Raw genomic sequence first — 112,368 nt, 5'->3', positions numbered from 1 at the left:
GGCGATTACCAGCATCTTCACGCCGGACTCGACCAACCCGTCAAGGATCCCGAGCGCGAGGCGCCGCACCTCTTCAAGCGGGCGCGGCCCGTAGGGTGTGTGCGCCGTGTCTGCCGCGTAGAGAATCGACTCGTTCGGGAGCTGATCCCGAATCGCGCGCGCAACGGTAAGCCCCCCAACGCCCGAGTCGAATACCCCGATGGGAGCATCTGCAATATTCGAGCGCGTACTCACGAATTCAAGCTTACCGGCTGGGCCGATACGCGGCCATTCGGGCGCGCTCGAGGCTACTTCACCCAGGTCTTGCGGTGCAGGTCAGTGAGCCCGTGCTCAGCAATGCCCGCGTAGTGTGCGGCGGCGCCGTACCCCTTGTTGGACGCCCACGCATAGTGCGGGTGCGCCTCATGGGCCTCGCGCATCAGTGCGTCGCGTGCCACCTTGGCACCGACAGAGGCGGCAGCGACGCTCGCGCGCTGGCGATCCGCACCCACGCGCGTCACGATATTCAACGGCGCCCGCAGCACCGGACTCAACCAGTCATGTGAGCCGTCGAGAATGATGAGCGCGCGATCCACGGCCACCCCCGCGGCGTGCAGCTCGAGCAGCGCACGCCTCGCGGACTCCCCCAGCATGGCCGTAATGCCCCGCTCATCGATCTCGGCAGCCGTCGCGAAACCGACGGCACCGGTGCCCCACTGAGCAACGAGCGGGGCAATGGCCTCGCGCTTCTTCTCGCTCAGCAGCTTCGAATCTCTGAGGCCAACTGGAAACTCGCCGATCCCCGCGGCCACCGCATGCGCACCAACCGCGACTGGCCCAGCGATCGCGCCGCGGCCGACCTCGTCGAGCCCAATAACCACCTGTGTGCCGCGCGAAAACCAGTCAAGCTCAACGTCGAGCGTCGGGTCCTTGCTCACCGCACTACTGGGCACGGGCCTCTTCAACTCCGGTGAAGGTGGCATCGGGCCGGCCGAGCCAGCCGAAGTGGTCGAGCGGCCAATTCAGCAGGAACGCACGCCCGACGATCTCCGACTCGGACACGAAGCCCTTTCCAGGCTGATCCTGGTTGTAGCGCGAGTCCTTGCTTGCGTAGCGGTTGTCGCCGAGCACCCACACCGAGCCCTCGGGGACCGTGACGTCGAAATCGATCTCGGACGCCTTCGTCTTGCCCTCGGGGATGACAATATACGGCTCATTCAGCGGCACACCGTTTACTTCAATGCGACCATTCGCGTCACAGCAGGTCACGCGGTCGCCGCCGACGCCGATGACGCGCTTCACGACATAGTCGTGGGTTGTGTCAGCCGCGAGGCCTACAGCCTGCAACACCTTTTCGAAGGAGGTTGGCGTCGTCGCCATCGCCTTCGGGTACAACCAGCCGCCCGGATCCTGGAACACGACGATGTCTCCGCGTTCCACGCCTACGACGTCCGGCACGAGCTGATTCACGAGGATCCGGTCGTTGACCTGCAGCGTCTGCTCCATTGATCCAGAGGGGATGTAGAAACTCCGCACAAGGAACGTCTTCAGAAGAAACGAAATGAGGAACGCGACCACCAGGATGATCAGGAGATCCCGCAGGAAGCCAAGTAGGCCTCCCCGACGCCGCTCCGCAGTCTCGCTCATACCTGGCTCACATTCTTCAGTCGCGGACCGCGTGCGAAGCGCGCACGGTATCCCCTACAGTATCGACAATTCAGGCCCCCAGCCTGAGAAGCAGCGGGGGGCCTGAACGGAAAACGAAACGCTATTAAGCGAAGCGCTTCTCCTTGATCTTCGCCTTCTTGCCGGTGAGGCCACGGAGGTAGTACAGCTTCGCGCGGCGAACGTCACCGCGGGAAACAACCTCGATCTGCTCGATCGTCGGCGAGTGAACGGGGAACTTACGCTCCACACCCACCTGGAAGCTGATCTTGCGGACGGTGAACGTCTCACGAACGCCCTCGCCGTGGCGCGAGATAACAACACCCTGGAACACCTGAATACGCGAGCGGTTACCCTCGACGATGTTCACGTGCACCTTGACGGTGTCTCCTGCGCGGAACTCGGGAATGTCGCTCTTGAGCGACGGGGCATCGACGTGGTCGAGCTTCTGCATGATGATCTCTCTCTGTGCCCGCCGCAAGTCGGTACACGGAATATGTTTTCAAAGTATTTGCGTGCATTCACGGTGAGTGCGAAACCCTTGCGGCAGATTCGCACCGTGGCACAAGGATCTATTATGCCACAGAATTCTCTGCCGGCGGCGTTCCCACCCGATATCTGCTGGCCTGTCGGGTCAGGATTCGGTGAACTCAGCCCGCCTCCTCGGCTCTGCGCCCCTTCGGCAGCTAAACTGCGACTATGAAGGACGAGCACACCGCGGCAGCAACCAACGAGCAAGCCCTTCGGACACGGGGGCCGATCGAAGCCGCCGGCGGGGCTGGTAGCCCGGCAGACGTCCGCGACGTGCGAGAACTTGGCCTCGAAGAGGTCGAGGTGGATCCGCTCGAGCCGCTCAGCCCCAAGACGAAGCTGACGGCCTGGGGACTCGGGATCGGCGGCGCCGTCGCCTTCGCTTCGCTCGCGCTCGGAGCAATCGTAGTGATTGACTGGCTCATTCCGTACGTGCGCTACCTCTACTTGCTCTGGCTTGGCTCGGGCAGCGCTGACTTCTAACCGCGACAATCGCAACGCATGGCGCCCAACGCACGAGCGGGCGGCCGTGGCCGGGTTCGTGCCGCGGCCGCGTTCGTGCCGTGGCCGCGTTCGTGCCGTGGCCGCGTTCGGGCCGGGTTCGCGTTCGCGTTCGGGCGATTCGTCTGAGGCCTCTGCGATGATCGGAGGCATGGACAGTCACCCGCAGCCCACGCACCCCGGCTCCACACAAGCGCAGCCAACGCACGAGCAATCCCTCGCGGTTCTACGGCAGCTCACCGGCGCGCCGACGGCGCAGTTCCACCCCGGACAGTTCGAGGCAATCAGCGCGCTCGTTGATGACGGAAGGCGGGCCCTCGTCGTGCAGCGCACGGGCTGGGGCAAGTCGGCCGTGTACTTCGTGGCGACCGCGCTGCTGCGCGCGCGTGGCGCCGGCCCGACGCTGCTGGTATCGCCGCTGCTCGCGCTCATGCGCGACCAGGTCGCAGCTGCCGAGCGGGCCGGGGTGCGCGCAGCAGCCATCAACTCCGCCACCGCCGAGGAGTGGAGCGAGATCGAGGATCGACTTGGCCGAGACGAGATAGACGTCCTCCTCGTCTCCCCCGAACGGCTGAACAACCCCCGTTTCCGCGAGCAGCAGCTCCCTGGGATCCTCGGCAGGATGGGCCTGCTCGTGATTGACGAGGCCCACTGCATCTCCGACTGGGGTCACGACTTCCGGCCCGACTACCGCCGCATCGCCGCACTCCTCGCCGGGCTCACACGCGATGTGCCCGTGCTTGCGACGACGGCGACCGCGAACGCCCGCGTGGTTGCAGACGTCGAGGAACAACTCGGCGATGACGTGCTCACGCTCCGCGGTTCACTCGCCCGAGACTCGCTTCGGCTCGGGAGTCTGAGCCTGCCGTCGGCGAAGGCCAGGCTCGCGTGGCTCATCGCGCACCTCGGAGACCTCCCGGGCAGCGGCATCGTCTACGCGCTCACCGTCTCAGCGGCCGAAGACACGGCGCTGCTGCTCCGCGAGGCCGGGATCAACGCGGTCGCGTACACGGGCCGCACCGATACCGAGGAGCGTGAGCGACTCGAGACCGCGCTGAAGCACAACGAGGTGAAGGCGCTCGTCGCGACGAGCGCGCTCGGCATGGGTTTCGACAAACCGGATCTCGGTTTCGTCGTGCACCTCGGCGCGCCCTCCTCCCCCGTTGCCTACTACCAGCAGGTGGGTCGTGCCGGGCGCGGCAGCGCGAACGCTGACGTGCTCCTGCTCCCCGGATCTGAGGACGCCGCGATCTGGCGCTACTTCGCTACCGCATCGATGCCAGACCCTGAGCGGGCCGCAGCGGTGATCGAGGCCCTCGGCGCTCCTGACGGCACGCCGCTTTCGACTCCCGCGCTCGAGGCCCGCGTTGATCTGCGACGCACACAGCTCGAACTCCTCCTCAAGGTGCTCGACGTCGACGGTGCGGTGCGCCGGGTCTCCGGCGGCTGGGTCGCCACTGGCGCACCGTGGCAGTACGACGCGGAGCGGTACGAGCGGATCGCTGCCGCCCGCGAGGCTGAACAGGAGGCGATGATCACCTACGAACGCGGCGCGACCTGCCGTATGGAACTCCTGCAGCGGGAGCTCGATGACCCGTCCGCCGCCCCGTGCGGCCGCTGCGACGTGTGTGCTGGCCCCTGGTACCCGACCGAGGTCTCTGGAGAGGCGGCCGCGCAGGCGTCGAGCCGGTTGGAGTCGTCTGGCGTCCCTGTCGAGGCGCGTGGGCAGTGGCCGACTGGTGCCGACCGGCGCGGAGTACCTGTCAAGGGGCGGATCCCGGTCACCGAGCGAGCCGAGACCGGGCGCGCGATCGCCCGACTGACGGATCTCGGCTGGGGCGGCACGCTCCGCGAGTTGTTCGCAGCGGGAGCGCCTGATCAGGTTCTCCCTGCCGCACTCGTGCCCGCAGTGCTTGCGACGCTCCGCGATTGGCCGTGGGAGGAGCGCCCCGTTGGCGTGGTCGCAATGCCCTCGTTGAGCAGGCCACAACTCATTGCGAGCACGGCGGCACTCATCGCCGAACGCGGTAAGCTCCCCCTGCTCGGCACGCTCGAGCTCGACAGCACAAGGGCGGCCACTGGCCCAGGCGGCAATAGCGCGTTTCGGCTCGCCTCGGTGTGGGATCGCTGGGGTGTCTCGCCAGATCTCGCCGCCACCGTCGCTCAGGCCCCCGGGCCGCTCCTCCTCGTCGACGACCTTGTCGATAGCCGCTGGTCGCTCACGGTCGCGTCGCGCGCACTCCGCCTCGCAGGAGCCCCCGCGGTACTCCCGTTCGCGCTTGCCTCGGTTGGCTAGCGGGGCCGCCGTACCTCAGGTCTGGCAGCCGGGGCACCAGTAGAGCTTGCGGTTGCCCATCTCCTCAAGCTTGATGTTCACGCCGCAACGCTTGCACGGCGTTCCTTCAAGCTTGTAGACCCAGTGACGCTCGTCGCGGTCTACAAGCGCCTTCTGGTAGGCGTCGCCGACGAGGCCGTCGATCGTGATCATCTGCCCGACCGTGATACCGATCTCGAGCAGGTGGGCCCAGTCGTCCCACAGTTCCTCGAGCACGGTCCGGTCGAGCGTGTTCGCGGGCGTGTGGGGATCGAGCTCCGCACGGAACAGCATCTCGGCCCGGTACACGTTGCCGATGCCCGCGACCACTGACTGGTCCATGAGCACAAGCCCGATGGCGGTCTTTTTCTTGCCGGCGCGCTCGACGAAACGTTCACGCTCAACCGCGTTGTCCGCGTTGGCGGGGTCTGGACCGAGGCGCTGGATCACGCGATTCACCTCGGCGGGCGTAAGCACCTCGCACGCGGTCGGGCCTCGCAGATCCGCACACACGGTCTCGTTGAGCAGCCGCACCCGCACCGCGCCAACGGGCTCGGGCGGGAAGGACTCAAGGAAGTCGCCTTCCTTGTCTGATTCCGCCATCCGAACCCGGGTGCGCCTTGGTGCCCCGATCGACTTCACCGAGTCCTCGCCGAGGCTATCTACGACGCCGTCACGAAGCGCATCGCTTCCCTTTGTGCCGCTGCCGACGTGTTCGCCGGTCTGGCCAAGTTTGGAGTGGCCCGGCGTCTGCCCATGGATCTGGATCGACGGGTCGACACGCACTTCGCCAGAGAAGTCCCATGCCCCGTAAATGCCGAGGTGGATCCTGAGCCACCTGTCTCCCTCGAACTCGAGGAACATTTGCTTGCCCACCGCGCGCGCATCGAGCATCTTGCGGCCGTCGATTTCTGCGGCGCCCTCGACGAAACGCCCTTGTGGGCTCGACACGATTGGTGCCGAGCCCACAAAGTTCGCTGCGAACTGCCGCGCGATGCGGTGAACGGAGTGACCCTCAGGCATGGTTAGCGCGCGTCGACCTGCTTGCCGGCGATGTCGCCGGTCTGCTCGAACTCGGCGAGCTGCGCGATGCGACGCACGTGGCGCTCGTCACCGGGGAACGGCGTATCGATGAAGAGGTCGATGAACTTCACCACGTCTGCGACGTCGTGCTGGCGTGCACCGATCGAGATGACGTTTGCATTGTTGTGCTCGCGCGCGAGCGTCGCGGTCGACTCGCTCCATACGAGCGCTGCGCGCACGCCAGCGACCTTGTTCGCAGCCATCTGCTCACCGTTGCCCGAACCGCCGAATACGACGCCGAGCGCCTCGACACCGTCACGCTCGTCGCGAGCAACCCCGAGGGCGGCGTTGATGCAGAACGAGGGGTAGTCATCGAGCGCGTCATACTCCGCTGGACCGTGGTCAATCACCTCGAATCCGCGATCGCGCAGGTGCTGCTGCAGCTGCTGACTGAACTCGAGGCCGGCATGGTCGGTGGCGACGTGAATACGCATGAGGTTAAGCCTAGCCAAACTGCGGGCCGACGGTGCGCCCACGCTTGAGCTCGTAGAAGCCAGGCACGCTCGCAGCCATTGCGATGCCGTCCCACAGTCGCAGCGCCATCTCGCCGGTCGGGGCGGGCGTGACGACGGGGCCGAAGAACGCGACACCGTCGATCGAAATGATCGGGACCCCTACGTCGGGCCCGGCGATCTCGAGCGCGTGCGTCGTGTTCGCGCGAAGCTGCGCGTCGCTCGCGTCCGTGTCGGCCGCTTCCGCGAGCGCGGGATCGAGCCCTGCTGCTGCGAGCGCTTCTGAGATGATCGCGTCAGCGTCATCGCGACCACCCGGGTGCACGCGTGTGCCGATCTCCTCGTAGAGCCGACCAACGACCCCTTCACCCGCTGCGACCCGCGCGGCCTCGACGACGCGCCCAAAGCGGTGCCCCATCAGGTGTCCGTCAGCGTGCGAATCGTCCGCGTTGCCCTCGTTGATGATCTTCAGGCTGATTGGATGCCAGATGATCTCAAACCCTCGAGCCTCAGATACTTCCTGCGCCCAGCGACTGGTCATCCAGCACCAGGGGCAGATTGGATCGAAATAGAATTCAACTCTCGGCGTGTTTCCCATGTCCTGATTCTAGGCTGTTTACACAGAGAGCACACCGGACGAGGGGAACGGCTTGAGTGTTTGGGAATGGGTAACGAACGCGATTGAGACGTTTGCGCTCACAACGGTTGAATCACCGTGGGTACTGCTCGTGGTGTTGGCGCTGTGCATCATCGACGCAATCTTTCCGCCGGTGCCGTCTGAGTCGGTCATTATCGCGATCGCGACAGTGGTCGTCGCGGATCACCCGAACACGCTCTGGCTGCTCGGTGCGATTGCCGCGGTCGGGGCGTTCACCGGGGATCAAATGGTCTATTGGATTGGCCGCCGGCTCGGGGCGAGGAACCCGAAGTGGTTGAGCGGTAGGCGTGCTCAACGCACCCTGAACTGGGCGAAGCGTGCCATTATGCGTAGCGGGCCGATCCTCATCATGACGGGGCGCTTCATCCCTGTGGGTCGCACCGCGGTGAATCTCGCGGCAGGGACGACGAGGTATCCCGCGTGGAAGTTCACGATCGCTGCAGCGTTCGCCGCGGTCTTCTGGGCCGCGTATTCAATCGCAATCGGCGCGATCTTCGGCAATATTTTCGGGAGCCACCCATTGCTGGCACTGATGCTGGGCCTCGTGACGGCGTTCGCGATCGGCCTCCTCGTCGAGTTCATCTCGAAGCGGATCGGTCGGCGGGTGCACGCGCGCAGGATGGTCGCCCTGCGCGCCGCCGCCACGAGTTCCATTCAGGCGAAGGCTGTCTCCGACGAGGCCGCCTAGCGCAAGCTATGCCGTTGCTGGCGCCGGGAACAGCGCGTCGATCTGGTCACGCTGTTCCTGGCTCGGGCGGAAGGCCTCCCCTGCCGACGCGTTCTGCCGCACCTGCTCTGGCTTCGTCGCACCAGCGATCACGCTCGAGATCGGCTCGTGCGTGAGCATCCACCCGAAGGTCGCCTCGAGCATGGTGACGCCCCACTCCTCGCAGAGCGCACGGTAGGCGTCCAGCGCATCCCAGTTCGCGTCATGGGCAACGTGCGCGCGCTGCCGCATGATGCGGGAGTCCGCCGGGAAGTGATCGCGGGTGAACTTTCCCGTGAGTAGTCCGTTGGCGAGCGGGAAGAACGGCAGCAGCCCGAGGCCGAGGTCGCGTGCGGCGGGCGTCACCGAAGCATCGCTCTCGCGGTTGATGAGGCTCAGCTCGTTCTGCGCGCTCACGAACGGCGTGACGCCAAGTTCCGCAGCCACGCGGGCGGCCTCATGCATCTGTTCGGCCGAGAAGTTCGAGTGACCGATAGCCCTGACCTTGCCCTCGCGAACGAGCTCGTCGAGCGCGCCCAGGGTCTCCGCGATCGGCGTCGCTTCGTCGGGCATGTGGATCTGGTAGAGGTCAATACGGTCGGTCTGCAGCCTGCTGAGCGAGCCTTCGATGGATGCGCGAATGAACTCCCGGGAACCACGTGCCCCCTCGTAGGGCGCGCCCGACTCCGGGTAGCCGAATTTCGTGGCGAGCACGATTTCGTCGCGGCGTCCCTTGAGGGCGCGCCCCATCATTTCCTCGCTTCGTCCGAAGGAGTAGCCGTAGAGGTCGGCGGTATCAAAGAGCGTGATCCCGGCGTCGATCGCCGCGTGGATCACCGCGTCTGTGCCGTCCTGGTGTTCGGTTGCCGAGCCTGGGCGGCCGAAGTTGTTGCAGCCGAGACCGGTTGCCGAGACAGTGAGGTCAGAATTTCCGAGGGGGCGCGTCATACTTCCCACCTTATTGCTCAGCCCTTTGATGGTCCACGGGCATAGGCTTATGCCATTACAGATTGTTGTCACCTCTCACAAGGAGTACCGTGCCAGGAACGAACCTCACCCGCGTTGAAGCCCAGGAGCGGGCAAGCATCGTCACGAGCCACAGCTACGAGATCGCACTCGATCTCACCACTGGCCCTGAGACGTTCGCAGCGGACACCACCGTCCGCTTCGATGCCACCGCTGGCGCCGCAACTTTCATCGATGTCATTGCTGACTCGGTCGAATCAATCGAGCTCAACGGCGCGGAGCTGAACCCAGCCGAGCTGTTCGCGGATTCGCGCATCCAGATCCCTGGTCTCGCCGCCGAGAACACGCTGCGGATCCGCTCGACCATGCGCTACATGAATACCGGAGAGGGCCTGCACCGCTTCGAGGATCCCGCCGACGGCGAGGTCTACCTCTACTCGCAGTTCGAGGTTCCTGACTCGCGCCGCATGTTCCCCGTGTTCGAGCAGCCTGATCTTAAGGCAACGTTCCAGTTCACGATCACCGCGCCGGCGCGCTGGAAGGTCGTCTCGAACCAGCCGACACCCGAGCCGACTCCCGCAGGCACCAAGGCAGCCGCGCAGGGCGCCGACTGGGCCGAGCAGGAGATCGCGACCTGGACCTTCGGCAAGACCCCCGTCATGTCGAGCTACATCACCGCGCTCATCGCGGGCCCGTACCGTGAGGTGCGCGGCGAGCTCACGAGCTCCGACGGTCGCGTGATCCCCCTCGGCGTCTTCTGCCGCGAGTCGCTCGCGCCGTACCTCGACGCCGACTACATCTTCGACAAGACTCGCGAGGGCTTCGCCTTCTTCGAGTCCGAGTTCGACTACCCGTACCCGTTCGACAAGTACGATCAGCTCTTCGTGCCTGAGTACAACATGGGCGCGATGGAGAACATCGGCGCGGTCACGTTCACCGAGGCATACGTCTTCCGCAGCCAGGTCACCGATGCGATGCGTGAGCGGCGCGTCGTCACCATCCTCCACGAGCTCGCCCACATGTGGTTCGGCGACCTCGTCACGATGCGCTGGTGGAACGACCTGTGGCTCAACGAGTCATTCGCAGAGTACATGTCGGTGCTCGCAACCGCCGAGGCAACCGAATGGTCCGGCAGCTGGACGACCTTCGTCGCCAGCGAGAAGTCGTGGGCGTACCGGCAGGACCAGCTCCCCTCGACGCACCCGATCGTCGCTGAGATTCGCGACCTCGAAGACGTACTCGTGAACTTCGACGGCATCACCTACGCTAAGGGTGCTTCGGTGCTCAAGCAGCTCGTCGCCTGGGTCGGCCGCGAGCCATTCATGGGTGGCGTGCACGACTACTTCGTGAAGCACAACCACTCGAACACCGAGCTGCCCGACCTCATGGTGGAGCTCGAGGCCCGCAGTGGCCGCGACTTGAGCGACTGGACAAAGAAGTGGCTCGAGACTGCCGGCGTGAACACGCTTCGCCCCGAGTTCACCGTTTACGCTGACGGCGCGTTCTCATCGTTCACGATCGCGCAGTCCGCTGCAGCGGACTACCCGACGATCCGCCCGCACCGCATCGCGGTGGGCCTCTACGAGGAGCAGGACGGCAAGCTCGTGCGCACGCAGCGCCTCGAGCTCGACGTTGACGGGGTCACGACTGAGGTCCCCGAGCTCGTCGGAGTGCGGCAGCCAGCACTCGTACTGCTCAACGACGAGGACCTGTCGTACGCAAAGATCCGATTCGATGAGCGCTCCCTTGCGACGGCGAGCAAGCAGCTCGGCTCGATCGAAGATTCGCTTGCCCGCTCGCTCGTCTGGAGCTCGCTCTGGGATGCAACCCGCGATGGCGAGTTCCCTGCGAGCCAGTTCGTAGACATTGTGCTCGCACACGTCGAGCACGAGACGAACTCGACGATGCTCCGCACCGTGATCCAGCAGCTCGTGCTCGCCTCGTCGAGCTATGTCGCACCCGAGAAGCGCGAGGCTACCCTGGAGCGAGTCGCAGACGCGCTGTGGCAGCTCGCACTGCGGGCCGAGGCAGGCTCGGACAACCAGTTCCAGTTTGTGAAGTCGTTTGCGGGCCTCGCCGGCACCGAAGCGCAACTCGACCAGGTGCTCGCATTGCTCGAAGAGCGAACTCCGCTCACCGGGCTCGACATTGACACGGATCTTGGCTGGGAGCTCCTCATCTCGCTCGCAGCGGGAGGCCGCGCAACCGCGGATGAAATCGAGGCAGCACTCGAGAGCGACCGTACGGCGAACGGTAACCAGTCGGCTGCGCACGCGCGCGCTGCACTTCCGACGGCAGCCGACAAGGCGACCGCCTGGGCGTCGGTGTGGGAAGCCGCTGGCAAGCCAAACGCGATCGTCCGCGCGACAGGCCTCGGCTTCCTCCGCGCGCAGGATCGCTCGCTCCTCACTCCGTACGTTGATCGGTTCTTCGCAGAACTCCTCGCAGTCTGGGAGTCACGCAGCTACGCGATTGCCGAGGAGCTCATCGACGGCTTCTACCCGTCGCCGCTTGCGAACGAGGAACTCCGAGAGGCAACCGCCACGTGGCTTGCTGCGAACGCGGAGGCGCCGGCAGCGCTGCGCCGCATGGTTGTCGAACACCTCGCTGGCGTCGAGCGGGCACTGGTTGCCCAGGCGGCTGACGCGAGGGTCTAATGTTTCACCTGACTGCCGACGACGGGGACGTTGCTGGAGATGTCGCGGAGGCCGTGAACTCGGCCTTCGTTGACTTCTTACACGCGTGGGAGAAACCGCTCTGGATCGTGGGAATCCTCGTCGCGGCTGTCGTCGCGAATTGGCTTCTCCTCAAGCTCCTCAACCGAACGGTCGCGCAGATCGTCCGGGGGGGTGAAGCGTTCGCAGAACGTCGACACTACGTCGGAGATGCGTGCCGCTCCCTACATCCACGCACGCGCTGTGCAGCGTACTCGCACGCTCGGCTCCGTCGGGCGCGCGGTCGTGACGTGGACGGTCTCCGTCATCGCGGTATTCCTGATCCTGAGCGTTCTCGAGGTCAACCTCGGTGCAGTGCTGACCTCGGCCGGTATCGTTGCTGCCGGCCTCGCCTTCGGCGCCCAGAACATTGTGAAGGACGTGCTCAACGGCATCTTCATGGTGTTCGAGGATCAGCTCGGCGTCGGTGACCTCATCACGGTCGACCAGATCACGGGCACGGTCGAAAATGTCGGCATCCGTGTAACGCAGGTGCGCGCACTCGACGGCACACTCTGGTTCATCCGAAACGGTGAGATCCTCACGCTCGGCAACTCCTCGCAGGGTTGGGGGCGGGCGCTTGTCGATTTCACCGTGAACGCGAACCAGGATCTCACCCATGTTTCGGAGATCGCCATCGACGCGGCTCAGAGCCTCTTGACGACCGAAAGGTTCGCACGAAAGGTGACCGGTGAGCCCGAGCTTCTCGGACTCGAGAGCGTGTTTGGTGACCGCGCAACGCTGCGGCTCGCCATTCGCACCCGACCCGAGGCACAATGGGAGGTGCAGCGGGGCATCAGAGCCGAACTGCGCAAGCGGTTTGCTGAGGAAGGCATCCGCCTCTCCGATGAGCTCCCCCGCCTGTCAAAGGGAGAAGCATGACCGACGACCAGCGATCCGCGAAGCGCGAATCCACCGAACCGACCGGCTCCCAGGGCGGCGTCTCGACGTCACAGGGTGAGCAAACGCCTCCGCCGCGCCTCACCCTTCGTTCGGGCGAGAGCGGTCACGCGGTCACCGACACAGTTTGGTCTCAGGTCGGTGGCTCCGAGACGTTCGAGAAGATCGCCCGCGCGTTCTACCGCGGAGTTCGCGAGGACGAGGTGCTCGCGCCGATGTACCCGGAGGATGACTGGGAGGGCGCAACCTGGCGCATCCAGGCGTTCCTCGAGCAATACTGGGGCGGGCCGTCGGCCTACCAGGAGCAGCGCGGTCACCCCCGGCTGCGGATGCGACACAACGCCTTCCCTGTCACGCCCGATGCGAAGGAGCGCTGGCTCAAGCACATGCATGCCGCCCTCGACGAGGTCGAGCTGCCGCCAATGCACGACGCCGCCTTCCGCGACTACATTGAGCGCGCGGCGCTCGCGCTCGTCAACAGGTTCGAGTAGCGGCTCGCGCCTGGCCCCGTGCGGGCCGTGCGGGCCGTGCGGGCCGTGTGGCGTGACCTTGGTCACTACGCACACTCAGAATTCGGGCGTGAAGTCCTCGGTTGAGCTGCCCGGCGAGGCGCTCGCGCCCACCGGCTCGAACCGAACTCGGCTGCGCCGCGAGGAGTGTGACGTTCGTCGTTCGGGCAACCGGTCGGGTGGCCTGTCTATGTAGGTTCGCCCGGTTGGAGAGGTCCAGTCGAGCACTCCCCCGGCTCTCTGTTCGACAGTCCAGTCAGAGCTGCCCTTCAGCGTGTGATGCCTGCGGCAGAGGTGTGCCAGGTTGTCCGTTGCTGTGGGCCCGCCCAGCGCCGCATCGAAGGTGTGGTCTATCTCCGAGCGGTGCGTGGGGGCCACACACCCTGGGAACCTGCAGTGGCCATCCCTCGCGACAAGGAAGCGCTCCTGCGGCTTCGCCGGCCGGTAGCTGTCCGTTCTGATGACTTCGCCGGTGTGGGAGCACACGGTCAGCAGGTCCCATTGCGACCGCGAGGCGATGATCGGCCGCGCAGCGTCTATGGAAACGGGGCCGTACCCCTGCAGTTCGCATTTCACCGTGGCGTTCTCCGCGGGATCGCTGCTGCTCGGCCGCGATTCCGTGTCACGGATCACCGTGCCGCCGTGCCTGGCGAGCAGCGCGTCGAGTCCGTCAGCCGTAACCACGAGCTGCACGCGCCCCCGGAGCTCTGCCCCGACGCGCCGCGTCCCGATCTCAGCGGCAACAAACGGGTCGCGGGAAAGCAACTCGTGGAGCGCGTCAACGCGGATCTCATCTGCGCCGCGAGTGTCCTCGCTGCTGTCTAGCGCGGCTCCGTCGGCGGTTGCTCCTGCGGTGGCTACGCCGCCGGCGGTGCCGTCTGGGCCCGCTCCCGGGAGATGCGGCACTGGCGGGGCCGGGATGGTCTTCCGTTTCACCGCATTCGCGATTCGAGTGAGGTGGTCGTGCAGCCCGAACGCTTGCACAGCGGGCATGTAGACGCGGAGCTCCGCCATCCCATCCGCCAGCTCAACGACAGTCACGCGACGACGCGCTGTAGCGGCGGCCTGCCTGGCTTCGATTGACTCAACCGACCATTGCTCTGCCAGGCGCTTGGCAATCGGCTTGAGTCGATTCGGTGACTCTTCGAGGGCATACGCAAGCACGGCGTGCTCGTATTCCTTTCGCCTGGCAGACGCGAGCACAGTTTTCTCTGCGACTTCGGCTCCCGCCGCCGCGTCGACGCCAGTGGCAACGATGTTGGTAATCACGTGCCCCGCTGCGGTAATGACCTCTGCGTGGGCCACCGTGATCCGCCCCTCGCGAAGAAGCGATTCGGTGTCACAGTAGTCCTCCGCAAGCTCGGCAGCGAGGCTGAGCAGGGCGTCGACCCGGTACTCGGTGAGACCGAGCGCGAGCGCGGCCTCGGCGCGGTAGGCCCGCAAGTGCGTTTCCCCGGGAGGAAGCGCCCGATAGCCGCGTGCGAGCAGTTCGAAACGCCTCGCCTCGGCTCTGCGGAGCTCACGCGCAACGGATTCGAGGCCGTGAATTGCCTCTGCGCGGATCTCGAGTGAAGAAGTCATGTCTGAATTCCACCACGGACCACCGACATTTATGGCTTCAGCAGTAGTGATATGGCGTAACTTTTGTCACTTAACCCGCTTGCCAGTCGAGCTCAGCTCCCACGGGCCTGCAGCTCACGAAGCCTGCTCGCCGCGTGCCAGCGAGCTAGCGAGCCGCAGCCTCGACCGCACGGATCGCTCCGTTGCCGTCCGCAAGATCATCCCTGCGGGCAGGGTGCGCGCAGTAGAACTCGATCACCCTCGCGACAATCGCGGGGTCGGATCCAAGGTGGTTCCCGTCAATGACGAACGCACCACCGGAGCGCGTCATCACCATGAGCCGCGGGCCGTGAACCCCCGCTGGTGCGGCGCTCACGATGTCGGCCCAGCTGAGGTTGATGAGCTTGCCTCCGCGGACCCCATGCAGCCCGTCTGCGGCGAGTTGGAGGCCAGCCGGGATCCGCATCGACCAAGCCACGACGGCGAGCGAACCGAGCGACACAGCCACGAACACAATGGGCAACGCAGCCATGAGCCGCGAGGAACTGGCCTGAGTGGGAAGGTCGAGTGCGCGGATCAGGAGGAGGACGACCACCGGGAGCAGTAGCGAGAGCGGCACGGCGACCAAGGTCGCGCGATGAGTTTTCGGCGGGATGAAGCGGAGTCCGCCCGCAGCGGCAATGCGCACCGCCCCCGGTTGCAGCGCTTTGACGCGGAAGAACAGGGCAAGAATGAGCACGAGCATCGTCACGGCGAGGCTCGCCATCAGCAGCTTGAAGCCCACCCGCGAGTCGACTAGGGCAATGATGATTGCGATTGCCGGCACGACACTGAGTCCGAGCATCGCCGGGCCGAGCTGCCTCGCTTTGGGCAGGATCGGCCTGCCCCCCGTGGGGATGTTGGGCCGGAGCAGCACGCTCTGCGCGCTTGAGTCAGTCATCTTTGTCCCTACTTCGCGAGCTGCGGGCCCTGCCAGAGCGAAGTCCCGTCGTATAGCCATCCGTCGATCGCCTCCCGGGTGTTGATCGGCACCGCGGATTCCCAGCCCCATCGGGCACCAGCCCCGATCGCGACGCCTCCGACAACCACGCCACCAATTACCCACCCGACGGGCCCACCAAACGCCGCAATCGTGCCGCCGACCGCGGCCCCGCCCCCTGCGCCGGCGAAAGCTTCAACGAGCACCGACGATCCCGACTCGCCGTCGGCGATCGCGCCGGCAGCAGTCACGATCTCGATGACTTTTCCGGCAACGGGAATGAGCTTCCCAGCCTTGCTGACGCTGTGAATGTCGTCGACGATACCGTTGACTGCCTGCCGCATGGCACGCGGATTCGCTTCCTCAGCCGCGGCTTTCACCGCAGGGTTGTTCGACCGCAGGCCCTTCTGAAACTTGTCCGCGTCGTCCTGCAGCGTCTGCGCGTGCTCTCGCCACTTCGTGAGCTGATCCTGCGTCAGCAGATCCGTTCCCGTGAACGTATGGGCGACGATATCGTCGTTGTCTTGCGCAAGCCCGTTGAACGCCGCGTTGAGCGGCGCAAACTTGTCAATGTCGGCGAGCAGCGGCGTCATATGCTCCGCGATCCACGCTTCGAGCTCACCCCACCACTTGCCGACCCGCTCAGACAGGTCAGTGTACGTGCGCGAGCGCGACATGAAGAGATCCCATTCGGCGTCGACACCCGGCTGGGCACACACCTGAGCGCTCGACGTCGGGCGCATAACGACTTTGCCATACACGGGCAGCCCCTGCTCGCGGCACTGAGCCAGGTAGGAGTCGAAGTCCCTAACTCCCCGCTCGAGTCGGTGGGCATAGGCGTGGAAGACCTCGGCAGCGGAGCCAAGATACGGGCTGACGGGGTTGATTCTGTCGCGCACGGTTCCCGCGGCCTCGTGAAACGCGTTCCCCGCCTCGCCGCCGAGGTACAGGTGCGAGTCGCCGGCGATGTACGCGAGCTCGAGGTCGACCTCAACGAGCGCATCCTTCGTTTGCGAGAGCCAGTCGGCAAGGGCGTGGATCGCCGATGGATCGCCCGGGATGTTCAGGTCGATGCTCATGAAGCGTCGAGGCCTTTCTCCATCTCGCGAAGTTCCTCGGCGATGCGGGTGTCAGTCGCGGTGAGGTCGTCAACGACGTCACTCGCGACAGCACTGAGCAGCCGCGCGGTGTTCGCCCCCAGGCCGGCTGCCTCGGCACCGGCTCCGGCGATAAACGAGATCATGGAACTTGCGATCCCACCGTCGGGCATCGCGGGCATCTTGCGGAGCGCAGCGTCGACCGCGTCGACGCGCTCCACCAGGGTGTTGAGCCGCAACTCCATGCCTGCTCGATCGACGTAGATTTCGTTCATCGGAGCCGGTCCGCGCTGCGCTGCGTCTCTGGCACGTCAAGGTCGAACGCGACCACGTCGAAGGGTTGTACTTCTTTCACTCGCTCGAGCTGTTCAATGGGCAGCAGCACCCAAGGCTGCTCGGCCCCGCAGCTCTTCGCGAGCCTGTCGAGCGCGGTATACGCGAGAATTCCGTAGCGGCCGTTCGAGAGCCGTCGCACAACGAATTCTTCGCCCGCCTGGTTCGTCGCGGGAACGATCGGGAGATAAAGCACCGGGGGCACTATGACGCTCTCACTCACCTGTCCCCCTCGGGTTTCCGTACCTGCCCGATGTGGGCAAGCCATCAGAATCCTATCCCCCACCCGTACTGTCCTGGATATTTTTCTGGGCCCGGCAGGTAGATTGCACTCAGGTTTCGGGGGATGGGGTCGCCACCCTGGTCCCGGCCGCTTGTACAAGACAGCGCTTCTCGTGTGCACCAATCTAGGCCACACGCGGGCGAGGCACGCAAGGGACCCGCGAGCGTAGTACTCTCGATATGTTCGCCTCCGTAGCTCAGTGGATAGAGCAACAGCCTTCTAATCTGTCGGTCGCTGGTTCGAGTCCAGCCGGGGGCACTGACACTGTTTCGACACCACCAGACCCACAGCGAATACCGACCATTCCCCGCGGCCACTCGAGTGCACCCGAGTACTCATGCTGCCCTGCAGCCTCGGGCAGCCTCGGGCGGCTTCGGCAGCCTCATGCGATCCTGGCTTCCAGCCCCTCTGGCCGCTCCGCCGCTCCTACGCCCGCCCCGCGCCCGCACGATGATCCCGACAACGCTCACGGCGCCCGCAGAAATCTTTCACCCAGATCCGCCTGTACGTTTAGTTGGATTAACGTATTATCGGAGTTGTGCAAGATACCGACGCGGCGCTCAGGCAAGAACTCACGGCGCTCGAAGCGCGCGTCGCCCGATTAGAGGGCTCGTCCCCGGATGCCCCCGAGGTGCGAAACGAGCGCAAAACCGCACGAAACCATGCCCGCGTCGACGGTGGATCCACTACCTCGGCCAAGCCCACAGACGTCACCCAAGACGACTTCTGGGCGCTGACGGGGCTGCAAGCGCAGCGTGCAGAGCACCCGACGACCGAAGACGGCATCGTGATGATCGTCGGCTCGGTCACGCTTCCCGACGGCTCACCTGTCGCCTGGCAGGAGGCGACGGCCACAGCCGACATGTTTGGTGAGGACTGGACCGGGTACGCGGCTTCTTTCGCGGCGCTCGGTCACCCCGTTCGGCTCGAGCTCATGCGGCACATCATGTCAGGCGTACACGCGACCGCAGGACTTGCCGAGATCGCGTCTCTTGGCACCACCGGGCAGCTCCATCACCACCTCAGGCAGCTCGTCGCGGCCGGTTGGGTACGACAGAGCGGCCGCGGAAGCTACGAGGTGCCGGTTGCCCGCATGGTGCCCCTACTCACGAGCATCTTGGGGGCTCAACGATGAGTGCAACTATGCGGGCAGTAGTGCTCGCGTTGTACCGCATCCGCGGGCTGCTGTTCGCCGCCGCGGCGGCGGTTCTCCTCGTTAACGTCATCGTCTTACAGTTCACACTCCCCCGATCGGCGAGCCGCTCGTGGGCCATCATCGTAGGCGCTGCGATCCTGGCGATGATCTTGTCCATGGTGCTCTCTTCCCTCGTACCGAAGCGGATCCCCGAGGCACTGCGCTCGCCCAGCACAGTTGTGCGCTCGCCTGTTGCCGGGAGGTGGTTTGCGTTGAACAGCCCGGCCACGCAGGTTCCAAGCCACGGAACGCGCGCCTTCGGCCAGGCATACGCAATCGATTTGATCCACGAACCTGCCGGATCCACACCGCCCCCATTCGGCGAGACCGCGATGCGCGCCCCTGATGAATACTCCACTTTCGGGCAACCCGTGTACGCGATGATCAATGGCACTGTCGTGCGAGCATCGGACTGGCGGCGAGACCACAGGGCCCGCTCGAATACCCTCGCGTTCTGGTATCTCACTATCGAGGGAATGCTCCGCCAGCTCGGAGGAACTGGGCTCGTTGTCGGCAACCACGTGACCATCCGCGGCGCTGACGGCGCCTACGCGGCTGTCGCGCACCTCAAGCAGGGATCGGTGGAGGTATCCGTGGGCGACCGCGTCACCGCGGGCATGACCATTGGCGCGTGCGGCAACTCGGGCAACAGCAGCGAGCCGCACGTCCACGCGCAGCTCATGGATCGGGCATCGTTCTGGACGGCGCAGGGCGTACCTATGGAGTTCGCCGGGGTTACTCTCGAGGGCCAAGCCTCAGGGGAAAACGGAGCTGGCGCGGCCGATCGCCTTGCCACCGAGCTCCCCGACAGCGCGCTCCCCGGCACCGGGCAGTACATGGTGGCGGCCCCAGGCTGACCCCCGGACTTCGAGGGCCCAGCAACGTCTTCAGCCGGGAAAATGCTTAGCGAACGGCGACGTAGACCTTGTCAGAGAGCACCTCAGCACGGACCGCGATTACACCGTCGCCGGCCGTCGCCGAAGGTACCGCGAAGGCTATGTTGCCCGTGACCGAGCCGCCTGCGTAGAGTGTCGTCATCGCGTCGAGCGAGTCAGGAGCCACGACCAGATTATCGAACGTGTTGATCGTGTTCCCCTCGGTGGACACATACTCGAACATCGCCGTGGCGAAGCTACCGTCAGGGTCATCGCCGTCGTAGGTGATGGTCGCGTTCACCAGGATGTACTCCTGCCCATCCTCAGGCGGGTCATTGAACGGATTCTCAGCCAAGATCTGTTCGGTAGCGGCGAGCGCGACGCTGTTGACCGTGACGGTCCAGTCACCCTCGATGATCGGAGTTCCCAACGGGAACGGATCCGCTCGCGTGCCTTCGGGAGAGCCTGCGTCCCCATCTGAGGCTTCAGCTTCAGTGGTTTCGGCCGCCGCCGTGTCGGCATCGGCCTCATCCTGGGAAGAATCGGAGCAGCCTGCGAGCGCGAGCAGTGATAGTGACATGGCGGCAACGGCAAGGATTCGCTTGATCATGCGAGAATTCTGACACATAAGCATTCATGCGAGACATAATTGTTATACATGTGTGCTGCTGTCATGCTTCTCGTTGAGTTCGCTCGTCAGCTGCCTCGACGCACCTTGGCACCACCGCAGCACGCCAGAGCAAACACCAAACACCAAACACGACATCCCCGCCCGCACCAATCAGTGTGGTTCACTCGGGGACGCGACCGTGGTGCTGCGCTATCGCCTCGTGTGGCTTGTCGGCCTCGCCCAAACACCAATCAGCAGGGGCGATTCAGACCCTACTCCCCCGATGGGACTGAATAACAGGCACCGGGCACAGGCACCGAGCACCGAGCACCGGGTACCAGGCACCCGAACACTACACCGGCGCCCGCGTGCTACGTGTCCACCCGCAACCGCCACAGCGAGGTGACCTCGCGCGATCGGGCGGCGTGGAGCAGGTCTTCGGTATCGCCCGCCCTGCGATGCGTTGGCACGGTGTCGAGGCGATCCACTACGGCGAGCCCGGCCTGCGCGATCGCGTCGAGCAGCATGTCGCGCGTGCGCAACCCGAGTAACTCGGCGAGGTCTGAGAGTACGAGCCAGCCCTCACCATCGTCGGTGAGGTGATCGGGCAGGCCTTGGAGGAACTGCAGCAGCATCTTGCTGCCCGGGTCATAGACCGCGGCGTCGAGCGTGCTCGCAGCGCTCCCAGGCAACCACGGCGGGTTGCAGACGATGAGCGGGGCGCGCCCAGCGGGAAACATGCTGCCGAGCTGCGCGGTCGCGACGTCGGCGATGCCGAGCCGCGCGTAGTTGTCACTCGCGCAGTCGACGGCGCGCTGATGAATATCAGTGCCGATAACGCGCTGCACGCCGCGGTTCGCGAGCACCGCCGACAGCACGCCCGTGCCGACGCCAATGTCGAACGCGAGGTCAAGACTCGGCAGCGGCGCCTGCGCGACAAGGTCGACGTACTCGTGGCGGGTCGGCAAGAAGGTTCCGTAGTGCGGGTGGATCTTTGCCCCGAGGCTCGGGACATCAACGCCGTTGAGGAACCACTGGTGCGCGCTGAGCACACCCGTGAGCTCCTGCAGGCTCACTGCGGCGAGCGCGCCAGCGCCTTCCGCAAGCTGGCCGAACGCGAACTCGACGGCGTCCCCGACGCGCGGCGCACGCGGCAGCGGCAGCACGGCGGATCCCGGGCCGGAACTGAGCTCGAGGGGCACGAGCACGAGCGAGAGCATGCGCGAGCGCTGGGCGCGAGCCTGGCGGATCCGGTAGAACTCCTCGGCGGGTGTTTCTCCGACGCGAGTAGCGGGCTTTTTCTTGCTTCCCTTCGCGAGGCGGCGGTCGATCGCGCTGAGCAGTTGCTTCGCGTTGTGGAAGTCGCCCCGCCAGAGCATCGCTGTGCCCTGCGCCGCGTAGCGCACGGCCTGGTCGGCGGTGAGCCGATCGTCGACGACGGTTACTGCTTTGGGCGCGGGGCGGTCATTCGCCGAGAGCCAGGCCGCGGTTACGGCGCGACCATCCTCGGTCCAGGTGACTGCGGCCTCTTGGCTCGGTGCGTGGGCGATAGCGGATCCATCTCGTTTGGCGGCGTTGAGCCCGGCATCGGCCGCCAGCGCTCGCGGCGGCGGCCTCCATGACTGCCGCAATTCTACCAATCGGCTAGCGCTCGGCGCTCCGGGCCACCGGGTCACCGGGCCACCGGCTCACCGGGTCACCGGGTGCACGGGGCTGCATTCGCGATGGTGTGTGCATGCAACCCGCGGGTAGAGTCGGGCTATGGAAATCGAGCAGACAGCGGTCATCCCGCCAGAGCTGAAGCGCCGCCTGCTGGGCGAGGTCTGGGATTCGATAGCTTCGCCAAAGGCCTAGCCGGCGACTCGCACGGCGAGGGTGACGAGCATCGCGCCGCCGAAGAGCACGAGCACGCCGCCCGCGAGCTTCGTGAGCCACGGCAGGATCCGCCGCATCCGATCGAGGGCCCGCCTGGTGCCGAGTGCGAGGGCAACGAACAGGTCCCACACAAGCACCACGGTGAACATCCAAAGGCCGTAGCCGAGAAGCGCCGCGGGGGCGGCGGTCGACACCGCGGCGGCGAGGCTCACGTAGAACAGCGCGTTCTTCGGGTTGAGCAGCCCCGAGGCGAGGCCGAGCCCAAAGTTCTTCGCCCACGTTGCGCCCGCGGGCCGCGGGCCGCCGTCGAGGGAGACCGCTGCAGGCGACCGGAAGAACGCGACGCCCATGACGATGAGGAACACCCCGCCTGCGAGCTGGATCACCGCGAGCAGCGCCGGCTGCGAGATCGCGGACATCCCGGAGAACGCTGCGGCGATGAAGATCCCGTTCGCCGCGGCGATGCCGGCGCACGCCCCCGTCGCGTTCTTCCAGCCGCCCGTGGTCGTGGCGCGGACGATGAGGAAGAAATCGACGCCGGGGATGAGCAGGGCGACGAAATGTGCGGCAGCGACTGCAACGAACTGTTCCATGTGCGGCCGCGCTTCTCTCCCGATAGTCCGCGGCCGCCTGCCAGCCGCTGCCTCAAGTATCGAGATCCGCGCGGGCCTGGTCTTGTACGTTCTTGCGTTCAGCCCCTGTACGCACCCGGCGATGCCGCGACGTGAGCGCGGAACACCCGGTGGAAGTGGCTCTGGTCGGTGAAGCCGAGCTCGTGCGCTGTCTCAGCGATGGGAGTGCCAGCGCGGAGCAGGTGGCGGGCGCGAACGATGCGTGCGTTCTGGCGCCACGCGAGCGGGGTGAGCCCGGTGGCCGTCCCCATCGCGCGCACGAGCTGGTATTTCGTCATTCCGATCTGCCACGCGAGGTCGTCAAGAAGCGGGTTCGCGGTGTCACGCTGCAGTCGGTCGATTGCGGGGGCGAGGCGATCAAGCAGCTCGGGGTCTCGCTCGCGCGTGAAGCGCTGGTGGATCGGCGCCCTTCGCAATGCGGCGAGCACGCCGCGCAGCCCGTGTTCTATGCGTTCCGGCGGCGCACCGGTGAAGAGCAGTTCAGTCCACCCCGTCACTGTTGCGCGTAACTCGGGCTGACGCCAGACGGTGATGGCGTTGAACAGCTCGTCCCCACGGCGTTCCGGCGTGAGCGTTGCAGCCCAGCTCTCATCGATGTGGATCATTTCATACTGCCACCTGCCGTCGTCCGGGTTGCAGGCGTGCGCGTGCCCGGCGGGGATCGCGATGGTGTCCCCCGGCTGCAGCTGAACGGGGCCGTGTGGTGTCGCGCGAAAGCGAGAGGTTCCAGCTTCAATGACGCCGAGCGAAAAAGTGTCGTGGGTGTGGCTGCGGTAGCAGGAGTTTTCCTGGCACGACCGCCTGGCCTCAAGCTGCGGCATCGCAGCGTTGCGCCAGAACTCCGTCATTTCCTGCTCCCGTTTCGTGGTCGGCGCGCGGGGCCGGAGGGGATCCGCGCGTGCGGCGCGCACTGCCAGGGCATGGCGGGGGCCGGGCTTCGCCCGCTGGCTCGTCGCAGTGGGCCCACCGCAGTAAGCGCGGACGCTGGTTTGAGTATCGCACGCCAGACGGTGGGCTGGACTGCGAGCGCACTCGAAGTTGTAGTGTGGCCGCATGGATCAGACAGAGGCAGTGGACAGCGGCTATTCCGTGGCAGAAATGGCGAAGATCTCTGGTGTCAGCGCGCACACGCTGCGCTACTACGAGCGCGCCGGACTGATCCAGCGTGTCACGCGAACCGGCGGAAACCGGCGCAGCTACGGCGCCGGTGAGATCGAGTGGATCAGTTTCCTCCTCCGGCTCAGGTCGACCGGAATGTCGATCGCCACGATGCGCCAGTATGCGCTCCTGCGTGCTGAAGGGGACGGAACCTTGGCTGCGCGGTTGGCACTACTGCGGCGCCATGAGGAAGCCCTCGCTGCCAATATCGAGCAGCTGCGGCTGAATCAGGGCGTGCTTCGCACCAAGATTTCCACCTATGAGCGGCAGATCGCCGCGCGCGATGGCAACGAGAGGACACCACATGAATAACACCAACAGCTCGGTCCGAGAGCAGCGCTTCGCAACAGGCAAGGCGGTTCTCGACACGATCGATGGCGACGCCGGACAGCGCGTGCTTGACTCGCTCGCTGATATTGCGCCCGAGCTCGCGCACCAGGTCGTTGCGCACGCGTTCGGCGATATCTATAGTCGCCCAGAGCTCGACCACCGCCAGCGGCAGCTTGTGACGCTCGGCGCGCTCACTGCTATTGGCGGCTGCGAGCCTCAGCTTGACGTGCACATCAACGCGGCACTCAACGTCGGCCTCACTCCTGACGAGATCGTTGAGGCGTTCCTTCACACCTCCGTGTATGCAGGGTTTCCTAGAGCTCTCAATGCCGTGCTCGTCGCGAAACGGGTGTTCGCGGAGCGCGGTGTCAGCGTGTCGTGACCGGCGGCTACTTGCCCGAACGGAACACCGTTCGCCTGCTGAGCGTGGCCCACAGCCCGGCCCCGAGGAGCAGGGCGCCGAGCGCGAGCCCCGCTGCCGAGCCGCTTCCGCCGGTTTCCGGGAGCGGGCCAGGCGAGCCGGGGAGCGTCCCGGGGGGATCGGGCGATACGACGGGCGGATCGGGCACAACGGCACGCTCCACCACCACAAGCTTGTAGTCTTTCGAGTCTGAGCCAGCCTCGTTCGTCGCGGTGACCGTGAGCGTATAGGTTCCAGCTGTTGTCGGTGTGCCGGAAAGCTTCCCTGTCTCCGGATCGAACGTGAGCCCTGGTGGCGGACCGTCAATCGGGCCGTTCGGCCCGGTAACGGTGAGTGTCCACCGAATCGGTTCGTCGCCAGTCGCGGTGAACCGCACTTCGTCGTACGCCGTTCCCACGGTGCCGTTTGAGAGTTGTTGCGGATCGGTAATCGTTGGCGGCGTGAGCTCGACCTCATCCGCGCACAGCGACACCGCCGAGGTCTCGCCGCGCTGGGCCCAGAAATCGTCGAGCCAGCGTGCGCGTACCTGCGTCCCGTCCGCGTGAGCGGCAGTTTCAACGCCGCTCAGCGTTGTGCCGGTTTCCCCTGCAAGGTCGACCCACTCCCCGGCTCCACCCTCACGGATCTGCCACTGCACACCGCTGATCATGACGTCCTTGTTCGCGCCAGTGAACTCACTCTTGATGCCCGCGACTGTGACGCTGTAGTCAGCGGTTTCACACTGCTGAGTTGGTGCGGAGACGGTAGGCCTGTCCACAACCGTAATCGTGCTCCCCGGGGAGCTCGACCACCCGCGGTTGGCGGCATACAGCGCACCCGTTTTCAGGTTGGGGACCACCTCAGTTGCCTCCCCAGTCTGCCGGTAGGAAGGACTGCGCACTTTACCTTCGAGATCCGTGGCGAGGAGCATTTCCCATTCGATCGAGACGCCGTATACGCGCTGGTGGTCTGGCGGCACAAATTCTGGGTACTCGTCGTATCCTGAACGCTCCGCGAACACGCCCGCCATCAGTTCCCCAATAGCGTGTGTGTAGATGGTCACCGGCTCTGTTCCCGAGGCGATGTCGACTGTGCCAACGCTTGCGCCTCCGGCGAAGAACACCTGTGAACCGATCTGATCGATGTCATCGATGACGCTCAGCCGCTCTGTGCCGCGGCTCGTTACCGGCCCAAGGAATCCCTGATCCGTGAACGCGGCAATCCCCGTCTTCCCCCCGTCCGTCCTCGGGCCGATAGCCATGAAGTCGTCCGTTACTGGGTCAATTCCTGCTGCGGTGAACGACACGGGCAGGTCCGGTTTCACGTTGTCCAAGAGCTGCGTGCCGGAGGAGTTGAAGCGGTAGAGTCTGCCGTCAGGAGACGCGCCGAAGACGCCAGCGTCCGTCGCGACGATTTCGTTGAGCGACCCCTGACCAATGGAAACGAGACGCGCTGCGGCTGGCTCCGTGCGATCACGGTCGATTGCCACGACTCCGCCGTCGAAGCCGTCTTCCACGGCGACGATCACCGTCTCCTCGTCAGCGCTGAGAGTCAAGAACGTCGGTTTCAGCTTCGGTTTACCGAGCGCTCCGGCAAGGTCGACCGTCTCGACGGTCCGTTCTGCCCCCGGCGTGAGGTCAACGACGAACACGGCCCCAACATGCGCTCCAGTAACGAAGGCGGTGGTCCCGTCAGCGGTGACCGCGATGTCGAATGGCATTACGCCTTCTCCGAGCGGTATTTCGCGCGCCGTTACCGAGTCGAACTGTCTGTCTGCGGAGCCAGGGAGCGGCTCCGGTTTCTCCATGGTGGGCGTCGGGTCGACGTCGATGGGCGGCTCAAGGGGAACCGCGTTCGCGGCAACCGGCGTCGCGATCAGCGCGAGCGCGGCGAACGCCGCCGTGATGCTTGCGCGGAAATCAGGTCGGACCATCGTCGCTCCCCCTCGAGACTCATCAATATGCTGTCTGTAGCCTATGTGCGCTCGTCGCCGCTGTCGAGCTTTATTCCGGCGCATGACGCGCGACAACCGCGGCTCGGGTACTCGAGTGCTTCCTTGCCTCCACTTCCAACGATTCTCCTGATACGTTCGGAACATGGCAACGGAGCTAGGGGTAAGAGCGACTGGTGGCGGTGCGTCCGCCCGGCGAATGACGCGCGATGACTGGGTGTGGATCCAGCGGTGGTTCACGGACGAAACTCTCGAGCGCGAACTCGGCCCGCTCGATCTCGATTGGCTCGCGCATGCGCTCACGAGCCCGGACGGTGTGCAGCTCGTCATCGAGGCACCCCACCCGAGTTCGGGAAAGGTTGCCCCCATCGCACTCGTCGGCGTGGTGTGGGCAGGCACGGATGGTGCTCACGCAATCACGGACCTCGCAATCGACCCAGCTCGTCGCGGCTTCGGGCTCGGCCGTGTGGCGATCGCCGCGACCATAGCGTGGCCCAACCACCCGCCTGCTCGTTCATGGTTCGCATTCGTAGACAGGGAAAACGCTGCGGCCCGCGCGTTCTTTACCGCGATCGGGTGGACCTACGAGGGCCTCGAAGGTGAGGGCGATGAGGCAATGCACCGATTCGCCACGGAGACGAGCACGTAGCCAAGAGAGCTGAGGTGTGCGCCTGCCCTTCGAACTGTCCAGAGCACGCCAAGGGAAGCTATCAGCCTATCGATCAGAGCTGAGAGCCGGGACATCCCAAGTCCATAGGGTGGAGGTGTCCACAAGACACGATACGCAGGAGGAAACGTGATGAGAGCAGCTCGCTACTACGGCAAGACCGACGTTCGCATCGAGGAGATCGACGAGCCAACGGTAACACCGGGAACCGTCAAGATCGCCCCAGCATTTAATGGGATCTGCGGGAGCGATCTCCACCTCTATCACGACGGGCCTATGGCGCCCGGCCCGACCGATTCTGAACCGCACCCCATCTCTGGCGAGACCCTCCCCGTCGTGTTCGGACACGAGTTCTCTGGCGTCGTCGAGGAAGTTGGCGAGGGCGTGACCGGGATCGCTGTCGGCGACCATGTCGCCGTTGAACCGCTCATGGTCTGCGGAGTGTGCCACGCCTGCAAGGCTGGCAAGTACAACCTGTGCGAGAAGATGGGCTTCATCGGCATTTCGGGCCTCGGCGGAGGACTGTCCGAGCACATCGTTGTTGAAGCACGCTGGGTGCATCAGGTGGGCGCGATGCCGCTCGACCAGGCGGCACTCATCGAGCCGCTCGCCGTATCGCTGCACGCGGTCCGTCACGCTGGCGCCGATTCCGCCAAGGGCGAGTTCGCGGTCGTCGGCGGCGCAGGGCCGATCGGCCTACTCACCGCTGCGGTGCTCCGCGCGTACGGCCTGAAGACGATCGTCAGCGAGGTCTCCCCCGAACGTCGCGCCAAGGCGAAGGACACCGGAGTCGCAGACATCGTGGTCGATCCCTCCGCGGAGAACCTCGCCGATGTCGTCCGTGAGGCGACCGGCGGTGCAATGGCCGCGTTCGCATTCGACGCAGCCGGTGTGAGTGTCGTGCTCGATCAGCTGTTCGCGTCGCTCGGCGCAGACGGCCGCCTCGAGGTCATCGCATTGCACCAGAAGCCGTACGAGCTCAACGTCACCGGCCAGCTCACCATGCAGGACAGGGTGCTCGGTTCAGCTATCGGCTACGCAAACGCCCACCCCGAGGCTATCCGTCTCGTGAACGAAGGCCTGGTAGACCTTGCCCCGTTCATCACAAGCAAGATCACGGTCGACAACATCGTGAAGGATGGCTACGAGAAGCTGCTGAACGACCGCAGCGAAGTGAAGATTCTCGTGTCGATGAGCTAGCGCTCCGGCTGGCGCACCAACAGGGAGCATGCTCCCTGTTGGTGCGCCAGCCGCATTCCCGCCAGACTCGCGGTTCGGTGTCAGCCGCCAGTCAGCTCAGAAACGAGCTGCTCGGCCCGCTCGGCCTGCCCCGTCTGCCTGAGGAGCTCGATGAGCTCGCCCGCGACGAGCAGCCGCTCCTTGCGCTGCTTCGCCGCGGTGAACCCCTCGAATGCTGACTCGAGACCCCACACAGCCGCCTCGGTATCGCCACGGTCCACGTGCACTTTCCCCGCAAGCCAGAACGCATGCGACGCGTCAGCGAGCATCCCGAGTTGGGCGAACTCTTCCCCGGCGCGCAACGCTTCGGCGGCCGCCCGCCCACTGTCGAGGTCCTGGCCGAACACCCCACCCCGTGTTGCCGCGAGCGCGCGGGCAAGCGTGTCGCGCAGCGTCGCTCGCTCAACGAGCCACTCCTGCCGCCGCCGCTCGGCAAGCTCATCTGAGAGCCCCGTCGCGTCAAAGTCTCCGTGCGCAGCAAGCGCAGCCGCTGTCGCCGTGATCTGCGGCTCAGGGTCGTTCATGCGCGCTGCCACTGGCGCCCACGCAGCGAGCACCGCCGCGAGGGTGCCGGCATCCGCGCCGCCTGAGGCGAGCAGCGGCACCGCGCTAGCGAAGCACTCGTGTGCGCGCACCTCGTCCTGGTGAAGCGCTGCGCACTGTCCTGCTTCAGCGGCGGCGAGGCCGGCGCGTTCGATCCACCCGTCGGATTCAAGCGCTGCGGCTGCGCTCACATAGTCACGCACTGCTGCCGCATAGTCCTTGCGCGCTGCCGCTTCTTCGGCTCTCGCGAGCAGCCCTTCAGCGTCGACGACCGGCTCGCCATCGCCTGCACCAGAGGCCGCCGGTGCGGCACCGCGTTCAGTGAGCTTGTCCCAGAGTTTGCCGAGCACAGAACCGCGACCAGCCTGGCCCGTCGACCCATTGACGGCGTTGGGTGCTGCGTCCGGGTGGGTTGCAGCCGCACCGTTCCGAGCGGTTCCCGAGCCCGCGGCCGATTGTGCGCTCTCGGCCCCCAGCTCGGCCGGAACCGACTCAGGCGCGGGCTCAGGCACGGGCTCGAGCGGCTGAGGAGCGAGGGTCGCACCGAGCGACCGGTTAAGCAGCTCCGCGTAGTAGTGAGAATCCGAGCGCGCATCGAGCGCCCTCGCGTGGTCACCCGCCCGCCGCGTCGCCCATGCGTGCAGCTCGGCAACGGTGGCATCGCTGCTCGTGCCCTCGAGCACAATCCCGGTGCCGAGATCGCCGCGATCAAGGTTCGCGGAAAGCCCCGCGATGAGCCCGAGCAAGAAGCGCAGATGCTGCAGCGGAGACGAGGCCTCGGTGACGAGTTCCCGGTAGTCCCCGCGCAATTCCCTGAGCGCCCGCTCGATCTGGCCGCCTCGAGCGAGCAGTTCGAAGCTCTGCCCGCGGGACGCAGCGAGGTCACGGTTCGCGCTAGTCTCGCTCGCTGCGGCCTGCCTGTGGAGTTGGAGGGCGGCAGCAGAGTCACCGGTGAGCAACGCCGCGAGCGCGGTCGCATGAAACGTCTTCGCTGGCTCGATATTGCACTTGCCGTCCTGCGTGAGTCCGAGCGCGAGGGCCTCGTCGAACCGCCCCTGCTCGACGAAGAAATCTGTCTGCCTGCCGATGACGCAGGCGCGGCAATCGTCGAACACGTCGCGCTGGTTCGTTACCCACGCTGTCCTCGCGTCTTCCGCACCGGGCGAGCCCGACTGCCAGGCCCAGCCGAAGCGCGCGGCGCGCACCGCTGACAGCCCGCTTCCCTGCAGCTCAAACCGGCGTTGCATGTCGTCGAGGAACGCCTCAGCTTGTGCCCTCGTGATCTGCGGGTAATCGGCAAGGTCGCCGGCAACCCATTTGAACTCCCAGAACAGGTTGTGTTCGTCGCTCTCGTCAAACAGTTCGGGGCTCGCATCCCACAGCCTGAGTGCGCGGGCAAACGTGACGAACGACTTCGCGCCTTCGCCGCCAAAGGTGTACGCCTCGACGAGATCAAGCAGCGCCTCGGCGAGGTGCTCACGCGGCCCCTCAGCATCGATCTTGCGCGCGACGGCCTCCGCAGCTGCTGTGCGGGCCGTACCGTATGGCATGTGCCGGATATTGTGGAGCTGTTCCGCGACAGACATAGCGTTCCTCAGGAGTCGGAGTTCGGGAGTTCGGTTGATGGGCTCGGGCTCTCGAGCGCGGCGCCGAGCAGCACACCGAGCGAGTCCGACAGCGCTGCCGACTCAGCCGAGCGCAGCCCCTCACCCGCGAGCATCACCGCCGAGAGGTAGAGCGAGCGCAGTCCAGCGTCGAAGATCTCGCCTCCTGGAGCCGCGAGGAGCCGGCGCGCGACCGGCGAGCGGTCGTTGAGCACGAGCGTACGCGTGCGCACGTGTGTGTCCCCCGCGAACGAGTCCAGCAGCCCGTCCCAAAGATCCGGGGCCTCGCTGCGTTCCCTGTCAAGGTCACGTCGGTGCTCCCCCTCTGAGTCGCGCAGCAGGACGGCAGGCACGCTCTCCGGTTCGAAGGATCGGAGGATCGCGTCGCAGTCGGCCTCGGCGAGGACGCCCCGCGCCGTGCTCAGTGCGCCGGCAGCGGCCATCTCACGTTCAATGCCCGGCATTCCGAGCACCTGCACGAGGTCGGCGGAAGACAGCTCGCGCACCCGCCAGCCAGGCAGGGCGGCGAGCTTCGCCAGCAGGTCAGCGTCGTACACGTAGCCGGCGTTCACGACAACGAGGCCCTGCGCGCGCGCAACGGCGGCAACCCGGTGGAACGCTTCGGTCGTCGACGTGTAGACGAGTTCGCCCTGCTCGGCGACTGCTGCGAGCGTCATCGGCCCGTCGCTCGTCTCGAACGGGAGCACTTCCGACACGAGCGAAAGCATCGCTGAGTCTGTGAGGGCGAGGGCGCGCAGCGCAAGGTGATGCGTCTCGAGCACCTTGCGTGCGAGCTGGCTTGGCTGGCGGAGCGTGTCGAGCGCCCAGCGCTTGACCTGCTCTCCGAGCGCCTCACGCACGCCAAGCAGGATCTCGTCGTCGTGGAGCTGTTCGCGCGAGGCCGTCGGCGAGAGAGTGTCGCTGTCGATGACCGCCCGCGTAAAGAAGGACCACTCGGGAAGCACGCGGTCGGAGCGGGAGCTGAGCAGCATGCGCTTCATGTAGACCCGGTGCTGGCCGGAACCCGGGGTCACCGCCTGCGGCAGAATAAATGCGACACCGCTCACACCGGCGACCGGCAGGTCGAGGTCGATATGACCGAGCGGGGTGAACCCGAACGTGCGCTCGCAGTACTCCGCGAGGGCGCGCGAGCGCGCCGATCCGCTCGGATATGCGATACGCCAGGGCAGCTCCGGTTCGGTGATCCGCCGCCACACGTCAGTGCCGCCGTCGACGGGGACGAGCATCGCGACGTCAAACGGGAGCAGGGACCCGTACTCGCGGGCGAGCTCGAGCACCGTCTCGTTGGCGAGCCAGTGGGCGGCGTCGCGCCTGGCGGTCAGCCGCACGGTCGTCCCGACCGGGATCTCCGCATCAGTGTGCGCGAGCTCGGTGACGTCGAAGGTGCCGTCGGCTCGCCCCTCCCACCGGATTGGCACAGCCCCGGGTTTCGCGGAGCGCGAGGTGAACTCGATCTGTTCGGCAACCATGAACGCTGCGAGCATGCCAATGCCGAACTGCCCGATAAACTCTGCGCGCCCCGCCCCGAGCACACTGTCGCGCTTGGAGGAACGCCCAATCGTCGCGAGCAGTTCGGTCGCCTCGTCAGCTGTGAGCCCGACGCCGGTATCTGCGACCTCGAGTGTGGCGGCACCGGCAGCATCACTGCCGGTGCGCAGGCGGATCGTTGACGGCGCCGCCGGGTCCAGGGCAGCGCGCGCCGTGACAGCGTCGACGGCGTTTTGAATGAGCTCGCGAAGATACACCTGCGGACCTGAATACAGGTGCCGCGAGAGCAGATCGACCATGCCTGAGAGGTCGACTTGGAAACGTTCGGACACTGGGTTCCTATGCTCGTGCTTGGCTGGATGTACTGCGGCGGAACCTACTCCGTCGGCTTTGCCTTCTCCCAGGCCTCAGGGAACAGCTCGTTCATGCGCTCGAAGCCCGACATGCTCGTGTTCACCACGCAGAGCAGATGCTGCGACAGCTGCTCGTCAGTGAGACCGTGCTCGTAGTCAACATTGAGTTCCGCGTTGATGCGGACAGCGCCCGTGTCATCGCGCGCAACGTACATCTTTGGCCACAACTTGTCGCGGTTCCACTCGTTGACCGCTTCGAGCGCCTGGGTGTATTCGGCCTCGCCGAGCACCCCGCGCCAGAATCCGCGCACGCAGAGCAGCTCGTCGTTGTCACCGTTCACAAAGAAGAAGAACGAGCCGTATTCCCAGCCGCCGCCGATATCGCCATCGGAGTCAACGTTGTATGACCAGCCCGCCTGCTCAAGCGCATGCTTGATGCGATCCTTCGAGAGGGGCTTGAGGGCTCCCCCCGCTGCCGGAACAGGTGCGTCTTTCGTGAAAAAACCCATGCTTCGCATTCCCTTCAAGTCGGTGTATCCAGTCTACGAGTTCCCGCCGACCTTTCACGTTTTCGACTACTGGAAGACGGTGATGCCGTAGAGAACAAACACAAACAGGTGCGCTGCGCCGTGCAATGCCGTGACTCTCCGACCGAAGAAGGTGGTGAGGGTAAGCAACAGCGATACCCCGAGCAGCAGCAGGTTCGTAGCGCCCTCACCAAGGGTGACGGTCTGCCCGGTGAGCAGGCCGATGGTGAGCACCGCGGGGATCGTGAGACCAACGGTCGACACGAGTGCGCCGTGGCAGAGGTTACTCACTCGCTGAATCTCCCCTGCGAGCGCCGCACGGATCGCGGTAATCGTCTCGGGCAGGAAGACGATCATGGCGATGATGATCCCCGAAAGCGCCACCGGCGCACCGAGACGGTCGAGTCCGTCATCCAGCAGCGCTGCCATGTCATGCGAGAGCAGCACGATCGGCACGACCATGGCGACGAGCAACAAGCCACGTGCGATGAGTTCCGGCTTGTGATTCGCCAGCGCGTCGGCCAGTTGACTCGTCTGGGCGTCCGGCGTGAGTTGCTCCGCGCCCAGCTGAGGGTTGGCAGGGACACCCGTTAGCGCGGCGCCAGCCCGTTGGTCGGCCACCGCAACAACCTCCTGGAAGTCTGCGCGCTGCGCCCCCATCTGACGCGCAAGGAAGAACGCATAGAGCACGACGGTGAGCGCAATAATCGGGATGGCCTGCGCGGGCGTGTACGCCCCGTCATCCCCGATCAGCGCCGGGAGCGCGAAGGCCACGGTGATCAGTGCAACGAGCAGCGACAGGTACGCCGAGACGCCGCTCTTATTGGGCCGCATGTCGCGGTGTTTGAAGCCGCCAACGAGGAGCGCTGTTCCGATGACGAGGTTCAGGATAATCATCGCGACCGCCATCACCGAGTCGCGCGCGATCGTCGCGTGCTCCCCCGGCCCCAGCATCACAGCGGAAATGAGGATGACTTCGATGAGCACGATCGAGAGCGTGAGCACCAGCGTGCCATACGGATCCCCGAGCTTCTCGGCGAGGTGCTCGGCTTCGGTGACGACACCTGACGCCGCGGCCAGAATCACCGCGACAATAGCCGCGAGCACGGTGAACAGCACGGGAGTAGACAGCGCACCGTTCAGAGCGCCTCCCGCGACGGTGAGCGCCACGAAGCTGCCCCAACCCAGAACAAGCTTGATGATTGCCGAGCGCGTGAACACGCTCTTGATGACGGATGTGGTGGACATATGTTTGCCCCTCTGCGAGGCCGTCCCCACTCAGCACGCAGCCACCGGGTCGTCCCAGTGGCACTGTCACTGCCAATTATAGCGCTTTGCGCTTCATTTGGCACTCTAGCCGGGGGTCTATCCATGGGAGACAGCCGGGGCGGGCGCTGCTCCAGCGGTAGACTGATTCGGTGCCCAAACAGCCAGCAACACCGCCCGCGAATACGCCGCAGCGGGTTCGGTTGCCGTTCGAAGTGTGGGCGCTTGTCGCCGGCGGCTTCACCGTCGCGCTCGGCTACGGTGTCGTTGCCCCGGCGATCCCGCAGTTCGCGCTTGAGTTCAACGTCAGCGCCTTCGCCGCCTCGGCGATTGTCAGCGCGTTCGCGCTCATGCGGCTCGTCGGCGCCCCGCTCGCGGGGTGGATCGTTGGGCGATTTGGCGAGCGCGCGACGTACACAACGGGCCTACTCGTCGTCGCGGCTTCGACGGGGGCTGCCGCCTTCGCGATGAACTATCCGCAGTTCCTCGTGCTCCGCGGCCTCGGCGGCCTGGGATCTGCGATGTTCAGCGTTGCGGCGACCGCGCTGCTCGTCGAAGCGAGCCCGCCGCAGGGCCGCGCCAGGGTCGCAAGCATCAACGCGGCAAGCTTCCTGCTCGGTGGCCTGCTCGGCCCGGTGCTCGGCGGCATCGTCGCGAGCTACGGGCTCCGAGCACCATTCATCTTCTACTTTTTCACACTGGTCGCTGCCGCGATCGTCGTCACCATCGCCCTGCGAAGCAAGCACGCGCTGCCGCAGCGAGCACCGGGGTCGCGTGTCGTCGGTGAAGAGATCAGCCTGCGCGAGGCGCTGCGCATGCCTACCTTCCGCACGCTGCTGTTCTCCGCGTTCTCATTCGGGTGGACGTCGTTCGGCGTACGGGTCTCACTCATTCCGATCTTCATCGCTGTCGTGTTCTCCGGCGACGCCCCTACCGCGGCGTGGGTGCTCGCAGCGTATGCCGCAGGCAATGCACTCTTCATCTTCCCGTCAGGGCGTTGGAGCGACACGATCGGGCGGGCGCCGATCCTCATCACCGGTTTCGTGTTGCTCGCGGCAGCATTCGCCGCGTTCCCCTTCTCGGGCTCACTCATCATCGCCATGGCGGTGATGGTGCTCGCCGGCGTTGGCTCAGCCCTCGCGAACCCTGGACACCAGGCGGTGCTCGCCGACGTGATGGGCAAGCGCAGGGGCGGCATGGTCGTTTCCAGCTACTCGATGGCCTCCGACCTCGGAGGCGTGCTCGGTCCGCTCGTGGCGGGCGCCATCGTCGATTTCGCCGGATTCGGCTGGGCGTTTGGGGTGACCGCGGGGCTGCTGTGCGCAGCCGCGCTCGCCTGGACCGCGACCGCGAAGCAGACCGAGGCGCTCAGCAGGGCGTAGCTGCGCGCAGCTGCGAGTCGTTGCGCGCAGCTACGCGCAGAACCTACTCGCCCTCGAGGTCGTCCACCCCTGGGAGCCAGCTCAGGCCAGGAACGCCCCAGCCGCGCTTGCGCGCGATCTTCTGCGCAGCACGGTTCTCGGGGTGCACGAGACGGTCAACGTAGAGCAGCCCGTCGAGGTGGTCGTACTCGTGCTGCATGATGCGCGCGAACCAGCCACTCGCTTCGATCTCAAACGGTTTGCCGTCGATGTCTTGTGCACGCAGCAGTGCGCGGGGCGATCGGCGCAGCGCGAAGCGCTCACCGGGGAATGAGAGACATCCCTCGACCTCGTCGTCTTCTGGCAGGCCAGGCTCGAGCGGCGCGATCCACAGTTCAGGGTTGATCGCAACGCCCTCGGCCGGTGCCTCGTCCTGGTCCTCATACATCCACACGAACAGGCGCTGCCCAATGCCGACCTGCGGGGCCGCGAGGCCAACGCCGGGGGCTGCAACGGTCGTCTCGAACATGTCGTCTACGAGCGTGCGCAACTTCGCATCGAACTCGGTGACGGGAGCAGCCTTGCGGTGCAGCACGGGCTCGCCACAGATGGTGATTGGGAGAATAGCCATGACGGCAAGCCTACCGGCGCGGATAGACTGGGCCTGACCGTATCCCCGCTCAAAGGAGTCATCTTGTCGAACGCCCCCGCAGAACAGATCGTCTGGATCGACTGCGAAATGACCGGGCTTGACACCGATAACGACGGGCTGTGTGAGATCGCCGTGATCGTCACTGACTTCGACCTGAAGCCACTCGACTCCGGTTTCGATATTGTCATCAACCCTGGCGAGGCCGCAATGGCGCACATGAACGATTTCGTGCGCAACATGCACGAGACCTCCGGGCTGCTCCCCCGCATCGCGGCTGGCGTGACTCCGGCCGATGCTGAGGCGCAGGTGATCGAATACATCAACCGCTTCGTGCCAGAGGGCCGCCGCCCGCTGGTAGCTGGAAACACGATCGGTATGGACCGCCGCTTCGTTGCGAAGTACATGCCAACGCTTGAGGAACGGCTGCACTACCGCTCGATCGACGTGTCCACCATCAAGGAGCTCTCGCGCCGCTGGTATTCGAGCGCGTACTACGCAGCACCAGACAAGCGCGGCGGCCACCGGGCCCTCGCAGACATCGCAGAGTCCATCCAGGAGCTCGCCTACTTCCGCGGCACCGTGCTCGTTGATGGCAAGGGGCCAGACTCGAAGACGTCGAAGAAGATCGCGGGCGCAGTGAGCGAACAGTACGCGCCGCTCATCGACGCCGAGCCAGCGGCACAGGACACCACAGCTTCACCAACGGCATAGCCGAGTGCGTGCTGGGACCCGCATCCAGCACGCAGACATGCCGTGATTCATCCCGCGAATTGGCAACGCGCACGAGCGTGGGATATGCTTGTCAGGTTGCCAAGTGAGCTTGCTCGCTCGGTCGCATGGTGGCTATAGCTCAGTCGGTAGAGCACCGGCTTGTGGTGCCGGTGGTCGCGGGTTCAAGTCCCGTTAGCCACCCCAAGTAATCGAGGCCCACACTCGCTCGGAGAAATCCCAGCGAGTGTGGGCCTCGGTCGTTTCCCCGAGCAGCCCAGCACGCACTGTCGCCCGAGCGTTGAGGCGAGTAGCCCCTCGCCCACCGGCGCACTACCCTCGCGCGATCCACCTCCGCCGGAGCGACCGGCGCACGATCCACCGGCTCGTTGGACACGCGCGGCGTGTACACTCGAGCCGTGCCCATCTCAGATCGCTCGGCCGCCCTCTCGGCGGCCTGAACCCAGTTCCCAGCCGCCGCTCCCCCGAACCCTCGGAGCGGCGCAGACTGCGCCCTCCGACTCACTCCGGAAGCGGTCAATGCACACCCCATCTTCTGCGGCACGCAACGCGCGGCCCGCACTCGTCATCGCGGCCGTCCTCACGACGTCGCTCATCTTCCCACTCTCGATCACCGGCCCGGCCGCCGCGCTCCCGCACCTGACAGCGGAGTTCGACGCGGCTCCGCTGCTGCCGTGGATCGTCACGGCCTACAACGCTGCCTTCGCGGCATTCCTCCTGCTCGGCGGGCTCCTCGCTGACTGGCTGGGAGTGCACCGGATCTACGCCATCGGCGTGTGCCTCTTCGCGGCCGCCGCGGGCGCGCTCGCACTCGGCTCAACCCCCGAACTCCTCGTGGTCGCGCGCGCCATTGCCGGCGTCGGTGCGGCCGCGGCAACCACGGGCGGCACCGCGCTGCTCTCCAACGCAGCGGGGCCGGAGCGTCGCGGCCGAGCGTTCGGTGCCCTTGGCACCATCATGGGCGCTGGCCTCGCATTCGGCCCCCTCCTCAGCTCGCTCGTCGTCGGCCATCTCGGGTGGCGGGGCGTGTTCGCGGTGCCCGCAGTGCTCGCCGCGATCGCTCTTATCTTGCTTGCATGCGCGGGTTCGTTCCAGCGGGCGCCGCGACTGCCCCGACCAGCGCTCGGATCGGCGCTGCTCTTTACTGGTGCGTTCCTTGCGCTCACCGTCGGCGTCGGCGAGATCCCCCCACGGGGTCTCGGCGACCCGCTTGTGGCCACGGCGCTCGGGGGCGCGCTACTGCTCTGCGTCGCCTCCGCGACGTTGGGACGCGCAGCCGCATCGCCCCTCGTGCCCGCCGCACTGCTGCACTCGCGGCAGTTCCTCGCGCTCGTAACCGCTGCCGGGGCGCTCATGGCGGTCTTCGTTCCATTAGTCGTGTTCCTCCCCCTTGCGCTCTCCGAACGCGGAGCGGGCGAGGCAGCGGTCGCGACGCTCGCGCTCACTGTGCCGACCGTGGTGCTCCCGAGTGTCGGCGCCAGGCTCGCGAGGCGCATCTCCCCAACCTGGCTTGCCTGCCTCGCGCTCGGCCTCGCGGCAGTGGGTCTAGGCACGACCGCGATGAGCCTCGGACTGCACGGGAATCTCACGGCGCTCGCGACGAGCCTCCTCGCAGTCGGCGCGGCCGTTGGCCTCACGTCCGGCGTGCTCGACGGGGCAGCCCTCGCGGCAGTTCCAGAGCGAGTGTCGGCGAGCGCCGCCGGGGTGCTCAACACGGCACGACTCGCGAGCGAGACAATCGCTCTGGCCGTCGCGGGGGCGCTGATCCTCGGCGCGTCCGTGTCACCCGACGTCGCCCTAGCCCCCGTCGCGGGTGGCCTCGCCGGGCTTGCACTGCTCGCGCTCACAGGGGTGGTTGTGCTCGCCCGAGCACCGGGGCGCGGCTAAGCGAGGCTGGGGGTGGTCGCGGTCGACAGAGCTCCGCGATCCTCGGTCCGCAACCGGCGAACCGCGATCCACGCCCCTCGCCCCTCGCCCCTCGCCTGGCGATATCCATGAAAACTGCAGTAAGTCGTGAGTTTTCGCGAGATTTTGAGTGAGAAACGGCAGATCTCATGCGTAACGCGCGCGGGTCAGTCCAACCGGCGAGGCCGAGCCGTGCTCGGGGCGCGCTAGAGCTACGCAGGGGCCGAGGCTAGGCTCGGGGCATGACGACTCTCGAACGCTTCGACCCGACCGGAATTCAGCGCGTCCTCTGCATCGTGGCGCACCCAGACGACATGGAATATGGCGCTTCGGCGGCCGTCGCCGAATGGACCTCGCAGGGCATCGAGGTCTCCTACCTACTACTCACCGCCGGGGAGGCAGGCATGCGTGACCGCGCGCCTGAGGAAGTCGGGCCGCTGCGGTCAGAGGAGCAGCGCGCGGCGTGCGAGATCGTCGGGGTGAGCCGACTGACGATTCTCGACTTGCCTGATGGCCTGCTCGAGCACTCGGTCGAAACACGGCGCAGAATCGCGAACGAGATCCGCTTCTCCCGCCCCGACGCCGTCGTCACGATGACGTGGGACCTCGAAGCAGGCTGGGGCCTGAATCACGCAGATCATCGCGCAACAGGCCTCGCAGTCGTCGACGCGATCCGCGATGCCGACAATCCGTGGCTGTTCCGCGAACAGCTCAGCGACGGGCTCACCGCGTGGAAGACCACCTGGCTGCTCGCGACCGCCCACCACCCAGATCACGCGATCGAAGTATCGGCGGAATCGCTCGAGCGCGGTATCGCCTCACTCGCCGCGCACCGGGAGTACCTCGCGGCGCTCCCGGATCACCCGACTCCGGAGGATCTCGTCACGGGTGTGCTCACCTCCGGGGGCGAGCACGCTGGAGTGCCATACGCGCTTCCCGTGCACGCGTACCGGATGGGCTAGCGGGGGCCGGCTTCGCCGCCCAGGAGCGCCTGCCGGGGCCCTTTGGGCGCGCGCCCCAGGCCCCGGGCGCACCGGCCTAGCTGCGGCCATCCGCACAGGCAACGCCGTGGCGCGTGCCGCGTTCAGTGCCCTGATGCGAATTCCTCACAGATTCTTGCGGCGGCGCACGGGCCAAGCCGCTAGGGTGAAAGCATGCTCGATGTGTCACGCGATGAGTTTGAGGCTCTGGTCTCCGACGGCCTTGACACGCTTCCAGACGAAATGCTCGACCAGCTCGACAACGTCATCTTCCTCGTCGAGGACACTCCGCCAGACGGCGCTGACACGCTGGGGCTCTACGAGGGCTTCTCCCTCGCTGAGCGCGAGGTCTATGGCTACGGCGAAGAGCCAGACCGCATCACGCTCTTCCGGTTGAACCTTCTCGCTCACTGTGTGGATCACGACGAGCTGGTCAGCGAGATCAGGGTGACTCTCGTGCACGAGGTCGCCCACTTCCTTGGTCTCAGCGAGGAGCGCATTCACGAGCTGGGGTGGGGATAGTGGTCGAGCACATTCCTGACGTTGAGCGGAGCCCCCGCGGGGAGGGGTCAATAGCTGTGGCCCCCGCGAAGCCTTGGCGCACGATCGTCTGGGACGATCCCGTCAACCTCATGTCGTATGTCAGCTATGTCTTCCGCTCCCACTTCGGGTTTTCTACGGAGCGCGCAGAGGAACTCATGCTCCGTGTCCACAGCTTTGGCCGCGCAGTCGTAGCGGAGGGCAGCCGCGAAGCGATGGAGCTGCACGTTGAAGCCATGCACGAGTACGGCCTGTGGGCTACGGCTGAGCCGGAGGGCGACTCGTGAAGCTCCGGCCGGGCGACGGCGGAATCGAGATCCTGTTCGCCCCGGAAGAAGTCGGCGTGCTCGGCCAGCTCGTGCAGCAGCTCATCCTCCTCCTCGAGAGCCACAGCAACACGCCGTTCGATCCCGATCCACTGTTCGCAAGCCTCGAGGTTGGCGGAACGGATGAGACGCCGGAGGATCCGGCGCTTGCGCGGCTGCTCCCTGATGCATTTGCAGACGCAGCTGACGCAGCGAGTTTCCGGCGCGTCACCGAGCAGGGTCTCCTCAACCGCAAGCTCCAGGATGCGATGCGGGTCATCGCTGATCTCACTGTCACACCCTCGGACGCCGGTGAGCTAGAGTTCGCTGCCCGGGAATCGTCTCCGGGAGCCCACGGAGATCGCGGCGACGGCAACGTTGATGCGACCTCACCGGACGGCGCAGCGGCATACGTCGACACCGATGATGAGGACGGGCACCACTTCATCGATGGCTCCGCTGTGGCGGTAAACATTACGCAGGAGTCGTTTCCAGCGTGGGCCCGCACCGTCACCGCCCTGCGTCTCGCCATGGCGGCGCGCATCGGGCTTGAACGCGAGGCAGACTACGACCGGCTCATCGACGCGGACGCGACGCGCGGTACCGTCCTTGTCTACGACTGGCTCGCTGCGCTGCTCGAAGCCGTACTCGCCCTCGGAAACGCGAGCGACGAGACCTGAGCTGACTTGCGCGGACGCGTGCGGCTGGCTAACGCGGACGCATGCTGGGCGCTGCCGTTGCGACCGACCGCTCTGGCTGGGGAGCTGAGCTCCGTGAAGAACGAGCTTCGGGCTTACCCGGGGTCTTGCAGGGACCGCGGGTCAACCACGTCGTCGCGACCGCCGAGCAACCGCGCGGACGTGAGCCCTGCAGCGCCGAAGCGCTCGCGCACCTCGTCCACTGCTGAATCGACTGCCCGCCACTGCTCATCGTCGTCCCAGAGCGCCTGCCCGTCGCTGCCCGATGGCAGCAGCTGTTCGGCTCGCACCCCGATCAGCCGAACGGGTCGCGCCGGCCTGCCGTCTGGCGATAGCGCATCGAAGAGCTCGCGTGCCGTCCGGTAGATGCGCTGCGTTGCGTTCGTTGGTTCTTGAAGCGTGCGCGATCTCGTGACGGTCTCGAAGGTGTCCCAGCGCACTTTGATCGCCACCGTCCGAGCTTCGAGGTCGGCGTCACGCAGCCGCTCCGCGGTTCTCGTCGCGAGCCGCAAGAGCTCCCGTTCGAGTTTCTCCTGGTCGGCGACGTCGGTCGCGAAGGTTTCCTCGTGCCCGATGCTCTTCTCGGCCCGCGACGTCTCGACCCCGCGCGCGTCACGTCCGTTGGCGAGCTCGTGCAGGCGTTCGGCGCTCGCGTTTCCGACCGTGCTTCGCAGGGATGCGAGCGGCTCCCGCGCGAGGTCGCCGATCGTGTGGATCGCCCGAGCCTTAAGCGCCCGCTCCGTGGCAGCACCTACGCCCCACATCGCCCCGATGGGGAGCGGGTGCAGGAACTCGATGGTCCGCGCGGGTGGGATCTCAAGAATCCCGTCGGGTTTTGCTCGCTGGGATGCGAGCTTCGCGACGAACTTGGTTCCGGCAAGGCCGACGGAGACGGGCAGGCCGGTGCGCTCGAGCACGCGCTCTCGGATTTGCCGTGCAATCTCAAGCGGTTCCCCGAACAGGGCTACTGAGCCGGCGACATCCAGGAATGCCTCATCGATGCTGAGCGGTTCAACGAGCGGGGTGAACTCCCGGAATATCGTCATGACGGCGCGGGAAGCGAGGCGGTATTTCTCGTACACGGGTTCCACGAGCACCAGTTGTGGGCACAGCTGCTTTGCACGACCGACGGGCATGGCGGATCGCACCCCGAATCGCCTGGCCTCGTAGCTGGCGCTCGAAACCACCGACCTCGCGGTGTCGTGCGCTGCGGCAACGGGAAGGCCTTTGAGTTCTGGGCGGTCGAGGAGTTCGACGGACACGAAGAACGCGTCCATGTCGACGTGCAGCATCGACGGCGTCGTTCTCAGTCCTGTTCCCACCACTCAATCACACCACATACCGCCGACACTCGGCACCACCGCCTGCCAGAATCACTCGGCGGCGAGCACGAGTCGCGCGAGTGCCTCATCCACGACGACGTCGGTGATGAGTTTGGCCGCGAGCGCGCCTCTGAGGCTGTCGCGCTTTGTCGAGCCCGAGACCACGCAGATGCGCTGCGGCGCACGTCGCACTGCGTCAAATGCTGGTCCGCTTGACCTGTCGTTCACGGGGATCCCCGCCGTGCTTCCATCAATGCGGAAGAACCTGCTCGCGCAGTCGCCGACGACCCCTTCGGCCGCGAGCTGACTCAGGTCTTCCGCCCCGAGATAGCCGCCTGCGTAGATGTGGGAGCGGGGATCCCCAATGCGGGATCCGAGGCCAAACACGAAGAGGTTTGCTGCGGCCTGCATATCGAGCACGCGGGCAACGGACCGTTCCCGCCAGAGCGCCTCGCGGGTCGCAGGGTCGTCAAAGATTGCGGGTACGGCAAGTTGGAACACCTCAGCGGATAGCTTCTCGGCGAAGCCTCCGAGCAGCTCCGTGGTGTACTGCACGCCAGTGGAGTACACGTTGGCTGCCCCGTTCATCTGCACGAGCTGCACCCCCGGTTTGCTCGTCGCCGGAAGGTGCTTCGTGACGGCGGTCATCGTTGATCCCCACGCAACGCCGACGATCGAGCGCGGCTTCACGCTCGCGGCAATGAGGTGGGCTGCGGCCTGCGCTGTGCGGTCGAGCAGTTCGGCCTCGGAGAGTTTGCCAGGCACCGGGACAACGTGCGCTACGACGCCGAAACGCTCAGCAAAGCGCTGCTCGATGCGCGAGCGGGCCTCCTGTGGCGAATGGATCCGAATCTCAACGAGCCCTGAGTCGCGCGCGTAGCTGAGCAGTCGTGACACCGAGGAGCGGGAGACGCCGAGCTCCTTCGCGATCGCTTCCATCGTGAAGTCTTGCCGATAGTACAGCTGCGCTGCGGCAAGCGCCTCGCGCATTTTCACACTTTTTCGTTCCTCGACCACGCAACGCCCTTCGGTTCCCGACCAGTCTTGCACATATGTCCAGCGGCTTTGCAATTCAGTGCACTTTACGAGCATGCTGAGTGGAGGACCACAGAAAGGCCGAATGTACATGGATGCCAGCCACGATTCCCTGCGCGCAAACGTTGTGCAGCTTCGCTCACGCCCCACCGCAGATGTGCTCATCATTGGCGCTGGCATTAACGGCATCGCTACCTTCCGCGACCTCGCACTCCAGGGGGTCGACGTTGCACTCGTCGAGCGCGGCGACTTTGTCTCCGGCGCCTCCTCAGCGTCGAGCCACATGATCCACGGCGGCATCCGCTACCTTGAGAACGGTGAGTTTCGGCTCGTCAAGGAGTCCGTAACTGAGCGCAACCGGCTGCTCCGCACCGCCCCACACTACGTGCGGCCGCTCGAGACCACGATCCCGATCTTCTCGACCCTCTCAGGCATTCTTTCTGCACCGTTCCGCCTTCTCGTCACCCACGGACGCGGCAAGCCGCGCGAGCGCGGCGCAGCGCTCATCAAGATGGGCCTCACGATGTACGACACGTTCTCCCGCGACGGCGGACACGTGCCACGCCACCGCTTCCTCGGCAAGAAGAAAGCGCTTGCCGAGCTGCCAGCGATGAACACAGACATCAAGTACACCGCAACCTACTACGACGCATCGATGCACGACCCCGAGCGGCTTGCGCTCGACGTCATGCACGACGGCGAGGTAGCCGGCGGCGATCGCGCACGCACCGCGAATTACCTGAGCGCCGCAGGAATGAACGGCAGCAGCGTGACGCTTCGCGACGAGACGACGGGCGAGGAATTCGATTTCACCGCACGTGTCGTGCTCAACACAAGCGGCCCATGGACCGACATCACGAACGCTGCGCTCGGCGAGCAGACCGGCTTTATGGGCGGCACAAAGGGCTCCCACATTGTCCTCGATCACCCTGAGCTGCTCGAGGCTACGCGAGGCCGCGAGATCTTCTTCGAGCACTCCGACGGCCGCATCGTCCTCATCTACCCGCTCAAGGGCCGCGTTCTCGTCGGCACCACAGACATCAACGCTGACCCAGCGAAACCGGTCGTGTGCACCGACGAAGAGGTCGATTACTTCATCGACCTCATTGGCAATGTCTTCCCCGCAATCGCCGTCGACCGGACCCACATCGTGTACTCCTTCTCCGGCATCCGCCCGCTCCCGCATCACGACGACACCGCACCCGGCTTCGTCTCCCGCGATTACCGCATCGTGCAGTCAGACACACTCGGTGTGCCGATGCTCAGCCTCGTTGGCGGCAAGTGGACCACATTCCGCGCGCTCGCAGAACACCTGGCGAACGACACCATGCAGCTGCTCGGCCGCCAGGGCAAAGTCAGCACGGCCTCGCTCGCAATCGGCGGAGGCAAGGGCTTCCCCGCGGACGCCGACGCCCGCCTCCGGTGGGTAGCCGAACACGCAGACGGACGCGACTCGGCTCGCGTTGAAGCGCTTCTCGAACGCTACGGCACCCGGGCGACCGAAGTGCTCGAGGCCACCCCCGAGACCGATGCTGAGCTCGCGGAGCTCCCCGGCTACACCGCGGCAGAGCTCGCACACCTCGCGGCAACTGAGCAGGTCGTCCACCTTGACGATCTCCTGCTCCGCCGAACCTCCGTCGCGTTTGTCGGGGGCCTCACCGAGGATCGGCTCCGCGTCGCAGCCAGCGCGATCGCCCCTGCTCTCGGATGGGACGCAACCAGGGAGGCCGCTGAGGTCGAGCGCACCGTCGAGCTGCTGCGCCGTTCGCACCGCATCGATGCGACAGCTGGCGGAAGCTTCATTGCTGCTTGAGTAGCGACTCCGCTTGCCTTGCTCAGGCAAGCGCAGAGGATACGCTGGGGTGACCGGCAGGCGGATCTGCGCCTGCTGACCGGGCCACCCCAGCTGCAACAGCAGGGCAAGCCACCCCAGTAACCCGCCCCACAAAGCCACACCGCCCACACCCCACACAGCCGCACCGCTCCCCCATCCCAGCCCTTCAGCTCCACTCGCTGCACCATCGCAGCCGCATAAGGAACACACCATGTCTGACTACGTCGTCGCCATCGATCAGGGAACAACATCCACGCGAGCGATCGTGTTTGATCGCACGGGTTCGATCATTTCGGTCGGGCAGAAGGAACACGAGCAGATCATGCCGCAGGCGGGCTGGGTCGAACACGACGCTGCCGAGATCTGGCAGAACGTGCAGGAAGTCATCGGCATCGCCCTCGGACGGGCTGACCTCACCAGGCACGATGTCGCGTCGATCGGCATCACCAATCAGCGCGAAACCACGGTGGTGTGGAACCGCAAAACAGGTGAGCCGGTGTACAACGCGATCGTTTGGCAGGACACCCGCACGCAGGACATCGTCGACCGGCTTGCGGCTGACGGCGGGACCGACCGTTTCAAGCCGGTAGTCGGGCTGCCGCTCACCACATACTTCTCGGGTAGCAAGATCGCGTGGATCCTCGAAAACGTAGAGGGCGCCCGCGCCGCCGCAGAAGCCGGGGACCTGCTGTTCGGCACGACCGACTCCTGGGTGGTGTGGAACCTCACTGGCGGCCCAGACGGGGGCAAGCACCTCACCGACGTCACCAACGCTTCACGCACGCTTTTCATGGACCTCGAAACACTCGAGTGGCGAGAAGACATCCTCGAGGCGTTTGGTGTTCCGCTTTCCATGATGCCGGAGATCAAATCCTCCTCCGAGATCTACGGCTACGCTGAAGACTCATCGCTGCTGCGCGAAACCCCCATCTCGGGAATCCTTGGCGATCAGCAGGCGGCAACATTCGGCCAGGCAGCGTTCGGCGCCGGCGAGTCCAAGAACACGTACGGCACCGGCTGCTTCCTCATCTTCAACACGGGTGAAGACATCGTCCACTCTCAGAACGGGCTGCTCACCACAGTCGGTTACAAGCTCGGCGACGGCCCCGCGCACTACGCGCTCGAGGGATCCATCGCTGTCACCGGTTCCCTGATCCAGTGGCTGCGTGATCAGCTTGGCATCATCCAGACCGCGCCCGAGGTAGAGGAGCTCGCGGCAAGCGTGCCGGACAATGGCGGCGTGTACATCGTTCCCGCATTTTCGGGACTGTTCGCGCCGTACTGGCGCCCAGACGCCCGCGGGGCGATCGTCGGCCTCACCCGCTACGCGAACAAGGGACACATCGCCCGCGCCGCGCTCGAGGCAGTAGCGTTTCAGACCCGCGACGTACTCGACGCGGTGAACGCTGACGCCGGTGTCGATCTCACCGAGCTGCGCGTCGACGGTGGCATGGTTGCAAACAATGAGCTCATGCAGTTTCAGGCCGACGTGCTCGGCGTGCCCGTCGTGCGCCCCGTCGTCGCGGAAACAACCGCACTCGGCGCCGCGTACGCCGCCGGTCTCGCTGTCGGATTCTGGAAAGATCTTGGTGAGCTCTCGGAGAACTGGCAGGAGGACCGCCGCTGGGAGCCCGCCATGGAGCAGGACGAGCAGGAACGCCAGCTGCGGCTGTGGCGGAGGGCTGTCACCAAGTCGATGGACTGGGTTGACGAGGACGTGCGCTAGCAGGCTGTAGCTTCGCCGCGATTTGCGAGCCCGTCTCATGTCAGGAGCATTCCCGATGTGAGACGGTCTCGTCGCCGTTATCCGGTCTGCGCGCCCGGCGCGAATGGGCGAATACCCGCCTCGCGAGCCGCGTGTGCGAGGCGCGCGTCATAGACCAGCATGCCAGCGAGGTCAGGCCCGAGCGTCAATGCTGCAGCGAGATGGACCGCGTCGAGGGTTCGGAGGGTAGCCGGTTGCAGTCGTGCGGCCACCTCGAGCGTCTCGCGGTCGAGCACGATGGTCTGGCAGGCGTTCAACACATCTGCGACGTCTGGGGCACGCCAGGGAGCACTCCGCGCAATAGCCCGGCGCAGCTCGACGAGCGTCAGCCAAGACGTTGCTGCCTGCGCCCCGGTCTCATTAAACCACTCGACCAGGTGTTCAGACTCCGGCTCGTCGAGCACGAGTTTCACGAGCGCAGACGTGTCTGCGTAGACGAGCATCACAGGCGCTCCGCGCGAAGCTCGTCGAGAATTTCTGCGCTCGTGAGTCCAGAACAGCCATCGCCGGATACGTCAGTCGGCGCACGGCGATCCCATCCTGCGCGTCTCGCCCACAACTCCGACATGGAGGTGCGAGCGGGCAAGAGCTTGCCAGAGCTCATCAGATCGTCAAGCCGGGTCGATTGGATGGGCACAATTCGCGCGACCGGCACCCCCCGGTCGGTCACCACAACACTGTCACCTTGGCGCACCCGCGAGACAACTTCCGAAGCGTTCTGCTTTAGCGCGCGAATACCGACGCCCTCGCCTGTAGCTTGAGCTTGCGATACTTCGCCTCTATCGCTCATGTTCTACAACGTAGCACATGGGCCAGCGGGGCAACATCCCACGCGCACCAAGCGAGCGGGGCCGGGCTGATCGTGATGATCCGCCCGGCCCCGCTCGACAGCAATGCGCTATTCGGCGCTTGCGCGCTCGAGCACGAGCTCGCGCACGCGAGCCGCGTCAGCCTGACCCTTCATCGCTTTCATGACCGAGCCGATGATCGCGCCGGCGGCCTGCACCTTGCCGTCGCGGATCTTCTGCAGCACGTCGGGCTGCTCGGCGAGCGCCGCGTCGACTGCCTCGATGAGCGCGCCGTCGTCGGACACGATCGCGAGCCCGCGGGCGTCAACGATCTCCTGCGCGGTGCCCTCGCCGTCGATGATGCCTGCGAGCACCTGGCGCGCGAGCTTGTCGTTCAGCGTGCCGGCATCGACGAGCGTCACGACGGAGGCGATCTGCTCGGGGGTGATGAGGTCGGTCGGGGTTGCTGAGCGCTCGTTCGCGATGCGCGCGACCTCACCCGTCCACCACTTGCGTGCGGTCTGCGCTGGTACGCCGGCCGCGACGGTCGCCTCGATGTCGTTCAGCAGTCCGCCGTTGACGACGTCGCGGAACTCGAGCGGCGAGAAGCCCCAGTCCGCCGCGAGCCGTCGACGGCGCAGCGTGGGGTGCTCGGGCAGGGTCGCCCGCAGCTCCTCGACGAGCTCACGCGAGGGCGTGAGCGGCGACAGGTCTGGCTCCGGGAAGTACCGGTAGTCGTCGGCGTCGCTCTTCGGGCGGCCCGGCGAGGTTTCGCCGGTGTCCTCGTGCCAGTGACGGGTCTCCTGCGTGATCGCGGTGCCCTCGGAGAGCAGCTGTGCCTGGCGCTGGATCTCGAAGCGAACGGCGCGCTCGATCGAGCGGAGCGAGTTCACGTTCTTCGTCTCGGTGCGCGTGCCGAGCACGCTCATGCCTGCACCCTCGTTGCCGCGGGGACGCAGCGACACGTTGGCGTCGCAGCGGATGTTGCCGCGCTCCATGCGCGCATCCGAGATGCCGAGCGAGACCACGATGTCGCGGATCGTCGACACGTACGTCGCAGCGATTTCCGGGGTGTCTGCTTCGCCACCGAAGATCGGGTGCGTGACGATCTCAACGAGCGGCACACCGGCGCGGTTGTAGTCAACGAGCGAGTACTCTGCGCCCTGGATGCGACCGGTGGATCCGCCGACGTGGTTGAGCTTGCCTGCGTCTTCCTCCATGTGGGCGCGCTCGATGGGCACGTGGATCACGCGGCCGCTCGAGAGCTCGATCTCGACCGAGCCGTCGTGCGCGATGGGGTCATCGAACTGCGAGATCTGGTAGTTCTTGCCCATGTCAGGGTAGAAGTAGTTCTTGCGGGCGAAGCCGGAGACCTCGGCGATGTCGCAGCCGAGCGCGAGCCCGAGGCGGATCGAGTAGTTCACTGCCTGCTCGTTCACGACGGGCAGCGAGCCGGGGAGGCCCAGGCAGACGGGTGCGAGATTCGTGTTCGGCTCGGAGCCGAACACGTTCGGCGCCGACGAGAACATCTTCGTCTTGGTGTTGAGTTCGACGTGGACCTCGAGGCCGATTACCGGCTCGAAAAGTTCAAGCGCCTTGTCGAAGTCCATGAGCTTCATCTTCGCCATTACGCTGCCGCCTTTCCGGTGGAAGCCGATACAAGGGAGGGTGCCTGCGCCCAGAAGGGCTTGCTGTCACGCGCGGTGATGAGGCTCTCGATGGCCGAGGCAGCGCGGTACAGGCGGGCGTCCTCGAAGGCTGGCGCCATGAGCTGCAGGCCGACCGGAAGGCCGTCTTCGCTCGCGGTGCCGATGGGGAGGCTGAGGCCCGGGATCCCTGCGAGGTTCGCGGGGATCGTCGTCGCGTCGTTGAGGTAGTCCTGCATCGGGTCCTCGTTCACGTGCCCGATGTTCCAGGCGGTCGTGGGGGCCGTGGGCGAGACGATGACGTCGACCTGGTTAAATGCCGCAGTGAAGTCGCGCTGGATGAGCGTGCGAACCTTCTGCGCGCTGCCGTAGTAGGCGTCGTAGTAGCCAGCGGAGAGCGCGTAGGTTCCGAGGATGATGCGTCGCTTCACCTCGGCGCCGAAGCCTGCGCCACGGGTCGAGCTCATGACGCTCTCGATCGTGCCGCCGCCTTCTGGCTCGACGCGGAGGCCGAAGCGCACCGAGTCGTACTTTGCGAGGTTGCTCGATGCCTCCGACGGGAGGATGAGGTAGTACGCGGCGACCGCGTATTCGAAGTGCGGTGCGTCGATCTCGACGACCTCTGCGCCCTGGGCGCTGAGCAACGCGACGGTCTCGTCGAAGCGAGCCTTCACGCCAGCCTGCATCCCTGGCAGCTGGAGCTGCTTGACGACGCCGACGCGGAGACCCTTGAGCGTCGAGGGGTCAACGCCACCGCGCGCGGCTGCCGCCATCGACGGCCACTCGTGGTTGAGGGAGGTCGCGTCGTGCCGATCGTGCCCCACGACAACGTCGTGCAGCAGCGCCGTGTCGAGCACGGTTCGGGCGCACGGCCCGATCTGGTCGAGTGATGATGCGAGCGCGATTGCGCCGTAGCGGCTGACGCCGCCGTAGGTGGGCTTCGCGCCGACGGTGCCGGTGAGCGCGGCTGGCTGGCGGATCGATCCGCCGGTATCGCTGCCGAGCGCGAGGGGCGCTTCGAAGGCACTCACTGCCGCGGCGGAGCCGCCGCCTGAGCCGCCAGGCACGCGATCGAGTGCCCACGGGTTGAACGTTGGGCCGTACGCCGAGTTTTCCGTCGATGAGCCCATCGCGAACTCGTCCATGTTCGTCTTGCCGATGTTCACCAGGCCGGCCGCTCGCGCCCGCGCGACAGCGGTCGCGTCGAACGGGGAACGGTAGCCTTCGAGCATCTTCGAGCCGGACGTCGCAGGCATGTCGGTGGTGACGAGCACGTCCTTGATCGCAAGCGGCACACCGGCAAGTTCGCCAAGCTCTTCGCCTGCTGCGCGACGCGCATCGACGGCGCGTGCGGCGGCGAGTGACACGTCACTGTCGGTCGCGAGGAACGCGTGGACGTCGCCGTCGACCGCCGCGATCCGGTCGAGGTGTGCCTGCGTCGCCTCGACGGAGGAAACCTCGCCCGAGGCGAGTTTTGCCGCGAGGTCAGCAGCGGTCAGCGTTGTGAGTTCGCTCATTACTGCTCCTCCCCAAGGATCGAGGACACACGGAACATTCCGTCTGCCGTTGCTGGCGCGTTCGAAAGCGCCTCGTCGAGCGTGAGCACGTCTGCGACCTCGTCAACGCGGGTCACGTTGCTCAGTGGGATCGGGTGGCTCGTCGCGGGGACGTCGTCGGTCGCCACCTCGCTCACCTTGGCGATGTTCGTGAGGATCGAATCGAGCTCGGTCGTGAGCCCTTCGACCTCGGAATCGGTCAACGCGATCCGGGCAAGTCCGGCGAGATGCGCGACGGTGTCCGCCGTGATCTCGGTCCCGGGTGCGGCGCTATTGGCCGCAGAAGTTTCAGGCATGCTGCTCCATCATGGATTGGGAGTGATTCTCAACCTGTCCAGTCTAGCGAGCGCAGCCCGGTTGGGCAGCCAGCCAACGCAGTTGATGCTTGGGCCCACCAAGTGCACTACGAACCCCGGGGCTGCGGATGCCCAGCTGCACCGACCGCTTTCGCTATGCGGCGGCTCCCGCACTGCCGCTTGGAACGCGAAATTCGACATCCCGCCGCGTCCCGTCTACGTTCCACAGGCCAGACGCTCCGCGCATGTGACTGCTCACCAGGTGGATGTCGACCACGCCAATCGCGCTCATGAGGGCGTACATCGTTGTCGGCCCGACGAAACGAAACCCCCGACGCTTGAGCTCCTTCGCGAGCGCAACGGACTCGGGAGAGGTGGTTGGCACGTCGCTGTCGCGTTCGGGGGCTGGGGAGCGCAAGGGTGCAGCGGCCCAGATCACGTCCCCCAGCGTCTCCCCCGCTTCGTGGAGCGCGAGGACCGCGCGCGCATTCGCGATGGCGGCCTCAATCTTCAGCCGGTTTCGGATGATGCCGGCGTCGCTCAGCAGCCGCGCGACGTCGTCCTCTGTGTACGCTGCGACTGCGGCAGGGTCGAAGTGGTCGAACGCGAGCCGGAAGTTCTCGCGTTTGCGGAGGATCGTTAGCCACGAGAGCCCCGACTGGAAGGCTTCAAGCGTGAGCCGTTCAAACAGGCCGCGCTCATCGTGCACCGGCATGCCCCACTCGGTGTCGTAGTACTCGGTGAGCAGCGGATCCTGCATCGCCCAGGCGGCGCGAACGGGGGTCTCCTGCAGATCCGTCATGGGTCATCCCTTCTCGGGGCCGTGATGGGAGTCACGGCGGCTAGTTTGAGCGTAGCGGCCGGCGGTGAACGCGGCGGCCACACGAAGCGACATGTGGATAACTCGCGCGCCGCGCCCTAGTCGGCGAGCCCAGGCAGGCCGGCCGGACCCTCGCTCACGAGAATCGCGAACCCTGCAGCATCGAGCACGGGGATGCCCAGCTCCTCTGCTTTCGCAAGCTTGGAGCCGGCGCCCGGGCCGGCCGCTACGTAGTCTGTCTTTTTCGACACGCTCGAAGCAGCCTTCCCTCCCGCCTGGATGATGGCTTCCTTCGCGCCGTCACGGGTGAAGCCGTCGAGCGCTCCAGTCGCCACGATGGTGAGCCCGGAAAGCACACCGTCAGCGCTCTCCGCGGCCCCTGGCCCGGCGTGGCCGGGTGTCGACCACTGCACGCCCGCCTCTGCCCACCGGTCCACGATCTCGACGTGCCAGTCGACCTCGAACCACGCGAGAAGGGACTCGGCGATGATGGACCCGACACCCTCAACCTGGGCGAGCTCTTCCGCTGTCGCCTTGCGGATCTCCTCGAGCGAGCCGAACCAGTCGGCGAGCGCGCGCGCCGCCACCGGCCCGACGTGCCTGATGTTCAGCGAGACGATCAGGCGCCAGAGCGGCTTCGTCTTGGCCTTGTCGAGCTCGGCGAGGAACGTTTCGGCGTCTTTCGACGGCAGGACCTGTTCGTAGTCCTTGCGGATCTTCGCCGCGCGCCGTTCCGTTGCGGTTTTGTCTTCCCACCCTGGCGGGTAGGTTCGCTCGACCTTCTGGAAGGGCTTTCGCCTCCGTGGCACATCGGTGCCCTCCTCAAGCACAGGCTCGCCTGTGTCTGCATCGCGCACGATGACCTCGATCGGCACGAGCTCCTCGAGCGTGAGGTCAAATAGCCCCGCCTCCGTTTCGAGCGGCGGCTGCGCAGGAACCTCGGGCTGCGTCAGCGCAGCCGCAGTGATCTCCCCGAGCACCTCGATGTCGAGCGCCCCGCGCGAGCCGATGTGCTCGACACGGCCGCGCACCTGCGCCGGGCAGGCGCGCGCGTTCGGGCAGCGGAGATCGATGTCGCCCTCCTTCATCGCCCGGAGCTCGGTGCCGCACTCGGGGCAGTTCGTCGGCATCTGCCACTCGATCTCGCTGCCGTCTCGCCGCTCGAGCACCGCGCCCAGAATCTCGGGGATCACGTCGCCGGCTTTGCGCAGCACGACCGTGTCACCGATCCGCACGCCCTTCGCGTGCACGACCTCCTGGTTGTGCAGCGTCGCCTGACTCACGGTTGAGCCCGCGACTTTCACCGGCTCCATCACCGCGTAGGGCGTTGCCCGCCCCGTCCGGCCGACACCCACGCGAATATCGAGCAGCTTGGTGTGCACTTCCTCCGGCGGGAACTTGAACGCGATCGCCCAGCGGGGCGCGCGGCTCGTTTCCCCGAGCTCGGCGTGGAGGGCGAACTCATCAATCTTGACGACGATTCCGTCAATCTCGTGGTCGATGCTGTGGCGGTGCACGCCGCGGTCTTCGATGAACGCCGCAACCTCGTCCACGGTGTCGAACACGCGAGAATGCGGCGAAACGGGCAGCCCCCAGCCGCTGAGCAGCCCGTACGCGTCGGACTGGCTCTCGAACGCCGGATGCTCCCACGCTCCGATGCCGTGGACGTACAGCGAAAGCCGACCAAGTCGCTCGCGCATGAGGGCAAGCTCGGCCGGAGTCTTCTTGTCGGCGCGCTGCCGCAAGCTGCCAGCTGCCGTGTTGCGTGCGTTCGCGAACTCGGGGTAGCGGATCGAGATCTTCTCCTCTGGGACGCCCCGCCCAAGCTGCTCTGCCGCGAATGCGGACTGCAGTTCGTGCTGCCGCTCGTTGAGCGCAAGGAAATCTTCGCGCCGCAAAAAGATCTCGCCCCGCGCTTCGAAGAACTCAGGGATTCCCTCGCCGCTCAACCGCCTCGGGATCACGGGCAGGAGGTCGACGTTCTCGGTGATGTTTTCGCCGACGCGCCCATCGCCGCGGGTTGTCGCCGTCTCGAGAACACCGTTGCGGTAGGCGAGGCTGATGGCGAGCCCGTCGATCTTCAGCTCTGACAGCCAACGCACGTCGCGCCCCGCCGCGGCGCGGGCCTTCTCCGCCCACTCCCGAAACTCCTCGATCGAGAACACGTTGTCAAGGCTCAACAGCCGCTCAGCGTGCTCGTGTTCGGGGAAACCGGCTGAGACGAGCGCCGCGCCAACCTCCTGGGTGGGGCTGTCTTGCCCGGCCAGCTCTGGGAAGGCGCGCTCAATCGCTTCGAGCCGGCGGAACAGCACATCGTACTCCGCGTCGGAGACGAGGCTCACGCCCTCTGCGTGGTAGGCGGTACGGAACCGCTCGATATCCGCGGTAAGGGCGACGCTCTCGGCGCGCGCCTCTTCGAAATCGCTCGGGATCACAGCTGCATCAGTCACGCACCCAGTTTACGATCCACCACCGACGTTTCGGGGCGCAGCGCTGTCGCGGCGCGGCAATCAGGCCAGACTGCGCGCGGCGAGCGCTACGCTGCGGCGTGCTCGCGCACGGAGATCGCGCGGTCGACCGTGAACTGGCCGAGCACGCGCGTGCCGATGTACAGCACGGCCGTCTGGCCGGGTGCCACACCCGAAAGCGGCTCGGTCTGCTCCAGGTTGATGTCGACGACGACCTCGTGCGTTGCGTCGGCGCGGTGCTGCTCTGTGCGCTCTTCTTCGCGGATCGGCACGACGCGCGCCCGCGCGGGAACCGGGTCGGCGTGAGCGCGAATCTGCACGTCACACTCAAAGGTTTCGCTGAGTTCGAGCCCTGGCTCCCCCGCCCACGTGAATCGCCCGCCTGCGATCTGTGAGATGTCGAGCATTTCCTTCGGCCCGACGACCACCTGGTTCGACACCGGGCGGATCGACAGCACGTATCGTGGGTTTCCGTCGGGTGCTGGAACTCCCAGCTGCAGCCCGCGCCGCTGGCCGATCGTGTAGCCGTGCGCACCGTCGTGCTTTCCGACGACGTCCCCGGACTCGTCGAGGATTTCCCCCGGCTCGCGGTCAAGGTGCTCGGAAAGCCAACCGCGCGTGTCACCGTCTGGAATGAAGCAAATGTCGTGGCTGTCTGGCTTCTGCGCGATCTGAATGCCGCGGTCCGCTGCTTCCTCGCGAATCAGCGCCTTCGACGGCGTATCACCGAGCGGGAAGTAGCAGCGCTCAAGCTGCGGGCCAGTGAGCACGCCGAGCACGTACGACTGATCCTTCGCCCACGCGCTCGCGCGGTGCAGCTCGGGGCCGTCACTGCCGTCAACGAGCGTCGCGTAGTGGCCGGTAGCCACTGCATCGAAGCCGAGCGCGATCGCCTTGTCGAGGAGTGCCGCGAACTTAATCTTCTCGTTGCAGCGCATGCAGGGGTTCGGCGTGCGCCCAGCGGCATACTCGGCGATGAAGTCGTCGACAACGTCAGCCTTAAAACGCTCGCTGAAGTCCCACACGTAGAACGGGATCTGCAGGAGGTTCGCGACGCGCCTCGCATCCATCGCGTCCTCAATCGTGCAGCAACCGCGCGATCCGGTACGAAGCGTCCCAGGCATTCGACTGAGCGCAAGATGCACCCCAACGACCTCATGACCCGCCTCAACCGCGCGCGCAGCGGCGACGGCGGAGTCAACTCCACCACTCATTGCTGCCAAAATCTTCACCAGAGCAGCTTAATCCTTTCCGGCCGTTCGCGCAGGTCCGAAGCCCCGATCCACCGCGGCCAGCAAGAGCGCACGCAGCGCTGCGAGCCGCGCGACCGTGGCATCGCGCACCGCGCCAACACCCCAGCGCGACGCATTAGCCCAGATCACCGCCGTGTCGTTGACTCCAGCCGCCTGGATAAGCGGACACACGTGCACTCAAAAAATGACGCACCAGCATCACCAAGCCCACTTAGCTCAATCCGGCCGCCCGCGCGCGTTCGAGCGCCTCAGGAAGCGCGGCCAGCAGTGCGTCAATCTCGCGGCCCTCGCTCTGCCCTCCGAGCGTGAAGCGGAGCGCCCCACTCGCCTCCGCCTCGGGCAAACCGAGTGCGAGGAGCACGTGCGACGTTTCTGCGACGCCAGCGCGGCACGCAGACCCGACCGATGCTGACACGCCAACGGCGTCGAGCAGGTAGACGAGCGAGTCGCCCTGGCAATCCGGAAACGTGAAGTGCGCGTTCCCTGGCAGCCTGTGCGCCGCGTCGTGCGCACCGCGCAACACGGCGCTCGGATCGATCGCGCGCACCCCATCAATCAGCCGATCCCTGAGCGCACGCATGTGATCAATGTGCGCGGACCTTGGTGCGTTCATACCCGGTTCAAGCACCTCGTCGAGCGCTGCCGCAAACGCAACCGCCCCAGCTGTGTCCTGCGTGCCTGAGCGCCCGCGCTGCTGCGATCCGCCGTGAAACAGCGGCTCGAGCACCGCGCGCCGCCCTACGACAAGCGCGCCGGCACCAACCGGGCCACCGATCTTGTGCGCTGACACGCTGAGGTAGTCCGCGCCGGAGCTGGCGAAGTCGATGCGCAACTGACCGAGCGCCGCGACGGCATCAACATGGGACGGCACGCCAGCGGCCTGCGCGACAGCGCAGAGTTCGGCCACCGGAAGCACGGTACCAATCTCGTTGTTCGCCCACAGGAACGACACGAGCGCGACACGCTCTGGCCCAGCCTGAGCTATCGCCGCGGCCAACACCTCCGGTTGCAGCGCTCCGTCTGCGTCGAGCGGGAGCCACACCAGTTCAGCCCCCTGCGTATCGCGCAGCCACTCGGCGGCCTCAATCGTGGCGTGATGCTCGCCGTCCGCTACGAGCAGCACCGGGCGATGCGCGCCCCGCTGCCTCGCCCAATATGCGCCCTTCAGCGCCAGATTGATCGACTCAGTGCCGCCCCCGGTGAGCACCAGCTCCGCCGCATCGCAGCCAAGGCCCATGGCGATGCGCTCCCGCGCTGCCTCCAGCGCCTCAAGCGCTCGCTGCCCGTGCCCGTGGGTAGATGCGGGGTTTCCAACCTCGAGCAACGCAGCGGAGTACGCCTCGAGCACGGCAGCGCTCATCGGCGATGTCGCTGCGTGGTCGAGGTACGCGTGCTCTGCCACACTCGCCCCTAGTAGAGCAGGCTTGCGAGCTTGCCGCGTGCGGCGATCACGCGCGGATCCGCAACCCCGACGACCTCAAACAGTTCAAGCAAACGGTTGCGAATCGCGGTGCGCGCGTCCTCGTCGCCAGCAGCGAACAGGTCGAGCAGCCGCAGGAACGAATCCTCAATGTGCCCGCCAGAGAGGTCGAGGTCGGCGACCCGCATCTGCGCGTCAAGATCCTCGGTGTTGGCAGCGGCGTTCGCCCGGATGTCCTCGAGCGTGTGCCCCTGCAGACGCTGCAACAGCTTCGTCTGAGCAAGAGCCGCCTTCGCGTCAGTGTCGGCTGGCGCCTTCTGCAGCACAGCCTCCCACTCGCGAACGGCCGTATCGTAGTCCCCGCGCTCTGCCGCCTCGAAGGCGGCAACGTGCGCCTCAGGGATCTGCGGCTCTGCCGGCGCCGCCGCCGCGTCGTCCGCAGCAGCGTCGGGTGCATTGACCCGACCAGCGACGCCGTTCTCCTCCGCGAGCTGAATGAGCCGCACGAAGAACTCCCGCACTTCCTGCTCCGGGACAGCGCCCTGGAACAGTGGGACGGGTCGACCACCGATCATCGCTACAACGGTCGGGATCGACTGAGCCTGGAACGCCTGGGCAAGCCCGGGGTTCGCGTCAACATCAACCTTTGCAAGGAGCACACGTCCGTCGAGCTCGCGGGTGACTTTCTCGATGATGGGGCTGAGCGTCTTGCACGGTTCGCACCACTCGGCCCACAGGTCAAAGACCACGGGAACGACGGCAGAGAGCTGGGCGATCTGCTCAAAGCTTGCATCGGTGACGTCCATGACGAGTGACGGCACATCGACCGTCTGCGGTGCGCCCTGCTGCCCTGGCGCGCCCGGCTGCCCCGGCGCCCCGCCCGGCGCAACGCCGCGCTGCCCCGGCTGAGGCACGCCCTGCTGCGCTCCGGCACGCTGCGCGAGATGACTGAGATCGACTCCCCCGCTGGGGATCCGCTGTGGCATATCCGTGGCCATGAATCTACTTCCCTGCTCCGACTAGTTCGCTCGTCACTCCGAGGAGCTGAATCTTCGATCCGTCTTCCTTGTTTGGCACAAAGAAGAGAAGCTGATGTGCAACTGTTCGTACGATTTTATCCTGCTGGCCGGTCAGGCCAGAGAGCGCGCTCACGGCGCCCTCAGCCTGCGGCTTAAAGCGACCGCCCGCTGAATCGACCACCTGGGACTCCATGACGGTCGTCGCGATCAGTGCGCCGCCCGCACCGGTCGAGAAGCTCACGATCGGCTCCTCGCCCTGTGCGACGGACACCGAGTACGTCTGCGTCTTGTCGTCAGCGTCGGATTTCTCCTTCGACTGCGTTACCCAAGCTTTGCCGTACGAGCTGAGCAGCGGGTCGTCGGTGAGATCGAACGGCTCAGCTTCCGCGACGTCTGCGCCGCCCTGGAGGATCGCGGCATACGCCGCACCAACGTTCGCTGGCTTGAGCACGAGGCTCTCGATTTCGTCAGAGAGCAGCGCTGTGCCTTCCTCTGCCGGGGCTGCCTTCGGCATCTCGATGCCACCGCGAAGCGAAATCGCGCGCGAGACACGGTAATCAGACTGCGGGAGGCGCTGCGTAAGCACCAGAGCGATCGACGGCGCGTCAGTCGGGTTGCCGTCAGCGTCAGCCCCCGCTTCGGAGGCGACCGTGACGAACAGCGTCCGAGGCCAGCCTTCGGTGCTCTGCACCAGGCGGTACCCGAGCATTTCGTTCGTGATCTGCGCAGGCACGGAACCGTACTCAGGCACCTCGCTGCGAATCTTGTAGTTCGCCGCGCGCTGCGCAAGCGCGTCACCCTTGAACCGTGACTCGATGTCGGCGACCTTCAGGCTCGCATCCCCCGCGTCCGCGGCGAGCGCGACCCGGTCGATGATCGTCTGTGTCTGCGCTTCGGAGACCGGCACGGTCGCGAGGCCGTTAGCTTCTGAGGGCTGCGCCTCGGCAGTCACCGTTGGCTCGGGCGAAAAGTCCGGCCAATAGTTCGCCGAGCATCCCGAGACCGCGAGCGCGGCGGTGAGCCCGACTCCGACGGCCAGAACACGCATCGAAGCGTGACGTCGTCTACTATTCCGCATGGTCGTCCCCCTTCTTTGCTGCTGGATCAACATCGTCATCGTCGGCGTCGGCGTCTGCTTCACCGTCGACCTTGGTCGCTTCGACATCGATGATGTCCTCGACTTCGGCCTCGGCCTCGGCGGCTTCGGCCTCGGCGGCAGCGACCTGGCTGTCGTCGAGCTCTACGATCGGCAGCACCGTGGTTTCGTCGTCGTCGATCTCACCGTCTTCGATGGCGACAACCTCGATGGGGTCAACCTCGATCGGGTCAACGTCAGCGATGTCGGCGTCAGCGATGTCGGCGTCAGCGATGTCAGCGTCGGTAATGTCAGCGCTTCCCGGCTGGTCAGCCTCTTCGGCAACCACCTCGGCGGTGACAATTTCCTCGGCGTCCTGCGCTGAGGCGTCCGGTGCTGAGGCGTCCGGTGCTGCGTCCGCGGCCCCTGCTTCAGCTGCCGCACCGCCTGCGGCTCCCGCAACACCGATTGCTGCGGCATCCGGCGTGTTCTCAAGGCTGCCACGCTTCGGGGCGCCTGCGGCCCCCGAATCATCGCGACCACGTGACTTCGATCCCGTGAACACATTGCGCACTCCGAGCAACGGCCCCTTGCGGCCACGCCGCGGGCCGAGCGCTCGCTTGTCCCGATCGAATGCGATGAGATAGAGCACAGCACCAAGCGCGGCAAACAAGCCGCCGCCTGCGAGCAGCGGTCCTGCGAGCGGGGTCGCACGATCCTGCACCCATACCACCGCGGCACCATTGGGAATCGGGCCAGCATCTGCACCAGCAATGATGATTGACTGCTCAGCCGCCGGCTCGACAGCGAGACGCGTTCCCGCCTCGCCGCCAACGCGCTCAGTCAGCCAGAGGTCACTGCCACGCGGATCGATCGGCACGACCTTGCCCTCGTCGTCGACGTCGAGCAGATCGAGCTTGGGCTCCTCGCCACGGACGGGCGTCTGCACGAGTTCCTTGGTGGCCGGATCTACCGTGAGCTTGATGTGATCAAAGGGCTCAAGCCACGCCTCCGCATCTCGCGTATTCGCGAGCGCGGTGAATGCAGTCTCGCCACGGGTGACGATATTTGCCTGCCCGTTGACCTTCTCCAGCTCGGAAACATCGAGGACCGCGTACGAGGCTGTCTCATCTGCTGCGAGCGAGTAGACGATTTCCGAAGGCCCAGCGAGGAACGTGCGCTGGCCTATTCCGAGCAGCAACAACACCCCCGATATGGCCAGCGACACGATGGCTAAGACGTATCTCAAAGAGATCCTCCAGAAGTCCGTTCTGTTGCCACGCAGGCGCGCGACATGTATCAACCGTATAACGGTACCCGAGGTTGCAGGGTGAGCGCTGGGTGGGTCACGAATAAACCCACACACATTCGTACGAGTATCATGGGATTGTTCCGCTTACAGCCGGGCGCTGCCGTCGCCACCGACGCGCGCCAGATCATCTCATCGGAGGGTCCGTGACCGACTCAGCACAGCAGTTTACTCCTGCGTTCCGCGGCTACAAGCGCGAGGAGGTCGACGAGCGGGTTCGCGCGCTCAGCGGCCACATCAGCACGCTGCAGTCCCACCTTGAGTCACTGCAAGCAGCCCACCAGCAATCGGTCTACTCCGAGCAGGAGCAGCGCCAGCTCATCGCCGATCTGCAGGCGCAGGTCGCGGAGCTCGGAGCTTCCGGCTACTCAGGGCTGGGCCTCCGTGTCGAGAAAAGCCTGCAGTACGCCGAGCAGCACGCTCAAGGCCTCATGGCGCAAGCCGACCTCGACGCCGACAAGATCCGCAAGTCGAGCGAGGCCGAGAGCACGCGCCTTCTCGCTCAGGCGCAAGCCCGCGCCGACGAACTCCTGAGCTCTGCAAACGAGCAGGCAGAGGTCATGATCCAAAGCGCGCGCAGCGACGCCGCGAAGCAGGGTCACGAGCTCAACACCGAGCGCGAACGGCTCCTCAGCGAGGCGAAGACCGCGGCCGAGCAGACGCTGTCCGCAGCGCAGCTCCAGGCAGACAGCCTGCTCGAGAGCTCCGATCGCGACGCCAGGGCGCGCGTGGCCCAAGCAGAGGCCGACGCCGAACGGCTCGTGAACGCCGCGACCGAAGCCGCTGCGCAGTTGCGCACCGAGACCGAAGTTGCGGCGACGAGCTTCGCCCGGCAGAAGGACGAGCACGAGCGGGAGGCTGCAGCCGAACGCGCGCGCCTTGAGCACGAGACCGAGCGCAGCCGCGCCGAGTTCGAAGCGAAGCGGCAAGCAGACGAGGCATCGCTCGAAGAGCACTACACCGAGCTTGAGCGCAAGCTCACCGCAGATGTCGATGCGCAGCGGCGCGCGCTCACCACGGAAATCGAGACCCTCAGAGAGCGCATCGCACAGGAGCGTCTCGAGCATGACGCAGCGATCCGCGAGGAACGCGAGCAGCATGAACGCGCCATCACGAGCGAGCGCGAGCAACATGACGCCCGCGTCGCGCAGGAGCGCGACGAGCTCGCGAAGCGCATTGCGCGCGACCTCGAAGCCCAGAACGCAGAGATCGTCACCCTGTCATCGCAGGCTGAGCGCGAGCGCGAACGCGAGGGGGCACAGTTTGCCGAGCAGCTCACCCATGAGCGCGGCGAATTCGACCAGCAGCTGACCCGCGAGCGCGCAGCACACGAAGCGCACATCGAGCAGGAGCGCACCACCCACGAGGAGCGCATCGCTCGGGAGCGCATGGAGCACGACACCCAGCTCGCGCGCGAGCTCGAGCAGCACGAAAGCGAGCTCACCGAGGCCCGTGCAGCGCACGAGGAACGGATCGCCAGTGAGGCGGCGGCGCACGAGCAGCGCATCGAGCAGGAAAGCACTGAGCACGCCGAGCGGCTCAGCGCAGAGCGGCTCGCGCACGACACTCGCCTCTCCTCCGAGCTCAGCGAGCACACCACCCGACTCGCCTCAGAGCTCGAAGCGCACACTGGGCAGCTCGCACAAGAGCGCGCAGATCACACTGAGCGGATCGAGCAGGAGCGAGCGGAGCACGACGAGCAGCTCGCACAGGAGCGCGCAGATCACGACGAGCAGCTCGCACAGGAGCGCGCAGATCACGACGAACTGATCGACAGGGAGCGCGCCGGCCACGAGGCCAAGATCGCCAATGAGCGGCAGGAGCAGGACGCACAGCTCGCCTCCGAACTCGCGCAACATCAGGCGAGCATCGCTGAGGAGCGTGAGTCTCACGAGGCAAGGATCCGCGCCGAGCGGAGCGCTCACGAAGAGCGGATCCAGAACGAGCTCGGCTCACATCAGGACCGCCTCATCGCCGAATGGGAGCAGCATCGCGGCCGCGTCGAAGCCGAGCAGCTCGAGCACCAGGAGCTCCTCGCCGCGTCGCGGAGCTCGCTCGACGAAGAACTTGCCGCTCTCCGCGCCGAGCACGAGCGTGTCGCCGCTGCCGAACGCGCAGCGCACGAGGCCGCACTCTCCGACGAGGTGACGGTGCAGCAGGAGCGCCTCGCCGCGCAGCTCGCAGCACACGAGCAGCGGCTCGCGGACGAAACAGCCGCGTTCGAGGAGAAGCTGCGGATCAACCGCGACGACTCCGCTGAGAAGCTCGCCATTGAGCGCGAATCGCTCGGCATGCGGATCGACAGGGAGCGGCAGTCGCTTGACGCTGAGCTTCGCCGCACGCGTGAAGAACAGCAGCGCGAGCTTGCCGCGGCGGCAGAGCAGCACGCAGAGACACTGCGCGTCGAGCGAGAAGAGGCAGAGGCAGCCATCGCACGTGAGGTCGCAGCACAGCGTGCCTCCGTACTTGAGGAAACCTCGCTGCTGCGAGCGGACACGATCGCAGAGCTTGCCGAGCTGCGTGCTACGGAGACCGCAGACCTTGCGAACCGACGGGCCGACATCGAGGATGCGCTGCGCACACAGCGTGAACAGCTCGATGCAGAGACACGTGAGACCGCTCTGAGCCTCGCGGCGCAGCGTGAGGAGCTCGAGTCAGAACTCGCGACACGACAGCGCGAAGCAACGGAGACCACCGCGGAACAGCTCGACACCGCACGGCGCGAACTCATCACGCTCCGCAGTCAGCTCAGCGACGCACGCGAGGAGCACCAGCGTCTGCTCGCGGAGGCGCAGCAGGATGCGGCGCAGGTTCGCGCCGCAGCCGAACGGCAGGCCGGCGAAATCATCGTTGAGGCCGAACAGCGCGCCCAGACCACCTGGGTTGACGCTGAGGACCGCGCGACGAAGGTGCTCGCGGCTGCGGAGGATCGTATGACACAGCTGAAGGTCGAGCGGGGTGCGGTCGCACGCTACTTCGAGAGCCTCGGTGAGGTCCTCGGAAATGCGCAGAAGATGAACAGTGTCGCCGAGAACTTCGTAGAGCGACCAGTTGGGCGCGGCGACGAGACTTCGGGCGATCAGGGGCAAGGCAGCTAGCACGGCGACACACCTGGTCTCCGTGCCTCGGTGAGCCTGGCAAGATATTGGGTATGACTCTTACGGCTGCAGCAGACGGTTCGGCACTTGGCAATCCAGGCCCGGCGGGTTGGGCTTGGGTCATTGACGATACCCGGTGGCGCGCCGGCGGTTGGCCGCGGGCGACGAACAATCAGGGTGAGTTGATGGCTGTGCTCGACCTTTTGCACGCAACGGCTGACGTAGATGAGCCGTTGCACGTTCTCTGCGATAGCCAGTATGTGATCAACTCGGTGACGCAGTGGATGCCGGGCTGGAAGCGCCGCGGCTGGCGCAAGGCGGACGGCAAGCCCGTGCTCAACCGGGAACTGCTCGAAGCACTGGATGTCGCGCTTGCCGGTCGCGAGGTGAAGTTTGAGTGGGTCAAGGGACACGCAGGCCACCCGCTCAACGAAGCCGCTGACGATCGGGCGCGCGCCGCCGCCGAGGCGTTCCAACGCGGAACAGCACCCGACTGTGGCCCTGGCCTCGCAGGCGCTGCGCCCTCCCCAGAGGTCCCCGTAGAGGGCGCACGCCCCCAGCAGGCTCCCCCGACGCTCTTCTAGCTCTACGCGCGCCGGACGCCGAGCACTCCGCTGCGTGCGGGCTCGGTTATAGCACCGACGGTGCCGCAGACCAGTGACCGGGTCTGGCTGACACCGAGAGGGGCGGATACGCGCCGCCCGGCAGACAACTCGCTACACGCCTCGCCAGCAGTGCGCGTGGAAGTGCCTCCGGTCTCGCACCGCTGCTTCGTCGCCAAAGAGGTGGTCTGCAGGCCATGCAACGACATGGGCCTGCCCGACAGGAACGTCGGCGCCGCACTCCGGGCAGCGGTATGCCTTCTCGGCGCGGTGCGCCGGAATGTCTCTGACGAACCACTCCCCGCCACGATGGGATTCCTTGCGGGCCCCGCCGTAAGCGAGGCGCGTGACGTCACGCTGCGGGCTGTTTGCAGCCCGCTGGTACTTGCTAGGTCCGCGGCCCTTCGCCACGGTCTACCACCAGTGGTTGGCGGTCCAGAAGCTGTATGCGCCCGACCAGCTTCCGTAGCGGTCGGTCGCGTAGCCGTTGGCCCAGCGGAGATTGTCGACAGGATCGTATCCGCTGCCCGGCACCTTGCTGCACGGGAGCGCCTGGATCAGGCCGCACGCGCCAGAAGACGGGTTCGTGGCGTTCGGGTTCCAGCCACTCTCCTTCTGCGCGATGAAGTCTACGTATCCCCAGTCGCTCTCCGCGATGCCAGCGGCCGCCATCCACTCGGCTGGCGATCCACCGCCCTCGTAGCGCGGCGGTGCAGCCGGTGCTTCGGGCGTTTCGAGCGCATCAGGGGTTGTATCTGCCGAATCCCCCTTGTTTCCCTCTGTCGGCTTGGGTGCCGGCTTCGGGTCGGGGAGCTTCTCGATCGGGACCTCAGGGAGGACGAAATCATCCGCCGGGTCGATGTTCGGCACGAATTCCTGGAAGAGTCGCTCATTCACTGCGGCCGGCACGACATCAGCGTTTGCATCTGTCAGCGTCATCGGTGCAACTGCAGCGCCACCGAGGAGCACAGCGACTGCCGAGACCGCTAGAGGGGCTCGCAGGCGGGTCCATGGACGGGTGGGGCGTGTTGTCTGAGTACTCACAATATAACGATCTTATCTCAGGGGGTCTGGGAAGCCAAGGGGGAACGGAAAGCCGGTCAGCGCGTTGACAGGATGATGTCTACGAGGGCATCGAGCAGCGCATCGACCTGGGCTTCGTCGTAGCCGCGCCATTCCGGATGGAACACGATCTCCCGAACCTCACCTGGCGTGACGGAAATCTCGCGGTTTGCAAACATGGCGCCGATCCGGTCGAGGAACGCATCGACCTGCGAACGACGGTAGCCAAGCGCAAACATGCCGCGACGATTGAAGCGCTTTCCGCGGGGCCGACCGATCCTGCCGCGAACGTCAGAAAGCAGCCCGCGCGCCTCACGCCACCACTCATCCTCACCGTGCTCGCGCACAATTGCCCTGCGCTCGCGTTCGAAAAACACGTCCTCGAGCCGGTCGAGCGCCGCGTCAACGTGCCTCGGCGAGTACCCCTTGCGCTGCATCTTGAAGGCAAGATTACGAACGTCGTCCGCGGTGAGCGCCTGCGGCCCACCCTCCTCGTATGCTGCGCGTGCCTGATCGAGGAACAGATCGACCTGCTCAGGCTTGTAGCCGCGTTCACGCCCACTGGTGAGGGGAAACGGGCTCTGCGTGTCTGCGGTATCGCTCACGATAGTACTCCCAGGATCAGCGCCAGCCCGTACACGACGACAGTGGAGGGCAGCAGTGAATCGAGTCGGTCGAGCAGTCCACCGTGTCCGGGGATCCAGTTGCTCATGTCTTTCACGTTGAGATCACGTTTGATGAGCGACTCCGTGAGGTCCCCGCCGGTTGCGGTGAGCAGCACGAGCGCTCCGAGAATCACGCCGATCCACCACGGCTGGTCGAGTGCCGTGATGGTGATCAGGACGCCGGCAACCATTGCCGCGACGGCAGCACCGGCAAATCCCTCCCAGGTTTTGTTCGGGCTGATGCGCGGCGTCATCTTGTGGCGGCCGAGGGTGACTCCCGCCGCGTACGCGCCGATATCGACCGAGACAGCGACCAGCACGAGTGCAAACACCCACCACTCCCCGTCGGGTGCGGAGCGGAGGAGAATCGCGAAGCTTCCGAGAAACGGCACATATACGAGCGCAAACAGGCCAGAGAAGATGTCCCTGATCAGCGTTTTCGGCTCGACATCAGTGCGGGCGATGAGGCCCTCGATGACGCGCCAGATCGTGAGCAGGGCCGCTGCAGCGAAGAGGCTGAGCAGCAGCCCTTCCGCACCGTAGAAGTAGGCTGCGGCCACCATGCTCAGCGCACTGACGGCGACGCCGATCCGCGGCACACGCCTTCCGGCGACGCGGAACGCCGTTGCCAACTCGACAGCGGCTACGCCGACGAGCAGCGCAACGAAGACCGCGAAGAGGCTCTCAAGGAAGAGCAGGCTCCCAACGAACACGGCAGCCAGCAGCAACCCGACACCAATCGCGAGAAACAGGTTGCGGCCTGCCTTCTTCTCGATCCGCGCGTTTGTAGCTTCGAGCTGCGCGCGCGTCGAATCGAGATGTGCTCGAATCTCCTCGCGACGCCCTCCCCCCGACATACGAATCAGACTTCCAGGAGCTCTGCTTCTTTACGCTTGAAAGCATCGTCCACCTGATCGGTGAACTGCTTCGTGAGCGCCTCAAGCTCCTTCTCAGCGCGAGCGACATCGTCCTCGCCGACCTCGCTCTTGAGTGCGTCGAGATCGTCCTTCGCGCTGCGGCGGACGTTGCGGACGGCGACTCGAGCGTCTTCCGCGCGCGACTTCACGATCTTCACGAACTCCTTGCGTCGCTCCTGCGTCAGCTCAGGCAGCGTCACCCGAATGACGTTGCCGTCGTTCGTCGGGTTTGCGCCGAGGTTGTGCATGTCGCGGATGGCCTGCTCAATAGCCTTCATCGCGCCCTTGTCGTAGGGGGTGATGATGAGGCTACGAGCATCCTGGTTCGCTACCGACGCGAGCTGTGGCAGCGGCGTTGGCGTTCCGTAGTAGTCGACCATGAGGTTCTGGAGGAGCGCGGGGTTTGCACGCCCGGTGCGCACCGTCGCGAACGACTCCTTCGCGGCTTCAACCGCCTTGGTCATTCGTTCCTTCGCGTCTGCAAAGACTTCTTCGATCACGCTGCGTCTCCTCCACGACTCCCTGCCACCCCGGCCGGGGCGACATCGGCTTTCTGCAATACTTCGAGTTTAGCGGTGTACGAGGGTCCCGAGCTTCTCGCCACGGAGAGCTGCGGTGACATTGCCCGCCGGTTCCATGCCAAATACGCGCATCGGCATGCCATTGTCCATGCACAGGCTGAACGCTGTCGAGTCAACGACCTTCAGCCCCTTCACGAGCGCCTCGTTGTACGTAATATCGTCGATGAGCGTTGCGCTCGGATCCTTCGCGGGATCGGCGGTGTAGACGCCATCGACGCCATTCTTCGCCACGAGAACCTCGTCGGCGTAGATCTCAAGCGCGCGCTGCGCGGAAACGGTGTCTGTCGAGAAGTACGGGAGGCCGGCCCCGGCACCAAAGATGACGACCCGACCCTTCTCGAGGTGCCTGATCGCGCGAAGCGGGATGTAGGTCTCCGCAACCTGCGTCATCGTGATCGCGGACTGCACGCGTGTCTCGACGCCTGCTTGCTCGAGGAAGTCCTGGAGCGCGAGGGCGTTCATGACGGTGCCAAGCATGCCCATGTAGTCCGCACGACCGCGGTCCATACCGCGCTGTGAGAGCTCCGCGCCTCGGAAGAAGTTTCCGCCACCGACAACAATGGCTACCTCTGCATCATCCATCGACGCCGCGATTTCGCGGGCGATTTGGCTGACGACGTCCGGGTTGACTCCGAGGGTTCCCCCTCCGAATGCCTCACCCGACAGTTTGAGCAGTACCCTGCGCTTACGATTGCTCTGGTCGGACATGCGTCTCCTTCTTAAAGTCTTCGCCGGCATCCCGGCACTCCCCCGGGCCTAGGCCCGGATCCTGCTGGCGCTAGGCTGCATCAGTTCCACAGCCTACCGCCCACGCAGCACAAAACCCGGGTCGCATTGACCCGGGTTGTGTGCTGCGGTGTTAGGCGCCCACCTTGCAGCGGGTGAAGCCGGTTACCTTGATGCCAGCTGCCTCAGCAACCTTTGCAACGTCGCGCTTGTCAGCGTCGAGTGCGTGCACCTGCTCGTTGAGAACGACCTGCTTGAAGAACGCGTTGAGGCGACCCTCAATGATCTTCGGGAGCGCAGCCTCAGGCTTGCCCTCGTTCTTCGAGATCTCGGTGACGATGTCGCGCTCCTTGTCGACGTCGGCCGCGGGGACCTCGTCGCGAGTCACGTAGACAGGCTCAGCGAAGGAGACGTGCTGGGCGATGCTCAGCGCGGCCTTGTCGTCTGCACCCTCGTAGCCGACGACAACGCCGATCTGCGGGGGGAGGTCCTTCGAGGTGCGGTGGAGGTAGATCGCGGTGCCCGGAGCCTCGATGCGCTCAACGCGGCGGAGCACGATGCGCTCGCCAATGATCGCTGCCTCATCGGTGATGAGTGCTTCGACGGTCTTGTCGCCTGCGGGAGCCGCGAGGGCTTCCTCAGCGTTCTTCGCGCCAGCTGCGACGATCGCGTCAAGAACCTGCTCCGAGAGCGCGAGGAACTTTTCGTTCTTCGCGACGAAGTCGGTCTCGCACACGAGCTCGATCATTGTTGCAGCGCCTTCGCTCTGCTTCGCAGCAACGAGGCCTTCGCTCGCCTCACGGTCGCCGCGCTTTGCGACGCCCTTGAGGCCCTTGAGACGAAGGATCTCGATTGCCTTCTCGATGTCGCCCTCGGCTTCAACGAGTGCGTTCTTGCTGTCGACCATGCCGGCGCCAAGACGCTCGCGCAGCTCCTTCACAGCGGCCATGCTTACTGCAGCCATGTGTGTCTCCTTGGGGTTTGGGCCAGCGCCGCACTTGTGGTGCGGCGCCGGCCAATGTCTATGAGGGGTGATTACTCGGCTGCAGGAGCCTCTGCTGCGTCAGCAGCAGGAGCTTCGGTCGACTCAGCAGCAGGTGCCTCGGTAGCCTCGGCAGCGGGTGCCTCAGCAGCAGGCGCCTCGGTTGCCTCAGCAGCGGGTGCCTCAGCAGCGTCGGTGTTCAGCAGGGCAACTTCCCACTCTGCGAGTGGCTCAGCAGCTGCATCGCCCTCAGCAGGCTTCTGGTGGCGCTCCATGAGGCCCTCAGCGGCTGCGTCAGCGATCACGCGAGTGAGCAGCGCAACCGAGCGGATTGCGTCATCGTTGCCCGGGATCGGGTAAGTGACGTCGTCCGGGTCGCAGTTCGTGTCGAGGATGGCGATAACGGGGATACCCAGCTTCTTCGCCTCGTCGATCGCGAGGTGCTCCTTCTTGGTGTCAACGATCCAGAGCGCCGAAGGCGTCTTGGTCATGTTGCGGATACCACCAAGGGTCTTCTGCAGCTTGTCGAGCTCGCGCTTCTTGAGGAGGAGCTCCTTCTTGGTGAAGCCAGTGGTTCCACCCTCGAAGTCGAGCTGCTCGAGCTCCTTCATGCGCTCCAGGCGACCGGTAACGGTCTGGAAGTTCGTGAGGAGGCCACCGAGCCAGCGCTGGTTCACGTAGGGCTGGTTCACGCGGGTCGACTGCTCAGCAATCGCTTCCTGCGCCTGCTTCTTCGTGCCGACGAAGAGGATCGTGCCGCCACGAGCAACCGTGTTCTTCACGAACTCGTAAGCCGAGTCAATGTAGGTCAGCGACTGCTGCAGGTCGATGATGTAGATGCCCGAACGCTCGGTGAAGATGAAGCGCTTCATCTTCGGGTTCCAGCGGCGGGTCTGGTGACCAAAGTGTACGCCGCTGTCGAGCAGCTGGCGCATGGTTACAACGGCCATTGCCGTCTCCTGTTCTCGCGCGCGAACGCGCGATTGTTTGGTTAATTCGGCCGCGGATGCGACCTGATCCTGGTGCCCACGGGTTTCACCACCCCTTGCGGGGACCAACGGCAAAACTCCGGTGAATGGGCACGCGAAGTCACCTCTTGCGAGGCGCAATTGGAAAGTCTACCACTGTCGAGGCCTGCGCGTGGCACGTTTAGGGATCGCCGCGTTGGCGCCGTGAGACACGCTGGGTCGCCTTCCCTGTCGTCGCCACTCTACGCACGCAGCTCCGCCGGAGCTTCGAGCCGACCGTTGACAAGCTCAGTGCTCGACCGTAGCCTGGGGGCGAATAACTGTACAGTCGCACAGTTTTCGAAATTGAGACCTTGTTTGAAAGAAGGAACCATGAGCGTCGTCGTCACCGTTGCCCCGACCGGACCTATCGCAACCAAGAAAGACAACCCAAACCTCCCAACCACACCAGCAGAAATCGCAGCGGCTGTCAGCCGCGCTTATGATCTCGGCGCGAGCGTCGCACACATTCACCTGCGCGATGAACAAGAGCGGCCAACGGCAGACTTGAACATTGCGAGGGACGTAGTTGCTCGCATCGAAGATGCCTGCCCAATACTGATCCAGCTCTCAACCGGTGTCGGCCTCGGTGTCTCTTACGAGGACCGGGCCGCGCTCGTTGAGCTCCAGCCGGCGATGGCAACCCTTAACCCGTGTTCAATGACGTTCGGGGGCGGAGAGTTCCTCAACCCGCCCACGAAAGTGCGTGACCTCGTTCGCCGCATGGTGGATCTTGGCGTCAAACCCGAGCTCGAAATCTACGACACAGGGCACCTTGACGAATGCCTCCGCATGCGGGACGAGGGAATTCTCCCTGACCTACTGCAGTTCAGTATCGTCATGGGCGTCCCTGGAGGCATGGCAGCGACCCCGGAGAACCTCATCATGATGGCGAGCCGCCTCCCAGAGGACTGCATCTGGCAGGTAATCGCTATCGGGCGCTCCAATCTGAACCTCACCGCAATCGGCCTCGCGCTCGGCGGGAATGCTCGAGCGGGAATGGAGGACACACTCCATCTCGGTAAGGGACGCCCCGCGCCAGGGAACGACCCCCTAGTCGAACGCGCAGTGGGACTCGTGCGGGGACTCGATCTCGATCTCGCCACCGTTGACGAGACGCGCACACTCCTCAAGCTCACGAGATAGTCAGCCCGGGTGCGCGCTCGCTGGCCGGCGCGCGCGCATTCGTAGCGCGCTGGACTACTTGCTGAACGCCGAAACCAGGAATTCTTTAAGAATTCCCGCGGTGTCGGCAACCGTGAGTGAGGCGCTCACTCCGAGCCTCAGGGCGCGATCATCAACCGAGATCATGCTGATCGCGCTCACCGCAAAAAGATAGTTCCAACGAACAGTATCTGGCGACAGGTCGGGCCGTGCCCGCTGTAGCGCTTCAATGAAGGCGAGCGCAAACGGGTCGTACAGCTCGGCAATGATGCCTCGGCTATTCGATGAGGGGTCGGTCGCCTCCCGAGCGAGCAACTGTGCAAACGCGAGACCTTCCGGAGTTGTACGCAACTCCATTTGAGGCTCCACGAATGCGGCGACAATCTGAGCGATGGTGTCTTCCCTGCCAAACTCAACCGTCTTCAAGAGCGCAAGCCGCTCGCTCAGCACCTCGGAGCGGTCAAGGAAGATCTCACGATAGAGATTCTCCTTCGTTGCGAAGTGGTAGGTGAGCAACGCGACGGACACTTCGGCCTTCGAGGCGATCTCTCGCATCCCAACCGAATCAAAGCCGTGCTGCGCAAACATGCGCTCGGCCGTGCGCAGTATTCGCACGCGCCTACTGATTTTTTCTGCACCCATTGAGCTTCCTCAAGCCGTTCGGTTTTCGCAAAGGAGCTCTTTGACACCGAATTCTTTTCATCGTAGTATCAATCCATTACTGTACAGCCGTACAGTCTCGCTATTTGGTCAAAGGGGCTCAATATATGCGTCGAATCGTTGATCTTTCTGTTCCACTCAAGAATGGAATCGCTTCCGATCCGCCCGGCCACGTGCCAGTGATCGACTACTTTGATCACTCCCAAACGCAAGAAGAGATCCTCGCGTTTTTCCCCGGAGCAACGCCAGCGGATCTGCCAGACGGCGAGGGGTGGGCAATTGAGCGAGTGCAGCTCTCTACGCACGCAGGCACGCACCTCGATGCTCCCTACCACTTCGCTTCAACGATGGACCGCGGTAAGCGCGCAATGACCATCGATGAGGTGCCTCTCGACTGGTGCTTCCAGCGCGGCGTCAAGCTCGACTTCCGCCACTTTGCAGACGGCTATGTCGTCCAGCCACACGACATCGACGAGGAGCTGGAACGCATCGGACACGCCCTCGAGCCGCTCGACATCGTCGTCGTAAATACGAGCGCAGGAGAACGCTTCGGCCACGACGATTACCTTGCCAAGGGCTGCGGCGTTGGCCGCGATGCGACGCTGCATCTCCTCAAGCAGGGTGTGCGCGTCACCGGTACCGACGCTTGGAGTTGGGACGCGCCCTTCATATTCACGGCAGATCGATACTCCCGCGATGGTGACGCTTCGATCATCTGGGAAGGTCACCGCGCTGGCCGCGAAATCGGGTACTGCCACATCGAGAAGCTGCACAACCTCGAATCAATCCCGTCGACGGGTTTCGAGATCGTGTGCTTCCCGGTGAAAGTTGAGGGCGGATCTGCCGGCTGGAGCCGCGTCGTTGCAGTCTTTTCTGAATAACTGAACCGGGTCTCCCGGACCCACCACAAGGAGCAATTCAATGAAGAATTCACCATTCAAGCAGGCCGTCCTGCTCGCGATTACGGTCACAGCAGTGTGCAGCCTGACCGCATGCGGAGGCGTCACCGACCCCAACGCTGGCCCGGCAGCTGAAGAGGCAACGGCTGCAGCGGGGCTCGTAGCCCCCATCGCCAACATGGACTGTGAAGAAGGCGCTGAGCCTACGGGCGAGCCCATCGTTATCGGCGGATCAATGTCGCTTACAGGACCACTCGGTGGAACCGGTGCCGTGCATGACGCTGTTGGCAATCTCATGGTCGACTGGGTAAACGAGTGCGGCGGCATCGACGGCCGCCCAATTGAGTACAAAGTTCTCGATGATCAGTCGACCCCAGCACAGGTCACGAGCAACTACGAGCGTCTTCTCTCCGAAGGCGTCGATCTCGTTGTCGGGCCATACGCCGGCGCAGCAGCGCTCGCAGGCGCCGGCCCAGTCTCGGCCGCCGGATATGCATACCCAACTGCGACCAATGGCGTACCGGAATCACTTATCGGGGACAACCATTTTCCCTCGTGGCAGATTGGTGGTGGCGCTACCGATGGCATGTGGAAGCTAGCCGCCGAAGACCTCGCTGAGACGCTCGCGAAGGCAGACAATGCGCCTAAGACCGCGTTCATGGCAACGCAGAAATTCCCGACAACGCTCAGTTTCTCTGAGGCGCAGAAGCCAGCGTTTGAAGCGGCGGGCATCGAAGTCGTCGACAGTGTCGAGTACGACATGGGCACAACGGATTTCACCTCCATCGTGACTCGTATGCTCGCGGCAGACGCTGACATCGTGTGGATCGGCGCCGTCGGAATGGATATCTCGAATTTCCAGCTCGCGTTTGACTCACTCGGATACACCCCGCGCAACCTCTTCGCCTCGCTGTCGGGCCCAGCTGCCCTCGACAGTCTTGGCGAATCCGCAGAGGGGATCCTCGTCTCTTCAATCTACGAGGACAACGCACCCCTGAACGACACTGATATTGCTCGCTACTTCACTTCCGCCTACCTCGATATCGCGAAGGCAGAGAACCTGGTGCCCGTGATCGAGACGCAGGCTGCCGCGGGCTTCGGAATGTGGCAGATTTTGCTCACGGCGGTCGCCGAAGTAGGCCCGGACAACGCGAAGATCATCGAGTGGCTCGGGTCTAACGAGGTAGAGACCCTCGCGGGGCCGGTGAAGTTTGACGGCTACAACGGTTACGGCTCGGATCTGAACCGTGTCGCACAGGTACAGGACGGAAAGCGTGTCCTCGTATCCCCAGAGGAATTTGCCGGCGCTGAGATCCGGCTCAACTAAGACACGTTCCGGGGGCGGGCGCAGCGACGCGCCCGCCCCCGGACTCACGATTGAATTGGAGAGTTGATGTCTGGAGCCACACTTGCGCTACTACAGACTCTGTTAAACGGAGCCCTACTCGGTTGCCTCTTTGGGCTCATAGCGCTCGGTCTCACGATGAAGTGGGGGCACCTTGGCGTGCCAGACTTCTTCCACCTTTCGCTCACGCTGTTTAGCGGATACCTCACGTATACCCTCGTCACCGGGCTCCTCATGAACCCGTTCATGACGCTGCTCATCACCGTTCCAGCCATGTTCCTGATCGGTGTACTCACACAATGGCTGTTTTTCACGATCAAGGCATCGGCCTTTACGTCGCTCCTGCTCACATTCGCGCTCTTTATCGTCGCAGAGAGCGTCATGTCCGTGATTTGGAGTCCGGATTTGCTGAGCATGCGTAAGTGGCTCGATGGAACGTTCACGTCAGCGATCCGCATCCCTATCGGCGACAAGAGTCTTTCAGTTCTCCCGGTAGACGTGATGGCTCTCGCACTCGCGTTGGTCTTGGTACTTGCGACATGGTGGATGCTTAAACACACCAGGTGGGGCAGGGCACTGCAGGCGATGCGTCAGGACGCGCAGATCGCAGAGGTGCTCGGAGTGCGGATCCTCCCTATTACGCTCATCGTGTCAGGGCTTGCAGCGGCCACCGCCGCAGTCGCAGGCATGGTCGTAGTCGTCCGAATGCCACTCACTCCCGGTCTAGCCATGAACTGGATCGGGGTCGTGATCGTCGCCACACTCCTCGGCGGACTCGGTCGTCCGCTTGGCGCTCTCATCGCAGCGATCATTCTCATGATGGTGCAGAATGCGTGGTCACTCTGGTTCCCACCGCAGTGGTCACCCGCCGTCGCTTTCGGTTTGCTGTTCATTTATCTTGCGCTGCAACCCATCGTGAGGATCACACGCGAGCGCTTAGAACTTAGGAGGAACCGTGAACAAGCTGTTTGATCTTTCCACGCGGCGTCAGCTGCTGCTCGTTATCGCGAGCACCGTCGTGCTGCTGCTGCTCGCATTCGCGTTCCCCAACAACTACGTCGCTACCTTCGCGTTCCAACTGCTCACCTGGATCATCCTCGCGATGAGTTGGTCGCTCTTTTCCGGTAACTCTGGCTATGCGAGTTTCGGCCACGGAGTGTTCTTCGGCCTTGGAACGTACGCCACCGCAGCGATTTTCCGCTTCACCGATTTGCCATTCGGTATTGCCCTGCTCATCGCTGGTTTGACTGGCGGCGTGCTCGCGCTTCTCGTTGGCCTCGCGGTGTTCTCCTCAGCACGCTTCGCTGGAGACCTCTTTGGCCTCATCACGCTCGCCCTTGCTTTCATCGTGATGACGGTCGTTTCGAACGTTCCATGGCTCGATGGCGGGTCAGGTGTGTTCGTCCGCGAACTCGTCGGCGACAAGTGGATTGGGGCAAACACAACAAACCTCTACATCGTCGCCGCCCTGCTAGCCGGGCTCACTGCGGTTGTCGCTGTACTCGCCTGGAAGACACGCTGGGGTGCCGCGCTTCAGGCGATCCGTGAGGACGAGAACGTCGCAGAATCGCTCGGGGTCGCAACTTACCGCCACAAGGTACTTGCTTTCGCCGCGAGCGGTACGCTCGCAGGCCTCATCGGAGCACCACAGGCTGTGTTCCTTGGGTACATCGAGGTCTCCTCCGTCTTCGCGCTCAACATCCCCCTGTTCGTACTCATGATGGTCATCCTCGGAGGTATCGGCCAGTGGTGGGGTGCAGTCATCGGCGCAATCGTCGTCGTGGTACTTCGCGAGGCACTGCTCGGGCTCGGATCAGCTGACATCGCACAGATTGTCGTTGGGGTGGCGCTGATCGCCGTGATCATTGTGATGCCCAACGGGATCTCTGGCTTCATAGAGAGACTCAGAAACCGATCCCACGCGAAAGAGGTGACCTCATGAGCGTCTTGCTCGAATGCACTGGAATCACGAAACGTTTCGGAGGAATCGTCGCTCTTGGGGGCGTCGATTTCACGGTGCGAGAGGGACAGATTGTTGGCCTTGTCGGCCCAAATGGTTCTGGCAAGACCACGCTGCTCAGCTGCATTGCCGGATCGCTCGCGGTCACTTCTGGCAGTGTCACTTTTGCTGGCAGCGACATTACTCGCAGCAAACCGCACACTAGGGCACACGCGGGGATCTCGAGAACGTTCCAAATCCCCCGTCCACTGAACTCATTCTCGGTCGCCGAAAACGTCGCGATCGCTGCAATGTTTGGAAGCGAAGCGCTCTCAAAGCCACTCGCCATGGAGCGCGCTGCGACGGTACTTGACAGAGTTGGAATCAGTAAGCACCAGTCCTCTCAGGTGAGTGCACTCACTCTCCACGAACGTAAGTTCCTTGAGATCGCACGGGCTCTCGCGCTCGATCCCAAACTGATCTTGCTCGACGAGGTACTTGGCGGCCTCAACCCGTCAGAGGCCGCTGAGGGGATGGAGCTCATCTCCAGCCTGCGGTCCGACGGAATCTCTGTCGTGTACATCGAGCACAATGTGAAGGCGGTGTCCGCTCTCGCCGACTATATGTATGTACTCAATCGAGGCCAGAACCTCGCCGAGGGCACACCGCAAGAGGTGCTCTCGAATGGGCTGGTCATCGAGGCCTACCTCGGAGGTGGCGCTCATGCTTAAGGTAAACGATCTCGTCGTACAGTACGGGGAAGCCGCAGCGTTGCGCGGTGTGTCGCTGTCCATAGAGCAAGGCCAGACGGTCTCGCTCATAGGCTCGAACGGTGCCGGAAAGTCCACGCTGGTAAAGGCGTTGATGGGAATGCAGCCCATCACGGCTGGAACTGTAGAATTCCTCGGCGAAAACATCTCAGCCACACCAGCTACCGAGAGACCTGCGCTTGGAATCGCACTCGTCCCCGAAGGGCGCCGACTCTTCAAGGACCTCACGGTGCAAGACAACTTGATGCTAGGCGCGCACCATCCAGCCGCAAGGCAGCGCTCCGGTGGGGACATCCAGTTCGTGTACGACTTGTTCCCCGTGCTGGGCGCGAGGCGGAAGCAGCTCGCCGGCACAATGTCTGGCGGTGAGCAGCAAATGGTTGCACTCGGGCGAGCACTCATCTCGAAACCATCGCTGCTTATCCTCGATGAGCCTTCCCTTGGTCTCGCCCCGATTGTCGTCGAAGAGGTCTTTGAAACAATCAAGCGAGTTACTGCCGAGGGCGTTACAGTGCTGCTCGCAGAACAGAATATGCAACAAGCTCTTGCGTTGTCCGACCACGGTTACGTGCTCGCTGAGGGCACGGTTGTGCTGGAGGGATCCGGCATGGAGTTGCTGACCTCCGCTCAGGTGCGTGAGGCGTACCTAGGCGGAGCATAACGCGGATGATGCGGAGGGAGTGCGGCTTTGCAGCCTCCAACCCCACCGACTAGGCATCCCTCGGTGCGGGCACTTTATTCCAGGTGAAGCGCCCGCACCTTTTGTCCACAGACCTCCCCCGCTTCTCAAAAGCGCCGATTTCTCCACATCTGCGAATTCTCAGCACACCACCGGCGTTCCTTAAATAACACTCGTGTGAGGAGGATACGCACATGCACATACCCACTCACCAGCCGAATGAGGCGCGAGCGCCCCACCAGGCTCCGACCAGTCATAACCAGTCGCTCGGTGCTCGCGGCGAGCGCATCGCGGCCGACTATCTCATCGCTCGCGGGCTGATACTCATCGAGCGCAACTGGCGTTGCACGTATGGCGAACTCGATCTCATCATGCGCGACGGCGAAACCTGTGTTGCGATTGAGGTCAAAACGCGCTCAGGCACAGGCTTCGGTTCGCCGCTCGAAGCGATCACTGCGCGAAAAGCCGCTCGATTACGAAGACTACTTCTTGAGTGGGCCGGCACAACGGGCAACCGCGGGCGGGGGCTGCGTGTTGACGCGGTTGGCGTCCTGTTACTTCCAGGAGCAGCGGAACCACACGTCGAGCATCTGCGGGCGATCGCATGAGCGTCGGGGTATGTCGTGCCGCAGCGGTTGCCCTCACCGGGCTTGAGGGCACCACCGTCATGGTTGAGGCCGCTGTCGCTCAACAGTTGCCTGGAATGGCGATTATCGGTCTTCCCGACGCCGCGCTAGCGGAGGCGAAGCAGCGCGTCCGAACGGCCTCAGCGCAGGCTGGCCTACCGCTGTCTGATCGGTTCGTAATCGTGAATCTAGCGCCAGCTTCACTCCCCAAGCAGGGGTCGGGGTTCGACCTCGCGATCGCACTTGCGGCACTTGCAGCCTCTCGTCGACTCCCCACCGACAGGCTCACCACTACGGCCCACATTGGCGAGCTCGGACTCGACGGCGGTTTGCGCAGGCCAGCTGGGCTCCTGAGCGCCGTGATCGCAGCGAAGGAGCTCGGTTTTTCTCGGGTTATGGTGCCAAAAGTCGCAGGCGACGAGGCACGCCTCGTCCCGGGAATCACAGTGGTTGAAGCTGGCACGCTTGGCGGGGCCGCCGCCTGGCACAGCGGAACAGAGGGCGACTGGTCTGAGGCTCCAAGCTCGCCTCAACAGCGCGCGACATCGGCACCAGCGGCAACCACTGCAACCACGGCAACCGAGCGTTTCGACATGGCCGACGTTATTGGGCAGCCAGAAGCCGTTGAGGCGATGGTCATTGCAGCTGCGGGTAGGCACCATATTTCGCTCGTTGGCCCGCCGGGCTCGGGCAAGACGCTGCTCGCGACGCGGCTTCCGACGATCCTGCCAGACCTGTCTACTCACGAGTCGCTCATCGCGAGTAGCATCGCCTCGCTCAGCGGCTCAGCGCTCCACACGCTGGTCACGAGGCCGCCGTTCGAGAGCCCTCATCACACGGCCTCGTCAGCGGCGATAGTTGGGAGCGGGGACTCACGCGGCATCCGGCCAGGGTCGATATCGAGAGCGAGTCACGGGGTGCTCTTCATGGACGAGGCACCTGAGTTTGGTCGCGCGGTCCTCGACGATCTTCGCGAACCACTGGAGTCCGGGACCATCACCATCTCGCGCGCCAGACTGCACGCGAGTTTGCCAGCGAAACTCCAGCTGGTGCTCGCGGCAAACCCCTGCCCGTGCGGAAACGCCGGCTCCCCTGAAACAGCGCTGTCGTGCACGTGCAGCCCGAACACCCGCATCAGATATTTGGGGCGACTCTCAGGCCCGCTCACCGACCGCATTGACCTGCGGCTCACGTTGCGGCGAGTAAGCAGCGTAGTGGCGGGCGGCACCGTTTCAGGCTCAGCGCCAGCCAGTAGCGAACTACGCGAGCGCGTCGCCACAGCCAGAGAACGCGCGCAGCGCAGACTCGCGGAGACTCCCTGGCGACTAAACAGCGAGGTGCCAGGAGAGTGGCTCCGCAGCGACGCCATGCGTCTACCGGTGAACGCAACCACAGCAATCGACCGCGCATTAGCCTATGGGGCACTGACGGTTCGCGGATACGACCGTATTCTGCGGGTGCACAATACGACATTTTTGCGCATGTGAGCAACGGCGGGGAAACCCCAGTTCAGCGCGTGGTTCCTGCCGCTCGCAGATGCTCGGCTACTGCCGGGCAGGGAGGGCTCCCCTCCTCCAGGAGGTGCTCGGCGTGAGCGGGAAGGCGTCCGCGGCTGCGCTCGGCGGAGCGGGCGGAAGCCACCGAGCGTAACGGAACGAGCGTTACGCTTCCCGACGCGTCGAGAAACCGCGGAATCATGCGGCAAAACAGGGCGTCGGAGCACGCGAGCGGCGGTGCGGCCGGATAGTAGCGTCACGGCCGCGAAACGGCGAGATCCGCGGAATCATGCGGCAGAACGGGGTGCGTAACGCTGTAACGCTGAAAAGGCGAAACCTATTATATACAGAGCACGTAAGTACACACATGGCATGGTGGTTGGTCTTGATATTTTACTTCTTCTCTATACCAATTCCTCAGAAAGAGCGTTACACCGTTACACTCAAGAGAAAACCCTGGTCAGAGACGGGTTCTGTTGTAACTCTGCTGTAACGCCAGGAGGCCCGGCGTTACAAAACCGGCTTCCCCGCCCCGGCGAGCAGACTCCCTGCACGAAGAAACCCCTGGTAAACGAGGAGAAACGCACACCTCACGAGCCGCGGGGCCAGCGTTACACGGCCGGAAGCAGCGTTACGCAGCCGCCCGGCAGCACGCCCAATGCAGCCCGTCTGCCCGAGCAACCTCATGCCCGAGGGGCTCTCCCTCCCCAGCCCGGCCGAGGCGCAGCGGGAGCGCAGCCGCGGGCCACCAGGCGTTGCAGACCCCCTCGACGGCCTCTCCGGGGCGCAGCGGGAGCGGAGCCGAGGCCCCCTGAGACGCAGCGGCCACGCAGCGGGAGCGGAGTGGCTGCGACCCGAGGCCCCTCTGGGCGCTCGGCACGATGCGCGACACGCCGTGCCGGCCGTCGCTTCGCGATGTAGATCGACTCGTCTAACGTGAGGGGCAGTCGTTGGGACTCATACTGCGACTACCTTTTCAGAAGGCCGCTCCAAGAACTCGGACTCCAGGGAGCGGCCTTCGCCTTTTCTTCCGCCTCCGGCAGTTCCCTGGGCCCTAGCCTGACCCAGGAGGAGAATGGCAGCATGCCTCGCCTCCCGCTCAACACCGCGCAGCTCGAAGTCCTGACCTGGGTGCGGGACGGCGCGCCGGACGGGGTGTACGAGGGCTACGAGCACCGGATCGTCGCCCGCGCGCTGCACAACCGCGGCCTGGTCGAGGTGAAGGGGCACGGCAAGCAATGGCAGGCGTCCATCACGGAAGACGGCGCCTACTACGCCGATCATGGCGACTACCCGCCCCAAGAAGACAGCGAGCGACCCGCCGCAGACGAGAAGGCCCCGTCACCGGCGGAACGACCCAGCCGCGACTCGGCCCCTGCTCCGGCTCCCCGCAAGCCGGCAGTCCGCAAGCAGGGCCCCACCGCAGCAATGATGACAGCGCTGCTCGCGGCCCCGGACAACCGGATCGAGATCGACTACGACGAGCATCACCGGTACGAGCAGCTCGCGAAGACCGCCGAGCGCTTCAAGAAGGTCCCGGAGGGCATGCAGGTCACGGTTGAGAGCGACTGGCGCGAGAGGACCGCCTGCGTGCGGCTGCACCCGCTGCCCGAGTGGCGCATGCGCGTGCTCGACCCGGTGCCCGTGCCGGCGTCCCTTCGCGGGGCCTCCGAAGTGGTCAAGAATCTCCGCGACCGGGAGGACTTCGAGATCAGCGCCAGTGAGAAGAACCGTGCCCTTCGCCTCGCGCAGGCGCTCGTCGCCGAGGCGGAGCTGCGAGGCCACAAGGCGAAGTTCATCAAGCCTCCGCCGAAGGATCGCTGGGGTTACGTGCAGAAGTACGACCGGAATCAGGGGCACCTCATGCTTGTGCTCGGGCCCGATGAATACCGGCTGAGCCTCTTCCAGATCAGCAAGAACTTCGAGCACGTCCTTTCGAAGACCGAGGCCAAGCGCGCCGAGCAGGGTCACTGGGTCCAGAAGTGGGACGTCGTGCCGACAGAGAGGCTGGGCATCCGCGTCGAGACCCACGGCGTCAGCTTCTGGGGCTCGGAGTGGAAGGACACCGCCGACCGCCCCCTTGAGGACTCCCTCGCGCAGGTGCTGCAGGAGCTGGAGCTCCGGCACGAGGCCGAAGAGCGCAGCAGGGAGGCTGCGGAGCGCGCCCGCATCGAGCGCCAGCGTAGGTGGGAGATCGCCCGCGAGCAGGCCGTGCAGGAGCTCACGGACAGCCACCGGGCCAAGGAGCTCGCCGAGCAGGCGAAGAGGTGGAAGAGGGCAGCCGACATCCGCGAGTACGCCGACGCTGTCGAGCAGCGCGCCCTCGCCGAGCCTGACGACGACGCGCGCCGCGAGGCCCTCGAATGGGCCCAGTGGACCCGCGAATACGCCGACCGCGTCGACCCGCTCCGGCAGCGGCTGCGCCTGCCGGAGCCGCCGAAAGCCACGGAGAAAGCACTGCAGCCGTTCATGGGCGGGTGGAGCGCGTACGGGCCGGAGTCGACGTACAGGGGCTGAGCCCACTGCTCATCTTGCTCGCTTCGGCAGGGCGAGCACTCGCGTCTCCCAGGTTGCGGCAGAATGGTGAGGCATGAGCAACAACCCGATCAACGGCGAGACCGGCGCCGCGCTCGCGCAGTTCTTCTTCGGCGGGGCCGGCCCCTCGCACGGAGAGCTTTCACGCGCGTTCGGCGCCGCCGGCCTCGGCTCCTTCGACGACTACAAGTACGACCCGAACGTACAGGGCCCGAGCAAGCAGCAGCGCGTCATCACGATCTGCCGGGTGGCTGAGAAGAAGCCTGATAATGCGAAGAAGCTCGCAGACGGCATCCTCGACGCGCTTCGCCGCAAAGGCTCGTTCAACGACGACGACAACGCGGCTGACATCGCGACTCTCCGGTCGGCTTTCGCTCACGTCGGCTGGTCGCTCACCGAGGAGGGTCGACTGGAGCGGCTCGGCGCGATCGACCTGGAGACTGGCGGTCGCGCCGCACTCGACGAGCAGCTCGCACGGCTGCGCAGGAACATCGACGATCCTGCCGCGGCGCTCGGCTTCGCCAAGGAACTCCTCGAAGCGGTCATGAAGTTCGTGATCGAGGGCAGCGGGATGCCGCTGCCCAAGAACCCCAAGTGGCCGATGCTCATCCACCTGTCGTTCGACCGCCTCAACTTCGAGTTCAAGGTCGTCGACGACTCGGTCCCCGGAGCGACGGCCGTGAGGGCGATCTACCAGTCGGCCAAGACGGTCATCGAGTCCGTGAACGATCTCCGCAACGACCACGGCACCGGCCACGGAAGGACGCTGCCGACCGCGCTGCGCGAGGAGACGGCGATCTACGTCGTCCGGGAGGCCGTCCACGTCGCCGAGCTCATGCTGAGCACGTACGACCGCCAGATGAGCGGCGGACGGGTCTGAACAAGTCATGATGCGCCTGACGACGTCAGGCGCTGGGGCGCGGCACAGCCGCGCCCGGGTGAGTGAGTGACAGGAGTTCTCTTCCGCTATAGAGCGGGAGCACTCTCCTGCGAGTCGTGGCTCGGTGCTCTGAGTCGCCCTAAGGGACGCGAGGTTCGATTCCTCGCAGTGAGCGCGTGCGCCCACGAGGACGAGTGGACAGTCTGCAGACGAGGCCGGTTGGATTCCGGCTGAGGCACGACAATAGCGGCTGTGCCACGCGCACAGACCGCACCTGGAGCCGTCACGGGCGACCGTGGCGGCTCTTGCTTTTCATGTCCCCGTTAACGCAAGTGCTCGAACGGGTCAACCACAGCGTGCAGGCCGTGCTCAGGGCACGAGAACGCCACCCTAATGCCGTCGCCCGTACCGGCGTCGAAGGGCTCCGGCACGCAGTCGCGGCCGCACTCCTGGCACATGCGGTACTGCTCGTTACCCGTGCCGTCACCGACACGGATCTCCAGGTCGTCGGGGACTTCAACACCGTCGTCGCTCATCCTGCGACTCTACGCGCACTGAGCTATCTGCTGTCAATGGCGGACACTGCGTGAAAAGCAAGAACCCCGAGGCGTGATGCCTCGGGGTTCTTGCTTCTATTCCGCTCGCCTGCGCGAGCGAGGAAGCGAGTGTTGGGGCCGGGCATAGCCCGTCCCGGGAAGAACTTTGAGAGGTGCAGCCCTGCGGGCTGTGGCTCTGTTGGCATCACGGAACAACAGAAATGAGCACAGCCATGTCTGAGCAAAAGCAAGCACAGAAGCAGATCACCGTGTCCGGCGTCGTCGGGGACACGGTCAAATACGGCACCACGAAGCTGGGCCAGCCCTACGTCTCATTCGAGATGGCGGTCCAGGAGGGGCCACGTCGCGGCGCGAAGCGCACCGTGTACTACACAGTGAACGCGTTCCGGCAGCTCGCCGTGAACGCATCGCAGAGCATCAAGCCGGGCGACCGTCTGCTCGTGACCGGCACCGCTAAGGAGGTGCTGCTCTGGAACCGGGGCGGCTCCATCGCGAAGCACACCATCAACGCCGAGCGCATGGGACACGACCTGTTCTGGGGCACCAGCGAGTTCACGCGCGGCACGGAGAACGCAGAGGAAAGCACAGACAAGGCTCAGGCATGAGCACGAGGGGACCCGAAATGACCGCCTCAAAGCGCACCCCGTCCACGCTCACGATCCTCGGCGTCACCGTCGTCGTGGGCAGCGCCATCGGCCTCGCCCTCAATGATCTCGTAATCGCCGACGGTACGAGCCTCTTCGGGCGCGCCGTCCTGTTCGCCGCATTCGGCGCGGTGCTCCTGGTGATCGGCCGTGCCCGCGACGCACAAAGAGGAGAGAAGAAGACATCATGACCCCCTCACTGACCCCATCGCTCACCCCATACGACACCGGCGACCGCCTGGAACCCCAGCCTTGGCGCCTCACGGACAACGACCACTACGGCTACGTCGACTTCGACGACGACGAGAGCGCCACTGTGTTCACGATCGTCGGCAAGCGCCCTGACCACAACACAGCCGACGGCTCGCCGGGATACCTGCTGAGCGTCAGCGCCTACTGCGATGACACAGCCGTCGAGATCGACGGAGACAGAGTCCTCGTTCTTGACGAGGACACCCTGGCGGGCCTCAACACTCTCGTCGAGCTCGCCGAGCAGGGTACTGCCGTCGACGCCGACGCCTGGCGCCTCGTTCAAGGAACCATCAAGAAGATTCAAGGAGCACGACCATGAAAGCACAGCCCACCGTCCTCCGCGCCACGAGCAGCGCTGATTTCCTCGCCGCGCTGCCCCGGCTCACGGGCATGACCGCGCCCGAGAGCTGCTTCGTCGTGCTGTTCGACGGCAAGCGCACGCTCGGCGCAGCCCGCATCGACCTGCCGCCGCTGGAACAGCTAGAGCGCCCCGGTGACGAGATCGAGCACTGGCTGCGCCAGGTGGCCGAGATCGCCCTCAAAAGCGACGCCGTGGCCGTTGTAGTCAACACTGACGCTCAGCTCTCCAAGCAGCCCGTGTCGAGCCCGCACGGCACGCTCACAGGCGTGCTGGCTGATGTCTTACACGCTGCCGGCGCCTCAGTTCGCGACGCCCTCGCCGTCGGCTCAGACGGCTGGGCGAGCTTCGTCGGGACAAACTTCCCTCAGCTACATAGCCTCGACGAGATCCAGCAGAGCCCGCTCTACGACCCTGACCACGTGCTGCTCGGTGTCGACGAGTGGCGCGCCCAGCACCCCGGCCGGACGGCCGAGGACCCCGACGAGATCACAAATATGGCGGCACAGATGTGCGCCTCCGGCAGTCAGGAGAACAGATCATGAGCACCAGAGACGCAGACCTCCTCGCGCGCTTCGCCTGGAGCCGCATCGTCGAGCCCGGCGACCGCGCGGCAGCGGTGCTGATCAACGCGTTCGGGGCTGCAGAGGCGCTCGACCGTCTCGCGTCCATCGACGAGCAGATCAGGAAGCGCGTCGTGAACGCGTCATATGCGCCGCTCGCTGAGAAGTGGCTCGCCCGTCACGACATGTCGCAGGCCCAGCGCGAGCTGGAGCAGGCACTGGCCGCAGGTCTCACGGCTCTGCTGCCCGGCGACGAGCTCTGGCCTGCGCGCCTCGGCGACCAAGAAAGCGCAGACCCGCTTGCACCGGCTCAGCCCCTCATGCTCTGGGCTCGCGGCGACGTTGCGTTGCTCCAGAAGCCGAGCCTTGCGATCACCGGCGCCCGCGCCTGCACCGGCTACGGCGAGCACGTGACCCGCGAGATCGCAGATCACGCAGCGCAGCGCAGCGTCACCGTGCTGGCTGGCGCCTCCTACGGCGTCGACGGCGCGGCTCACCGTGCGGCACTGGCGGCCGCCGGCAAGACCGTCGCGGTGCTCGCGAGCGGCGTGGACAGAGCCTATCCCGCGGGCCACCGGGAGCTCATCGAGCGGATCGCCGAGGCGGGGCTCACCGTCAGCGAAGTGCTCCCGGGCACAGCGCCGACCCGTTGGCGGTTCCTCATGCGCGGCAGGGTGATCGCTGCGCTCGCGGATGCAGTGGTTGTTCCAGAAGCCGGAGCGCGCTCTGGCGCGCTGCAGGTGGCGCAGCAGGCGCACGGCCTCGGCAGGCGAGTCGGCGCAGTGCCGGGGCCGGTCACAAGCGCAGCGAGTGCGGGCTGCCACATGCTCCTGCAGCAGGGCACAGCGCAGCTGGTTGCAGACGGCGAGGAGGCGCTCCGGCTGCTCGGGCTGAGCCATAACGAGAGGAGACGGCCGTGAAGCCCCAGGGCTACAGCCTCGCCGAACAGGTGAGGGCCAGGTCGCTCGTCTTCGACCGCGGGGACGCCGTCATGGTCCCGCTCCACACGGCTCCGGCGCTCGCGCTACGTGCCGCCGAGCTCGCGCTCGGTGGGCCGGCCGCGTTCGCCGGGTTCAATCAGCTCGGGCACGCCGTGTACCGGCGCGAGGAAGAAGGGGGCAGGTGATGACCTGGAAGATCTATCGCGAAGCGCTGTCGCTCAAGCTCAGCGAGATCGAACTGGACGGAGATCTCCACTACGACGCCGCGCAGGCCGCGCTGTGCCTCGTCGATCCTGAGTCGGGCGAGGAGGAGGTCCTCACCGTGAGCCTGCTCAGTGACGGCTACGTCGCTCTCCCCGGCGAGGTGTTCGTCCGTGACTACAGCGAGCACAGCGGCCTGCCGACGGCGCTCGTCACAGCAGGCGTCTGCGAGTTAGTGGAAGAGCTCAGCGTCGGGCCGTTCGGCTCCTGGGTGCAGCGCATGCGCGTGCTCGAAGCACCGAGCGCTCATCGTTCATAGAACAGAAGGAGGCCTGAGAATGGCACGAAGAATCATCCACGTCGAGCCCACCGACGAGCAGTGGGCCACCATCGACTACATCTACGCCGGCTACACGCCGTTCCTTGCGCAGATCACCGACGAGAACGGCGAGCCCAACGGTTCGCTCTACGCCGAGCTGATCATCGACGACCACACGGTCCGGCTGTACACCATCGCCCCTGACGGCGAGTTCACTTACGAGGAGCTCGAAGGGCTCAATCAGGGCTGGACGAAGTACGACGAGGACGGCAACGAGGTCGAAAGGGAAGAAGAAGACGCCGATGAGTGACGATCGCCTGCTGCGGAGGAACAGCACCGGGCTGAAACTCGCGGTCAGCTGCCCAGCCCGCGGCGCATTGCCGCACAACCCGTGCACCATCCGCGAGCTCGACCGGAGCGTCACTCCTCGGGTCGCCAGGGACGTCCCCTGTGCCCGGCTTTCACGAGGCCAGGTTCGCGGCTGCCGGGCGGCGGGCGCACGACGCGCCGCTGCCGAGCTTCTCGATCGTCGCCGATGCGCACGACCCGGAGAACGCCGTCATCGTGACAGAGATGCAGCCCGGCAGGCACAGCCGGCCCATCCGCATAGACAAGCACAGCGCCGACCCCGAGCACAGGCTCACCGCCTACCGCCTGGCAGCGGGCTGGTTCGGCAACCTGCCCGCGCGACATGCGATGGAGTGACCATAGAGACCCCGGGGCGTCACCGCCTCGGGGTCTCTGTTCTTAGGCGGCGCAAGGGCCGACTAAGCGCTCGTGATCTCCGGGTACTCCGCGCTCTGTGCAGATATGTGGTTGTGCTCGTCCCCGTTGCCGTCACAGCACTGGATTCTCAGGGCCCGAGTCCACGTTCGGAAATAACCGTAGCGAGAGCGTGCCTATCTCGGCCAGTAGTAGATCGCGTTCTGAGAGCCTCGGGCACGCTCGGGAACACGCCGCCCGTATGGGCCGACCGTTGCATCGAACAGGGGCCCGGAGTCGACAACCTCGACCTGGAATGCGACTTTCGTGATCGTCCGGCCGTTCTTGTCGACCCTGCTCGTGTCGAACTCCCAAGAATCTGGCACGATCTCGAAGAGCGCCCTCGTAACACCCCGATGCAGCGCGACCACGTGCCTGATGCCAAGCCGCTCGATCCTTGATACATCGAGGCTCCACCAGGCCGAGACCGAGTCGCCGATCTCCGCGTAGGCGCGCTTCCTGGCGTCCGAGGCCAGCCATTCGGGACTGTAGCCCACGCGATACCTCATCCTGCCCCCGGCCACAGGCTCGCCCTCAGGATGATCGTCCCAGCCGTTCAGTGTGATTAGAAGCAACGGCTCAGACGTGGTCAGCGGTGGTGCAGCGAAATCCTCGATCAAGGAGGAAAGCAGCCTGACCCCGTGTCCGCGAGCCCGCTCACGTCGAGCGTTCGTGAGCTGGGACGATCGGGAAAGCGGGGCGTTCGAGTGGTCTGCCTCGATCGGAAAACTCATGAGCAGGTCGATTGCGGCCGCTTCGACTGCGGTGTACTCGCTCGCTCGCAATCCGTAGCGCAGTATCCACACCTCTGGCTCCTCGCCGCGAGCCAGAATTGCGTCGATCCTGGCGAGCTTCCTCGATCTGACACCTTCCTCATCGTCTTCGCCGATCGGAATAAGTGCCTCGGCCAGGTGTGCCGCATGGCGCATCCGCTGTCCCTTGCCGACGTAGAACGGAACACCGTCGGCCGGATCTACGAGCACGTACACGTAGGCCTGCAACTCGGCGGACACCTGCTCCAGGACAGCCGAGTTAATATGGTTCACAAGTCCATTCTCTCAAAAGTGACCGACATGACAATCTCCGCGCGTTGCGACCATTTTGGCAGAGGCGCTCACGACAGATACCTCTTCGGCCCGAGCATCGGCAACGGCCGGCCCGGCGGGTGCGGATGCGCCGGGTTCCCCGTCTTGAGCAGGGCGTCGAGCGTGTACGCCCTCACGCTCATCCGGTCGAGCAAGGCCTGCACGTCGGGCAGTGCTCGCCTCAGCGTCGCGGAGCCGCCCATGTTGCCCCAGGCTCCGAGCACCTCGGTCGCGCCCACCAGGTCGAGCACGTGCTGGATAGCGTCGCAGTTCGCAGCGGAGAGCCCCGCATCATACGGCCTGAGCGCCTTCGGCTTGGGAGACCGCTCCGGGTAGAGATTTAGCATGAGCCATCCCGAGTGCTCGCGAGTCGACACGTCGATGACGTGGTTCACAGTCCTGTCAGACTCGGTCTCGCGGGCGTGCGACGGGTTCATGCCGATCGCCACGAACGGCGGCGAGCCCGGCGAGCAGGCAGCGATCCTGCCGAGCGCGAAGCGGTGCCGGGCGTCGGCCGGGTTCGGGTCCCAGAAGTCTGGCTCCTGGCCGGAAGGGTAAACGATCATGCATTCGCCTCAGCTTTTGCGCTCTCTTCCAAGAGCACGGCGTGCACGCTGCCCACGGAGACGTCGAGCACCCGAGCGATGACTCTTATCGACTCCCCCTTCTCGCGGCGCGCAAGAATGACCGCACGCTTGTCGTCGTCGATCACGCGAGGCCGGCCGCCGACCTTGCCACGTTTGCGTGCGGCTTCGAGGCCGTTCTTCGTCTTGCGGCTGATGTCGCGGCGGCGATCCTCCGCGAGAGCGAGAGCAAGGTCAAGGATCAGCGACCGCTCCGTGTGCTCACCAGCGGCGATGCCGTCGAGCACCTTCACCGAGATACCGCGCTCGAAGAGTTCGGTGAGTACGATGAGCCCTTCGAGAAGGTTCCGGCCCAGACGGTCCACCTCCTGCACGGTGAGCATGTCCCCGTCGCGCAGGTAGTCAAGTGCAGCAGTGAGCCCCGGGCGGTCCTTGACCGCGAGCTTGCCGCTGACCTTCTCCTCGAACACCTTGACGCAGATCGGGTCGAGCACGTCGTGCTGTCGTGCGGTGTCCTGACCCTTCGTGCTCACACGCACGAGTCCCACGAGTGCCACGCGCGTCACCTCCGTTCAGAAAACCTGTTCACTATCTACTCCCAACCTTACTGGTTACTGAACGAGTTTTTGAACACTATTTGCACCGGTACAGCGGCTTCGCGGCCACGGTGTTCAGATTCAACTAATGGCCGTTTGTTGAACGAGCCTGCAGGTAGACAAACGGTCTCAGTCGTGAGCACGAACACTGCTCGGCACGGCCCGCAGCGCGACCAGATAATCGTCACCTGCCTGCGTCAGTTTCCAGTAAACGGCTTTATCGCTAACCGTCCGCTTCTTCGTGCCGGTCGTGATGAGGCGCAGCGCCCGCAGCTGGACGATGATCGAACCCCACGACTTGTCCGAGATCTCCGCAGACTCGTTAGACATGTCGTCTGTCCATCCTTCGGGGTCAGCTTGGATCTCGCTGAGCATGTGACTATTGAAGGTGCGCCGCAGGGAGGGTTCTGGTGCTTCGTCGATCATGAAAGGCCCAAGAACTTCCATGATCTCGTCCCACGTGTACTTGAGATCACCGAGCTCTTCGATCCGTCCATAACTGCTGCTGTAGCCCTTGTGAACTAGGGTAACCTCGACCTCTTCCTGGCCGTGTGCAAAACTACTGTCGATCTCCGAAGCTGCGCTTTTGCCAGTCTCGATTTCCTGCTTCTCTAGTTTCGCAATCTTCGCTTCGAGCTCGGCGATTTGGATTCTGGTCTCCGAGGTCATTGCCTGATCGCCTCGCACCCAGCCGGGCCGCGGATTGTTCTTGATCAAGTGCATCAGACCGCGAGTGACCTTCGAGCCGAGATCCTCAGCGTTCTTCCACTCCTTGGTCATCCGCTTCTGGACCTTGGCGCGGAACTCATCGAGCTTCTGCGCAGCAGCCTCGTTCTTGTCCGTCTTGCCGACGGGAATCTCGTCCATGTCGGCCGGCACGAAACCCATTACCGGTATCCCGAGCTCGACTGCGTAGTCGTACTCTTTCTCGGTATAGCTAATACCTTCTTCTGTGACAGATCCGTAGCGGCCTCCGAGGACCACAAGGTAGTAATCGCTCTGCTCGATCACGCCCTTGATCAACGTCCACTGGTCATCGTTTCCCGCGGGGAAGAGCTCCATGCCTGCTGGCATGCAGTCCATCTCCAGCAGAGCCTGCATCACCTCTCGGCGTTCGTCGATGAGGTCGACGAACGTCGAACTGATGAATACCTGATACCGCTTGTCCATAAGCATGATCATATTGGGGCTGTCTTTTTCGCGTTGAGGAACCCGCCACCGGGCAATTTCACGGGCGGGGCTTTCGTGGCGGTTGTAACGACCTGCAATGTGTTGCAGAGGCAACCAGTATTATGCGCCGCAAGCGGACCGGCTTGCGGGCAGAGGTGAGGGTGTCGCGTTGAACTGATGGCGTCAGGGTGTCGAGATCACCAGATCCGTGTCGTCCGGCATAATTGTGAGTATGCCCTGACCTGGACTGTAACGAGATCGGTGACATATACTTGGAACTGCGATTCAAGAATAACAAGTTGGAGAAGCTGTGCAGCAGCGAGCGTGAGATGCAGCGCAAGCGCCCCGATCTTAAGAAGAAGCTGCGGCTGAGGATGAACGCCCTCCGTGCCGCGGATACGATCGGCGACCTGCCGACGGACGATCCCGGTGGAGACTGGCACGATGTTGATTCGATGCGCCCCGACTGCTGGGCGGGTGAACTAAGCGGCAACTGGAGACTTCTCGTGAAGCCCTCTCCGGCCGGCAAGCTCAGCGCGAAACTGGCAACTGTTTTCGATATCGAGGACTACCACAAAAACTAAGGAAAGGAAGGATCGTGACGACTACCGATTACGCGGTCGCTCCCGGAGAGTACTTGGAGGAGTGGATCGAGGATCAGGCGCTCTCGCAGCAGCAGGTGGCCGACTTGCTCGGCAGCAGCCGCAAGCAGGTTAACGAGATTGTGAACGGGCGCGCCCCCATTACCAGCGAGACCGCGATGCGCCTGGAGCGCGTCGTTGGCATCCCGGCCAAAACTTGGCTCAAGTACGAGGCTCTCTATCGAGCTGACCTGGCGCGCATCGCCGACGAGCAGGAGCTCGCATCCCATGCGGACAGCATCGCTCCCGCTGCGGCTTCGTACCTGCGCACCATCGGAGTGACCGAGGCGACCAAGAAGGCTCCTGGGCGCCTCGTTTCGGACTTCCTCTCTTTCCACCGTTGCGGCACCTGGGAAGCCTATGAGCACCTCCATGAGTCGGCACTCAGGGGCGACTACGCCCTCGCGGCTCTCAAGGAATCGGGCTCAAAGCTCGATCCCACTATGCTCAGCGTGTGGCTCCGCGCAGCGGAAACGGATGAAGCTTACGAACGTGGAACGGGGCTCGACTACAGTCCCGAAAAGCTGCGCGCGGCCTTGCCAGACCTTCGCACGCGGGCCGCGGCTCCCGACTCCACGATGCTTCGCGACCTGGCCGGCATGCTCGAGGATGTCGGTGTCGTGCTGATGTCTGTCGAACCCCCGAAGAACTTTCCGCTGCTCGGAATGACCCGGTGGATCGACAAGCGTGTTCCCGTGATCCAGCAGACCGGCCGTTGGGGCAAGGATGGGTTCGTAATCTGGACTTTGTTCCATGAGATTGGCCATGTCCTGGGAGACCCCCGCGGGGAAATGCACTTGGAGTACAGCACCGAGAAGAAGCGCAATAGCGACGCTGAAAAGGCCGCGAACGAGTTTGCACGCCAGACTCTGTTTGGGCCCTCTGGGTTGTCGCCGTTCCGCGGCCTGACCCGCGACGCCGAGATCGCCGCCGCCGCTAAGCAGGTCGGCGTGGCACCAGGCGTAGCTGTGCACCAGATGCATCGACGCCGCATGCTGGGTTATCAGTTCGGTAATCGTCTCTGCGTCGATCTCGCAGGAACTTTTAACGCATAGTAGATTGTCGCGGCAAGATTGCTGTGCCTCCACCTACTGTGATCATGCGATTGAATCGAACGCAGCAGCGCCTGAGATAATGATCTCCATGCCCGAAGAAGCATCGCTCGTCTCGATCTGGCCCGAGTACGTCATCCCTACGCTCCAAGTCCTCTCAGACGGACAAAGCCGCCAGCGCCGCGAAGTATTCGACGCCGTCGCCGAGCACGCAGGCGTCAGCGACGACGCTCGTGCCGAGACGCTCAAGTCTGGCGGAACCCGCTACGAGCAGCGCATGGGATGGGTCCTGAGCCACCTCGGTAAAGCGAAATGGGTCGACCGCCCCGAGCGCGGCCACTACGTCATCAATGACGCCGGCAGAGCTGCTCTTGCGAAATACCCCCAGGGTTTCGACTATGCGCTCGCTCGCGAGGTCTTCGCCCCTTTTTGGCCGGAGAAGGCTAAGACCGCTGCGCTAGCGTCGACGCCTGTGCAACCATCCGATGAGATCTCCGACCCGATCGAGGTCATTGAGGACGCAGTCTCCCGTATCGAGGCGAGCGTCGGTGAGGATCTGCTCGACCGGCTTCGCAATAGCCACCCCGACTTCTTCGAGCAGGCGGTCGTCGACCTGCTCCTCAAGATGGGCTACGGCGGCGCAGCACAGCGAGGCCGGCGCATTGGGGGTTCCAATGATGAAGGCATCGACGGGCTTATCGACCAAGACGCTCTCGGCCTCGAACAGGTCTACATCCAGGCCAAGCGCTACAAGGAGGGCAACAACGTCGGCCGCGAGCCGATCCAGGCCTTTGTCGGGGCATTGCACGGCTTCGGAGCCTCGCGCGGCGTCTTCCTCACGACGAGCGCGTTCACCTCGGGCGCGATCGACTACGCCAAGAAGGTGCAGTCGCGCATCATCCTCATCGACGGCGCAAAGCTCGTCGACCTGATGATTGCTTACCGCGTCGGCGTGCAGGAGAAGCAGAGGTTCAGCGCTGTCGAGGTCGACGAGGACTACTTTGAGTAGTCGTTAGCGGCGGCGCCGCTTCATGGTGGCCTGACCTAAGACCATCCGACAGTTGCGTCCATTGAGATGCGGTCTGCGTCCGTTGGACGCACGGAGACCCGTGCTTTGCGACGTCTGCTCGGGTAGGCTCTGATGGACACGAAAAAGCCAGCGCCCGAGCGATGGGGCTTTGTGAGATGACAGCGAAGATGGCACTTTTTCGCTAGTTGGCATCCCAGTGATTATGCGGAATTTCTCCGTAATCACGTTTGGTTTAGTCGGTGTTTTGCCAACGAAGTTGGCATTGTTTCTGGATGTGCTGCTTCGCTCGCTAGGGCCACACCCAGCCCCTCCTCCCTCGGGCTTGCGATGCGCTCCGAAGGTCAATGGCCCTGCGGCTGCGCCTTGTTCGCGAAACCGCTTCAAAGTACAGGCGAGTTTTTCTCGGGAAACGGCCCAGGTTTCAACGTGAGGTGCGAGAGCAGTCATGCTCTGAAGTAGCATTTGTGAACAAAAAATATGTACATCTTTATGCTCATGTTCACCTAACTCGAGGAGGGTGACCTCTGAGGTTAGGGGAGCATTCCGAGAAACTGATGCGGGTCGAGTGCCGGCCGATTCGATGCCTCCAGGCGCTCTCGGAATGACGGGTCAATGTCACCCACATACAACCACCCCATGAGGTGCTCGTGTTCTTCGAGCCCGTGCATGGCTCGCACTGGGTCGCTGTTCGCGAGCACTCCGGTGCGCCACATCACGCCCCACCCGGCTCGCCACAGTGCGAGTTCGAGCAGGTGCCCGGCGCCAGCCGCAGTCGCGTGTTGCTCCCACTCTGGCACGAGCGGGTGCTCGGTGGAGCTGGCGATGACCGCGATGAGGAGTTCTGCCCGGTATGGCTTGGAATTGCGTTCTCCCGGTTCACGGGTGGTCCCTGCGGCCGCGTCGAGCGCATCGGCTAGACGGCCCCGATCCTCGCCCCGCAACACGATGAGTCGCCACGGGCGCAACGCCTTATGGTCGGCAACCGGGGTGACCGCGGCGAGGAGCTCGCGGAGTTCGTCGTCGGTGGGGGTGTGCGGCCCCACTTTCGACACTGAACGCCTGGTCGCCATGGCCTCGAGTACCTCGTCGTCAAAGAATTTGCCCTGTGTCATCCCTGAACCTCTCCAATCTGAATGTTTGCCGAGCAAGGCCAGCTTATCCTCGCTTGATTACTGCTCGGCCAGGTCATTAGGCTTAAGCAATGACACAAACACCAGATCATGGCCCAAACCCATATACCGTTAACATCGAAGCATCGACCCGTGCAAACACCAATTTCCGCACGACAGTATGGACGGGGGAGCTCATGCAGCTCACCCTCATGTCGATTCCTGTCGGAGGCGATATCGGTCTCGAAGTGCACGACGATACCGATCAGTTCTTGCGACTTGAACAGGGTCGCGGTCGGGTACAAATGGGACCTTCGCCCGAAGAGCTCTCGTTTGATGAAGAGGTCGCCGACGACTGGGCCGTGCTTGTGCCCAAGGGCATGTGGCACAACATCACCAACATCGGCGACGTTCCGATGAAGGTCTACAGCATCTATGCTCCACCGCATCACGCGCCGGGCACCGTGCATGAAACACAGGCGGATCAGGATCACGACCACTGATCGCGGCAAGTGAACACGGGGGCGAGTCTGCCCCCGTGACCGCCAGCGAGTGGTGGTATTCGAAACTCATCCGTCGTTCCCGAGACGCCGAGCAGCGCATGCCCAAAGGGCTGCGCGACAAGGTGGCGTCAAATGGTCTGCGCCAAATCACGGCGGGTGCCCTGCAATCGTCTGGCGATCAGGCGGTCAACGCATCGACGGTGCTGCCCTGGGTGCTCGCGTCACTCGGGGCCCCGGCTGCGTTGACGGGACTTCTCGTGCCGATCCGCGAGTCTCTCTCGATGTTGCCGCAAGCGCTACTTACCCCACTCGTTGTGCGGGTGAAGCATCGCAAATGGATCTTCGTAGTTGGCGCGCTCGTGCAGGCGGGGGCGGTCGCGGTGATGGCGTTCATCGCAGCGCTCGGCTCAGGGCTTGCAGCGGGCGTCGGCATTCTCGTCGCGCTCGCGATCTTTGCGCTCGGTCGATGCCTCTGCTCGATCGCGTCAAAAGATGTGCAGGGACGCACGATTCCGAAGGGCGAACGGGGGCAGCTCAATGGTATTTCAACCACCGTTGCAGGCATTGTTGCGATCACCCTGGGCCTTGCGATCAGAGCGTTTGTGGGAGCGGAACTCGCAGCTGCTCACCTCGCCTGGTTGCTCGCCGCGGGTGCAGCGCTCTGGGTGGGGGTCGCGGTGATCTATGCCGGAGTGCGTGAACCTGCGAGTGAGGAAGCCCCAGAGGCGCAGAGCACCGAGGTCGCTCCAGCCAAACCGTTTCATGGGCTCTCTCAGGCGGTGCAATTGTTGCGTGAAGACGCGCGTTTCAGGCAGTTTGTCGGGGTCCGCGGGTTGCTTCTCGTTTCGTCGCTGAGCCCTCCGTTTATCGTGACGCTGTCGATCCAGTCTGGCGCGTCGAGTCTCGCGGGGCTTGGCGGGTTCATTATCGCTTCTGGGCTTGCTGCGCTCATCGGCGGAAGGCTGTTTGGCAGGCTCGCAGATCGCTCGAGTCGCAAGGTCATGAGTATCGGGGCAGGGGTTGCTTCGGCGATCATTCTCTCGGCCGTGATCGTCGCTACGCTTGCCGAGGCTGGCAGTGCGTCGGCATTCCAATCAGACGCGAGCTGGTGGGTAAACCTGTTCTACATCACGGTGTATTTTGCACTCACGCTCATGCACACGGGCGTGCGCATCGGCCGCAAAACGTATGTGGTCGACATGGCAGAGGGCGATACTCGCACCACCTATGTTGCAGTCTCAAACACCGCAATGGGCATCATTCTTCTCGTCGTGGGTGGGGTGAGCGCGCTGCTCGCGACCGTGCACGTCTCGTGGGCGCTGCTGTTGCTCGCGGCGATGGGCCTCGTCGGCGTCTTTGCAGGCGCAAAACTGCCCGATGTCTCACGCAGTTGAAGTGAAGCCCGTATTGTTCTCAATAATACGGGCTTTACCATGAATTAGGTGAAAGCGCCAGGATGGTTGATCCTTGCCAGCTGATGACAACTAAGCGGATACGTTTACTGTTCCGCTGACGTTATTGATATTGGTGAGCTGTGTAGCTTCTAGCCGCTAACCCAAAGCTACCTCGCGGCTGTTGCCAAGTACTGTGTCAAAATAACGGTTATTGCCAACTTGATTGAGTTATTGCCAACTTCACTGTCACTATTGCCAACTTCGCTGTCAATTCACAGGCTTAGCTCTTCTTCATACGTGCGGCGATTTCGATCGGATCAACTCCGGCACGGATTCCCTCGGCGATAGCCTGCGCATACACGCGGGATTCGCGATGCGCGTTCTCGTAGTGCGGCAGCAGAGCGCGGTTCTCGTCGTCAACGAAGTACAGAATCTCAAGGCCTTCGTGGCGGAACTGCCACTCACCCGACTCCGGCTCCGTGCTTCGCACTCGGATCAAGATGCTGGGCGCATCGACTCCCACATTCCCCAGCTGCCGCATGTTGGGATCGAGCAGAAGCTTGTGCTCGTCAGAGGTCACAACGAGGTGACCCGTGTCGCGCCCGCCTGGTCGGTGGTTCTCCATACCGGCAATCTGCTCGGGACTGAACTTCTTTGTCGCTTTCGGTCCCATCGCAAGCAACGTATTGGACTTCGTCTCCCTGATGATCGCAGCCACGGGACGCGGCCGAAGAGCGTGCCCAAGTTCATCGCCGATCGCAACAAGCAGCCCCGCGGCAGCCGCGCAGTCGGCCTCTATGCCGAAGAGCTCGCCTACGACGCTGGTGGCGGCGCTCAGTTCTTCCTCAGGCGTCCCCCTCTGGCCCACAGACACAAGTCTCCCTTTTCTGTCCGCAGCCCGTTCAGCCTTCAGTCGGCTCGCTTTACCCATACTCAGACTGCTCCGTTGTTGGGCTCCGCACCGACACCGTCGGCAAAAACCTCTGCCTGCTTCAGGACGAGCTCCACAGCCTGCTCCTCGGCGTCCGGTGGATAGTCGTAACGGGCCAAGATCCTGCGCACCTTCGAGCGCATCGTCGCGAGCACCGACTCCTTGAGGTTCCAGTCGATCGTCGCTGACTGCTGCACCGACTTCACGAGGTCCCGTGCGATCGCCTTCAGTGTCTCGTCGCCGAGCTCCAGCACGGCGGAGTCGTTCTGGATTACCGCGTCGTAGAACGCGACCTCGTCCTCGCGAAGGCCCAGCTGCTCGAAGCGGTTCTGATCGTCGCGGACCTGCTTCGCGAGCTTCACGAGCTCAGCGATGATCTCCGCAGTCGACAGAGACCTGTTCGTGTAGCGCTTCACCGCCTCGTCGAGCATCTCCGAGAACTTCCGCCCTTGCACGATGTTCTTGCGCTGCACCGTGCGGATCTGGTCGTTCAGGAGCTTGCGGAGGAGCCCCATCTGGAGGTTCGGCTTGTCTTTGCCTGCGAGTGAGTCCAGGAACTCGTCGCTCAGGATCGAGATCTCAGGTGTCTCGACGCCCGCCAGCTTGTACACGTCGACGACGTCCTCGGCGGCGACCGCCTCGTTGAGCAGCTGCCCGAGCGCTGTGTCGATCTCCACCGCGCCGGAGCCTCCCTTGCCGGAGTCGGGGTTCAGGATCTTCAGGATCGCCGCGCGCACGTCCGTGAACAACCGCACGTCGTCACGGATCGCCGCTGCTTCATCGCGTGCGCCAGCGAGGGCAAACGCCTTCGCCAGAGCGAGCACCTCGTCGTTGAACCGCTTCGTGCGGTCAGGGTCCGCCATCACGAAGTCGAGCACCTTCGCGTACTCTGCGAGCCGCTGAGACGACGACAGCGCTGGCGATGCGTCATACGCGACGCCGTGCAGGATCCCGCGAACGATGTCGTGCTTTTCCAGCATCGCGTTGACGATCTCCTCGATCGGCACGCCCGCCTGGTCCCGGTCGGACGGTGAGTACTCCTGCAAGGCCTCCTGGAGGTTGGCGAACAGCCCGATGTAGTCGACGATCAGCCCGCCGGGCTTGTCGCGGAACGTGCGGTTCACGCGTGCGATCGCCTGCATCAGCCCAGCGCCCTGCATCGTCTTGTCGACGTACATCGTGTGCATCGACGGCGCGTCGAAGCCGGTGAGCCACATGTCGCGCACGATCACGAGCTCCAGCTCGTCGTCAGCGTTCTTCGCCCGCAGCTTCAGGTCCTTGCGCACGTCCTTCGAGTGGATGTGCGGCTGGAACTCGGCAGGATCAGCAGCAGACCCGGTCATGACGACCTTGATCTTGCCCTCCGCAGGGTCATCTGAGTGCCAGTCTGGCCTGAGCGCCACGATCTTCTCGTACAGGCGCACAGCGATCCTGCGGCTCATCGCGACGATCATGCCCTTGCCGAGCATCGCCTCGCGGCGCTTCTCCCAGTGGTCGACGATGTCCTGAGCCACACGATCGAGCCGGGACTCAGAGCCGACGATCGCCTCCAGGCGCGACCAGCGCGACTTCGCCGCCGTCGCGGTGTCTTCCTCCACGGTCTCGGTGATCTCGTCGGCGAGCTCGTCCAGCGCTGCGAGATCAGCGTCAGAAAGCTCGACGCGGGCGAGCCTTGACTCGTAGAAGATCTTCACCGTGGCGCCGTCGTCCACCGCCCTGGTGAGGTCGTACACGTCGATGTAGTCGCCGAACACGGCGCGGGTTGACTTGTCGTTCGACTCGATGGGCGTGCCGGTGAAGCCGAGGTATGTCGCGCCCGGCAGCGCGTCGCGCATGTGCTTCGCGAGGCCCGCCTTCAGCCTGCCATGGCGGTCGAGAGTCTCGCCGAAGCCGTACTGGCTGCGGTGCGCCTCGTCGGCGATCACGACCACGTTCCTGCGGTCGGTGAGTACCGGATTCGCGTCTCCGTCCTCGCCGGGCGCGAACTTCTGCAGCGTCGTGAACACGATGCCGCCAGACGCGCGCTTCAACTTCTCGCGCAGATCAGTGCGAGTACTGGCCTGCACCGGAGTCTCAGGCAGGATGCGCGCCGGTGCGAAGGTCTCCCCGAACAGCTGGTCGTCGAGGTCGTTGCGGTCGGTGATGAACACGAGCGTCGGGTTCGCCATGCGCGGGTCGCGCATGATCTTCGCCGCGTAGAACACCATCTCGAAGCTCTTGCCCGAACCCTGCGTGTGCCACACCACGCCGCCCCGCCGGTCGCCGTCAGGGCGCGAGGCGGACACCGTGGACTCGACCGCGGCATTGACCGCCCAGTACTGGTGGTACTTCGCAACCCGCTTCACGAGCGTTCGCGTCGGCTGACCGGTGCTCTTGTCGGTCACGGTCTCGTCGCTGAACACGACGAAGTTCTTCAGGATGTCCAAGAACCGCTCGGGAGCAAAAACACCCTTGATGAGCACCTCAAGCGCGGGGCGGTCGGTCACGACCTCGCGGCCCTCGATGGTCTTCCAAGGCGCGTAGTGCTCGAACGCGCCGGAGTAGCTGCTCATCGCGGCCGACATGCCGTCAGAGATCACCGTCACCGCGTTCGGCACGAACACCGACGGGATGTCCTGGCGGTACGTCTGCACCTGGTTCCACGCTGATTTGAGCGTCGCATTCTCCGCCGCCGGGTTCTTCAGCTCCAGCAGCGACACAGGCAGGCCGTTCAGCATGACGAGCACGTCGGGGCGGCGGTTCTTGCCGTTCTCGATGATCGTGAACTGGTTGATCGCGACCCAGTCGTTGTTGCTCGGCTCGTCGAAGTCGACGAGCTGGAGTCGCGTCGTGCGCAGCGTGCCCTCGGCGTCGCGATGCTCGACCGGCACGCCCTCGACGATCAGCTTGTGCACGCGAGCGTTCTCGTCGATCGCGCTCTGCGACTCGGCGCGCTGGAATGACTTGATCGCCTCGGAGATCAGCGTAGGGGGCGCGTCGGGGTTGATCCGCCGCATCGCCTCGCGGAGACTGCCCCAAAGGATCACGTCCTCGTACGAGTCGCGCTCAGATGCAGCCTCGCCTGGCGCGATGTCCGGTCCGTGCACCACGGCGTAGTCGAGGTCCGCGAAGTACTCCAGGGCAGCTTGCTCGACGACGTTCTCGTTGAAGGAAGTCATGATGCGGTCTCCAGACTCGACTCGTCCACCCACCGAGCGAGCACGCTGAGAGCAGCGAGGTACTCCAGCGCTTGCTGCTCAGGCATGTCCACTTCGGACTCATGGGCGAGCGGGTTGCGAATACCAGCGAAGACGCCTTCCGCGAGGCTTCGTGCGCCCCGCTGCGCCGATTTGAACGTCTTACTGCTGTCGTCTTTCATCCGATGCAAACGAGGGCTATTCGGTGCTGGTGGTTGCTCACTGAAGGCCTGTTTGAACAGATCGTCCTCGCTGAGATCGCGACGACCTAGCTTGTTCTGCGTCTCGGCGTTCAATTTGCGTATGGCACCCTCGACTGCCTCGCGGTAGTGGCCCGAATACCAAAGCGACGATGCCCCGAGCCAGATCCAGGAGTGGAAGTCACCTGCCGACACACGAGGTGCTGCGTCACCGAGCTTTTCTTGAAGCTCGGCCTCACGTTCGAGGGCAGCGATCCCCCTTGCAGCCCAGTCGCGCAGATGCTTCCATCGTGCCTTGCCCTTCGCTTCTCCGCGCTTACCCTCCGCGACACGCCATTCGGGCAGCGCGCGGTCAAGGATCTGCTCGGCGACGTAGGCAAGCTCGGCGGCTTTAGCGTCAGGAACACGCTGATATGTACCGAGCATGACCACTCCGCTGCCTGGGCGATTGTCATACGCCACCTGATCGGTAGCGTGGACGAACTCTCTCAGAGAAGTAATCGCCCACTCGACGTCAAGCGCGCTCATACAGCCACCTCTGAGACGGGTACGCGGATGTGCCCGGACAGCAACTCAGGCAGGAGCGCGTCGCGGAGGCTGCTCAGACGGTCAGACTCGATACGCAGGCTTTCGGAGCGCATCAACAACCCGAGCGTTGTCTGCTTCACTTCCGGCGCAGCACCTCTGAAATCTGGGACATTGATCGTGAGTAGGTCATCGGGCCGCACTCTTTGGTGGCTCCCCGACGTGCCCGTCACACGCTTCGGTAGTTCCTCACGGAAGAACGGATCACGCACCGCCAGCCACACGGCTGCCAACTCCAGGGCATCTTCAGACGTCAATACGAGGAACTCAGTAGATGCAAGTGCTGACGTCTCTGCCTCAGCGGAAGCCCACCAAGTTCGATTGAATCGCGGGTTGAGCCTGGAGATAAGAATCGCGCTCTTCGGCACCCTGAGCTTGTTGCTCTTGATCGACGCTGCACCGACACGCTCGGGCCGAGCCCCGGAGTCAAACGCCGGAAGACTGAAGTGGTCAACGGGTGCATCACCAAGCTTGAGCGGATTAACCGAATCCTTGATTGAAGTTGCGATATCCCCCAGAGGCACATTGGGAAGGTCTGCGCCGTTGCTCTCCGAGATTGCATCAAGCAAGTCGGAGATCGTCGCGACCGCCCGCCGGTTCGACTCGATCTTGTCGTCGAGTGCGCCGAGCGTCGCCGCGATCGCGCGCTGCTCTTCGAGCTTTGGAAGAGCGATCGAAATAGCCCTCAGGTCACGAAGGCTGATGTAGGGCGCCATGTCAGTTTGTGTAGAAACACCAAATGCCTGCTCCCAAAACTCGGACCCTCCGAGCCAGTAGTACAACCACCTTCGATCTATCGTTTCGTCGAGTACCCGGAAGAAGCAAACCTGGGGTGAGTAAGCAAAGCTGGTTGCAGACTCCGGCACGATCGCGCGTCGTCCGACCGTCCCTTTCGTGGTGAGGAGGACATCCCCGGGTTCGGAAAGCTTCACGCCAATGGCACGACGATAGTCTTCGCTGATTCGGTCCTCGGATTGGGGCGCGAGGAAACCATCACCGATCTCAGCCACACGAAGAATAGGGATTCCTGAGGGAGTAAGCTCAGACTGCTTGGTCCGGTACCCGTCATTGACGATGAGGGATCCACGTCGGATCAGTTCGGCAAAGGTCGTGGCGGTCATGATCGCAGCCCACCCAATCGTTGCCGTACCACTTCCTCCAGCTCGCGCCCACGCTCGAACTCTGCGAACAGCTCAGTTGTCAGGCGCTCAATCTTCTCGTCGATCGGCTCGTCGTCGGCTTCTGCCTCTTCGGCACCGACGTACCGACCCGGCGTGAGTACGAAGTCGTGCTTCTCGATCTCCTCGATCGTTGCTGATTTCGCGAATCCGGGCACGTCCTCGTACTCTCCGTCGTGGTTGCGCCACTCGTGGTAGGTGTCCGCGATCTTCGCGATGTCATCGTTAGAGAGTACGCGCAGGCGGCGCGACTCCATGTCGCCGAGCTTGCGAGCGTCGATGAACAGCACTTCGCCCTTGCGAGCGCGGTGGCCGTTGCCGTCGCGGCCCTTGGACACGAACCACAGCGACACCGGGATGCCCGTGTTGAAGAACAGCTTGTCCGGCATCGCCACGATGCAGTCGACGAGCCCTGCTTCGACGAGCCGCTGCCGGATCTCGCCCTCGCCGCTGCTCTTGGATGATAGCGATCCGTTCGCCAGCACAAAGCCAGCTGTGCCGTTCGGTGCCAGGTGGTAGACGAAGTGCTGTACCCATGCGAAGTTCGCATTGCCCTGTGGCGGCGTGCCGTACTTCCAGCGCGGGTCGTCCGCGAGGCTCGCGTCCCACCAGTCGGAGACGTTGAACGGCGGGTTCGCGATCACGAAGTCAGCGCGCAGATCAGGATGCAGGTTCTCGGTGAACGAGTCGGCCGAGCGCACGCCCATGTCCGCCTCGATGCCGCGCAGCGCGAGGTTCATCTTCGCGAGCTTCCACGTCGTGTCGGTGAACTCCTGCCCGTACACGGAGATGTCAGTGCGCTTACCGCCGTGAGCCTTCACGAACTCAGCAGATTGCACGAACATGCCGCCAGACCCGGCAGCTGGGTCGTACACGCGGCCCTTGTAGGGCTCCAGCATCTCTACCAGCGTCTTGACGACCGAGCGTGGCGTGTAGAACGCTCCCGCGTCCTTGCCTGTCTCCTTGCCGGCAAACTGGCCCAGGAAGTACTCGTACACACGGCCGAGCACATCGTCGGCTCCGTGGTCATCGGTCGCGGTGAAGCCGATCGAGCCGATGAGGTCGACGAGCTCGCCGAGGCGCTTCTTGTCAAGACCGTCACGACCGTAGTTGCGCGGTAGCACGCCCTTGAGCGTCGGGTTCTCTTTCTCGATGAGGTCCATCGCGGTGTCGATGAGTTCACCGATCTCCGGCTGCTTCGCCGAGTCCTGGATCGTGCCCCAACGCGCCGCGGACGGCACCCAGAAGACGTTCTGGCTCGCGTATTCGTCGCGGTCTTCCAGGAAGCCGTCGATGCGCTCGGGCTTGATGCCCTCAGCCGCGAGCTCGTCCTTGAGCTGTGCGCGGCGCTCCTCGAAACGGTCGGAAATGTACTTCAGGAACACGAGGCCGAGCACGACGTGCTTGTACTCGCTGGGCTCCTGGTTGCCGCGCAGCTTGTCCGCGGCGTCCCACAGGGTCTGCTCAAGGGTTCGTTGGGGCTTGGCCGAGGCCGACTTTCTCGCCATATTTTGTTAGCTCCTTCGCGCGCTGTCGCGCTTCCAGATGAAGTATCAGGTGTTAGGAGCGATCCTATCGAGGGCCTACGACACTGCTAAGCGAAGTACCCGAACTGCGCTGGCGATGCCCCGGGTCGTGGGGCTCAGATCATTCGAGAGCCAACGCAACGGGCAGGAAGTATTCTGCTCCCTGCCCGTTGTCGCTCAGACCGATGCCGGCGCCTGCTGCATCCGCTGCTGGTAACTGTGGATCGCGTGCCACTCAGGGATCATCAGCCCGTGCTTCGCGAGCACACCCCAGTAGTTCAGCGGGTCCTCTCCGCCCGCTCCAAGCTTCGCTGCGCGCTCCATGGTGAGCTCCACGAACCGACGCTCGTCGCGGGCGAGGCGTGCCTCGTACTCGACGCGAGTCTCGTCGTCCAGCTCGTCGGGCTCACGAATGCAGTCCTCGCAGTCCTCGTCCTCATCTGCGAGGAGTCCGAGCATGTCTTGAAGCAACTCGATCTCGCCGTCCAGATACTCCAGTTCTTCATCAATTTCCGCGACCAGCCCGTACGCTGCCCCCATGGCATCGCTCGCGGCAGCGATCTCGGCGACCTCGGCCGCCAGCACCAACGCGCCGCGGTCCTCAGGGTCCCACGGGATCGGCGCGGTCGCGAGCGCGTCGATCTCGTCCAGAGCTGCGTACCTCGCCACATCAGCGGGCGAGCCGTCCTCGAAGTCGGACGGGGTCCGTATCCAGGCGTGCGACGCCTCGGAGCAGGCCTGCAGCGCTGCGCGCACTGCCTGCTCGTCGCCGGCGTGCATCGCCGCCTCGAACTCGCGGTGCTTGTCGCTCATTGTCTGGATTGCGCGCAATACTGCGTCGAGCTGCATCTGCTCGGCCTGTGTCGTCTCTGCTGTCTTCGTCATGGTTATGCTCCGTTCTGGTTCTTTGCGCTCTTGCGCGAGGGCCTCGGCGACTTTCGCCGAGGCTGTGTTTTCTCGTCGGGGGCGGCGTCCTGTGCCGCCCCCGGTTGTTGTTGCTCTCTGGCGCGCGCTACTTCACCGCGATCATCGAGCGGCCCTTGAGCTTCTTGCCGTGCTTCAGCAGCACTCCTGCGAAGGAGAGCTCGATCGCCAGCCACATCTCCAGCGCCTCGGAGGCGGCGCTCATCGCTTCGTTGATCGCGCTGGGGTCGCCCCATGCTTCGGCATCGTCGAGCTCAGCGAAGTGTTGCTCCACGCCCTTCCGCATGGCCTTTGCTCCGGCCTCTGCGATCGTGATCGTTCCGGGCGTGTCCATCGGGATCGCGTCGCGAGGCACCACAACGATCAGCGGCATCTTGCCCGTCGGATCCTTGCGAATCTTCATGTTGTCGAATGCGAGGTTCAGCTGCTTATTCGTAATAGTCATGTTCATTTCCTCTTCTCGATTTGCTGCGCGCAACACTCATCGCAGCGCGCTCGTCTGGACGAGTGCGTCTCACCCGTCTCACATGCTTTTTCGGGCGCGGCGTCATGCCGCGCCAAGCTCTGCTGCTCGCTGTGCTCGTCACAGCGCTCGCTTCGCAGGCTCCGCCAGGGGCGCCGGGCTCGCAGAGGCAGGCGCTTCTCACCTGTCTCACCAGCTTCTCGGGGCGGCAGTGTTGCCGCCCTGTGCTCTCTGTGTTGCTGCCTGGCTGCGATCACCGCAGCCAGGGGCCTGTCGCACGCGTGTGCGCGTGCTGTACCTCCCGCGCGGCGTCCGTGCCGCGCTCTGTGCATCTCGCGCTCGCGCATGCTGCGCGGCGACTCGTCCACCCGATCCGACGCTCATCGCGTCGGGGTAGGGCTTCAGCTGGCCGCTTCCGGCGACCACCTATGACAGCTTCTGAAGGAACTAGACTTTAGCTCCTCTGCCTCAGCGGGATTCCCTTCTCAAGTTTTCCCCCGGGCAGTGCTCTGCACTGCCACACACGAGCCGGAGTAACCTCTGCAAAAACAGCTCGTGAATCGTCATGATGCCCGTCCCGGGTATCGATTAGTGAAGCTAAAGTCTAGTAAGCAAAAATGTGACAGAGATGTGAACACTCCGTCACTGTTCTTTTTCGTTATTGGATCGTTACCTCTTCTGTTCCTCTGCGGAGCAGCACACCACGCGGGGCCGCCCCGCGCACGCGGGGCCGGGAGCTCTCTGGACGAGCAGGGCACTTCCGCCGCTGCTCGCGCACGAGACCGGAGGACGCTCCCATGGCTACTACTACTACTACTACTACTACTGCCAGTAACAAGACGGCGCAGACGCCCACCGTCTGGCTCGGCTGCATGTTTCATTTCAATGCCGGCTATCTGGTCGGCGACTGGTACGACGCCGCAGAAGCAAGCACCGTGACCGTCGCCGAGCTGCACCGCGGCACGGGCCTGAGCCCTGCCGGCTGCGAGGAGCTCTGGTGCTACGACACGGAATACATGCTCGTCGACCGCGAGATGAGCCCCCACGAGGCCCAGCAGCAGGCCGAGGCTCTGCTCGCCGTGGAAGAGCACCTGCGCCCTGCCCTGCGGGCCTGGGTCGCGAGCGGCGACTACGTCGCCGAGGGCGACGGCAGGAGCGACGTGCCTGCCCTCGGCGATTTCCACGACCGCTACTGTGGGAACTGGGAGTCCTTCGAGGAGTACGCGGCTGATCTCGTCGACAGCACGGGGATGCTGAACGGCGTTCCCGAGGAGGTCGCGCAGCACTTCGACTGGAAGAGCCACGCCCGCGAGCTGGCGCACGACTACGCTGTGCTGGGCGCTCAGGCTCCGGCATCCGGCGTGTACGTGTTCAGGAGCTGCTGAGCCATGTCTGCCAGTGAGATCGCCGATGAGAAGTGGCAGCGCTTCTGCCTCGACTGCGACCCGCCCCAGCTCTGCACGAGGGAACTGCTGTTCTTCCCGGACCTCGGCGCGTACAGGGTGAGGGTCTGCCCCGAGCACGGCGCCTGCGCGATGGAGACCGTGCTCGCAAAAGGCGACGCGCCCCGACCCGGCGCATCAGGGTCGAGCATGGGAGCGCTGCCATGACCGCAACCCTTGAGCGCGAGCTCATCATGCAGGAGGAGTGCACCTCCCTCAGACACCACGAGCTTCAGGAGCTCCTCTCCGCAGCAGAGAGGGCTGCGCACCTCTCTGTGTCTGTCGAGGACCTGCTGCGCCTCCTGGCGGCCGTCCATGCCCAGGTGCACGCCTGCAGGAAGGCAGTGGTAAGCGAAGCCCGCGCGATCGGCTTCAGTGACGGGGAGGTGGCGCGGATGTTGAAGATCCACGTCAATGACTTCGTGTCGCGGTTCCCCGCGGCATAGAAGCAGACAAGCAGGGACCCCGAGGCTAGCCACAGGGGGCTCTGCTTGCAGCCATCACAGCAGGTGCGATGGCAGCAACCTCTACTGTCTACTGCCTCGCCGGCCCTTCGGGTTTGCATCGTCAGGCCTGACTCGCACAGCGGGTAGCTCGTCATGGACCTCTCCAGAGAGCAGAGCGCCCGCGTCGAGACCCAAGAAGCCGGCGTACTCGTCGAAGGTGTCTAACGTCACATTCCGCTCGCCCCGCTCAAGTGCCGCGAGATAACGGGGGGTCACGCCGATCCTTTCGGCAAGCTGCTCCTGCGTAAGGCCCCAATGGTTCCGTTGCGCACGGAGCCCCTCGCCAAGCCGGCCCCTCAGTGTTTTTCTCACCCTTCAACATTTTCGACAGGAACGTGACCGTACCAGGTACGGATACGTTCCTGTTTCTTATAGGATCTGCTGATAGACGAGCGGGAACGACGCCCGTCAGCAGAGACGGGAGCCCCCGCCCGAGCGCCTCGCCCGCGCCGGGAGACTCCAGCCCCGAACGGCCCGCACTGCAGGCGACTTCACACAAGAACAGGAAAGAGGCCACGCCATGTTGGTGCCAACGAAGAAAAAGACCATCGCGACCGTCGCCGCGGCGATCGCCCTGCTCGCGGCCCTCACCGGCTGCTCCACCGAGAACACCAAGACCCCCAACGAGACCGTCGCGCCCGAGCAGACTCAGACTCCTGAACCCGCCCCCGAGGCGTGGGTCCCCGAGGGTCCCGCTGACGACTGGACCGCGCTGCACGAGGGGCCCGACGGCATGATCGCCGACGGCACGTCCATCGGGCTGAACCTCGTGGCCTACGCGGGCGGTCACCCCGCCAACGACGGCGTCGTCGTCGTCCCCTGGGGCGTCGAAGGTCCCGCGAAGGGCGAGTGCGGCTTCGACGAGGCCCGCGCCGGTGCGCTCCACGAGATCGAGGACCGCACCATGTACATCGCCGAGTGGCGAGTTTCCTACCAGGAAGGCTTCGACACCGTCAACGCCGAGGGTCAGCACGTCGCGAAGATCGCGATGGGCGACTGGGGCTATGGCCCCGTGCTCGTGCGCGCGGGCTGGGCCAAGGACACCGGCGGCCAGTACACCGAGGACCAGACCATCGCTCAGCAGGCCGGTTCCGGCCTCTGGGCCACCTGCTGGGCTGAGTAGCCCGGCAAGACACAAGAACATCACAGACAAAGAAGGAGGTGGCAGCCATAGCTGACAAGAGCAGCAACACCGGCGACACACAAAAGAGTGCCGGCGCGAAGAAGAAGAAGGCGATCATCGCGATCGCCGCAGCAGTTGCGCTCGTGCTCGGCGGTGGCGTCGCATCCGCCGTTGCAGTGAGCAACTACAACGCCGAGACGCAGGCTCTCTGCGTGACGGCTACCGAGGGCGCAGCTCAGTCCCGCACGACCGCGAAGACCGCACAGCAGGGCGCTGACGCGGCACTGACGGCCGCAGAAAGCACCACGCTCCCCGAGAGCGCCGCGGGCACCAGCACCAAGTACGCCGACCGCAAGGCCGTCGAAGAGGTGAAGGCTCAGAAGGCCGAGGGCGACAAGCCCGAGGTCAAGGCGGTGCCCGCTCGCCAGAGCGGCGCCGACTTCGTAAAGGACGTCACCGACGCCAAGGCGGAGCTCGCCAAGGCCGAGAAGGTGCTCGCTGACACCTGCGAGACCCGCGAGGACGCCACGGCGATCGACGCTCAGGTCACAGCCGTGACCGACGCCGCGAAGAAGCTCGACGCTGCATCCACTGCACTCACCGAGGACTTCGCCCTCTTCCAGGCTGACGAGGCTGCTCGCCTCGCCGCGGAGAAGAAGGCTGCCGAGGAGGCTGCAGCAGCGGAAGCCGCTCGCCTCGCTGCCGAGCAGGCCGCGGCCGAGGAGGCCGCTCGCCAGGCCGAGCAGGAAAGCTGGGACAACAGCTACGACGACTACTACGGTGGTGGTGGCGGCGGTGGCAGCACCGGCGGCGGTGGCGGTGGCGGCGGGACCATCATCGTGCCCCCGAACGGAGGCGGCGGATGCCCTCCGGGCATGTCCCAGTCTCCGAACGGACAAGGCTGCTCCTAAACCCAGAACACCCCGCAACAGCGATGACGACCCCCGAGGGAGAGATCCCTCGGGGGTTTTCGTTGCACCCGACGCGAGAAGTCGCTTCGCGCACTGCCGGTTCTGTCTCACACGACAAGCAGCCGCGAAAGACTGTGACGCCACAGGCGTCACGGGAGGAACAGGGGATGCTAATAGGTATCTCCTAGTTCAGAGACACGTCGATAGCCCGGAAACGAATTGCGCTGATTTGACACGGTTGGTGGGCTCCCGCGCACCGACTTCACATCCGGCTTCACGATGTGACTTTGCTTGGGACCCTAGCTTCCCGCGCACTTGGCAGGTATCTCGTTATCTGTAGCTCTCGGCCCGTCTTCCGCCTGTATTCTGACCACCCTCGATATCAGCGCCTTCCCTGTAGCTCTCTGGTCACGAGGCTGCATGCGGGGTTCGGGATACACCGTTACTGGAGGTCTCATGCCCACCACAGCCACCCACTCGATGGACACCATCGTCAACGAGTTCGAACTCTTTGACAACACCACACACTCACGGTCTACCGGCTACAACGCCCTGCGCAACACCCGCGCCGTGGAGTCAGCATCGAACACACGTCTGCTCGCACCCAGCCACCAGTTCCATCGCCCAGACCTCGCTCACGAAACCGCTGCTCAACTGCTCCGCACGAAACCCCAGATCGTCGCCGTCACTGGAAGACCCGGTGTCGGTCGCACCGCATTTCTTGCTGAGGTCGCTGCAGTCGTGCACGCAGCACACTCCACCCTTCGCTTGCGCGTCGCGGAACTGCCCGGTGGTGATTCTGGGACCGAGCTCGCCGACATGATCGACGTGTTGCACGCAGAAGGCCTCTCCGACTCGACGGTGCTCGTGGTCGATAACATCGACCTCCGTTCCGACATGCACACGGACACGAAACATCTGGGGGTCATCAGCCTGCTCAACAGCTACGCGAACGAGTACGGCCTCCGCAGCATTCTGGTGTATGACGAACGCAAGTACGCTGAACTTGCCGAAGCTGAACCCGTACGCATCTCAAAGCTGCATCGCGTACAACTCGAGCCCCTCCCAAACGAGGCGCTGACAAGGATCGTTGCCACCGAATCACTCGCGCTGCCACAGCTCTCCCACATCAACACGGAGATCACCCCCGCCGTCATCGAGCACGCACTCACACCGCCAACGCCGACAGATGCCTACGTGCACCCGCGGCTCGCGTTAGAGCGCATCGACACCGCGATCGCACGTGCACAGATCGAACAGCGAACCACCCGAGTGCAGCTGACACCAGACCACCTCGCACTCGCGGCTCTCCCCGCCGCGAAAACCGCGACCGAGCTGCGTGACCGGCTCACCGAAGTCGTCAGAGGGCAAGACGCCGCAATCCACACGGTCGCCGATAGGCTCGCCCCGGCACTGTCCGGCCTCACGCTACGACCAGAGCGCCCCCACGGGGTGTTCTTGTTCGCTGGCCCATCCGGAGTCGGCAAGACCGAGGCTGCGAAACAGCTCGCACGAACCGTGTACGGCACCGAAGAGGCCCTCATCCGCCTCGACATGAGCGAGTACAGCACGCACGAAGACTCCGTCATGAAACTCATCGGTGGGCACCGAATCTGGAAAAAGAGCAGCACCGAAGGACTCCTCACCACGAGGATCATCCAGCAACCCCGCACCGTGCTCCTGCTCGACGAGTTCGAGAAATCCAACCCAATGGTCTGGCCGCTGTTCCTCCAGATCTTTGACGAGGGGCGCCTCACCGACGGCTGGGGAAATACCGCCTCGTTCGCTGAAACAATCATCATCATGACGTCGAACCTCGGCGTCAGGGAAGGAGCAAAACCAGGCACCGGGTTCGGCTCCACACACACATTCGACAGCAGCCGCCAACTCCAAGAAATCGAACGAGTGCTCCCGCCGGAGCTGCTCGGCAGAATCACCGAGACGATCTGCTTCGACCCCCTCGACGAGAACGCGATCCAGCAACTCGCGCACGACGAACTCGCACGCCTGAGCGGCCGCCTCACAGGCATCGGATGGCGACTCGACTACGCACCAGAGGTCCCGTCGTGGCTCGCCAGCCACCGCAGAAACCCCGCACTCGGTGCACGCCACCTCCAGAGCAATATCGAACGCGAACTGCTTCCCGCGCTCGCACGAGAAGCATCACGAGAGCTGATGGTCACTATCCGCGACGGAAAGATCCACACGCACCCGATCCTGGATCACTACTAATTACCCATCGAGCGAGCCCCTGCAGCACAGCGCTGCA

Annotated in this window: 114 protein-coding genes and 2 tRNA genes (1 of these 116 cut by a window edge); 56 read left to right on the top strand and 60 right to left on the bottom strand. The window is 64.6% G+C overall.

The annotated features are described in order from the left end of the window. The 4 genes from murI to rplS form a co-directional block, all read right to left on the bottom strand. A protein-coding gene (gene murI / locus SD72_RS01590) for a glutamate racemase (RefSeq protein ID WP_084766678.1) crosses the window boundary here: on the bottom strand, window positions 1–216 show its 5' portion. The gene continues 678 nt to the left of window position 1, outside the view; only the first 216 of its 894 coding nucleotides appear in the window; the start codon lies at window positions 214–216; the stop codon falls past the left edge of the window. 71 nt (window positions 217–287) lie between these two features. Next, window positions 288–962, bottom strand: a complete 675-nt coding sequence (locus tag SD72_RS01585) for a ribonuclease HII (protein WP_042542717.1) — start codon at window positions 960–962, stop codon at window positions 288–290. Next, window positions 922–1,626, bottom strand: coding sequence for a signal peptidase I (lepB, locus tag SD72_RS01580; RefSeq protein ID WP_042542636.1), 705 nt, complete (start codon window positions 1,624–1,626; stop codon window positions 922–924). Before lepB ends, SD72_RS01585 begins: the two co-directional genes overlap by 41 nt. A 124-nt stretch (window positions 1,627–1,750) precedes the next feature. Next, window positions 1,751–2,098, bottom strand: coding sequence for a 50S ribosomal protein L19 (gene rplS / locus SD72_RS01575; protein WP_042542635.1), 348 nt, complete (start codon window positions 2,096–2,098; stop codon window positions 1,751–1,753). A gap of 245 nt (window positions 2,099–2,343) precedes the next feature. Between rplS and SD72_RS01570 the strand changes: the two genes are divergently transcribed. Beyond that, window positions 2,344–2,658, top strand: a complete 315-nt coding sequence (locus SD72_RS01570; protein WP_042542634.1) for a hypothetical protein — start codon at window positions 2,344–2,346, stop codon at window positions 2,656–2,658. 169 nt (window positions 2,659–2,827) lie between these two features. Further along, complete coding sequence (locus SD72_RS01565) at window positions 2,828–4,972, top strand: RecQ family ATP-dependent DNA helicase (RefSeq protein WP_042542716.1); 2,145 nt, start codon at window positions 2,828–2,830, stop codon at window positions 4,970–4,972. Window positions 4,973–4,987: 15 nt separating this feature from the next. Here SD72_RS01565 and SD72_RS01560 read toward each other — a convergent pair whose 3' ends face one another. From SD72_RS01560 to SD72_RS01550, 3 genes are read right to left on the bottom strand one after another with little or no spacing between them, the layout of a single operon-like run. Then, entirely contained in the window at window positions 4,988–6,013 is a 1,026-nt protein-coding gene (locus tag SD72_RS01560; protein WP_042542633.1) for an Fpg/Nei family DNA glycosylase, read from the bottom strand. Between the two features lie 2 nt (window positions 6,014–6,015). Continuing rightward, a complete protein-coding gene (locus SD72_RS01555) occupies window positions 6,016–6,507 on the bottom strand; it encodes a ribose-5-phosphate isomerase (RefSeq protein ID WP_042542632.1) in 492 nt (163 codons plus the stop codon). 10 nt (window positions 6,508–6,517) lie between these two features. Next, window positions 6,518–7,123 (bottom strand): mycothiol-dependent nitroreductase Rv2466c family protein, encoded by a 606-nt coding sequence (locus SD72_RS01550; RefSeq protein WP_042542631.1) that lies wholly within the window; start codon window positions 7,121–7,123, stop codon window positions 6,518–6,520. A gap of 52 nt (window positions 7,124–7,175) precedes the next feature. Here SD72_RS01550 and SD72_RS01545 point away from each other — a divergent pair, with 52 nt between their 5' ends. Next, window positions 7,176–7,871, top strand: coding sequence for a DedA family protein (locus SD72_RS01545; protein ID WP_052492380.1), 696 nt, complete (start codon window positions 7,176–7,178; stop codon window positions 7,869–7,871). Between the two features lie 6 nt (window positions 7,872–7,877). On the opposite strand, the gene SD72_RS01540 is transcribed toward SD72_RS01545, so the two are convergent. Next, window positions 7,878–8,837 (bottom strand): aldo/keto reductase, encoded by a 960-nt coding sequence (locus SD72_RS01540; RefSeq protein WP_042542630.1) that lies wholly within the window; start codon window positions 8,835–8,837, stop codon window positions 7,878–7,880. Window positions 8,838–8,926: 89 nt separating this feature from the next. Here SD72_RS01540 and pepN point away from each other — a divergent pair, with 89 nt between their 5' ends. The 3 genes from pepN to SD72_RS18435 all read left to right on the top strand — a co-directional run bounded on the left by pepN (window position 8,927) and on the right by SD72_RS18435 (window position 12,960). Continuing rightward, window positions 8,927–11,512 (top strand): aminopeptidase N, encoded by a 2,586-nt coding sequence (gene pepN, locus SD72_RS01535; RefSeq protein WP_042542629.1) that lies wholly within the window; start codon window positions 8,927–8,929, stop codon window positions 11,510–11,512. 261 nt (window positions 11,513–11,773) lie between these two features. Next, on the top strand, window positions 11,774–12,451 hold the full coding sequence (locus SD72_RS01530) for a mechanosensitive ion channel family protein (protein WP_232299599.1): 678 nt from the start codon (window positions 11,774–11,776) through the stop codon (window positions 12,449–12,451). Further along, window positions 12,448–12,960 carry a globin gene (locus SD72_RS18435; RefSeq protein ID WP_084766666.1) on the top strand — a complete coding sequence of 171 codons (513 nt, stop codon included), beginning with the start codon at window positions 12,448–12,450 and terminating at the stop codon, window positions 12,958–12,960. Before SD72_RS01530 ends, SD72_RS18435 begins: the two co-directional genes overlap by 4 nt. A 75-nt stretch (window positions 12,961–13,035) precedes the next feature. On the opposite strand, the gene SD72_RS01520 is transcribed toward SD72_RS18435, so the two are convergent. The 5 genes from SD72_RS01520 to SD72_RS01500 all read right to left on the bottom strand — a co-directional run bounded on the left by SD72_RS01520 (window position 13,036) and on the right by SD72_RS01500 (window position 17,170). Beyond that, entirely contained in the window at window positions 13,036–14,559 is a 1,524-nt protein-coding gene (locus SD72_RS01520) for an HNH endonuclease signature motif containing protein (protein ID WP_042542628.1), read from the bottom strand. A 145-nt stretch (window positions 14,560–14,704) separates the two neighbouring features. Continuing rightward, window positions 14,705–15,478, bottom strand: coding sequence for a hypothetical protein (locus SD72_RS01515; protein ID WP_042542627.1), 774 nt, complete (start codon window positions 15,476–15,478; stop codon window positions 14,705–14,707). Between the two features lie 8 nt (window positions 15,479–15,486). Next, window positions 15,487–16,596 carry a hypothetical protein gene (locus SD72_RS01510; RefSeq protein ID WP_042542626.1) on the bottom strand — a complete coding sequence of 370 codons (1,110 nt, stop codon included), beginning with the start codon at window positions 16,594–16,596 and terminating at the stop codon, window positions 15,487–15,489. Next, a complete protein-coding gene (locus tag SD72_RS01505) occupies window positions 16,593–16,889 on the bottom strand; it encodes a hypothetical protein (protein WP_042542625.1) in 297 nt (98 codons plus the stop codon). Before SD72_RS01505 ends, SD72_RS01510 begins: the two co-directional genes overlap by 4 nt. Further along, complete coding sequence (locus SD72_RS01500; protein ID WP_232299598.1) at window positions 16,886–17,170, bottom strand: SAV_915 family protein; 285 nt, start codon at window positions 17,168–17,170, stop codon at window positions 16,886–16,888. Before SD72_RS01500 ends, SD72_RS01505 begins: the two co-directional genes overlap by 4 nt. 245 nt (window positions 17,171–17,415) lie before the next feature. Here SD72_RS01500 and SD72_RS01495 point away from each other — a divergent pair. From SD72_RS01495 to SD72_RS01485, 3 genes are all read left to right on the top strand, one after another. Next, a tRNA-Arg gene (locus tag SD72_RS01495) sits at window positions 17,416–17,488 on the top strand. Between the two features lie 280 nt (window positions 17,489–17,768). Continuing rightward, entirely contained in the window at window positions 17,769–18,365 is a 597-nt protein-coding gene (locus tag SD72_RS01490) for an ArsR/SmtB family transcription factor (RefSeq protein ID WP_042542624.1), read from the top strand. Continuing rightward, window positions 18,362–19,282 carry a M23 family metallopeptidase gene (locus SD72_RS01485; RefSeq protein ID WP_232299597.1) on the top strand — a complete coding sequence of 307 codons (921 nt, stop codon included), beginning with the start codon at window positions 18,362–18,364 and terminating at the stop codon, window positions 19,280–19,282. The genes SD72_RS01490 and SD72_RS01485 overlap by 4 nt, the downstream gene beginning before the upstream one ends. A 46-nt stretch (window positions 19,283–19,328) precedes the next feature. Here SD72_RS01485 and SD72_RS01480 read toward each other — a convergent pair whose 3' ends face one another. The 4 genes from SD72_RS01480 to SD72_RS01465 form a co-directional block, all read right to left on the bottom strand. Then, entirely contained in the window at window positions 19,329–19,910 is a 582-nt protein-coding gene (locus SD72_RS01480) for a DUF4352 domain-containing protein (protein ID WP_052492378.1), read from the bottom strand. Between the two features lie 371 nt (window positions 19,911–20,281). Beyond that, a complete protein-coding gene (locus tag SD72_RS01475; protein ID WP_232299596.1) occupies window positions 20,282–21,541 on the bottom strand; it encodes a methyltransferase in 1,260 nt (419 codons plus the stop codon). A gap of 219 nt (window positions 21,542–21,760) precedes the next feature. Beyond that, entirely contained in the window at window positions 21,761–22,378 is a 618-nt protein-coding gene (locus SD72_RS01470; RefSeq protein ID WP_042542622.1) for a LysE family translocator, read from the bottom strand. Window positions 22,379–22,476: 98 nt separating this feature from the next. Then, the gene (locus SD72_RS01465) at window positions 22,477–23,265 is read right to left on the bottom strand and encodes a helix-turn-helix transcriptional regulator (RefSeq protein WP_042542621.1); all 789 of its coding nucleotides are present in this window, start codon (window positions 23,263–23,265) and stop codon (window positions 22,477–22,479) included. Between the two features lie 205 nt (window positions 23,266–23,470). Between SD72_RS01465 and SD72_RS01460 the strand changes: the two genes are divergently transcribed. Both SD72_RS01460 and SD72_RS01455 read left to right on the top strand, forming a co-directional pair. After that, window positions 23,471–23,887: a MerR family transcriptional regulator gene (locus SD72_RS01460; protein WP_042542620.1), complete on the top strand. Its 417-nt coding sequence runs from the start codon at window positions 23,471–23,473 to the stop codon at window positions 23,885–23,887. Beyond that, window positions 23,880–24,287, top strand: coding sequence for a carboxymuconolactone decarboxylase family protein (locus tag SD72_RS01455; protein ID WP_042542619.1), 408 nt, complete (start codon window positions 23,880–23,882; stop codon window positions 24,285–24,287). Before SD72_RS01460 ends, SD72_RS01455 begins: the two co-directional genes overlap by 8 nt. A 7-nt stretch (window positions 24,288–24,294) precedes the next feature. Here the strand turns inward: SD72_RS01455 and SD72_RS01450 are convergent, their stop codons facing one another. Further along, the gene (locus SD72_RS01450; protein ID WP_042542618.1) at window positions 24,295–26,238 is read right to left on the bottom strand and encodes an Ig domain-containing protein; all 1,944 of its coding nucleotides are present in this window, start codon (window positions 26,236–26,238) and stop codon (window positions 24,295–24,297) included. A gap of 163 nt (window positions 26,239–26,401) precedes the next feature. Here SD72_RS01450 and SD72_RS01445 point away from each other — a divergent pair, with 163 nt between their 5' ends. After that, window positions 26,402–26,905 (top strand): GNAT family N-acetyltransferase, encoded by a 504-nt coding sequence (locus tag SD72_RS01445; protein WP_198141817.1) that lies wholly within the window; start codon window positions 26,402–26,404, stop codon window positions 26,903–26,905. A 150-nt stretch (window positions 26,906–27,055) separates the two neighbouring features. Beyond that, window positions 27,056–28,123 (top strand): alcohol dehydrogenase catalytic domain-containing protein, encoded by a 1,068-nt coding sequence (locus SD72_RS01440; RefSeq protein WP_042542617.1) that lies wholly within the window; start codon window positions 27,056–27,058, stop codon window positions 28,121–28,123. An 80-nt stretch (window positions 28,124–28,203) separates the two neighbouring features. On the opposite strand, the gene SD72_RS01435 is transcribed toward SD72_RS01440, so the two are convergent. The 4 genes from SD72_RS01435 to SD72_RS01420 all read right to left on the bottom strand — a co-directional run bounded on the left by SD72_RS01435 (window position 28,204) and on the right by SD72_RS01420 (window position 33,946). Then, complete coding sequence (locus tag SD72_RS01435; protein ID WP_042542616.1) at window positions 28,204–30,291, bottom strand: hypothetical protein; 2,088 nt, start codon at window positions 30,289–30,291, stop codon at window positions 28,204–28,206. A gap of 8 nt (window positions 30,292–30,299) precedes the next feature. Then, on the bottom strand, window positions 30,300–32,150 hold the full coding sequence (locus SD72_RS01430; protein ID WP_042542615.1) for an HSP90 family protein: 1,851 nt from the start codon (window positions 32,148–32,150) through the stop codon (window positions 30,300–30,302). Between the two features lie 44 nt (window positions 32,151–32,194). Then, the gene (locus SD72_RS01425; protein WP_042542614.1) at window positions 32,195–32,680 is read right to left on the bottom strand and encodes a YbjN domain-containing protein; all 486 of its coding nucleotides are present in this window, start codon (window positions 32,678–32,680) and stop codon (window positions 32,195–32,197) included. A 66-nt stretch (window positions 32,681–32,746) separates the two neighbouring features. Then, on the bottom strand, window positions 32,747–33,946 hold the full coding sequence (locus tag SD72_RS01420) for a calcium:proton antiporter (protein WP_042542613.1): 1,200 nt from the start codon (window positions 33,944–33,946) through the stop codon (window positions 32,747–32,749). Window positions 33,947–34,116: 170 nt separating this feature from the next. On the opposite strand from SD72_RS01420, the gene SD72_RS01415 reads away from it, so the two are divergent. Then, window positions 34,117–35,346, top strand: coding sequence for an MFS transporter (locus tag SD72_RS01415; RefSeq protein ID WP_042542612.1), 1,230 nt, complete (start codon window positions 34,117–34,119; stop codon window positions 35,344–35,346). 43 nt (window positions 35,347–35,389) lie between these two features. Here SD72_RS01415 and def read toward each other — a convergent pair whose 3' ends face one another. Further along, complete coding sequence (def, locus tag SD72_RS01410) at window positions 35,390–35,956, bottom strand: peptide deformylase (protein WP_042542611.1); 567 nt, start codon at window positions 35,954–35,956, stop codon at window positions 35,390–35,392. A 63-nt stretch (window positions 35,957–36,019) separates the two neighbouring features. Here def and orn point away from each other — a divergent pair, with 63 nt between their 5' ends. From orn to SD72_RS18120, 7 genes are all read left to right on the top strand, one after another. After that, a complete protein-coding gene (gene orn, locus SD72_RS01405) occupies window positions 36,020–36,688 on the top strand; it encodes an oligoribonuclease (protein WP_198141816.1) in 669 nt (222 codons plus the stop codon). A gap of 128 nt (window positions 36,689–36,816) precedes the next feature. Then, window positions 36,817–36,892, top strand: a tRNA-His gene (locus SD72_RS01400). A 333-nt stretch (window positions 36,893–37,225) separates the two neighbouring features. Next, window positions 37,226–38,593, top strand: coding sequence for an MFS transporter (locus tag SD72_RS01395; protein WP_042542610.1), 1,368 nt, complete (start codon window positions 37,226–37,228; stop codon window positions 38,591–38,593). Between the two features lie 260 nt (window positions 38,594–38,853). Beyond that, on the top strand, window positions 38,854–39,573 hold the full coding sequence (locus tag SD72_RS01390; protein WP_042542609.1) for a PIG-L deacetylase family protein: 720 nt from the start codon (window positions 38,854–38,856) through the stop codon (window positions 39,571–39,573). Between the two features lie 192 nt (window positions 39,574–39,765). Beyond that, window positions 39,766–40,113, top strand: coding sequence for a metallopeptidase family protein (locus tag SD72_RS01385; RefSeq protein WP_042542608.1), 348 nt, complete (start codon window positions 39,766–39,768; stop codon window positions 40,111–40,113). Between the two features lie 50 nt (window positions 40,114–40,163). Beyond that, window positions 40,164–40,418 (top strand): ATP-dependent Clp protease adapter ClpS, encoded by a 255-nt coding sequence (clpS, locus tag SD72_RS01380; RefSeq protein WP_232299607.1) that lies wholly within the window; start codon window positions 40,164–40,166, stop codon window positions 40,416–40,418. After that, window positions 40,415–41,116 (top strand): DUF2017 family protein, encoded by a 702-nt coding sequence (locus tag SD72_RS18120; protein ID WP_042542607.1) that lies wholly within the window; start codon window positions 40,415–40,417, stop codon window positions 41,114–41,116. Before clpS ends, SD72_RS18120 begins: the two co-directional genes overlap by 4 nt. Before the next feature lie 113 nt (window positions 41,117–41,229). Here the strand turns inward: SD72_RS18120 and dinB are convergent, their stop codons facing one another. Both dinB and SD72_RS01365 read right to left on the bottom strand, forming a co-directional pair. After that, window positions 41,230–42,426: a DNA polymerase IV gene (dinB, locus tag SD72_RS01370; protein ID WP_052492376.1), complete on the bottom strand. Its 1,197-nt coding sequence runs from the start codon at window positions 42,424–42,426 to the stop codon at window positions 41,230–41,232. A gap of 81 nt (window positions 42,427–42,507) precedes the next feature. Then, a complete protein-coding gene (locus SD72_RS01365; RefSeq protein ID WP_042542605.1) occupies window positions 42,508–43,446 on the bottom strand; it encodes a sugar-binding transcriptional regulator in 939 nt (312 codons plus the stop codon). A gap of 136 nt (window positions 43,447–43,582) precedes the next feature. Between SD72_RS01365 and SD72_RS01360 the strand changes: the two genes are divergently transcribed. Both SD72_RS01360 and glpK read left to right on the top strand, forming a co-directional pair. Then, window positions 43,583–45,304, top strand: coding sequence for a glycerol-3-phosphate dehydrogenase/oxidase (locus tag SD72_RS01360; protein WP_042542707.1), 1,722 nt, complete (start codon window positions 43,583–43,585; stop codon window positions 45,302–45,304). A 232-nt stretch (window positions 45,305–45,536) separates the two neighbouring features. Further along, window positions 45,537–47,051 (top strand): glycerol kinase GlpK, encoded by a 1,515-nt coding sequence (gene glpK / locus SD72_RS01355; RefSeq protein ID WP_042542604.1) that lies wholly within the window; start codon window positions 45,537–45,539, stop codon window positions 47,049–47,051. Between the two features lie 77 nt (window positions 47,052–47,128). Here glpK and SD72_RS01350 read toward each other — a convergent pair whose 3' ends face one another. The 13 genes from SD72_RS01350 to SD72_RS16725 form a co-directional block, all read right to left on the bottom strand. Further along, window positions 47,129–47,533 carry a type II toxin-antitoxin system VapC family toxin gene (locus tag SD72_RS01350; protein ID WP_042542603.1) on the bottom strand — a complete coding sequence of 135 codons (405 nt, stop codon included), beginning with the start codon at window positions 47,531–47,533 and terminating at the stop codon, window positions 47,129–47,131. Further along, a complete protein-coding gene (locus SD72_RS18630; RefSeq protein WP_084766662.1) occupies window positions 47,533–47,880 on the bottom strand; it encodes a type II toxin-antitoxin system Phd/YefM family antitoxin in 348 nt (115 codons plus the stop codon). The genes SD72_RS01350 and SD72_RS18630 overlap by 1 nt, the downstream gene beginning before the upstream one ends. A 108-nt stretch (window positions 47,881–47,988) precedes the next feature. Continuing rightward, window positions 47,989–49,506, bottom strand: coding sequence for an Asp-tRNA(Asn)/Glu-tRNA(Gln) amidotransferase subunit GatB (gene gatB / locus SD72_RS01340; protein ID WP_042542601.1), 1,518 nt, complete (start codon window positions 49,504–49,506; stop codon window positions 47,989–47,991). After that, entirely contained in the window at window positions 49,506–51,041 is a 1,536-nt protein-coding gene (gene gatA, locus SD72_RS01335; RefSeq protein WP_042542600.1) for an Asp-tRNA(Asn)/Glu-tRNA(Gln) amidotransferase subunit GatA, read from the bottom strand. Before gatA ends, gatB begins: the two co-directional genes overlap by 1 nt. Next, entirely contained in the window at window positions 51,041–51,376 is a 336-nt protein-coding gene (gene gatC, locus SD72_RS01330) for an Asp-tRNA(Asn)/Glu-tRNA(Gln) amidotransferase subunit GatC (protein WP_042542599.1), read from the bottom strand. Before gatC ends, gatA begins: the two co-directional genes overlap by 1 nt. Window positions 51,377–51,530: 154 nt before the next feature. Beyond that, window positions 51,531–52,178, bottom strand: coding sequence for a DNA-3-methyladenine glycosylase I (locus tag SD72_RS01325; RefSeq protein ID WP_042542598.1), 648 nt, complete (start codon window positions 52,176–52,178; stop codon window positions 51,531–51,533). 116 nt (window positions 52,179–52,294) lie between these two features. Further along, window positions 52,295–54,646 carry an NAD-dependent DNA ligase LigA gene (gene ligA / locus SD72_RS01320; protein ID WP_042542597.1) on the bottom strand — a complete coding sequence of 784 codons (2,352 nt, stop codon included), beginning with the start codon at window positions 54,644–54,646 and terminating at the stop codon, window positions 52,295–52,297. A gap of 86 nt (window positions 54,647–54,732) precedes the next feature. Beyond that, a complete protein-coding gene (gene mnmA, locus SD72_RS01315; RefSeq protein WP_084766661.1) occupies window positions 54,733–55,896 on the bottom strand; it encodes a tRNA 2-thiouridine(34) synthase MnmA in 1,164 nt (387 codons plus the stop codon). 9 nt (window positions 55,897–55,905) lie between these two features. Next, window positions 55,906–56,046: a hypothetical protein gene (locus SD72_RS01310; RefSeq protein WP_157000403.1), complete on the bottom strand. Its 141-nt coding sequence runs from the start codon at window positions 56,044–56,046 to the stop codon at window positions 55,906–55,908. 82 nt (window positions 56,047–56,128) lie between these two features. Continuing rightward, complete coding sequence (locus SD72_RS01305) at window positions 56,129–57,319, bottom strand: cysteine desulfurase family protein (protein ID WP_157000402.1); 1,191 nt, start codon at window positions 57,317–57,319, stop codon at window positions 56,129–56,131. Window positions 57,320–57,327: 8 nt separating this feature from the next. Beyond that, window positions 57,328–58,335, bottom strand: a complete 1,008-nt coding sequence (locus SD72_RS01300) for a tetratricopeptide repeat protein (RefSeq protein WP_042542594.1) — start codon at window positions 58,333–58,335, stop codon at window positions 57,328–57,330. A 4-nt stretch (window positions 58,336–58,339) separates the two neighbouring features. After that, window positions 58,340–59,434, bottom strand: coding sequence for a hypothetical protein (locus SD72_RS01295; protein ID WP_157000401.1), 1,095 nt, complete (start codon window positions 59,432–59,434; stop codon window positions 58,340–58,342). Next, on the bottom strand, window positions 59,424–60,680 hold the full coding sequence (locus SD72_RS16725) for a hypothetical protein (protein ID WP_157000400.1): 1,257 nt from the start codon (window positions 60,678–60,680) through the stop codon (window positions 59,424–59,426). The genes SD72_RS01295 and SD72_RS16725 overlap by 11 nt, the downstream gene beginning before the upstream one ends. A gap of 206 nt (window positions 60,681–60,886) precedes the next feature. Between SD72_RS16725 and SD72_RS01285 the strand changes: the two genes are divergently transcribed. Then, the gene (locus tag SD72_RS01285; protein ID WP_042542593.1) at window positions 60,887–63,838 is read left to right on the top strand and encodes a hypothetical protein; all 2,952 of its coding nucleotides are present in this window, start codon (window positions 60,887–60,889) and stop codon (window positions 63,836–63,838) included. Between the two features lie 53 nt (window positions 63,839–63,891). Next, window positions 63,892–64,422: a ribonuclease H family protein gene (locus tag SD72_RS01280; protein ID WP_042542592.1), complete on the top strand. Its 531-nt coding sequence runs from the start codon at window positions 63,892–63,894 to the stop codon at window positions 64,420–64,422. Window positions 64,423–64,854: 432 nt separating this feature from the next. On the opposite strand, the gene SD72_RS01275 is transcribed toward SD72_RS01280, so the two are convergent. From SD72_RS01275 to rpsB, 7 genes are all read right to left on the bottom strand, one after another. Continuing rightward, a complete protein-coding gene (locus SD72_RS01275) occupies window positions 64,855–65,379 on the bottom strand; it encodes a transglycosylase SLT domain-containing protein (RefSeq protein WP_084766676.1) in 525 nt (174 codons plus the stop codon). A gap of 161 nt (window positions 65,380–65,540) precedes the next feature. Further along, on the bottom strand, window positions 65,541–66,107 hold the full coding sequence (locus SD72_RS01270) for a DivIVA domain-containing protein (protein WP_042542590.1): 567 nt from the start codon (window positions 66,105–66,107) through the stop codon (window positions 65,541–65,543). Then, window positions 66,104–67,024 (bottom strand): phosphatidate cytidylyltransferase, encoded by a 921-nt coding sequence (locus tag SD72_RS01265; RefSeq protein WP_042542589.1) that lies wholly within the window; start codon window positions 67,022–67,024, stop codon window positions 66,104–66,106. The genes SD72_RS01270 and SD72_RS01265 overlap by 4 nt, the downstream gene beginning before the upstream one ends. Window positions 67,025–67,029: 5 nt before the next feature. Then, window positions 67,030–67,584: a ribosome recycling factor gene (frr, locus tag SD72_RS01260; RefSeq protein WP_042542588.1), complete on the bottom strand. Its 555-nt coding sequence runs from the start codon at window positions 67,582–67,584 to the stop codon at window positions 67,030–67,032. Between the two features lie 69 nt (window positions 67,585–67,653). Further along, window positions 67,654–68,373, bottom strand: a complete 720-nt coding sequence (pyrH, locus tag SD72_RS01255) for a UMP kinase (protein WP_042542587.1) — start codon at window positions 68,371–68,373, stop codon at window positions 67,654–67,656. A gap of 151 nt (window positions 68,374–68,524) precedes the next feature. Further along, window positions 68,525–69,355, bottom strand: a complete 831-nt coding sequence (tsf, locus tag SD72_RS01250; RefSeq protein ID WP_042542586.1) for a translation elongation factor Ts — start codon at window positions 69,353–69,355, stop codon at window positions 68,525–68,527. 71 nt (window positions 69,356–69,426) lie between these two features. Beyond that, on the bottom strand, window positions 69,427–70,323 hold the full coding sequence (rpsB, locus tag SD72_RS01245; RefSeq protein ID WP_042542585.1) for a 30S ribosomal protein S2: 897 nt from the start codon (window positions 70,321–70,323) through the stop codon (window positions 69,427–69,429). Between the two features lie 390 nt (window positions 70,324–70,713). Between rpsB and SD72_RS01240 the strand changes: the two genes are divergently transcribed. Further along, a complete protein-coding gene (locus SD72_RS01240; RefSeq protein ID WP_042542584.1) occupies window positions 70,714–71,526 on the top strand; it encodes a 3-keto-5-aminohexanoate cleavage protein in 813 nt (270 codons plus the stop codon). Between the two features lie 54 nt (window positions 71,527–71,580). Here SD72_RS01240 and SD72_RS01235 read toward each other — a convergent pair whose 3' ends face one another. Then, the gene (locus SD72_RS01235; RefSeq protein WP_042542583.1) at window positions 71,581–72,186 is read right to left on the bottom strand and encodes a TetR/AcrR family transcriptional regulator; all 606 of its coding nucleotides are present in this window, start codon (window positions 72,184–72,186) and stop codon (window positions 71,581–71,583) included. Between the two features lie 125 nt (window positions 72,187–72,311). Here SD72_RS01235 and SD72_RS01230 point away from each other — a divergent pair, with 125 nt between their 5' ends. The 10 genes from SD72_RS01230 to SD72_RS01185 all read left to right on the top strand — a co-directional run bounded on the left by SD72_RS01230 (window position 72,312) and on the right by SD72_RS01185 (window position 83,373). Then, window positions 72,312–73,085 carry a cyclase family protein gene (locus tag SD72_RS01230; RefSeq protein ID WP_042542582.1) on the top strand — a complete coding sequence of 258 codons (774 nt, stop codon included), beginning with the start codon at window positions 72,312–72,314 and terminating at the stop codon, window positions 73,083–73,085. 40 nt (window positions 73,086–73,125) lie between these two features. After that, window positions 73,126–74,430 (top strand): ABC transporter substrate-binding protein, encoded by a 1,305-nt coding sequence (locus tag SD72_RS01225; RefSeq protein ID WP_042542581.1) that lies wholly within the window; start codon window positions 73,126–73,128, stop codon window positions 74,428–74,430. A gap of 66 nt (window positions 74,431–74,496) precedes the next feature. Then, window positions 74,497–75,420 (top strand): branched-chain amino acid ABC transporter permease, encoded by a 924-nt coding sequence (locus SD72_RS01220; protein ID WP_084766659.1) that lies wholly within the window; start codon window positions 74,497–74,499, stop codon window positions 75,418–75,420. Further along, on the top strand, window positions 75,404–76,390 hold the full coding sequence (locus SD72_RS01215; protein WP_042542579.1) for a branched-chain amino acid ABC transporter permease: 987 nt from the start codon (window positions 75,404–75,406) through the stop codon (window positions 76,388–76,390). The genes SD72_RS01220 and SD72_RS01215 overlap by 17 nt, the downstream gene beginning before the upstream one ends. After that, a complete protein-coding gene (locus SD72_RS01210) occupies window positions 76,387–77,118 on the top strand; it encodes an ABC transporter ATP-binding protein (protein ID WP_052492372.1) in 732 nt (243 codons plus the stop codon). Before SD72_RS01215 ends, SD72_RS01210 begins: the two co-directional genes overlap by 4 nt. Continuing rightward, window positions 77,111–77,818 carry an ABC transporter ATP-binding protein gene (locus tag SD72_RS01205; protein ID WP_084766675.1) on the top strand — a complete coding sequence of 236 codons (708 nt, stop codon included), beginning with the start codon at window positions 77,111–77,113 and terminating at the stop codon, window positions 77,816–77,818. The genes SD72_RS01210 and SD72_RS01205 overlap by 8 nt, the downstream gene beginning before the upstream one ends. 212 nt (window positions 77,819–78,030) lie before the next feature. After that, window positions 78,031–78,444, top strand: a complete 414-nt coding sequence (locus tag SD72_RS01200) for a YraN family protein (RefSeq protein ID WP_042542577.1) — start codon at window positions 78,031–78,033, stop codon at window positions 78,442–78,444. Further along, a complete protein-coding gene (locus SD72_RS01195; protein WP_042542576.1) occupies window positions 78,441–79,949 on the top strand; it encodes a YifB family Mg chelatase-like AAA ATPase in 1,509 nt (502 codons plus the stop codon). The genes SD72_RS01200 and SD72_RS01195 overlap by 4 nt, the downstream gene beginning before the upstream one ends. Before the next feature lie 1,092 nt (window positions 79,950–81,041). Further along, on the top strand, window positions 81,042–82,475 hold the full coding sequence (locus SD72_RS01190; protein WP_042542575.1) for a hypothetical protein: 1,434 nt from the start codon (window positions 81,042–81,044) through the stop codon (window positions 82,473–82,475). Between the two features lie 73 nt (window positions 82,476–82,548). After that, a complete protein-coding gene (locus SD72_RS01185; protein WP_042542574.1) occupies window positions 82,549–83,373 on the top strand; it encodes an abortive infection family protein in 825 nt (274 codons plus the stop codon). A 323-nt stretch (window positions 83,374–83,696) separates the two neighbouring features. Here the strand turns inward: SD72_RS01185 and SD72_RS01180 are convergent, their stop codons facing one another. Then, entirely contained in the window at window positions 83,697–83,909 is a 213-nt protein-coding gene (locus SD72_RS01180; protein WP_042542573.1) for a hypothetical protein, read from the bottom strand. 233 nt (window positions 83,910–84,142) lie between these two features. Here SD72_RS01180 and SD72_RS16720 point away from each other — a divergent pair, with 233 nt between their 5' ends. From SD72_RS16720 to SD72_RS01135, 9 genes are all read left to right on the top strand, one after another. Beyond that, window positions 84,143–84,535 (top strand): single-stranded DNA-binding protein, encoded by a 393-nt coding sequence (locus SD72_RS16720; RefSeq protein WP_052492371.1) that lies wholly within the window; start codon window positions 84,143–84,145, stop codon window positions 84,533–84,535. Then, window positions 84,532–84,765 (top strand): hypothetical protein, encoded by a 234-nt coding sequence (locus SD72_RS01170; RefSeq protein ID WP_157000399.1) that lies wholly within the window; start codon window positions 84,532–84,534, stop codon window positions 84,763–84,765. The genes SD72_RS16720 and SD72_RS01170 overlap by 4 nt, the downstream gene beginning before the upstream one ends. Beyond that, complete coding sequence (locus SD72_RS01165) at window positions 84,762–85,145, top strand: hypothetical protein (RefSeq protein ID WP_042542571.1); 384 nt, start codon at window positions 84,762–84,764, stop codon at window positions 85,143–85,145. The genes SD72_RS01170 and SD72_RS01165 overlap by 4 nt, the downstream gene beginning before the upstream one ends. Beyond that, window positions 85,142–85,729 (top strand): DUF4192 family protein, encoded by a 588-nt coding sequence (locus SD72_RS01160; protein WP_042542570.1) that lies wholly within the window; start codon window positions 85,142–85,144, stop codon window positions 85,727–85,729. The genes SD72_RS01165 and SD72_RS01160 overlap by 4 nt, the downstream gene beginning before the upstream one ends. Continuing rightward, window positions 85,726–86,667 carry a DNA-processing protein DprA gene (gene dprA, locus SD72_RS01155; protein WP_052492370.1) on the top strand — a complete coding sequence of 314 codons (942 nt, stop codon included), beginning with the start codon at window positions 85,726–85,728 and terminating at the stop codon, window positions 86,665–86,667. The genes SD72_RS01160 and dprA overlap by 4 nt, the downstream gene beginning before the upstream one ends. Further along, window positions 86,664–86,873, top strand: a complete 210-nt coding sequence (locus tag SD72_RS01150) for a hypothetical protein (RefSeq protein ID WP_042542569.1) — start codon at window positions 86,664–86,666, stop codon at window positions 86,871–86,873. Before dprA ends, SD72_RS01150 begins: the two co-directional genes overlap by 4 nt. Next, window positions 86,873–87,208: a hypothetical protein gene (locus SD72_RS01145; protein WP_042542568.1), complete on the top strand. Its 336-nt coding sequence runs from the start codon at window positions 86,873–86,875 to the stop codon at window positions 87,206–87,208. Before SD72_RS01150 ends, SD72_RS01145 begins: the two co-directional genes overlap by 1 nt. Window positions 87,209–87,227: 19 nt before the next feature. Beyond that, window positions 87,228–87,518: a hypothetical protein gene (locus SD72_RS01140; protein ID WP_042542567.1), complete on the top strand. Its 291-nt coding sequence runs from the start codon at window positions 87,228–87,230 to the stop codon at window positions 87,516–87,518. Window positions 87,519–87,658: 140 nt separating this feature from the next. Further along, a complete protein-coding gene (locus tag SD72_RS01135; protein ID WP_042542566.1) occupies window positions 87,659–87,913 on the top strand; it encodes a hypothetical protein in 255 nt (84 codons plus the stop codon). Window positions 87,914–88,107: 194 nt separating this feature from the next. Here SD72_RS01135 and SD72_RS16715 read toward each other — a convergent pair whose 3' ends face one another. The 4 genes from SD72_RS16715 to SD72_RS01115 all read right to left on the bottom strand — a co-directional run bounded on the left by SD72_RS16715 (window position 88,108) and on the right by SD72_RS01115 (window position 91,405). After that, window positions 88,108–89,016 (bottom strand): GIY-YIG nuclease family protein, encoded by a 909-nt coding sequence (locus SD72_RS16715; RefSeq protein ID WP_052492369.1) that lies wholly within the window; start codon window positions 89,014–89,016, stop codon window positions 88,108–88,110. Window positions 89,017–89,084: 68 nt separating this feature from the next. Then, window positions 89,085–89,621, bottom strand: a complete 537-nt coding sequence (locus SD72_RS01125) for a DUF1643 domain-containing protein (protein ID WP_052492368.1) — start codon at window positions 89,619–89,621, stop codon at window positions 89,085–89,087. Beyond that, complete coding sequence (locus SD72_RS01120) at window positions 89,618–90,196, bottom strand: recombinase family protein (protein ID WP_042542565.1); 579 nt, start codon at window positions 90,194–90,196, stop codon at window positions 89,618–89,620. The genes SD72_RS01125 and SD72_RS01120 overlap by 4 nt, the downstream gene beginning before the upstream one ends. Before the next feature lie 168 nt (window positions 90,197–90,364). Next, the gene (locus tag SD72_RS01115) at window positions 90,365–91,405 is read right to left on the bottom strand and encodes a DUF4062 domain-containing protein (protein ID WP_042542564.1); all 1,041 of its coding nucleotides are present in this window, start codon (window positions 91,403–91,405) and stop codon (window positions 90,365–90,367) included. Window positions 91,406–91,704: 299 nt separating this feature from the next. Here SD72_RS01115 and SD72_RS01110 point away from each other — a divergent pair, with 299 nt between their 5' ends. The 3 genes from SD72_RS01110 to SD72_RS01100 all read left to right on the top strand — a co-directional run bounded on the left by SD72_RS01110 (window position 91,705) and on the right by SD72_RS01100 (window position 94,107). Beyond that, window positions 91,705–91,989 carry a hypothetical protein gene (locus SD72_RS01110; protein ID WP_198141815.1) on the top strand — a complete coding sequence of 95 codons (285 nt, stop codon included), beginning with the start codon at window positions 91,705–91,707 and terminating at the stop codon, window positions 91,987–91,989. A gap of 14 nt (window positions 91,990–92,003) precedes the next feature. Then, on the top strand, window positions 92,004–93,101 hold the full coding sequence (locus SD72_RS01105) for a HigA family addiction module antitoxin (protein WP_042542562.1): 1,098 nt from the start codon (window positions 92,004–92,006) through the stop codon (window positions 93,099–93,101). Window positions 93,102–93,189: 88 nt separating this feature from the next. Next, window positions 93,190–94,107 carry a restriction endonuclease gene (locus SD72_RS01100; protein ID WP_042542698.1) on the top strand — a complete coding sequence of 306 codons (918 nt, stop codon included), beginning with the start codon at window positions 93,190–93,192 and terminating at the stop codon, window positions 94,105–94,107. Between the two features lie 551 nt (window positions 94,108–94,658). Here SD72_RS01100 and SD72_RS01095 read toward each other — a convergent pair. Further along, window positions 94,659–95,240: a nitroreductase family protein gene (locus tag SD72_RS01095; RefSeq protein ID WP_232299595.1), complete on the bottom strand. Its 582-nt coding sequence runs from the start codon at window positions 95,238–95,240 to the stop codon at window positions 94,659–94,661. Window positions 95,241–95,329: 89 nt separating this feature from the next. On the opposite strand from SD72_RS01095, the gene SD72_RS01090 reads away from it, so the two are divergent. Continuing rightward, window positions 95,330–95,740, top strand: a complete 411-nt coding sequence (locus SD72_RS01090; RefSeq protein WP_042542561.1) for a cupin domain-containing protein — start codon at window positions 95,330–95,332, stop codon at window positions 95,738–95,740. A 35-nt stretch (window positions 95,741–95,775) separates the two neighbouring features. After that, window positions 95,776–97,134 (top strand): MFS transporter, encoded by a 1,359-nt coding sequence (locus tag SD72_RS01085; RefSeq protein ID WP_042542560.1) that lies wholly within the window; start codon window positions 95,776–95,778, stop codon window positions 97,132–97,134. Window positions 97,135–97,414: 280 nt separating this feature from the next. Here SD72_RS01085 and SD72_RS01080 read toward each other — a convergent pair whose 3' ends face one another. The 7 genes from SD72_RS01080 to SD72_RS01050 form a co-directional block, all read right to left on the bottom strand. Then, window positions 97,415–98,008: a hypothetical protein gene (locus SD72_RS01080; RefSeq protein ID WP_157000397.1), complete on the bottom strand. Its 594-nt coding sequence runs from the start codon at window positions 98,006–98,008 to the stop codon at window positions 97,415–97,417. A 59-nt stretch (window positions 98,009–98,067) separates the two neighbouring features. Next, entirely contained in the window at window positions 98,068–101,223 is a 3,156-nt protein-coding gene (locus SD72_RS01075) for a type I restriction endonuclease subunit R (RefSeq protein ID WP_042542558.1), read from the bottom strand. Beyond that, window positions 101,220–101,969 (bottom strand): TIGR02391 family protein, encoded by a 750-nt coding sequence (locus SD72_RS01070; protein ID WP_042542557.1) that lies wholly within the window; start codon window positions 101,967–101,969, stop codon window positions 101,220–101,222. Before SD72_RS01070 ends, SD72_RS01075 begins: the two co-directional genes overlap by 4 nt. Then, complete coding sequence (locus SD72_RS01065) at window positions 101,966–103,147, bottom strand: restriction endonuclease subunit S (protein ID WP_052492367.1); 1,182 nt, start codon at window positions 103,145–103,147, stop codon at window positions 101,966–101,968. Before SD72_RS01065 ends, SD72_RS01070 begins: the two co-directional genes overlap by 4 nt. Further along, entirely contained in the window at window positions 103,144–104,712 is a 1,569-nt protein-coding gene (locus SD72_RS01060; protein WP_042542556.1) for a class I SAM-dependent DNA methyltransferase, read from the bottom strand. Before SD72_RS01060 ends, SD72_RS01065 begins: the two co-directional genes overlap by 4 nt. Before the next feature lie 195 nt (window positions 104,713–104,907). Then, window positions 104,908–105,615, bottom strand: coding sequence for a hypothetical protein (locus SD72_RS01055; protein ID WP_042542555.1), 708 nt, complete (start codon window positions 105,613–105,615; stop codon window positions 104,908–104,910). Window positions 105,616–105,742: 127 nt separating this feature from the next. Then, window positions 105,743–106,099 carry a hypothetical protein gene (locus SD72_RS01050; protein ID WP_157000396.1) on the bottom strand — a complete coding sequence of 119 codons (357 nt, stop codon included), beginning with the start codon at window positions 106,097–106,099 and terminating at the stop codon, window positions 105,743–105,745. An 815-nt stretch (window positions 106,100–106,914) separates the two neighbouring features. Here SD72_RS01050 and SD72_RS01045 point away from each other — a divergent pair. From SD72_RS01045 to SD72_RS01035, 3 genes are read left to right on the top strand one after another with little or no spacing between them, the layout of a single operon-like run. After that, window positions 106,915–107,502: an antirestriction protein ArdA gene (locus SD72_RS01045; protein ID WP_042542553.1), complete on the top strand. Its 588-nt coding sequence runs from the start codon at window positions 106,915–106,917 to the stop codon at window positions 107,500–107,502. A 3-nt stretch (window positions 107,503–107,505) separates the two neighbouring features. Further along, window positions 107,506–107,727, top strand: a complete 222-nt coding sequence (locus SD72_RS01040; RefSeq protein WP_042542552.1) for a hypothetical protein — start codon at window positions 107,506–107,508, stop codon at window positions 107,725–107,727. Next, window positions 107,724–108,005 (top strand): hypothetical protein, encoded by a 282-nt coding sequence (locus tag SD72_RS01035; protein ID WP_042542551.1) that lies wholly within the window; start codon window positions 107,724–107,726, stop codon window positions 108,003–108,005. Before SD72_RS01040 ends, SD72_RS01035 begins: the two co-directional genes overlap by 4 nt. Before the next feature lie 81 nt (window positions 108,006–108,086). Here the strand turns inward: SD72_RS01035 and SD72_RS01030 are convergent, their stop codons facing one another. Then, complete coding sequence (locus tag SD72_RS01030; RefSeq protein WP_042542550.1) at window positions 108,087–108,377, bottom strand: helix-turn-helix domain-containing protein; 291 nt, start codon at window positions 108,375–108,377, stop codon at window positions 108,087–108,089. 214 nt (window positions 108,378–108,591) lie between these two features. Here SD72_RS01030 and SD72_RS16710 point away from each other — a divergent pair, with 214 nt between their 5' ends. From SD72_RS16710 to SD72_RS16700, 3 genes are all read left to right on the top strand, one after another. Continuing rightward, entirely contained in the window at window positions 108,592–109,188 is a 597-nt protein-coding gene (locus SD72_RS16710) for a hypothetical protein (protein ID WP_157000395.1), read from the top strand. Between the two features lie 38 nt (window positions 109,189–109,226). Beyond that, window positions 109,227–110,099, top strand: coding sequence for a hypothetical protein (locus tag SD72_RS16705; RefSeq protein WP_052492364.1), 873 nt, complete (start codon window positions 109,227–109,229; stop codon window positions 110,097–110,099). 456 nt (window positions 110,100–110,555) lie between these two features. Next, the gene (locus SD72_RS16700) at window positions 110,556–112,331 is read left to right on the top strand and encodes an AAA family ATPase (protein ID WP_198141813.1); all 1,776 of its coding nucleotides are present in this window, start codon (window positions 110,556–110,558) and stop codon (window positions 112,329–112,331) included. The last annotated feature ends 37 nt before the right edge of the window (window positions 112,332–112,368 follow it).

The sequence above is a fragment of the Leucobacter komagatae genome, from assembly GCF_000834055.1.
GTDB lineage: Bacteria > Actinomycetota > Actinomycetes > Actinomycetales > Microbacteriaceae > Leucobacter > Leucobacter komagatae_A.
The sequence above is the reverse complement of the archived record's forward strand: the minus strand, read 5'-3'. Positions and strand labels throughout refer to the sequence as shown.

Bases quoted from the DNA above. Each gene is read 5' to 3' on its own strand.
- SD72_RS01585 (WP_042542717.1), bottom strand. From the start codon at position 962: ATGCCACCTTCACCGGAGTTGAAGAGGCCCGTGCCCAGTAGTGCGGTG.
- lepB (WP_042542636.1), bottom strand. From the start codon at position 1,626: ATGAGCGAGACTGCGGAGCGGCGTCGGGGAGGCCTACTTGGCTTCCTG.
- rplS (WP_042542635.1), bottom strand. From the start codon at position 2,098: ATGCAGAAGCTCGACCACGTCGATGCCCCGTCGCTCAAGAGCGACATT.
- SD72_RS01570 (WP_042542634.1), top strand. From the start codon at position 2,344: ATGAAGGACGAGCACACCGCGGCAGCAACCAACGAGCAAGCCCTTCGG.
- SD72_RS01565 (WP_042542716.1), top strand. From the start codon at position 2,828: ATGGACAGTCACCCGCAGCCCACGCACCCCGGCTCCACACAAGCGCAG.
- SD72_RS01560 (WP_042542633.1), bottom strand. From the start codon at position 6,013: ATGCCTGAGGGTCACTCCGTTCACCGCATCGCGCGGCAGTTCGCAGCG.
- SD72_RS01555 (WP_042542632.1), bottom strand. From the start codon at position 6,507: ATGCGTATTCACGTCGCCACCGACCATGCCGGCCTCGAGTTCAGTCAG.
- SD72_RS01550 (WP_042542631.1), bottom strand. From the start codon at position 7,123: ATGGGAAACACGCCGAGAGTTGAATTCTATTTCGATCCAATCTGCCCC.
- SD72_RS01540 (WP_042542630.1), bottom strand. From the start codon at position 8,837: ATGACGCGCCCCCTCGGAAATTCTGACCTCACTGTCTCGGCAACCGGT.
- SD72_RS18435 (WP_084766666.1), top strand. From the start codon at position 12,448: ATGACCGACGACCAGCGATCCGCGAAGCGCGAATCCACCGAACCGACC.
- SD72_RS01520 (WP_042542628.1), bottom strand. From the start codon at position 14,559: ATGACTTCTTCACTCGAGATCCGCGCAGAGGCAATTCACGGCCTCGAA.
- SD72_RS01515 (WP_042542627.1), bottom strand. From the start codon at position 15,478: ATGACTGACTCAAGCGCGCAGAGCGTGCTGCTCCGGCCCAACATCCCC.
- SD72_RS01510 (WP_042542626.1), bottom strand. From the start codon at position 16,596: ATGAGCATCGACCTGAACATCCCGGGCGATCCATCGGCGATCCACGCC.
- SD72_RS01505 (WP_042542625.1), bottom strand. From the start codon at position 16,889: ATGAACGAAATCTACGTCGATCGAGCAGGCATGGAGTTGCGGCTCAAC.
- SD72_RS01485 (WP_232299597.1), top strand. From the start codon at position 18,362: ATGAGTGCAACTATGCGGGCAGTAGTGCTCGCGTTGTACCGCATCCGC.
- SD72_RS01480 (WP_052492378.1), bottom strand. From the start codon at position 19,910: ATGATCAAGCGAATCCTTGCCGTTGCCGCCATGTCACTATCACTGCTC.
- SD72_RS01470 (WP_042542622.1), bottom strand. From the start codon at position 22,378: ATGGAACAGTTCGTTGCAGTCGCTGCCGCACATTTCGTCGCCCTGCTC.
- SD72_RS01465 (WP_042542621.1), bottom strand. From the start codon at position 23,265: ATGACGGAGTTCTGGCGCAACGCTGCGATGCCGCAGCTTGAGGCCAGG.
- SD72_RS01460 (WP_042542620.1), top strand. From the start codon at position 23,471: ATGGATCAGACAGAGGCAGTGGACAGCGGCTATTCCGTGGCAGAAATG.
- SD72_RS01455 (WP_042542619.1), top strand. From the start codon at position 23,880: ATGAATAACACCAACAGCTCGGTCCGAGAGCAGCGCTTCGCAACAGGC.
- SD72_RS01450 (WP_042542618.1), bottom strand. From the start codon at position 26,238: ATGGTCCGACCTGATTTCCGCGCAAGCATCACGGCGGCGTTCGCCGCG.
- SD72_RS01445 (WP_198141817.1), top strand. From the start codon at position 26,402: ATGGCAACGGAGCTAGGGGTAAGAGCGACTGGTGGCGGTGCGTCCGCC.
- SD72_RS01440 (WP_042542617.1), top strand. From the start codon at position 27,056: ATGAGAGCAGCTCGCTACTACGGCAAGACCGACGTTCGCATCGAGGAG.
- SD72_RS01435 (WP_042542616.1), bottom strand. From the start codon at position 30,291: ATGTCTGTCGCGGAACAGCTCCACAATATCCGGCACATGCCATACGGT.
- SD72_RS01425 (WP_042542614.1), bottom strand. From the start codon at position 32,680: ATGGGTTTTTTCACGAAAGACGCACCTGTTCCGGCAGCGGGGGGAGCC.
- SD72_RS01420 (WP_042542613.1), bottom strand. From the start codon at position 33,946: ATGTCCACCACATCCGTCATCAAGAGCGTGTTCACGCGCTCGGCAATC.
- def (WP_042542611.1), bottom strand. From the start codon at position 35,956: ATGGCTATTCTCCCAATCACCATCTGTGGCGAGCCCGTGCTGCACCGC.
- SD72_RS01395 (WP_042542610.1), top strand. From the start codon at position 37,226: ATGCACACCCCATCTTCTGCGGCACGCAACGCGCGGCCCGCACTCGTC.
- SD72_RS01390 (WP_042542609.1), top strand. From the start codon at position 38,854: ATGACGACTCTCGAACGCTTCGACCCGACCGGAATTCAGCGCGTCCTC.
- SD72_RS01385 (WP_042542608.1), top strand. From the start codon at position 39,766: ATGCTCGATGTGTCACGCGATGAGTTTGAGGCTCTGGTCTCCGACGGC.
- dinB (WP_052492376.1), bottom strand. From the start codon at position 42,426: ATGCTGCACGTCGACATGGACGCGTTCTTCGTGTCCGTCGAACTCCTC.
- SD72_RS01365 (WP_042542605.1), bottom strand. From the start codon at position 43,446: ATGCGCGAGGCGCTTGCCGCAGCGCAGCTGTACTATCGGCAAGACTTC.
- SD72_RS01360 (WP_042542707.1), top strand. From the start codon at position 43,583: ATGGATGCCAGCCACGATTCCCTGCGCGCAAACGTTGTGCAGCTTCGC.
- glpK (WP_042542604.1), top strand. From the start codon at position 45,537: ATGTCTGACTACGTCGTCGCCATCGATCAGGGAACAACATCCACGCGA.
- SD72_RS01350 (WP_042542603.1), bottom strand. From the start codon at position 47,533: ATGCTCGTCTACGCAGACACGTCTGCGCTCGTGAAACTCGTGCTCGAC.
- SD72_RS18630 (WP_084766662.1), bottom strand. From the start codon at position 47,880: ATGAGCGATAGAGGCGAAGTATCGCAAGCTCAAGCTACAGGCGAGGGC.
- gatB (WP_042542601.1), bottom strand. From the start codon at position 49,506: ATGGCGAAGATGAAGCTCATGGACTTCGACAAGGCGCTTGAACTTTTC.
- gatA (WP_042542600.1), bottom strand. From the start codon at position 51,041: ATGAGCGAACTCACAACGCTGACCGCTGCTGACCTCGCGGCAAAACTC.
- gatC (WP_042542599.1), bottom strand. From the start codon at position 51,376: ATGCCTGAAACTTCTGCGGCCAATAGCGCCGCACCCGGGACCGAGATC.
- SD72_RS01325 (WP_042542598.1), bottom strand. From the start codon at position 52,178: ATGACGGATCTGCAGGAGACCCCCGTTCGCGCCGCCTGGGCGATGCAG.
- SD72_RS01300 (WP_042542594.1), bottom strand. From the start codon at position 58,335: ATGGCCACGGATATGCCACAGCGGATCCCCAGCGGGGGAGTCGATCTC.
- SD72_RS01295 (WP_157000401.1), bottom strand. From the start codon at position 59,434: ATGCGGAATAGTAGACGACGTCACGCTTCGATGCGTGTTCTGGCCGTC.
- SD72_RS01280 (WP_042542592.1), top strand. From the start codon at position 63,892: ATGACTCTTACGGCTGCAGCAGACGGTTCGGCACTTGGCAATCCAGGC.
- SD72_RS01275 (WP_084766676.1), bottom strand. From the start codon at position 65,379: ATGACGCTGACAGATGCAAACGCTGATGTCGTGCCGGCCGCAGTGAAT.
- SD72_RS01265 (WP_042542589.1), bottom strand. From the start codon at position 67,024: ATGTCGGGGGGAGGGCGTCGCGAGGAGATTCGAGCACATCTCGATTCG.
- pyrH (WP_042542587.1), bottom strand. From the start codon at position 68,373: ATGTCCGACCAGAGCAATCGTAAGCGCAGGGTACTGCTCAAACTGTCG.
- tsf (WP_042542586.1), bottom strand. From the start codon at position 69,355: ATGGCTGCAGTAAGCATGGCCGCTGTGAAGGAGCTGCGCGAGCGTCTT.
- rpsB (WP_042542585.1), bottom strand. From the start codon at position 70,323: ATGGCCGTTGTAACCATGCGCCAGCTGCTCGACAGCGGCGTACACTTT.
- SD72_RS01240 (WP_042542584.1), top strand. From the start codon at position 70,714: ATGAGCGTCGTCGTCACCGTTGCCCCGACCGGACCTATCGCAACCAAG.
- SD72_RS01235 (WP_042542583.1), bottom strand. From the start codon at position 72,186: ATGGGTGCAGAAAAAATCAGTAGGCGCGTGCGAATACTGCGCACGGCC.
- SD72_RS01230 (WP_042542582.1), top strand. From the start codon at position 72,312: ATGCGTCGAATCGTTGATCTTTCTGTTCCACTCAAGAATGGAATCGCT.
- SD72_RS01225 (WP_042542581.1), top strand. From the start codon at position 73,126: ATGAAGAATTCACCATTCAAGCAGGCCGTCCTGCTCGCGATTACGGTC.
- SD72_RS01220 (WP_084766659.1), top strand. From the start codon at position 74,497: ATGTCTGGAGCCACACTTGCGCTACTACAGACTCTGTTAAACGGAGCC.
- SD72_RS01210 (WP_052492372.1), top strand. From the start codon at position 76,387: ATGAGCGTCTTGCTCGAATGCACTGGAATCACGAAACGTTTCGGAGGA.
- SD72_RS01205 (WP_084766675.1), top strand. From the start codon at position 77,111: ATGCTTAAGGTAAACGATCTCGTCGTACAGTACGGGGAAGCCGCAGCG.
- SD72_RS01200 (WP_042542577.1), top strand. From the start codon at position 78,031: ATGCACATACCCACTCACCAGCCGAATGAGGCGCGAGCGCCCCACCAG.
- SD72_RS01195 (WP_042542576.1), top strand. From the start codon at position 78,441: ATGAGCGTCGGGGTATGTCGTGCCGCAGCGGTTGCCCTCACCGGGCTT.
- SD72_RS01190 (WP_042542575.1), top strand. From the start codon at position 81,042: ATGCCTCGCCTCCCGCTCAACACCGCGCAGCTCGAAGTCCTGACCTGG.
- SD72_RS01185 (WP_042542574.1), top strand. From the start codon at position 82,549: ATGAGCAACAACCCGATCAACGGCGAGACCGGCGCCGCGCTCGCGCAG.
- SD72_RS01180 (WP_042542573.1), bottom strand. From the start codon at position 83,909: ATGAGCGACGACGGTGTTGAAGTCCCCGACGACCTGGAGATCCGTGTC.
- SD72_RS16720 (WP_052492371.1), top strand. From the start codon at position 84,143: ATGTCTGAGCAAAAGCAAGCACAGAAGCAGATCACCGTGTCCGGCGTC.
- SD72_RS01170 (WP_157000399.1), top strand. From the start codon at position 84,532: ATGAGCACGAGGGGACCCGAAATGACCGCCTCAAAGCGCACCCCGTCC.
- SD72_RS01165 (WP_042542571.1), top strand. From the start codon at position 84,762: ATGACCCCCTCACTGACCCCATCGCTCACCCCATACGACACCGGCGAC.
- SD72_RS01160 (WP_042542570.1), top strand. From the start codon at position 85,142: ATGAAAGCACAGCCCACCGTCCTCCGCGCCACGAGCAGCGCTGATTTC.
- dprA (WP_052492370.1), top strand. From the start codon at position 85,726: ATGAGCACCAGAGACGCAGACCTCCTCGCGCGCTTCGCCTGGAGCCGC.
- SD72_RS01145 (WP_042542568.1), top strand. From the start codon at position 86,873: ATGACCTGGAAGATCTATCGCGAAGCGCTGTCGCTCAAGCTCAGCGAG.
- SD72_RS01140 (WP_042542567.1), top strand. From the start codon at position 87,228: ATGGCACGAAGAATCATCCACGTCGAGCCCACCGACGAGCAGTGGGCC.
- SD72_RS01125 (WP_052492368.1), bottom strand. From the start codon at position 89,621: ATGATCGTTTACCCTTCCGGCCAGGAGCCAGACTTCTGGGACCCGAAC.
- SD72_RS01115 (WP_042542564.1), bottom strand. From the start codon at position 91,405: ATGGACAAGCGGTATCAGGTATTCATCAGTTCGACGTTCGTCGACCTC.
- SD72_RS01100 (WP_042542698.1), top strand. From the start codon at position 93,190: ATGCCCGAAGAAGCATCGCTCGTCTCGATCTGGCCCGAGTACGTCATC.
- SD72_RS01095 (WP_232299595.1), bottom strand. From the start codon at position 95,240: ATGACACAGGGCAAATTCTTTGACGACGAGGTACTCGAGGCCATGGCG.
- SD72_RS01090 (WP_042542561.1), top strand. From the start codon at position 95,330: ATGACACAAACACCAGATCATGGCCCAAACCCATATACCGTTAACATC.
- SD72_RS01075 (WP_042542558.1), bottom strand. From the start codon at position 101,223: ATGACTTCCTTCAACGAGAACGTCGTCGAGCAAGCTGCCCTGGAGTAC.
- SD72_RS01070 (WP_042542557.1), bottom strand. From the start codon at position 101,969: ATGAGCGCGCTTGACGTCGAGTGGGCGATTACTTCTCTGAGAGAGTTC.
- SD72_RS01065 (WP_052492367.1), bottom strand. From the start codon at position 103,147: ATGACCGCCACGACCTTTGCCGAACTGATCCGACGTGGATCCCTCATC.
- SD72_RS01060 (WP_042542556.1), bottom strand. From the start codon at position 104,712: ATGGCGAGAAAGTCGGCCTCGGCCAAGCCCCAACGAACCCTTGAGCAG.
- SD72_RS01055 (WP_042542555.1), bottom strand. From the start codon at position 105,615: ATGACGAAGACAGCAGAGACGACACAGGCCGAGCAGATGCAGCTCGAC.
- SD72_RS01050 (WP_157000396.1), bottom strand. From the start codon at position 106,099: ATGACTATTACGAATAAGCAGCTGAACCTCGCATTCGACAACATGAAG.
- SD72_RS01045 (WP_042542553.1), top strand. From the start codon at position 106,915: ATGGCTACTACTACTACTACTACTACTACTGCCAGTAACAAGACGGCG.
- SD72_RS01040 (WP_042542552.1), top strand. From the start codon at position 107,506: ATGTCTGCCAGTGAGATCGCCGATGAGAAGTGGCAGCGCTTCTGCCTC.
- SD72_RS01035 (WP_042542551.1), top strand. From the start codon at position 107,724: ATGACCGCAACCCTTGAGCGCGAGCTCATCATGCAGGAGGAGTGCACC.
- SD72_RS16700 (WP_198141813.1), top strand. From the start codon at position 110,556: ATGCCCACCACAGCCACCCACTCGATGGACACCATCGTCAACGAGTTC.